The 112302-nt window shown below is 71.0% G+C and carries 93 protein-coding genes, 1 pseudogene and 1 riboswitch; of the genes and pseudogenes, 63 read left to right on the top strand and 31 right to left on the bottom strand.

What is annotated here, in order from left to right; genetic code table 11:
• Positions 1-206 precede the first annotated feature (206 nt).
• Complete coding sequence (gene bldD / locus ACIBEI_RS38795) at positions 207-707, bottom strand: transcriptional regulator BldD (protein ID WP_027751102.1); 501 nt, start codon at positions 705-707, stop codon at positions 207-209.
• A 243-nt stretch (positions 708-950) separates the two neighbouring features.
• Between bldD and pyrR the strand changes: the two genes are divergently transcribed.
• The 14 genes from pyrR to ACIBEI_RS38725 all read left to right on the top strand — a co-directional run bounded on the left by pyrR (position 951) and on the right by ACIBEI_RS38725 (position 18022).
• A complete protein-coding gene (gene pyrR, locus ACIBEI_RS38790) occupies positions 951-1541 on the top strand; it encodes a bifunctional pyr operon transcriptional regulator/uracil phosphoribosyltransferase PyrR (protein ID WP_189839872.1) in 591 nt (196 codons plus the stop codon).
• 137 nt (positions 1542-1678) lie between these two features.
• On the top strand, positions 1679-2656 hold the full coding sequence (locus tag ACIBEI_RS38785) for an aspartate carbamoyltransferase catalytic subunit (protein ID WP_398895246.1): 978 nt from the start codon (positions 1679-1681) through the stop codon (positions 2654-2656).
• Between the two features lie 5 nt (positions 2657-2661).
• The gene (locus ACIBEI_RS38780) at positions 2662-3948 is read left to right on the top strand and encodes a dihydroorotase (protein WP_189839870.1); all 1287 of its coding nucleotides are present in this window, start codon (positions 2662-2664) and stop codon (positions 3946-3948) included.
• Positions 3945-4547, top strand: coding sequence for a hypothetical protein (locus ACIBEI_RS38775; protein ID WP_398895244.1), 603 nt, complete (start codon positions 3945-3947; stop codon positions 4545-4547). The genes ACIBEI_RS38780 and ACIBEI_RS38775 overlap by 4 nt, the downstream gene beginning before the upstream one ends.
• Positions 4544-5728: a glutamine-hydrolyzing carbamoyl-phosphate synthase small subunit gene (carA, locus tag ACIBEI_RS38770; RefSeq protein ID WP_398895243.1), complete on the top strand. Its 1185-nt coding sequence runs from the start codon at positions 4544-4546 to the stop codon at positions 5726-5728. Before ACIBEI_RS38775 ends, carA begins: the two co-directional genes overlap by 4 nt.
• On the top strand, positions 5721-9029 hold the full coding sequence (gene carB, locus ACIBEI_RS38765) for a carbamoyl-phosphate synthase large subunit (RefSeq protein ID WP_398895241.1): 3309 nt from the start codon (positions 5721-5723) through the stop codon (positions 9027-9029). The genes carA and carB overlap by 8 nt, the downstream gene beginning before the upstream one ends.
• A gap of 110 nt (positions 9030-9139) precedes the next feature.
• The gene (locus tag ACIBEI_RS38760; protein ID WP_398895239.1) at positions 9140-10249 is read left to right on the top strand and encodes a quinone-dependent dihydroorotate dehydrogenase; all 1110 of its coding nucleotides are present in this window, start codon (positions 9140-9142) and stop codon (positions 10247-10249) included.
• Entirely contained in the window at positions 10246-11094 is an 849-nt protein-coding gene (pyrF, locus tag ACIBEI_RS38755) for an orotidine-5'-phosphate decarboxylase (protein WP_398895237.1), read from the top strand. The genes ACIBEI_RS38760 and pyrF overlap by 4 nt, the downstream gene beginning before the upstream one ends.
• Before the next feature lie 256 nt (positions 11095-11350).
• Positions 11351-11674 (top strand): integration host factor, encoded by a 324-nt coding sequence (locus tag ACIBEI_RS38750; RefSeq protein WP_005319887.1) that lies wholly within the window; start codon positions 11351-11353, stop codon positions 11672-11674.
• A gap of 38 nt (positions 11675-11712) precedes the next feature.
• Positions 11713-12306, top strand: coding sequence for a guanylate kinase (gmk, locus tag ACIBEI_RS38745; protein ID WP_398895236.1), 594 nt, complete (start codon positions 11713-11715; stop codon positions 12304-12306).
• Positions 12307-12343: 37 nt separating this feature from the next.
• Positions 12344-12616 carry a DNA-directed RNA polymerase subunit omega gene (gene rpoZ / locus ACIBEI_RS38740; RefSeq protein WP_030610454.1) on the top strand — a complete coding sequence of 91 codons (273 nt, stop codon included), beginning with the start codon at positions 12344-12346 and terminating at the stop codon, positions 12614-12616.
• A 103-nt stretch (positions 12617-12719) separates the two neighbouring features.
• Entirely contained in the window at positions 12720-13922 is a 1203-nt protein-coding gene (gene coaBC, locus ACIBEI_RS38735; protein WP_398895233.1) for a bifunctional phosphopantothenoylcysteine decarboxylase/phosphopantothenate--cysteine ligase CoaBC, read from the top strand.
• A 237-nt stretch (positions 13923-14159) separates the two neighbouring features.
• Positions 14160-15368 (top strand): methionine adenosyltransferase, encoded by a 1209-nt coding sequence (metK, locus tag ACIBEI_RS38730; RefSeq protein ID WP_143635364.1) that lies wholly within the window; start codon positions 14160-14162, stop codon positions 15366-15368.
• Positions 15369-15844: 476 nt separating this feature from the next.
• Positions 15845-18022 (top strand): primosomal protein N', encoded by a 2178-nt coding sequence (locus ACIBEI_RS38725; protein WP_398895231.1) that lies wholly within the window; start codon positions 15845-15847, stop codon positions 18020-18022.
• 153 nt (positions 18023-18175) lie between these two features.
• Here ACIBEI_RS38725 and ACIBEI_RS38720 read toward each other — a convergent pair whose 3' ends face one another.
• Positions 18176-18724, bottom strand: a complete 549-nt coding sequence (locus tag ACIBEI_RS38720; protein ID WP_055618799.1) for a hypothetical protein — start codon at positions 18722-18724, stop codon at positions 18176-18178.
• Positions 18725-19025: 301 nt separating this feature from the next.
• On the opposite strand from ACIBEI_RS38720, the gene fmt reads away from it, so the two are divergent.
• Together fmt and ACIBEI_RS38710 are read left to right on the top strand one after the other, a co-directional pair.
• Entirely contained in the window at positions 19026-19958 is a 933-nt protein-coding gene (fmt, locus tag ACIBEI_RS38715; RefSeq protein ID WP_398895229.1) for a methionyl-tRNA formyltransferase, read from the top strand.
• A gap of 414 nt (positions 19959-20372) precedes the next feature.
• Positions 20373-21803, top strand: a complete 1431-nt coding sequence (locus ACIBEI_RS38710) for an RsmB/NOP family class I SAM-dependent RNA methyltransferase (protein ID WP_398895227.1) — start codon at positions 20373-20375, stop codon at positions 21801-21803.
• A 34-nt stretch (positions 21804-21837) separates the two neighbouring features.
• On the opposite strand, the gene ACIBEI_RS38705 is transcribed toward ACIBEI_RS38710, so the two are convergent.
• Positions 21838-24063, bottom strand: coding sequence for an MMPL family transporter (locus ACIBEI_RS38705; protein ID WP_398895225.1), 2226 nt, complete (start codon positions 24061-24063; stop codon positions 21838-21840).
• A gap of 173 nt (positions 24064-24236) precedes the next feature.
• Between ACIBEI_RS38705 and rpe the strand changes: the two genes are divergently transcribed.
• The 8 genes and pseudogenes from rpe to ACIBEI_RS38665 all read left to right on the top strand — a co-directional run bounded on the left by rpe (position 24237) and on the right by ACIBEI_RS38665 (position 31910).
• The gene (rpe, locus tag ACIBEI_RS38700) at positions 24237-24923 is read left to right on the top strand and encodes a ribulose-phosphate 3-epimerase (protein WP_143635342.1); all 687 of its coding nucleotides are present in this window, start codon (positions 24237-24239) and stop codon (positions 24921-24923) included.
• 78 nt (positions 24924-25001) lie between these two features.
• Positions 25002-26045, top strand: coding sequence for a sugar-binding domain-containing protein (locus ACIBEI_RS38695; RefSeq protein ID WP_362084492.1), 1044 nt, complete (start codon positions 25002-25004; stop codon positions 26043-26045).
• Between the two features lie 439 nt (positions 26046-26484).
• Positions 26485-26817, top strand: a complete 333-nt coding sequence (locus ACIBEI_RS38690; RefSeq protein ID WP_398895224.1) for a barstar family protein — start codon at positions 26485-26487, stop codon at positions 26815-26817.
• Between the two features lie 128 nt (positions 26818-26945).
• A complete protein-coding gene (locus ACIBEI_RS38685; RefSeq protein ID WP_398895256.1) occupies positions 26946-28388 on the top strand; it encodes a GuaB1 family IMP dehydrogenase-related protein in 1443 nt (480 codons plus the stop codon).
• Between the two features lie 160 nt (positions 28389-28548).
• Positions 28549-28875: pseudogene (locus ACIBEI_RS38680) on the top strand (GNAT family N-acetyltransferase); the annotation flags it as partial.
• A 15-nt stretch (positions 28876-28890) separates the two neighbouring features.
• Positions 28891-29292: a hypothetical protein gene (locus tag ACIBEI_RS38675; RefSeq protein WP_398895222.1), complete on the top strand. Its 402-nt coding sequence runs from the start codon at positions 28891-28893 to the stop codon at positions 29290-29292.
• 688 nt (positions 29293-29980) lie between these two features.
• Positions 29981-31447: an amino acid permease gene (locus ACIBEI_RS38670; RefSeq protein ID WP_398895220.1), complete on the top strand. Its 1467-nt coding sequence runs from the start codon at positions 29981-29983 to the stop codon at positions 31445-31447.
• Between the two features lie 10 nt (positions 31448-31457).
• Positions 31458-31910: an Lrp/AsnC family transcriptional regulator gene (locus tag ACIBEI_RS38665; protein ID WP_055618648.1), complete on the top strand. Its 453-nt coding sequence runs from the start codon at positions 31458-31460 to the stop codon at positions 31908-31910.
• 172 nt (positions 31911-32082) lie between these two features.
• Here the strand turns inward: ACIBEI_RS38665 and ACIBEI_RS38660 are convergent, their stop codons facing one another.
• Positions 32083-32832 (bottom strand): GntR family transcriptional regulator, encoded by a 750-nt coding sequence (locus ACIBEI_RS38660; protein ID WP_398895219.1) that lies wholly within the window; start codon positions 32830-32832, stop codon positions 32083-32085.
• 222 nt (positions 32833-33054) lie between these two features.
• Here ACIBEI_RS38660 and ACIBEI_RS38655 point away from each other — a divergent pair, with 222 nt between their 5' ends.
• The 6 genes from ACIBEI_RS38655 to ACIBEI_RS38630 all read left to right on the top strand — a co-directional run bounded on the left by ACIBEI_RS38655 (position 33055) and on the right by ACIBEI_RS38630 (position 40118).
• Positions 33055-34200 carry an ABC transporter substrate-binding protein gene (locus ACIBEI_RS38655; RefSeq protein ID WP_398895217.1) on the top strand — a complete coding sequence of 382 codons (1146 nt, stop codon included), beginning with the start codon at positions 33055-33057 and terminating at the stop codon, positions 34198-34200.
• On the top strand, positions 34197-35096 hold the full coding sequence (locus ACIBEI_RS38650; RefSeq protein ID WP_398895216.1) for an ABC transporter permease: 900 nt from the start codon (positions 34197-34199) through the stop codon (positions 35094-35096). Before ACIBEI_RS38655 ends, ACIBEI_RS38650 begins: the two co-directional genes overlap by 4 nt.
• The gene (locus ACIBEI_RS38645) at positions 35081-35908 is read left to right on the top strand and encodes an ABC transporter permease (RefSeq protein WP_398895214.1); all 828 of its coding nucleotides are present in this window, start codon (positions 35081-35083) and stop codon (positions 35906-35908) included. The genes ACIBEI_RS38650 and ACIBEI_RS38645 overlap by 16 nt, the downstream gene beginning before the upstream one ends.
• Before the next feature lie 3 nt (positions 35909-35911).
• Positions 35912-36982: an ABC transporter ATP-binding protein gene (locus ACIBEI_RS38640; RefSeq protein ID WP_398895213.1), complete on the top strand. Its 1071-nt coding sequence runs from the start codon at positions 35912-35914 to the stop codon at positions 36980-36982.
• Between the two features lie 35 nt (positions 36983-37017).
• Positions 37018-38550 (top strand): HAD-IA family hydrolase, encoded by a 1533-nt coding sequence (locus ACIBEI_RS38635; protein ID WP_398895212.1) that lies wholly within the window; start codon positions 37018-37020, stop codon positions 38548-38550.
• 242 nt (positions 38551-38792) lie between these two features.
• Positions 38793-40118 (top strand): MFS transporter, encoded by a 1326-nt coding sequence (locus tag ACIBEI_RS38630; RefSeq protein WP_398895211.1) that lies wholly within the window; start codon positions 38793-38795, stop codon positions 40116-40118.
• Here ACIBEI_RS38630 and ACIBEI_RS38625 read toward each other — a convergent pair.
• Entirely contained in the window at positions 40087-40629 is a 543-nt protein-coding gene (locus ACIBEI_RS38625; RefSeq protein WP_398895209.1) for a Repetin, read from the bottom strand. The genes ACIBEI_RS38630 and ACIBEI_RS38625 overlap by 32 nt on opposite strands.
• 360 nt (positions 40630-40989) lie before the next feature.
• Here ACIBEI_RS38625 and ACIBEI_RS38620 point away from each other — a divergent pair, with 360 nt between their 5' ends.
• Both ACIBEI_RS38620 and ACIBEI_RS38615 read left to right on the top strand, forming a co-directional pair.
• Positions 40990-41778: a carbon-nitrogen hydrolase family protein gene (locus ACIBEI_RS38620; protein WP_361909549.1), complete on the top strand. Its 789-nt coding sequence runs from the start codon at positions 40990-40992 to the stop codon at positions 41776-41778.
• A gap of 70 nt (positions 41779-41848) precedes the next feature.
• Positions 41849-43540: a flavin monoamine oxidase family protein gene (locus ACIBEI_RS38615; RefSeq protein ID WP_398895207.1), complete on the top strand. Its 1692-nt coding sequence runs from the start codon at positions 41849-41851 to the stop codon at positions 43538-43540.
• Positions 43541-43621: 81 nt separating this feature from the next.
• Here the strand turns inward: ACIBEI_RS38615 and ACIBEI_RS38610 are convergent, their stop codons facing one another.
• Positions 43622-44320, bottom strand: coding sequence for a DUF5995 family protein (locus tag ACIBEI_RS38610; protein ID WP_398895205.1), 699 nt, complete (start codon positions 44318-44320; stop codon positions 43622-43624).
• Positions 44321-44493: 173 nt separating this feature from the next.
• Here ACIBEI_RS38610 and ACIBEI_RS38605 point away from each other — a divergent pair, with 173 nt between their 5' ends.
• Entirely contained in the window at positions 44494-45615 is a 1122-nt protein-coding gene (locus ACIBEI_RS38605) for a glycoside hydrolase family 6 protein (protein ID WP_398895254.1), read from the top strand.
• Here ACIBEI_RS38605 and ACIBEI_RS38600 read toward each other — a convergent pair.
• Together ACIBEI_RS38600 and ACIBEI_RS38595 are read right to left on the bottom strand one after the other, a co-directional pair.
• Positions 45597-47015 carry a uracil-xanthine permease family protein gene (locus ACIBEI_RS38600; RefSeq protein WP_398895204.1) on the bottom strand — a complete coding sequence of 473 codons (1419 nt, stop codon included), beginning with the start codon at positions 47013-47015 and terminating at the stop codon, positions 45597-45599. The genes ACIBEI_RS38605 and ACIBEI_RS38600 overlap by 19 nt on opposite strands.
• A gap of 112 nt (positions 47016-47127) precedes the next feature.
• Positions 47128-48342, bottom strand: a complete 1215-nt coding sequence (locus tag ACIBEI_RS38595; protein WP_398895202.1) for an MFS transporter — start codon at positions 48340-48342, stop codon at positions 47128-47130.
• Positions 48343-48464: 122 nt separating this feature from the next.
• On the opposite strand from ACIBEI_RS38595, the gene ACIBEI_RS38590 reads away from it, so the two are divergent.
• The 10 genes from ACIBEI_RS38590 to ACIBEI_RS38545 all read left to right on the top strand — a co-directional run bounded on the left by ACIBEI_RS38590 (position 48465) and on the right by ACIBEI_RS38545 (position 57787).
• Entirely contained in the window at positions 48465-49664 is a 1200-nt protein-coding gene (locus tag ACIBEI_RS38590) for an ROK family transcriptional regulator (RefSeq protein ID WP_398895201.1), read from the top strand.
• Positions 49665-49999: 335 nt separating this feature from the next.
• A riboswitch (FMN riboswitch) is annotated at positions 50000-50130 on the top strand.
• A 151-nt stretch (positions 50131-50281) separates the two neighbouring features.
• Positions 50282-50917 carry a riboflavin synthase gene (locus tag ACIBEI_RS38585; RefSeq protein WP_398895200.1) on the top strand — a complete coding sequence of 212 codons (636 nt, stop codon included), beginning with the start codon at positions 50282-50284 and terminating at the stop codon, positions 50915-50917.
• On the top strand, positions 50914-51558 hold the full coding sequence (locus ACIBEI_RS38580; protein ID WP_189839840.1) for a nicotinamide mononucleotide transporter family protein: 645 nt from the start codon (positions 50914-50916) through the stop codon (positions 51556-51558). Before ACIBEI_RS38585 ends, ACIBEI_RS38580 begins: the two co-directional genes overlap by 4 nt.
• Positions 51555-52847 (top strand): bifunctional 3,4-dihydroxy-2-butanone-4-phosphate synthase/GTP cyclohydrolase II, encoded by a 1293-nt coding sequence (locus ACIBEI_RS38575; RefSeq protein ID WP_398895199.1) that lies wholly within the window; start codon positions 51555-51557, stop codon positions 52845-52847. Before ACIBEI_RS38580 ends, ACIBEI_RS38575 begins: the two co-directional genes overlap by 4 nt.
• A 25-nt stretch (positions 52848-52872) precedes the next feature.
• A complete protein-coding gene (ribH, locus tag ACIBEI_RS38570) occupies positions 52873-53358 on the top strand; it encodes a 6,7-dimethyl-8-ribityllumazine synthase (protein ID WP_055615729.1) in 486 nt (161 codons plus the stop codon).
• Positions 53359-53392: 34 nt separating this feature from the next.
• Positions 53393-53665 carry a phosphoribosyl-ATP diphosphatase gene (locus ACIBEI_RS38565; RefSeq protein WP_015661856.1) on the top strand — a complete coding sequence of 91 codons (273 nt, stop codon included), beginning with the start codon at positions 53393-53395 and terminating at the stop codon, positions 53663-53665.
• Between the two features lie 101 nt (positions 53666-53766).
• On the top strand, positions 53767-54633 hold the full coding sequence (gene hisG, locus ACIBEI_RS38560; RefSeq protein ID WP_398895197.1) for an ATP phosphoribosyltransferase: 867 nt from the start codon (positions 53767-53769) through the stop codon (positions 54631-54633).
• Between the two features lie 12 nt (positions 54634-54645).
• A complete protein-coding gene (locus ACIBEI_RS38555; protein ID WP_398895196.1) occupies positions 54646-55134 on the top strand; it encodes a PH domain-containing protein in 489 nt (162 codons plus the stop codon).
• Between the two features lie 200 nt (positions 55135-55334).
• Positions 55335-56687, top strand: a complete 1353-nt coding sequence (locus ACIBEI_RS38550; protein ID WP_398895194.1) for a hemolysin family protein — start codon at positions 55335-55337, stop codon at positions 56685-56687.
• On the top strand, positions 56684-57787 hold the full coding sequence (locus ACIBEI_RS38545; RefSeq protein ID WP_398895193.1) for a hemolysin family protein: 1104 nt from the start codon (positions 56684-56686) through the stop codon (positions 57785-57787). The genes ACIBEI_RS38550 and ACIBEI_RS38545 overlap by 4 nt, the downstream gene beginning before the upstream one ends.
• 117 nt (positions 57788-57904) lie before the next feature.
• On the opposite strand, the gene ACIBEI_RS38540 is transcribed toward ACIBEI_RS38545, so the two are convergent.
• Positions 57905-59773 carry an AAA family ATPase gene (locus tag ACIBEI_RS38540; protein WP_307526716.1) on the bottom strand — a complete coding sequence of 623 codons (1869 nt, stop codon included), beginning with the start codon at positions 59771-59773 and terminating at the stop codon, positions 57905-57907.
• Positions 59774-60207: 434 nt separating this feature from the next.
• On the bottom strand, positions 60208-60834 hold the full coding sequence (locus tag ACIBEI_RS38535) for a uridine kinase (RefSeq protein ID WP_398895252.1): 627 nt from the start codon (positions 60832-60834) through the stop codon (positions 60208-60210).
• Positions 60835-61087: 253 nt separating this feature from the next.
• Here ACIBEI_RS38535 and ACIBEI_RS38530 point away from each other — a divergent pair, with 253 nt between their 5' ends.
• The 3 genes from ACIBEI_RS38530 to ACIBEI_RS38520 all read left to right on the top strand — a co-directional run bounded on the left by ACIBEI_RS38530 (position 61088) and on the right by ACIBEI_RS38520 (position 63511).
• Positions 61088-62467, top strand: a complete 1380-nt coding sequence (locus ACIBEI_RS38530) for a peptidase C39 family protein (RefSeq protein WP_398895192.1) — start codon at positions 61088-61090, stop codon at positions 62465-62467.
• A gap of 149 nt (positions 62468-62616) precedes the next feature.
• Positions 62617-62763 (top strand): SCO1431 family membrane protein, encoded by a 147-nt coding sequence (locus tag ACIBEI_RS38525; protein WP_189839832.1) that lies wholly within the window; start codon positions 62617-62619, stop codon positions 62761-62763.
• 88 nt (positions 62764-62851) lie between these two features.
• Positions 62852-63511 carry a TetR/AcrR family transcriptional regulator gene (locus ACIBEI_RS38520; protein ID WP_398895190.1) on the top strand — a complete coding sequence of 220 codons (660 nt, stop codon included), beginning with the start codon at positions 62852-62854 and terminating at the stop codon, positions 63509-63511.
• Positions 63512-63577: 66 nt separating this feature from the next.
• Here ACIBEI_RS38520 and ACIBEI_RS38515 read toward each other — a convergent pair whose 3' ends face one another.
• The gene (locus ACIBEI_RS38515) at positions 63578-64825 is read right to left on the bottom strand and encodes a glycoside hydrolase family 18 protein (RefSeq protein WP_398895189.1); all 1248 of its coding nucleotides are present in this window, start codon (positions 64823-64825) and stop codon (positions 63578-63580) included.
• Positions 64826-65160: 335 nt separating this feature from the next.
• On the opposite strand from ACIBEI_RS38515, the gene ACIBEI_RS38510 reads away from it, so the two are divergent.
• From ACIBEI_RS38510 to ACIBEI_RS38500, 3 genes are all read left to right on the top strand, one after another.
• The gene (locus tag ACIBEI_RS38510) at positions 65161-66396 is read left to right on the top strand and encodes an acyl-CoA dehydrogenase family protein (protein ID WP_398895187.1); all 1236 of its coding nucleotides are present in this window, start codon (positions 65161-65163) and stop codon (positions 66394-66396) included.
• A gap of 529 nt (positions 66397-66925) precedes the next feature.
• A complete protein-coding gene (locus ACIBEI_RS38505) occupies positions 66926-68050 on the top strand; it encodes a hypothetical protein (RefSeq protein WP_398895186.1) in 1125 nt (374 codons plus the stop codon).
• A 30-nt stretch (positions 68051-68080) separates the two neighbouring features.
• Positions 68081-69175: a phosphotransferase family protein gene (locus tag ACIBEI_RS38500; RefSeq protein WP_398895184.1), complete on the top strand. Its 1095-nt coding sequence runs from the start codon at positions 68081-68083 to the stop codon at positions 69173-69175.
• 56 nt (positions 69176-69231) lie between these two features.
• Here the strand turns inward: ACIBEI_RS38500 and ACIBEI_RS38495 are convergent, their stop codons facing one another.
• Positions 69232-69660: a hypothetical protein gene (locus tag ACIBEI_RS38495; RefSeq protein WP_398895183.1), complete on the bottom strand. Its 429-nt coding sequence runs from the start codon at positions 69658-69660 to the stop codon at positions 69232-69234.
• A 264-nt stretch (positions 69661-69924) separates the two neighbouring features.
• On the opposite strand from ACIBEI_RS38495, the gene ACIBEI_RS38490 reads away from it, so the two are divergent.
• The 4 genes from ACIBEI_RS38490 (at position 69925) to fxsA (ending at position 74110) form a co-directional block, all read left to right on the top strand.
• Positions 69925-70365, top strand: a complete 441-nt coding sequence (locus ACIBEI_RS38490) for an Lrp/AsnC family transcriptional regulator (protein WP_055615743.1) — start codon at positions 69925-69927, stop codon at positions 70363-70365.
• 76 nt (positions 70366-70441) lie between these two features.
• A complete protein-coding gene (locus ACIBEI_RS38485; protein WP_398895182.1) occupies positions 70442-72067 on the top strand; it encodes an amidohydrolase in 1626 nt (541 codons plus the stop codon).
• 513 nt (positions 72068-72580) lie between these two features.
• Positions 72581-73348, top strand: coding sequence for a polyprenol monophosphomannose synthase (locus ACIBEI_RS38480; RefSeq protein ID WP_398895180.1), 768 nt, complete (start codon positions 72581-72583; stop codon positions 73346-73348).
• Between the two features lie 177 nt (positions 73349-73525).
• Positions 73526-74110 carry an FxsA family membrane protein gene (gene fxsA / locus ACIBEI_RS38475; RefSeq protein ID WP_398895178.1) on the top strand — a complete coding sequence of 195 codons (585 nt, stop codon included), beginning with the start codon at positions 73526-73528 and terminating at the stop codon, positions 74108-74110.
• Between the two features lie 290 nt (positions 74111-74400).
• On the opposite strand, the gene ACIBEI_RS38470 is transcribed toward fxsA, so the two are convergent.
• From ACIBEI_RS38470 to ACIBEI_RS38455, 4 genes are all read right to left on the bottom strand, one after another.
• Positions 74401-74775 (bottom strand): RNA polymerase-binding protein RbpA, encoded by a 375-nt coding sequence (locus ACIBEI_RS38470; protein WP_003977404.1) that lies wholly within the window; start codon positions 74773-74775, stop codon positions 74401-74403.
• A 255-nt stretch (positions 74776-75030) separates the two neighbouring features.
• Positions 75031-76380 (bottom strand): MFS transporter, encoded by a 1350-nt coding sequence (locus ACIBEI_RS38465; protein ID WP_398895176.1) that lies wholly within the window; start codon positions 76378-76380, stop codon positions 75031-75033.
• A gap of 62 nt (positions 76381-76442) precedes the next feature.
• On the bottom strand, positions 76443-77210 hold the full coding sequence (locus tag ACIBEI_RS38460) for a glycerophosphodiester phosphodiesterase (RefSeq protein ID WP_398895175.1): 768 nt from the start codon (positions 77208-77210) through the stop codon (positions 76443-76445).
• The gene (locus ACIBEI_RS38455; RefSeq protein ID WP_398895173.1) at positions 77207-77917 is read right to left on the bottom strand and encodes a YitT family protein; all 711 of its coding nucleotides are present in this window, start codon (positions 77915-77917) and stop codon (positions 77207-77209) included. The genes ACIBEI_RS38460 and ACIBEI_RS38455 overlap by 4 nt, the downstream gene beginning before the upstream one ends.
• Before the next feature lie 100 nt (positions 77918-78017).
• Here ACIBEI_RS38455 and ACIBEI_RS38450 point away from each other — a divergent pair, with 100 nt between their 5' ends.
• A complete protein-coding gene (locus ACIBEI_RS38450; RefSeq protein ID WP_398895171.1) occupies positions 78018-79517 on the top strand; it encodes a PLP-dependent aminotransferase family protein in 1500 nt (499 codons plus the stop codon).
• 169 nt (positions 79518-79686) lie between these two features.
• Here ACIBEI_RS38450 and ACIBEI_RS38445 read toward each other — a convergent pair whose 3' ends face one another.
• Together ACIBEI_RS38445 and ACIBEI_RS38440 are read right to left on the bottom strand one after the other, a co-directional pair.
• Positions 79687-81309 (bottom strand): hypothetical protein, encoded by a 1623-nt coding sequence (locus ACIBEI_RS38445; RefSeq protein WP_398895169.1) that lies wholly within the window; start codon positions 81307-81309, stop codon positions 79687-79689.
• Positions 81310-81346: 37 nt separating this feature from the next.
• Positions 81347-81541 (bottom strand): hypothetical protein, encoded by a 195-nt coding sequence (locus ACIBEI_RS38440; protein ID WP_055611072.1) that lies wholly within the window; start codon positions 81539-81541, stop codon positions 81347-81349.
• Positions 81542-81857: 316 nt separating this feature from the next.
• Between ACIBEI_RS38440 and ACIBEI_RS38435 the strand changes: the two genes are divergently transcribed.
• The 5 genes from ACIBEI_RS38435 (at position 81858) to ACIBEI_RS38415 (ending at position 87424) form a co-directional block, all read left to right on the top strand.
• Positions 81858-82250: an ankyrin repeat domain-containing protein gene (locus ACIBEI_RS38435; protein ID WP_269654984.1), complete on the top strand. Its 393-nt coding sequence runs from the start codon at positions 81858-81860 to the stop codon at positions 82248-82250.
• 301 nt (positions 82251-82551) lie between these two features.
• The gene (locus ACIBEI_RS38430) at positions 82552-83970 is read left to right on the top strand and encodes a HEAT repeat domain-containing protein (RefSeq protein WP_398895168.1); all 1419 of its coding nucleotides are present in this window, start codon (positions 82552-82554) and stop codon (positions 83968-83970) included.
• A gap of 246 nt (positions 83971-84216) precedes the next feature.
• Positions 84217-85380: a glycosyltransferase family 4 protein gene (locus ACIBEI_RS38425; protein ID WP_398895167.1), complete on the top strand. Its 1164-nt coding sequence runs from the start codon at positions 84217-84219 to the stop codon at positions 85378-85380.
• Complete coding sequence (locus tag ACIBEI_RS38420; protein ID WP_398895166.1) at positions 85377-86570, top strand: glycosyltransferase; 1194 nt, start codon at positions 85377-85379, stop codon at positions 86568-86570. Before ACIBEI_RS38425 ends, ACIBEI_RS38420 begins: the two co-directional genes overlap by 4 nt.
• Complete coding sequence (locus ACIBEI_RS38415; RefSeq protein ID WP_398895165.1) at positions 86567-87424, top strand: SGNH/GDSL hydrolase family protein; 858 nt, start codon at positions 86567-86569, stop codon at positions 87422-87424. Before ACIBEI_RS38420 ends, ACIBEI_RS38415 begins: the two co-directional genes overlap by 4 nt.
• A gap of 113 nt (positions 87425-87537) precedes the next feature.
• Here the strand turns inward: ACIBEI_RS38415 and ACIBEI_RS38410 are convergent, their stop codons facing one another.
• From ACIBEI_RS38410 to ACIBEI_RS38390, 5 genes are read right to left on the bottom strand one after another with little or no spacing between them, the layout of a single operon-like run.
• Positions 87538-88407 (bottom strand): biotin-dependent carboxyltransferase family protein, encoded by an 870-nt coding sequence (locus ACIBEI_RS38410; protein WP_398895164.1) that lies wholly within the window; start codon positions 88405-88407, stop codon positions 87538-87540.
• Positions 88407-89021, bottom strand: coding sequence for an allophanate hydrolase subunit 1 (locus tag ACIBEI_RS38405; RefSeq protein WP_398895163.1), 615 nt, complete (start codon positions 89019-89021; stop codon positions 88407-88409). The genes ACIBEI_RS38410 and ACIBEI_RS38405 overlap by 1 nt, the downstream gene beginning before the upstream one ends.
• Positions 89018-89776, bottom strand: coding sequence for a LamB/YcsF family protein (locus ACIBEI_RS38400; protein ID WP_398895161.1), 759 nt, complete (start codon positions 89774-89776; stop codon positions 89018-89020). The genes ACIBEI_RS38405 and ACIBEI_RS38400 overlap by 4 nt, the downstream gene beginning before the upstream one ends.
• Before the next feature lie 19 nt (positions 89777-89795).
• Positions 89796-90617 (bottom strand): putative hydro-lyase, encoded by an 822-nt coding sequence (locus tag ACIBEI_RS38395; protein ID WP_398895160.1) that lies wholly within the window; start codon positions 90615-90617, stop codon positions 89796-89798.
• The gene (locus ACIBEI_RS38390; RefSeq protein ID WP_307526760.1) at positions 90614-91933 is read right to left on the bottom strand and encodes an MFS transporter; all 1320 of its coding nucleotides are present in this window, start codon (positions 91931-91933) and stop codon (positions 90614-90616) included. The genes ACIBEI_RS38395 and ACIBEI_RS38390 overlap by 4 nt, the downstream gene beginning before the upstream one ends.
• 229 nt (positions 91934-92162) lie before the next feature.
• Here ACIBEI_RS38390 and ACIBEI_RS38385 point away from each other — a divergent pair, with 229 nt between their 5' ends.
• The 4 genes from ACIBEI_RS38385 (at position 92163) to ACIBEI_RS38370 (ending at position 100453) form a co-directional block, all read left to right on the top strand.
• The gene (locus tag ACIBEI_RS38385) at positions 92163-92858 is read left to right on the top strand and encodes a GntR family transcriptional regulator (protein ID WP_398895159.1); all 696 of its coding nucleotides are present in this window, start codon (positions 92163-92165) and stop codon (positions 92856-92858) included.
• 131 nt (positions 92859-92989) lie between these two features.
• Positions 92990-94516 (top strand): hypothetical protein, encoded by a 1527-nt coding sequence (locus ACIBEI_RS38380; protein ID WP_398895158.1) that lies wholly within the window; start codon positions 92990-92992, stop codon positions 94514-94516.
• A 154-nt stretch (positions 94517-94670) separates the two neighbouring features.
• Positions 94671-95552: a hypothetical protein gene (locus tag ACIBEI_RS38375; RefSeq protein ID WP_398895157.1), complete on the top strand. Its 882-nt coding sequence runs from the start codon at positions 94671-94673 to the stop codon at positions 95550-95552.
• Between the two features lie 119 nt (positions 95553-95671).
• Positions 95672-100453 (top strand): hypothetical protein, encoded by a 4782-nt coding sequence (locus tag ACIBEI_RS38370; protein WP_398895156.1) that lies wholly within the window; start codon positions 95672-95674, stop codon positions 100451-100453.
• 55 nt (positions 100454-100508) lie between these two features.
• Here ACIBEI_RS38370 and ACIBEI_RS38365 read toward each other — a convergent pair whose 3' ends face one another.
• The 8 genes from ACIBEI_RS38365 to ACIBEI_RS38330 form a co-directional block, all read right to left on the bottom strand.
• Positions 100509-102062 (bottom strand): GMC family oxidoreductase, encoded by a 1554-nt coding sequence (locus ACIBEI_RS38365; RefSeq protein WP_398895154.1) that lies wholly within the window; start codon positions 102060-102062, stop codon positions 100509-100511.
• Between the two features lie 52 nt (positions 102063-102114).
• Positions 102115-103692 carry an APC family permease gene (locus tag ACIBEI_RS38360; protein WP_398895153.1) on the bottom strand — a complete coding sequence of 526 codons (1578 nt, stop codon included), beginning with the start codon at positions 103690-103692 and terminating at the stop codon, positions 102115-102117.
• Positions 103693-103894: 202 nt separating this feature from the next.
• On the bottom strand, positions 103895-105361 hold the full coding sequence (locus tag ACIBEI_RS38355; protein ID WP_398895152.1) for an aldehyde dehydrogenase family protein: 1467 nt from the start codon (positions 105359-105361) through the stop codon (positions 103895-103897).
• Entirely contained in the window at positions 105354-106517 is a 1164-nt protein-coding gene (locus ACIBEI_RS38350) for an aromatic ring-hydroxylating dioxygenase subunit alpha (protein ID WP_398895151.1), read from the bottom strand. The genes ACIBEI_RS38355 and ACIBEI_RS38350 overlap by 8 nt, the downstream gene beginning before the upstream one ends.
• An 11-nt stretch (positions 106518-106528) precedes the next feature.
• Positions 106529-107683: an N-methyl-L-tryptophan oxidase gene (gene solA / locus ACIBEI_RS38345; RefSeq protein WP_398895149.1), complete on the bottom strand. Its 1155-nt coding sequence runs from the start codon at positions 107681-107683 to the stop codon at positions 106529-106531.
• A 123-nt stretch (positions 107684-107806) separates the two neighbouring features.
• Complete coding sequence (locus ACIBEI_RS38340; protein ID WP_398895148.1) at positions 107807-110257, bottom strand: FAD-dependent oxidoreductase; 2451 nt, start codon at positions 110255-110257, stop codon at positions 107807-107809.
• Positions 110258-110354: 97 nt separating this feature from the next.
• Positions 110355-110981, bottom strand: a complete 627-nt coding sequence (locus ACIBEI_RS38335; protein WP_398895146.1) for an MBL fold metallo-hydrolase — start codon at positions 110979-110981, stop codon at positions 110355-110357.
• The gene (locus tag ACIBEI_RS38330; RefSeq protein WP_398895145.1) at positions 110978-112063 is read right to left on the bottom strand and encodes an S-(hydroxymethyl)mycothiol dehydrogenase; all 1086 of its coding nucleotides are present in this window, start codon (positions 112061-112063) and stop codon (positions 110978-110980) included. Before ACIBEI_RS38330 ends, ACIBEI_RS38335 begins: the two co-directional genes overlap by 4 nt.
• Positions 112064-112302 lie beyond the last annotated feature (239 nt).

Below are 112302 nucleotides of genomic sequence, written 5' to 3'. Positions count from 1 at the left end.
CGCGGAGCGGGGGTGAGCGAGCAGTGCCTGGAGCCGCTGCCTCTTCCGAGCACCGAGCACCGGACACCAGGCACCCCTGCACACTGGCACCCCGCCCCCCCCCCCCCCCCCCCCCCCCCCCCCCCCCCCCCCCCCCGGGGGGGGCCCCCCCCCGCCCCCCCCCCCCCCCCCCCGGGCGCCACGTTTCTTCTCAGTCCCGGTACGGGTCAGGCGTCCTCGTGGGAGACCGCGCGGCGCGCGTCGGCGTCCAGGACGCCCCAGCTGATCAGCTGCTCGGTGAGGACCGAGGGGGACTGGTCGTAGATGACGGCGAGCGTGCGCAGGTCGTCCTGGCGGATCGACAGCACCTTGCCGTTGTAGTCGCCGCGCTGGGACTGGATCGTCGCCGCGTAGCGCTGCAGGGGGCCCGCCTTCTCGGCCGGCACGTGGGCCAGCCGCTCAAGGTCCAGGACCAGCTTCGGCGGCGGCTCGGCGGCGCCGCCCGGAGTGGTGCCGGGCAGCAGTTCCTGCACCGGCACGCCGTAGAAGTCCGCCAGTTCGGCGAGACGCTGCACGGTCACGGCGCGGTCGCCGCGCTCATAGGAACCGACCACGACCGCCTTCCAGCGGCCCTGGGACTTCTCCTCGACGCCGTGGAGGGAAAGGCCCTGCTGGGTGCGGATGGCGCGGAGCTTGGCCCCGAGCTGTTTGGCGTATTCGCTGGACATATAGCTCCCCGGCACTGTGTCGACGTGCGGCTCGGCCGCGCGGCTGGTGACTCACTGTGAGGTTACGCAGCGTGACTCTGCCTCGTCAAGCCGAATGGTCCGGACCGACCCTTCCGTGGGAGCCCGGTACGGCTGGTGCCAGGGGGGTGATCAGGGGCGTTGTCGGGCTGGTACCGTGGATGGCGCAATTCCGACGTCCTTTAATGATCCGTCCCGTGAGGCGGAGAAGGAGGTCCGTTTCGTATGGACTCAGAGCAGGACAAGCAGCAGTACGAGGCCGGCGCACGGCCCGTCCTGGAAGCCCCCGACATCGCGCGGGTGCTGACCCGCATCGCCCACGAGATCGTCGAACGCGCCAAGGGCGCCGACGACGTGGTGCTTCTCGGCATTCCGACCAGGGGCGTCTTCCTCGCCCAGCGGCTGGCCGCCAAGCTCGAAGAGATCACCGACCGCAAGATCCCGGTCGGTTCCCTCGACATCACGATGTACCGCGACGACCTGCGCATGCATCCGCCGCGCGCACTGGCCCGTACGGACATCCCCGGTGACGGCATCGACGGCCGCCTGGTCGTCCTTGTCGACGACGTGCTCTTCTCCGGCCGCACCATCCGGGCCGCCCTCGACGCGCTGAACGACATAGGGCGTCCCCGTGCGGTACAGCTCGCGGTCCTCGTCGACAGAGGCCACCGCGAACTCCCGATCCGCGCCGACTACGTCGGCAAGAACCTCCCCACGTCGTTGCGGGAGACGGTCAAGGTCCAGCTCGCCGAGGAGGACGGTCGCGACACCGTGCTGCTCGGTGCGAAGCGGACCGCCCGGCCCGGCGAGCAGTAGCGGCACACAGCCGTACGTCCGCTCGTACGACCCCGAGTGCGCTTTCGCGCGCCCGCGTCGGCCCGGCCGTGCCCTTCCGAGGGGACACCTCCCGGGCCCCCGCTTCCCGACCTGAACTGCCTTACGGAGCCTGACAGATGCAGCGTCATCTCATCTCGGCCGCCGACCTCACCCGCGACGACGCCGTCTTGATCCTCGACACCGCCGAGGAGATGGCCCGGGTCGCCGACCGGCCGATCAAGAAACTGCCGACCCTGCGCGGCCGCACCGTCGTCAACCTCTTCTTCGAGGACTCCACCCGGACGAGGATCTCGTTCGAGGCCGCGGAGAAGCGTCTCTCCGCGGACGTCATCAACTTCACCGCCAAGGGATCCAGCGTCTCCAAGGGCGAGTCCCTCAAGGACACCGCGCAGACCCTCGAAGCCATGGGCGTCGACGCCGTCGTCATCCGGCACGGCGCCTCCGGAGCCCCGTACCGGCTCGCCACCTCCGGCTGGATCGACGCCGCCGTCATCAACGCGGGCGACGGCACCCACCAGCACCCCACGCAGGCACTGCTCGACGCCTTCACCATGCGCCGCCGGCTCGTCGGCCGGGACGCGGGCCTCGGTCAGGACCTGGCCGGCAGGCGCATCACGCTCGTCGGCGACATCCTGCACAGCCGCGTCGCCCGCTCGAACGTCGACCTGCTGCACACCCTCGGCGCCGAGGTCACCCTCGTGGCCCCGCCGACCCTGGTGCCCGTCGGCGTCGAGTCCTGGCCCTGCGAGGTCTCGTACGACCTGGACAGCACGCTCTCCAAGTCCGACGCCGTGATGCTGCTGCGCGTGCAGCGCGAGCGGATGAACGCGGCGTTCTTCCCGACCGAGCGCGAGTACTCGCGGCGCTACGGGCTCGACGGGGACCGCATGGCGAAGATGCCCGAGCACGCCATCGTGATGCACCCCGGGCCGATGGTCCGCGGCATGGAGATCACTGCCGAGGTCGCCGACTCCGAGCGCTGCACCGCCATCGAGCAGGTCGCCAACGGCGTCTCGATCCGGATGGCCGTGCTCTATCTGCTTCTCGGCGGCAACGAACCCGCCGTCACCCACACCCGTACCGAGGAGAAGTAAGTCACATGAGCAAGATCCTTATCCGTGGTGCGAAGGTGCTCGGCGGCGAGCCGCAGGACGTCCTGATCGACGGTTCCGAGATCGCGGCCGTGGGCAGTGGCCTGTCGGCCGAGGGCGCCGAGGTCGTCGAGGCCGACGGCAAGGTGCTCCTGCCGGGGCTCGTGGACCTGCACACCCATCTGCGTGAGCCCGGCCGCGAGGACTCCGAGACGGTCCTGACCGGTACCCGCGCGGCGGCCAGCGGCGGCTACACGGCCGTGTTCGCCATGGCCAACACCTTCCCGGTCGCCGACACCGCCGGAGTCGTCGAGCAGGTCTACCGGCTCGGCCAGGAGCACGGCTACTGCGATGTGCAGCCCATCGGCGCCGTCACCGTCGGCCTGGAGGGCAAGAAGCTCGCCGAGCTGGGCGCGATGCACGAGTCGGCCGCGGGCGTCACCGTCTTCTCGGACGACGGCAAGTGCGTCGACGACGCCGTGATCATGCGGCGGGCGCTCGAGTACGTGAAGGCCTTCGGCGGAGTCGTCGCCCAGCACGCGCAGGAGCCCCGGCTCACCGAGGGCGCCCAGATGAACGAGGGCGTCGTCTCCGCCGAGCTGGGACTCGGCGGCTGGCCCGCGGTGGCCGAGGAGTCGATCATCGCCCGGGACGTCCTGCTCGCCGAGCACGTCGGATCGCGCGTGCACATCTGCCACCTGTCGACCGCGGGATCGGTGGAGATCGTGCGCTGGGCCAAGTCCCGCGGCATCGACGTCACCGCCGAGGTCACCCCGCACCACCTCCTCCTCACCGACGAGCTGGTGCGCTCGTACAACCCCGTCTACAAGGTCAACCCGCCGCTGCGTACTGAGCGCGACGTCATGGCCCTGCGCGAGGCGCTCGCCGACGGCACGATCGACATCGTGGCCACCGACCACGCCCCGCACCCGCACGAGGACAAGGACTGCGAGTGGGCCGCGGCCGCCATGGGCATGGTGGGCCTGGAGACCGCGCTGTCCGTCGTCCAGCAGACGATGGTCGAGACCGGGCTGCTCGACTGGGCCGGGGTCGCCGACCGCATGTCGTTCAAGCCCGCCGGCATCGGCCGGGCGCAGGGCCACGGCCGTCCCGTCTCGGCAGGCGAGCCCGCCAACCTCACCCTCGTCGACACGGCATACCGTGGAGCCGTGGACCCCGCGGGCTTCGCTTCGCGCAGCCGCAACACTCCGTACGAGGGTCGTGAGCTGCCGGGCCGTGTCACGCACACGTGGCTCCGGGGCAGGGCCACGCTCGTCGACGGGAAGCTCGCGTGACATCACTCACCCCCATTGCAGCGCAGATCGCGGCGGACCTCGCCGCGGAACAGAAGTCCGCGGAAGTGACCGACTGGGCCGCCCGGATCGGCTGGCTCGTCGGCCTCGTCCTGTTCATCGCGCTCGTCTACTGGCTGATGCGCGAGGGCTGGAAGTGGCGCGGCGCGCTCCAGGGCGACCTTCCCGAGCTGCACACCGCGCCGGAAGAGCCCGGCGAGGCGAAACTGACGATGAGCGGCCGCTACCACGGCTCCACCACCGCCGGGCAGTGGCTCGACCGCATCGTGGCGCACGGACTGGGCACCCGCAGCCGGGCCGAGGTCACGCTGACGGACGCGGGACTGGATGTCGTACGCCCCGGAGCGGCCGACTTCTTCGTGCCCGTGGCGCAACTGCGTGAAGCCCGGCTCGACAAGGGCATCGCGGGCAAGGTCCTCACCGAGGGCGGGCTCCTCGTCATCACCTGGGAGCACGGCGACCGGCTGATCGACTCGGGCTTCCGGTCCGACCGCGCGGCCGAGCACAACGAGTGGGTCGACACCCTGAACAACATGATCAACACGAGTGACAAGAGCGACAAGACGGAAGGCGCACGATGACGACCTCCATCCAGGGAACCGCCTCGCAGAGGCGAAAGGCGGCTCCCGCCGTACTCGTCCTGGAGGACGGCCGCACCTTCCACGGCCGCGCCTACGGGGCCGTGGGGGTGACCTTCGGCGAGGCGGTGTTCTCCACCGGCATGACCGGCTACCAGGAGACCCTCACCGACCCGTCGTACCACCGTCAGGTCGTCGTGATGACCGCCCCGCACGTGGGCAACACGGGCGTCAACGACGACGACCCCGAGTCGAAGCGCATCTGGGTCGCCGGTTACGTCGTACGGGACCCCGCGCGCGTGCCCTCCAACTGGCGCTCCCGGCGCTCCCTGGACGAGGAGCTTGTCCAGCAGGGCGTCGTGGGCATCAGCGGGATCGACACCCGCGCGCTCACCCGCCATCTGCGCGAGCGCGGCGCCATGCGCGTCGGCATCTTCTCCGGCAACGCGCTGCCCGACGAGGGCACCATGCTCGCCGAGGTGCGCCAGGCCCCCGAGATGAAGGGCGCCAGCCTCTACGAGGAAGTGGCCACCAAGGAGACGTACGTCGTCCCCGCCATCGGCCCCGACGGCGAAGCCGTCCCGATCGGTGCCGCGAAGTTCACCGTCGCCGCCGTGGACCTCGGTATCAAGGGCATGACCCCGCACCGCATGGCCGAGCGCGGCATCGAGGTGCACGTGCTGCCCGCCACCGCGACGGCCGAGGACATCTACGCGGTCGAGCCGGACGGCGTGTTCTTCTCCAACGGTCCCGGTGACCCGGAGAAGGCCGAGCACCCGGTCTCCGTGATGCGTGCCGTGCTGGAACGGAAGACGCCCCTCTTCGGCATCTGCTTCGGCAACCAGATCCTCGGCCGCGCCCTCGGCTTCGGCACGTACAAGCTGAAGTACGGCCACCGGGGCATCAACCAGCCCGTGCAGGACCGTACGACCGGCAAGGTCGAGGTCACCGCGCACAACCACGGCTTCGCCGTCGACGCGCCGCTCGACAAGGTCTCCGAGACCCCCTACGGACGTGCCGAGGTCTCGCACGTCTGCCTGAACGACCAGGTCGTCGAGGGGCTGCAGCTGCTCGACCAGCCGGCGTTCAGCGTCCAGTACCACCCCGAGGCGGCGGCGGGCCCGCACGACGCGGCCTACCTGTTCGACCGCTTCGTACAGCTCATGGAGGGCCAGAGTGCCTAAGCGCACCGATATCCAGTCCGTCCTGGTCATCGGCTCCGGCCCGATCGTCATCGGTCAGGCCGCCGAGTTCGACTACTCCGGCACCCAGGCCTGCCGCGTCCTCAAGGCCGAGGGCCTGCGGGTCATCCTCGTCAACTCCAACCCGGCGACGATCATGACCGACCCGGAGATCGCCGACGCCACGTACGTCGAGCCGATCACCCCGGAGTTCGTCGAGAAGATCATCGCCAAGGAGCGGCCCGACACCCTGCTGCCGACGCTCGGCGGCCAGACCGCCCTCAACACCGCGATCTCCATGCACGAGCAGGGTGTGCTGGAGAAGTACGGTGTCGAGCTGATCGGCGCCAACGTCGAGGCGATCAACAAGGGCGAGGACCGCGACCTCTTCAAGGACGTCGTCGAGGCCGTCCGCGAGAAGATCGGGCACGGCGAGTCCGCCCGCTCGGTCATCTGCCACTCCATGGACGATGTGATCCAGGGCGTCGAGACGCTCGGCGGCTACCCCGTCGTCGTCCGGCCCTCCTTCACCATGGGCGGCGCCGGCTCCGGCTTCGCGCACGACGAGGAGGAGCTGCGCCGGATCGCGGGGCAGGGCCTCACGCTCTCGCCTACCACCGAGGTGCTCCTGGAGGAGTCCATCCTCGGCTGGAAGGAGTACGAGCTGGAGCTGATGCGCGACAAGCACGACAACGTCGTGGTCGTCTGCTCCATCGAGAACTTCGACCCGATGGGCGTGCACACCGGCGACTCGATCACCGTGGCGCCCGCGATGACGCTGACCGACCGCGAGTACCAGCGCCTGCGTGACATCGGCATCGCGATCATCCGTGAGGTCGGCGTCGACACCGGCGGCTGCAACATCCAGTTCGCGGTGAACCCGGACGACGGCCGCATCATCGTCATCGAGATGAACCCGCGGGTGTCGCGCTCCTCGGCTCTCGCGTCGAAGGCGACCGGCTTCCCGATCGCCAAGATCGCCGCCAAGCTCGCCGTCGGCTACACCCTCGACGAGATCCCGAACGACATCACGGAGAAGACCCCGGCGTCCTTCGAGCCGACGCTCGACTACGTCGTCGTCAAGGCGCCGCGGTTCGCCTTCGAGAAGTTCCCGTCCGCCGACTCCACGCTGACCACCACCATGAAGTCGGTCGGCGAGGCCATGGCGATCGGCCGCAACTTCACCGAGGCGCTGCAGAAGGCGCTGCGGTCGCTGGAGAAGAAGGGCTCGCAGTTCACGTTCGTCGGCGAGCCCGGCGACAAGCGTGAACTGCTTGCGGAGGCCATCCGGCCGACCGACGGCCGTATCAACTCCGTCATGCAGGCCATCCGCGCGGGCGCCACGCCCGAGGAGGTCTTCGAGTACACGAAGATCGACCCGTGGTTCGTGGACCAGCTGTTCCTGATCAAGGAGATCGCGGACGAGCTGGCCGCCGCCGACAAGCTGGACCCGGAGCTGCTCGCCGAGGCCAAGCGCCACGGCTTCTCCGACGTCCAGATCGGCGAGATCCGCGGCCTGCGCGAGGACGTCGTGCGCGAGGTGCGGCACGCGCTGGGCGTACGCCCGGTCTACAAGACGGTGGACACCTGCGCCGCCGAGTTCGCGGCCAAGACGCCGTACTTCTACTCCTCGTACGACGAGGAGACCGAGGTCGCGCCCCGCGAGAAGCCCGCCGTGATCATCCTGGGCTCGGGCCCGAACCGCATCGGCCAGGGCATCGAGTTCGACTACTCCTGCGTCCACGCCTCCTTCGCGCTGAGCGACGCGGGCTACGAGACCGTGATGGTCAACTGCAACCCCGAGACCGTCTCCACGGACTACGACACCTCCGACCGCCTGTACTTCGAGCCGCTGACGCTCGAGGACGTGCTGGAGATCGTCCACGCGGAGACGCTCGCCGGACCGATCGCGGGCGTCATCGTCCAGCTCGGCGGACAGACCCCGCTGGGCCTCTCGCAGGCGCTCAAGGACAACGGCGTACCGGTCGTGGGCACTCCGCCCGAGGCGATCCACGCCGCCGAGGACCGCGGCGCCTTCGGCCAGGTCCTCGCGGAGGCCGGGCTGCCCGCGCCGAAGCACGGCACCGCGACGACGTTTGCCGGGGCCAAGGCCATCGCCGACGAGATCGGCTACCCGGTCCTCGTCCGGCCGTCGTACGTCCTCGGCGGGCGCGGCATGGAGATCGTGTACGACGAGGCGCGGCTGGCCTCGTACATCGAGGAGTCGACCGAGATCAGCCCGTCCCGGCCGGTCCTGGTTGACCGCTTCCTGGACGACGCGATCGAGATCGACGTGGACGCGCTGTACGACGGCCACGAGCTGTACCTCGGCGGTGTCATGGAGCACATCGAGGAGGCCGGCATCCACTCCGGCGACTCGGCGTGCGCGCTGCCCCCGATCACGCTCGGCGGCTTCGACATCAAGCGTCTGCGGGCCTCGACGGAGGCCATCGCTCGCGGAGTGGGCGTGCGCGGACTGATCAACATCCAGTTCGCGATGGCGGGCGACATCCTGTACGTCCTGGAAGCCAACCCGCGGGCTTCGCGCACGGTCCCCTTCACGTCGAAGGCGACCGCGGTGCCGCTGGCGAAGGCCGCCGCCCGGATCTCGCTGGGCGCGACCGTCGCCGAACTGCGCGCCGAGGGGCTGCTGCCGGCCGTCGGCGACGGCGGTGAACTGCCGCTGGACGCCCCGATCTCCGTCAAGGAGGCCGTCATGCCGTGGTCGCGGTTCCGCGACATCCACGGCCGTGGCGTCGACACGATCCTCGGCCCGGAGATGCGCTCCACCGGCGAGGTCATGGGCATCGACTCGGTGTTCGGCACGGCGTACGCCAAGTCCCAGGCGGGCGCGTACGGCCCGCTGCCGACCAAGGGCCGCGCCTTCATCTCGGTCGCCAACCGCGACAAGCGCTCGATGATCTTCCCGGCGCGTGAACTGGTCGCCCACGGCTTCGAACTGCTCGCCACGTCCGGCACGGCCGAGGTGCTCAAGCGCAACGGCATAAACGCCACCGTCGTGCGCAAGCAGTCCGAGGGCGAGGGCCCGAACGGCGAGAAGACCATCGTCCAGCTCATCCACGAGGGCGAGGTCGACCTCATCGTCAACACGCCGTACGGCACCGGTGGCCGCCTCGACGGCTACGACATCCGTACGGCCGCCGTGGCCCGTTCCGTGCCCTGCTTGACGACGGTCCAGGCGCTCGCCGCCGCCGTCCAGGGCATCGACGCGCTCAACCACGGTGACGTGGGCGTGCGTTCGCTCCAGGAGCATGCCGAGCATCTGACCGCGGCCCGCGACTGAGCGCTCCGCTTGCCGCGGGTGCTTCGTCTGCGGGTCCGCTGTGGCTGGTCGCGCGGTTCCCCGCGCCCCTTCGGGGCTGCGGGACCAGCCTCTTCATGAGGAAACCGAACATGTACAAGCTCTTCTTCCGGCTCGTGTTCAAGCGCATGGACCCCGAGCAGGCCCACCACCTCGCCTTCCGCTGGATCCGGCTCGCCGTTCGTGTCCCCGTCCTGCGGACCTTCGTCGCCGCCGTGCTCGCGCCCCGTCACAAGGAGCTGCGGACCGAGGCGTTCGGGCTGCGGATGCACGGGCCGTTCGGGCTCGCGGCGGGCTTCGACAAGAACGCGGTCGCCGTCGACGGGATGTCGATGCTCGGCTTCGACCACGTCGAGATCGGCACGGTCACGGGGGAGGCGCAGCCCGGCAACCCCAGGAAGCGCCTGTTCCGCCTTGTGTCGGACCGTGCGCTGATCAACCGCATGGGGTTCAACAACGAGGGCTCCGAGGCCGTAGCAAGGCGTCTGGCGGCCCGTACGGCCGTCTTCAGGACCGTCGTGGGCGTCAACATCGGCAAGACCAAGGTCGTCCCGGAGGCCGAGGCCGCCGCCGACTACGTGAAGTCCACCGAACGGCTGGCCGCGTACGCCGACTACCTCGTCGTCAACGTCAGCTCGCCGAACACGCCCGGGCTGCGCAACCTTCAGGCCACCGAGTCGCTGCGGCCGCTGCTGACCGCCGTCCGTGAGGCAGCCGACCGGACGGTGACCACGCGCCGCGTTCCGCTGCTGGTGAAGATCGCGCCCGACCTCGCCGACGAGGACGTCGACGCCGTCGCCGACCTCGCCGTCGAGCTCGGCCTGGACGGGATCATCGCCACGAACACCACCATCGCGCGCGAGGGGCTCGGTTTGAAGTCCGAACCCACCCTCGTCGGAGAGACCGGCGGACTCTCGGGCGCCCCTCTGAAGGCGCGCTCCCTGGAGGTGCTGCGGCGTCTCTACGCGCGCGTGGGCGACCGCATCACCCTCGTGGGCGTCGGCGGCATCGAGAACGCCGAGGACGCCTGGCAGCGGATCCTCGCGGGCGCCACGCTCGTCCAGGGCTACAGCGCCTTCGTCTACGAAGGCCCCTTCTGGGGCCGCGCCATCCACAAGGGCCTCGCCGCCCGCCTGCGCACCAGCCCGCATGCCACCCTCGCCGACGCGGTCGGCGCCGACGTGAGGAAGACGACGGTATGACTGAGCCCTTCGGATCGCGGCTGCGCCGCGCCATGGACGAGCGCGGGCCGCTGTGCGTCGGGATCGACCCGCACGCCTCGCTGCTCGCCGACTGGGGTCTGAACGACGACATCGCGGGTCTCGAGCGCTTCAGCCGCACTGTTGTCGAGGCGCTGGCCGACCGGGTCGCCGCGCTGAAACCCCAGAGCGCGTTCTTCGAGCGCTTCGGGTCGCGCGGCGTCGCCGTACTGGAGAAGTCGGTCGAGGAGGCGCGAGCGGCCGGGGCACTGGTCGTCATGGACGCCAAGCGCGGCGACATCGGCTCGACCATGGCGGCGTATGCCTCCGCCTTCCTGGAGAAGGGCTCGCCGCTCTTCTCCGACGCGCTCACGGTGTCGCCGTACCTCGGCTACGGGTCGCTGAAGCCGGCGGTCGACCTCGCGCGGGAGAGCGGATCGGGACTGTTCGTGCTCGCGCTGACCTCCAACCCGGAGGGCGGGGAAGTGCAGCACGCGGTACGTCCCGAGGACACGGCCCTGCGGAACGTGGGCGCGACGATGCTGGCCCATCTCGCCGAGGAGAACGCGGGGGAGACCCCGATGGGCTCCTTCGGGGCGGTCGTCGGCGCCACGCTCGGCGATCTGTCCTCCTACGACCTCGACATCAACGGCCCGCTCCTAGCGCCCGGAATCGGAGCCCAGGGGGCCACGCCGGCCGATCTGCCGGGCGTGTTCGGCGCGGCGGTGCGCCAGGTGGTCCCGAACGTCAGCCGGGGTGTTCTGCGTCACGGACCCGACATCGGCTCGCTACGCGCGTCATCGGACCTCTTCGCCGAGCAGATCAGGGCGGCCGTAGCGTCTGCCTAGCGGTTTTCGTGGGCGTCCTTCAGGCGTCCCGAGTCTGAATACATCCTCAAATCCGGGGCATTTTGTCCGGAATGTCGGACTCGATGGAGGCTGACCAGGACTTTTCCGCTGTTCTCGCTGACTCCGGCGGACTTGCCCGCTAGTCTCCGACGCAGAGTGAACGGGCAAGAGCGTTGCTCGTTGCTCCCCAGGTGTGGGGCGACTAGGTTCCTCACCGGTCCGTATCCGACAGTTCGACATCCGAGGTGACGTAGGCGTGGCTCTTCCGCCCCTTACCCCTGAACAGCGCGCAGCCGCGCTCGAAAAGGCCGCCGCGGCTCGCCGGGAGCGGGCCGAGGTCAAGAATCGACTCAAGCACTCCGGCGCCTCCCTTCACGAGGTCATCAAGCAGGGCCAGGAGAACGACGTCATCGGCAAGATGAAGGTCTCCGCCCTCCTGGAGTCCCTGCCGGGCGTGGGCAAGGTCCGCGCCAAGCAGATCATGGAGCGACTTGGCATCTCCGAGAGCCGCCGTGTGCGCGGTCTCGGCTCCAATCAGATCGCGTCTCTCGAGCGCGAGTTCGGCGGCGGTGCTGCCTGACGTTCTCGGGCACCCCTGAGAACCTGGATAATCGCCGCATGGCTGCAACACCCCGGGGGACGACCCCCGTACCCCCGGACGTACGTCCGCGGCTGACCGTGCTCTCCGGCCCCTCCGGGGTCGGCAAGAGCACGGTCGTCGCCCATATGCGCAAGGAACACCCCGAGGTCTGGCTCTCGGTGTCGGCGACGACCCGCAGGCCGCGCCCCGGGGAGAAGCACGGCGTCCACTACTTCTTCGTCAGCGACGAGGAGATGGACAAGCTGATCGCCAACGGCGAACTGCTCGAATGGGCGGAGTTCGCGGGCAACCGCTACGGGACACCGCGCAAGGCCGTGCTCGAACGGCTGGAGTCGGGTGAGCCGGTCCTCCTGGAGATCGATCTCCAGGGAGCCCGGCAGGTCCGCGAGTCCATGTCGGACGCTCTGCTGGTGTTCCTGGCTCCTCCCTCCTGGGAGGAGCTCGTGCGCAGACTCACCGGGCGGGGCACCGAGCCGCCCGAGGTCATCGAGCGCCGGCTGGAGGCCGCCAAGATCGAACTGGCCGCCGAGCCGGAGTTCGACGTCACCCTGGTCAACACCTCCGTCGAGGACGTGGCGCGTGAGCTGCTAGCCTTGATGGAAGTTGTTTGATCTTTCAGGTCAATTTCCACCTTTCGGAAGGCAGAGCGTGTCCTCTTCCATCACCACGCCCGAGGGCATCATCAACCCTCCGATCGACGAGCTCCTCGAGGCAACCGACTCGAAGTACAGCCTCGTGATCTACGCCGCCAAGCGCGCGCGCCAGATCAACGCGTACTACTCGCAGCTCGGTGAAGGCCTCCTTGAGTACGTCGGTCCCCTCGTCGACACGCATGTCCACGAGAAGCCGCTCTCGATCGCCCTGCGCGAGATCAACGCGGGCCTGCTGACGTCGGAGGCCGTAGAGGGCCCGGCGCAGTAGTATTTTCTGCTTGAAGTTGCTTTATCCACAGGCCTGGCAGCGCGACTGCCAGGCCTGTGGTGTGTGATGGGGGCATACGTTTTCCAAGGTGCGGGGAGATCCGGTGGACAAGCCGAAGGTCGTGCTGGGGGTCAGCGGTGGCATCGCCGCGTACAAGGCCTGTGAGCTGCTGCGGAGGCTGACCGAGTCGGGGCACGACGTACGGGTGGTCCCGACCGAGTCCGCGCTGCACTTCGTCGGCGCCGCGACCTGGTCCGCGCTCTCCGGCCACCCCGTGTCCACCGAGGTCTGGTCGGACGTCCACGAGGTCCCGCACGTCCGCATCGGTCAGGGGGCCGACCTGGTCGTCGTCGCCCCCGCCACCGCGGACATGCTCGCGAAGGCCGCCCACGGCCTCGCCGACGACCTGCTGACGAACACCCTGCTCACTGCCCGCTGCCCGGTCGTCTTCGCCCCCGCCATGCACACCGAGATGTGGGAACACCCGGCCACCCAGGAGAACGTGGCGACGCTGCGCCGCCGCGGCGCCGTCGTCATCGACCCCGCGGTGGGGCGCCTGACCGGTGTGGACACGGGCAAGGGGCGGCTGCCCGAGCCGTCGGAGATCTTCGAGGTCTGCCGCAGGGTGCTCGCGCGCGGCGTCACCGAGCCCGACCTCGCCGGCCGGCACGTCGTCGTGAGCGCCGGCGGCACGCGCGAGCCGCTCGACCCGGTCCGCTTCCTCGGCAACCGCTCCTCCGGGAAGCAGGGGTACGCCCTCGCGCGCACCGCAGCCGCCCGGGGCGCCCGGGTCACACTGATCGCCGCGAACACCGGCATGCCGGACCCGGCCGGTGTCGATGTCGTACAGGTCGGGACCGCAGTGCAGTTGCGCGAGGCCGTGCTCAAGGCGGCGCCGGACGCCGACGCCGTGGTGATGGCGGCGGCGGTCGCCGACTTCAGGCCCGCCGCATACGCGGCCGGAAAGATCAAGAAGAAGGACGGCCAGGAACCGGAGCCGATCGTTCTGGTCCGCAATCCGGACATCCTCGCGGAGATCTCCGCGGACCGCGCCCGCCCGGGCCAGGTGATCGTCGGTTTCGCCGCCGAGACGGACGACGTACTGGCCAACGGGCGCGCGAAGCTTCAGCGCAAGGGCTGCGACCTCCTCGTGGTGAACGAGGTCGGCGAGCGCAAGACCTTCGGCTCAGAGGAGAACGAGGCGGTGGTGCTGGGCGCCGACGGAAGCGAGACCGCGGTGCCGTACGGACCCAAGGAAGCCCTGGCCGAGACCGTGTGGGATCTCGTGGCGCGTCGCATCGGGTGAATGTCTCAATCGCTTCAACAGACCCACTGGAACCGCCGGAACGGGGTGTGGGAGCCTGGCGCAGAAGGTTCGTCGTGTCGCAGAATGCCCGTGCCGCAGGTCACAGCGCTTCCGAGAGGCGAGACAGTAGCCCGGCGGCAGAGCGCGACCGATAAACTGTTCTCGGACGACGCCGGGCGCAGCCCCCGGGCGTCCGCCAATGATCAGCCAGCAGCCGCTGCAACCTCAGGGAGCGTTGTGTCCCGTCGCCTGTTCACCTCGGAGTCTGTGACCGAGGGTCACCCCGACAAGATCGCTGACCAGATCAGTGACACCATTCTCGACGCGCTTCTGCGCGAGGACCCGCATTCCCGGGTCGCCGTGGAGACGCTGATCACCACCGGCCTGGTGCATGTGGCCGGAGAGGTCACCACCAAGGCGTACGCGCCGATCGCGCAGCTCGTGCGCGACAAGATCCTCGAGATCGGTTACGACTCCTCGAAGAAGGGCTTCGACGGCGCGTCCTGTGGCGTTTCGGTGTCCATCGGCTCGCAGTCGCCCGACATCGCGCAGGGCGTCGACACGGCGTACGAGAAGCGTGTCGAGGGTGATGAGGACGAGCTCGACAAGCAGGGTGCGGGCGACCAGGGCCTGATGTTCGGCTACGCGACGGACGAGACGCCGGCGCTGATGCCGCTCCCGATCCACCTCGCGCACCGCCTGTCGCGCCGCCTCTCCGAGGTCCGCAAGAACGGGACGATCCCCTACCTGCGCCCGGACGGCAAGACCCAGGTCACCATCGAGTACGACGGCGACAAGGCGGTCCGTCTGGACACGGTCGTCGTCTCCTCACAGCACGCGTCGGACATCGACCTGGACTCCCTCCTGGCCCCCGACATCCGTGAGTTCGTGGTCGAGCCGGAGCTGAAGGCCCTCCTGGACGACGGCATCAAGCTGGAGACCGAGGGCTACCGGCTGCTGGTCAACCCGACCGGCCGCTTCGAGATCGGCGGCCCGATGGGCGACGCCGGCCTCACCGGCCGCAAGATCATCATCGACACCTACGGCGGCATGGCCCGCCACGGTGGCGGCGCCTTCTCGGGCAAGGACCCGTCCAAGGTCGACCGTTCCGCCGCGTACGCCATGCGCTGGGTCGCGAAGAACGTCGTCGCCGCGGGCCTCGCCACCCGCTGCGAGGTCCAGGTCGCCTACGCGATCGGCAAGGCCGAGCCCGTCGGTCTCTTCGTCGAGACCTTCGGCACCGCCAAGATCGACGCCGAGAAGATCGAGACGGCCATCACCGAGGTCTTCGACCTCCGCCCGGCCGCGATCATCCGCGACCTGGACCTGCTCCGCCCGATCTACGCCCAGACCGCCGCGTACGGCCACTTCGGCCGTGAGCTGCCCGAGTTCACCTGGGAGAAGACGGACCGCGTGGACGCGCTGCGGAAGGCTGCGGGGCTCTAAGTCCTGCCTGTTTTCGGCCAGCTGTTTCGGCGAGGCCCGGTGCCCCCTCGGGGGCGCCGGGCCTCGCCGCTGTCCGCGTGCCGCTGTCCGCGTGCCGCTGTCCGCGCGCCGCTGTCCGCGGGCAGACGGCCGGGCCGGCAAATGATTGGCACGGCCGTCGTCGGACTTCGTACGCTGGCGGTCCTCCCGGTGCGCAGGCCGCGGTTACTTCGGTGGAGTGCGCCGAGTGCGTACGGTGAATCTGGTTCATGTACCGCTGCCGTTCTGAACTCGGGAGGATCTGACGTCGTCGCGCCCGGTGCGATGGTCGCGGATACTTCCGGGTTAACCCCTCGCAGGTTCGAATCCTGCTGCCGGTCCTGGACCGGTATGGCCGAGTGGCCCATGGCAGAAGCGCCCCAGGGGCGTTCGCGATCCGCGGCCGGCCTGATCTCGGGCGCGCGGCGGTGTCAGTGGGGTCTGGTAGGAATGTTGCTGTGAGCAGCACGGATGGGCGTGGTGAAGGTGGGGCCGAGGGTGCCCCGCCCGAGCAGCTTGCGTTGATTCGGGACGCCGTGCGGAAGGCGCCGCGGGCCAAGCCGCGGACCTGGCGGGGGGCCGCGGTCGCCAAGGAGCTGCCCGTGGCGCGCGTGCTCGTCGACAAGGGCGTGCTGCATCTCGACCGGTACTTCGACTATGCCGTGCCCGAGGAGCTCGACGCCGACGCGCAGCCCGGGGTGCGCGTGCGGGTGCGGTTCGGGGCGGGGCGGCATCGCGTGCGGGAGGGGCGGCGCGAGGGCGGGGGGCTGATCGACGGGTTCCTGATCGAGCGGCTGGCCGAGTCCGACTACTCCGGGCCGCTGGCCGCGCTCGCTCAAGTCGTGTCGCCCGAGCCCGTGTTGAGCGAGGAGTTGCTGGGGCTCGCCCGGGCCGTCGCCGATCGGTACGCGGGGAGTCTGGCCGATGTGCTGCAACTGGCCGTGCCCCCGCGGAACGCCAGAGCCGAACAGAAGCCGTCGCCCGAGCCGTTGCCGGTTCCCGAGGCGCCGGCGGTGGGGTCCTGGGCCCGGTACTCGCGGGGGGCCGCCTTCGTCGAGTCGCTCGCGGGCGGCGGGACGCCCCGGGCCGTCTGGAACGCGCTGCCGGGACCCGGCTGGGCCGAGGAGTTGGCGCGGGCCGTGGGGGCGACGCTCGCCTCGGGCCGTGGAGCGCTCGTCGTCGTGCCGGACGGGCGGGCCGTCAGCCGGGTCGACGCCGCGCTGACCTCAGTGCTGGGCGAGGGGCGGCACGCCGTGCTCACCGCCGAGGCCGGACCCGAGAAGCGGTACCGGCAGTGGCTCGCGGTGCGGCGCGGGTCCGTACGGGCCGTCGTGGGCACCCGGGCAGCCATGTTCGCGCCCGTGCGGGACCTGGGGCTTGTGGCCATGTGGGACGACGGGGACGGCAGCCACAGCGAGCTGCACGCCCCCCAGCCGCATGCGCGGGAGGTGCTGTTGCTGCGGGCCGCCCACGACAAGTGCGCGTTCCTACTGGGCAGTTGGAGCTGCACCGTCGAGGCCGCGCAGCTCGTGGAGAGCGGCTGGGCGGCGCCGATCGTCGCCGAACGAGAGCAGGTGCGGGGGGCGGCTCCGCTCGTACGGACCGTCGGGGACGGGGATCTCGCGCGCGACGAGGCGGCGCGCGCCGCACGGCTGCCCACCCTCGCCTGGCAGGTCGTACGGGAGGGGCTGAAGCAGGGGCCGGTGCTGGTGCAGGTGCCACGGCGTGGCTATGTGCCGCGGATGGCCTGTGCGCAGTGCCGGGCACCCGCCCGGTGTCGGCACTGCGCCGGGCCGTTGGAGGGGCAGGACGCCGGCGGGCTGCGCTGCGGGTGGTGCGGTCGGGACGAGCCGGAGTGGCGCTGTCCCGAGTGCGGTGGGTTCCGGCTGCGGGCGCAGGTCGTGGGGGCGCGGCGGACCGCCGAGGAGCTCGGGCGGGCCTTTCCGGCGGTCCCTGTACGGACTTCGGGGCGCGAGCAGGTCCTGGACACGGTCCCGGGAGCGCCCGCGCTGGTGGTCAGCACGCCGGGCGCCGAACCCGTGGCCGAGGGCGGGTACGCGGCCGCGCTGCTGCTCGACGGCTGGGCGATGCTGGGGCGGCCCGATCTGCGGGCCGGCGAGGACGCGTTGCGGCGGTGGATCGGTGCGGCTGCCCTGGTGCGGGGGCAGCGGGACGGCGGGACCGTGGTGGTCGTCGCCGAGCCGACGCTGCGGCCGGTGCAGGCGCTGGTGCGGTGGGATCCGGTGGGGCACGCCGTCCGTGAGCTGGCCGAGCGGGCCGAGCTGGGCTTTCCGCCCGTGTCGCGGATGGCCGCCGTGTCCGGGACGGCGGAGGCGCTCGCCGGATTCCTGACCGCAGTCGAACTGCCGCGTGAGGCCGAGGTGTTGGGGCCCGTGCCGGTGGCTCCGGTGGATCCCGGGCGGCCACGGCGGACGGGGGCGCCACCGGTGGGCGAGCCGTGGGAGCGGGCGCTGATCAGGGTGCCGCCGGGGAAGGGGGCCGCGCTGGCCTCCGCGTTGAAGAACGCTCAGGCGGCTCGGATGGCGCGTGGGGGGAGCGGGGGCAGTGGGGGTGGCGGTGGCGGCGGGGGGAGCGATGTGGTGCGGATTCGGATTGATCCGCCGGATATCGGGTGACCGTCGGCGGGTGCGGGTGCGGGTGCGGGTGCGGGTGCGGGTGCGGGTGCGGCCGGCGGGTCGGTGAGGTCGGTGCCGGGTATCGGTGGCTGCTTGTTCGCGTATACGGGTCTGCCCCCGAGGCTCGTCGGGGGCAGACAGGTGGGTGTGGGGTCAGCCGTTGCGCGGGCCCGGGAAGGCGGTCGGCCTGATCTCCTCGCGGAGCGTGGAACTGCCCGCCGTCGGCTGCGTGGGCATCGGCATCGGCATGGAACGGGCCGCGGGGACCGTGGGGAGGCCGGTGTTGACGGCGACCGTGCGGGAGGAGCCCGACGGTTCCGTGGCGCGCTCGGCCTCCGCGGCGGCCTGGGCCGCGGCTCGGCGGGCGCCGTAACGGCGGTGCACCGCCTGTTTGGTGACCCCCAGTGCCGAGCCCACCGCGTCCCACGAGAAGCCCAGTGAGCGGTCGAAGTCCACGGCGGCCGTGACCAGGGTCTCGACGCTGTCCCGCAGCTCCTGGGCGAGGCGGACGGTCGGGGCGGGCGCCCGCCCGTAGACGACGAAGCCCGTGGACGGGCCGGAGCGGCGCGGGCGGTAGACGTTGCCCAGCTGGGCTGTCAGCGTGCGCAGTGCGTCCACCTGCCGGCGGACCCGCTCGATGTCCCGCACCAGCAAGTGCAGGCTGGCCCGAGCCTGGGCGTCGTGGGTTGCGTGGTCGGCCATGAACAAGCCTCTCGAACCGGCGTTGAAAAGGACCGGGCCGCGAGTGCGGCCCGTTTTGGTCAACTCTTTCTTGACCAACGCGTTTGAGGGTGAGTGGTCACGCTTATGGGGCGTGGGGGCATATGCGTACGCCCCCGGCGGCTGGGCGTGCGCTCGCCTCGGCCTTCGTCCTCGGCCCCGCCTTCCGCCTCGCGACGAGTGAGTCCCGCCCGAACTGCCCGCGCCGCTCGCACGGCCCGTGCCGCCCCATAGACTGGTGTGCTGCCCACCATGAATTCGCCCGAGAGGCCGACTGCCACCCATGAAGCTCGTCTTCGCCGGTACCCCCGAGGTCGCCGTTCCCGCTCTGGACGCCCTGATCGCCTCCGGGCGGCATGAGGTGGCCGCCGTCGTCACTCGGCCGGACGCGCCGGCGGGGCGGGGGCGGAGGCTTGTCGCGAGCCCCGTCGCCGAGCGGGCGGAGGAGGCCGGCATCGAGGTGCTCAAGCCGGTGAAGCCGCGGGACGAGGTGTTTCTGGCACGGCTGCGGGAGATCGCGCCGGACTGCTGTCCCGTGGTCGCCTACGGTGCGTTGCTGCCCCGGGTCGCGCTCGACATCCCCGCCCAGGGCTGGGTCAATCTGCACTTCTCGCTGCTGCCCGCCTGGCGTGGGGCGGCGCCCGTCCAGCACGCCGTCATGGCCGGGGACGAGATCACCGGGGCCTCCACGTTCCTCATCGAGGAGGGGCTCGACTCCGGGCCCGTCTACGGGACCGTCACCGAGGAGGTGCGGCCCACCGACACCAGCGGGGATCTGCTGACGCGGCTCGCCTTCGCGGGGGCGGGGCTGCTGGCCGCGACGATGGACGGGATCGAGGACGGCACGCTCAAGGCCGTGCCGCAGCCGGCGGACGGTGTCACGCTGGCGCCGAAGATCAGCGTCGAGGACGCGCACGTGGACTGGGCCGCGCCCGCGCTCCGTGTCGACCGGGTCGTACGCGGGTGTACGCCCGCGCCGGGGGCGTGGACCGTGTTCCGGGGGGAGCGGCTGAAGTTGATCCAGGTTGCGCTTGCTCCTGAGTGGACGGATCTTGCTCCTGGGGTGTTGGGGGTCGGCAAGAACAATGTGTACGTGGGGACCGGGTCGTGTGCTGTTGAGTTGTTGTGGGTGCAGGCTCAGGGGAAGAAGCCGATGCGGGCGGCGGATTGGGCGCGGGGGGTTCGGATCGGGGGTGGTGAGGTGGTTGGGGGCTGAGGGGGTTTCTTTCGGCGGGCGGTTTGTTGTGGGTGGGGTGTGAGGGGTGGGTTGTCGGGTGCGGGCCGGTGGGGGCTGGTCGCGCAGTTCCCCGCGCCCCTAAAAGATTGCGCAGTTCCCCGCGCCCCCAAAGTGTGCGCTGATCCCCGCGCTCTCCACGGGTGCGCTGATCGCCGTGCCGCAAAAGACTGCGCAGTTCCCCGCGCCCCCAAGGAGCGAGCCGTCCCCCGTGCCTGAAAGGGCGCCGCTTCTCGCGGGCCGGGGAGGACGGGACCCGTGCCGCGCCTCGAAAGGGCACGCCGTTCCCCGTACCCCCCGAGAGCGTGTTGTTCCCCGTGCCCTGAGAAGGGGCACGGGCGTCACCGCGACGTAGGCTGGACCCGTACCTCTTCCACGATCCGGAGCACCTTTTACGTGAACGAGCAGTCCCGTCGGCCCCGGCAGCAGGGCAAGCCGTACCGTCGTCCCAAGAAGGACCCCGTGCGGATGCTTGCCTTCGATGCGTTGCGGGCGGTGGACGAGAGGGACGCGTACGCGAATCTCGTGTTGCCGCCGTTGCTGCGGAAGGCGCGGGAGAAGGGGGACTTCGACGGGCGGGACGCGGCGCTGGCCACGGAGCTGGTGTACGGGACATTGAGGCGGCAAGGGACGTACGACGCCGTCATCTCGGCGTGTGTCGACCGGCCGCTGCGCGAGGTCGATCCGCCGGTGCTGGATGTTCTGAGCCTGGGTGCGCATCAGCTGCTCGGGACGCGGATCCCGTCGCATGCCGCCGTGTCCGCGTCGGTCGAGCTGGCGAGGGTCGTGCTCGGGGACGGGCGGGCGAAGTTCGTCAACGCCGTGCTGCGGAAGATCGCGCAGCATGATCTGGACGGCTGGCTGGAGCTGGTCGCTCCGCCCTACGACGACGATCCCGAGGATCATCTCGCCGTCGTGCATTCGCATCCGCGATGGGTCGTCTCGGCGTTGTGGGACTCGCTGGGAGGCGGGCGGGCCGGGATCGAGGATCTCCTCGAAGCCGACAACGAACGGCCCGAGGTGACCCTTGTGGCCCGCCCGGGGCGGTCGACTGCCGGTGAACTCCTCGGCGTTCTCGGGGACGAGAACGCGCTGCCGGGACGCTGGTCGCCGTACGCCGTGCGGCTGTCCGAGGGGGGTGAGCCGGGCGCCATCGACGCCGTACGCGAAGGGCGGGCCGGCGTGCAGGACGAGGGCAGCCAACTCGTGGCCCTCGCCCTCGCCAACGCGCCCCTCGACGGGCCGGACAAGGCATGGCTCGACGGCTGTGCCGGACCCGGCGGCAAGGCGGCCATGCTCGCCGGACTGGCCGCCGAGCGCGGGGCCGTGCTCCTCGCCTCCGAGAAGCAGCCGCACCGGGCCGGGCTGGTCGCGAAGGCCCTCGCCGGGAACCCCGGGCCTTATCAGGTCGTCGCCGCCGACGGGACACGGCCGCCGTGGCGTTCGGGGACCTTCGACCGCGTACTGATGGACGTGCCCTGCACGGGTCTTGGCGCGCTGCGGCGTCGTCCCGAGGCCCGTTGGCGGCGGCGCCCCGACGACCTGGACGGGTTCGCGCCGTTGCAGCGCGGACTGCTGCGTACGGCGCTCGACTCGGTGCGGGTCGGCGGTGTCGTCGGGTATGCCACCTGCTCGCCGCACCTCGCGGAGACCCGGGCCGTGGTCGACGACATGCTCAAGCAGTACGGCGGCTCGGCCGAACTCCTCGACGCCCGCCCGCTCTTCCCGGGCGTACCGGCCCTGGGCGACGGCCCCGACGTGCAGCTGTGGCCGCATCTGCACGGGACGGACGCCATGTATCTGGCGCTCATCCGCCGGACCGCCTGAGGTCGGTCGACCGGCACCTACCGGCCGGGTCCGCCTACTCCGACGGGGCCGGCGGGCCTCCCGGAGTCGGTGTCGGTGCCGGTGCCGGTGTCGGTGTTGGCGAGGGAGAGCCGGAGCCGGTCCCGGTGGTCGTCGGCGGACCCGCCGTGCCCCCGTCCTCGTGGGCCAGCCGGTGCGGCCACCACACCTTCGCGCCCACGTCCAGGAACAGGGACGGCACGAGGACCGAGCGCACGATGAACGTGTCGAGCAGCACGCCCAGGGCGACCGCGAAGCCGATCTCGGCGAAGGCGACCATGGGGAGCGTGCCGAGGGCGGCGAAGGTTCCGGCGAGGACCAGGCCCGCCGAGGTGATGACGGCGCCGGTGGTGGCCAGGCCCGTCACCACGCCCTTGCGGGTGCCCTGGCGGCCGGCCTCCTCGCGGATGCGGGTGGTCAGGAAGATGTTGTAGTCGATGCCCAGGGCGACCAGGAACACGAAGACGAACAGCGGGAAGTCCGTCGACTCGCCCGCGTAGTCGAAGACGTACCGGAACGCGAGCGCACTGATCCCCAGCGCGGCGGCGAAGGACAGCACCACCGTGCCGATCAGCAGCAGCGGGGCGATCAGAGCTCGGAGCACGCCGCACAGGATCAGCAGGACCACGATGAGCACCAACGGGATGATCAGGATGTTGTCGTGGGTCGTCGCCTTGTCCATGTCGAGCAGCGAGGCCGTGCCGCCGCCCACCTGGGCGTCGGCGTCGGGAACGTCGTGCACGGCGTCCCGCACCCGCTCCACCGTCTGTTTCGCGGCCTCGCTGTCCGCGGGTGCGGTCATGGTGGCCTCGAAGAGGACCTTGCCCTCGAACTCGGGTTTCGTGCCCGGTGGCAGGCCGAGGGATTCCGGTACGACACCGCGGGTGGCCGCGACCGCCTGGCCGACGTCCTCGGCCTGGGCGCGGTTGCTGACGATGACGAGCGGATCGCCGCTGCCCGCGGGGAAGTAGCGCGCGGACACCTCCTGGCCGACGATCGAGTCGGGTTTGCCGGTGAAGGCGTCGGCGTTGCTGATGCCCTCCGCGCGGAGCTGGATGAGGCCCAGTGAGAGCAGCGCGAGCGCCGCCGCCGTGACGCCCCAGATCAGCCGCGGGCGATGCGTGATGCGGTTGCCCATCCGCGCCCAGACCCCGCGCTCGGTCGGGTCGGCGGAGCCGAAGTGCGGGATCACCGGCCAGAAGATCCAGCGGCCGAAGATCACCAGCAGGGCCGGGAAGAGGGTCATCATCGCGGCCAGGGCGACCGCGACGCCGATGGCGGCGACCGGGCCGAGGCCGCGCGTCGAGTTCATCTCGGCGGCGAGCAGCACCAGCATGCTCAGGACGACGGTCGCGCCGGACGCGAGCACCGCGGGGCCCGCCCGGTGCAGGGCGAGCGCCATCGCCTCGTGGCGGTCCTCGTGGCGGCGCAGTTCCTCCCGGTAGCGGGCCACCAGGAGCAGGGCGTAGTCGGTCCCCGCGCCGAAGACGAGGACGGTGAGAATGCCCGCGCTCTGGCCGTTGACGGTCAGGCCCGCGTGCTCGGCGAGGAAGTAGATCACCGCCTGTGCGGTGAACAGTGCGGCGACCACGCCGAGCAGCGGCACCAGCAGCAGGGTGGGACTGCGGTAGGTCAGCAGCAGCATCACGATGACGACGGCCATCGCCGAGAACAGCAGCGTGGAGTCGATGCCCTCGAAGGCCTCGGAGAAGTCCGCGGACGTACCGCCGGGGCCCGTCACATGCACGGCCAGCCCGTCGCCGCCCTTGCCGACCACGTCACGGATCGAGTCGACGGCGGGCGAGATCTCCTCCCAGCCCTTCTCGTCCATCCTGATGGGGACGAGGATCTGGGCGGCACGCGGATCGGTCTGCCGGTCGAAGACCGGGCCCCGGGTCTCCGCGCCGAGGATGCCGTGCGCACGCAGTTCCTTGATCTGGCGTGCGTCCTCGTCGATCTGCGCCCGCTCCTCGGCCGTCAGGCCGCTCTCACGGGCGTACACGACCACCGCGGGGATCTGTTCCGGCCTGAAGTCCTCGGAGATCTCCAGGACTTGGGTGGACTCGGCGGATCCGGGCAGCCAGGACGCGGCGTCGTTGTCCTGCGCGTCGGTGAGTTTCGAGGCGAAGGGCGCCGTGAGGAACAGCAGCACCAGCCACAGTCCCACCACGATCCATTTGCTGCGCCGGCCGCAGACCAGCCAGCCGATCCCGCGTCCCTGCTTCGCCTGTGCGTCCGTCATGGCGACCCCCGTAGCCGCGTGTGGAGCTGGTGGGCCGACAAGGATGGCACGGGCCGCGAGGCCGGTGCAGTCCCTCGGCAGGATTGGTATATACCGACCGGTTCGGGTCGCGGACCTCCGGGACCTCGACGACCGGGGAGAACAACCGGCGCCGGACGTGGCAGGCTTAACGCATGGCCGCGCAGATCAACCCCAGCATCCTGTCCGCCGACTTCGCCCGCCTTGCCGAGGAGGCAAAGGCGGTGGAAGGGGCTGACTGGCTCCATGTCGACGTGATGGACAACCATTTCGTCCCGAACCTCACGCTAGGTGTGCCGGTCGTAGAGTCTCTGGCGCGTGCTACGGACACGCCGCTGGACTGCCATCTGATGATCGAGGACGCCGATCGGTGGGCGCCGCAGTACGTAGAAGCGGGTGCCGGTTCCGTCACCTTCCATGTCGAGGCGGCCGCCGCACCCGTGCGGCTCGCCCGTGAGATCCGGGCCAAGGGCGCCCGGGCCTCCATGGCCCTGCGGCCCGCGACTCCCATCGAGCCGTACGAGGATCTACTCCCCGAGCTCGACATGTTGCTGATCATGACCGTCGAGCCGGGCTTCGGAGGCCAGGCCTTTCTCGACATCATGCTGCCCAAGATCCGCCGCACCCGCGAGTTGATCAACAAGCACGGCCTGGAGCTGTGGCTGCAGGTCGACGGCGGGGTCTCGGCCTCCACCATCGAGCGCTGCGCCGAGGCGGGGGCCGACGTCTTCGTCGCCGGTTCCGCGGTGTACGGGGCGGCCGACCCCGCCCAGGCGGTACGTGCATTGCGCACGCAGGCGGAGGAGGCGACGGCCCAGGCAGCATGGGCATGCGACCACTGAGCCAAGGGAACGTGAACGCCGCCCCTCAGGGCTGATCAAGTACGCCGGATCTGCAAGGATGAACGGCGAATCCAGAGTGTGAACAGCAGTGAGGAGATCGCCGTGTCGGGTATGTCGGCGGGCCGGTCGGCCATGCGGATGGGACCCGCTGAGCTGGTGCAGGCGGCGGCCATGGCCCGCCGTTTCTACCTTGAGGGCAAGTCCAAGATCCAGATCGCCGAGGAGTTCGGCGTCAGCCGCTTCAAGGTGGCCCGGGTCCTGGAGACAGCTCTCGAACGGGATCTCGTGAGGATCGAGATCCGCGTCCCCGCCGAGCTGGACGCGGAGCGCTCGGACGCGCTGCGCGCCCGCTACGGCCTGCGGCATGCCGTCGTCGTCGAGTCCCCGGCCGAGGCCGAGGAGTCGCCCGACCCGGAGAACCTCGGTGAGGTCGCCGCCGACCTGCTCGGTGAACTCGTCGCCGAGGGCGATGTGCTCGGCCTCGCCTGGGGCCGCTCCACCATCCACATGGCGGCCGCGCTGGACCGGCTGCCGCCGTGCACGGTGGTGCAGTTGACGGGTGTCTACGACGCCGGGACGGCAGAGCGCGGCTCGGTCGAGGCGGTCCGCCGGGCCGCCCAGGTCTCCGGAGGGGACGCCCATCCCATCTACGCTCCGATGCTCCTGCCGGACGTGGCCACCGCGGCGGCGCTGCGCAGCCAGACGGGGATCGCCCGCGCCTTCGAGTACTTCGACAAGGTCACCGTCGCGTGTGTGTCGATCGGCTCCTGGGAGGCGGGCATCTCGACGGTGCACGACATGCTCACCGAGGAGGAGCGCGCCCACTACGCCACGCTCGGTGTGGCCGCCGAGATGTCCGCGCACCTCTTCGACTCCGAGGGCCGTCGCGTCGGCCGGGACCTGGGCGAGCGGTGCATCACCGTCGAGGCCGACCGGCTGCGGCGGATCCCCGAGGTCGTCGCGATCGCCGGCGGCCAGCGCAAGGCGGCCGCCATCGACGCGGTACTGCGCTCCGGCCTCGTCACCAGCCTGGTGACGGACACGGCGGCCGCGGACTACCTGATGACGGCGGGCCCGACCCCCCGCCCCGCCCTGAACCGGGCGGACCCGGACGGGCCCTGAGCCCGCAACGCTCCGACGGCGGCTCGGCGACGCGCCGCGTGGGGACGGCTGTGGCAGCATCGGCGACATGCTGCTCCGGTCCGTCCCCCATCTGTTTTCCTGAGACCTCTGTGGACGCCCCGGCCTTCAGGCCGGGAAGGAATCGGACTACTGCGGAGCAGGGCAGGGAACGGGGTTCACCCCGGGGCGAAAGGCCGCCCAGGGGCGCGTAAACTCACCGCTGCGCGTTGCGAGAACCAAGCGCGTACACCGTGCTGATCGAGAACCAAGACAGCACATGCACGTCCAAGCTTTGCGGTACAAACCGGGCTGGTTTCAACCCGACTGGTGTTGATCGTGGAAGACCTGTCGGTCGCTGACCTGCGGGCGGCGTGAGCCAGGAATCCCCCTGCTTCAGCTGGGGGAGGATTCAATACAACTCTTTCAGGGCGGTGCTGAGATGACGCACGACGTGGCGGGCCGCCACGTGGTCGCGCTGGACCTCGACGGTGTCGCGGACAAGGCGGGCCTCATGGAGCGCTGCGTACGCGCCCTGGAGCTGCCGGACTGGTTCGGGCGCAACTGGGACGCGCTGGCCGACAGCCTCGGCGACTCCTCCGTCTGGCCCTCGCCCGCCGTGGAGAAGGGGCTGCTCGTCGTCGTCACCGGCTGGCAGCCGTACGCGAAGGCGCGGCCCGAGGAGTGGGAGACCGCGCGGGACGTGTTCGCCCAGGCGGCGGACGGCACCCCGGCGCTCACCGTGGCGCTGGTCCTTGGAGGATCCCACCAGTAGCCCCCTGACCAGCCTGGACGATCGGCCCGGGGCGCGTTCACCCATCGACATGGGACAATGAGGTACGTGCTCTTCCCTCGTGCTGTCCTGTTCGGGGGCCACCTCTGAACGACTGGGATGTGCAGCACGTGCGTTTCCTCAACGACATCCAGCCCGCGTACGACCTGACGTACGACGACGTCTTCATGGTGCCGAGCCGCTCCGCGGTCGGTTCGCGGCAGGGCGTCGACCTGGCTTCGCCGGACGGCAGCGGGACCACGATTCCGCTGGTGGTCGCCAACATGACGGCCATCGCGGGCCGCCGGATGGCCGAGACGCTGGCCCGCCGGGGCGGGCTCGTCGTCATTCCGCAGGACATCCCGATCGAGGTCGTCACCGAGGTCGTCTCCTGGGTCAAGAGCCGTCATCTCGTCCTGGACACCCCGATCGTGCTGGCCCCGCACCAGACGGTCGCCGACGCGCTGTCCCTGCTGCCGAAGCGCGCGCACAACGCCGGTGTCGTGGTGGACGGCGAGGGCAGGCCGGTCGGCGTGGTCACCGACGCCGACCTGAGCGGCGTCGACCGCTTCACGCAGCTGTCCGAGGTCATGTCCCGGGACCTGCTACTGCTCGACGCGGACATCGAGCCGGGCGAGGCGTTCAACAAGCTGGACCACGCGAACCGCCGGTACGCGCCCGCCGTGGACAAGGACGGCCGCCTCGCCGGCATCCTCACCCGCAAGGGCGCCCTGCGTGCCACGCTCTACACGCCGGCCACCGACGCGGACGGCAGGCTGCGCATCGCGGCCGCCGTCGGTATCAACGGCGATGTCGCGGGCAAGGCCAAGCAGCTCCTCGCGGCCGGTGTCGACACGCTCGTCGTGGACACCGCGCACGGCCACCAGGAGTCGATGATCTCCGCGGTCAAGGCGGTCCGCGGGCTCGACCCCCAGGTGCCGATCGTCGCGGGCAACATCGTCGCCGCCGAGGGCGTACGCGACCTCATCGAGGCCGGCGCGGACATCATCAAGGTCGGTGTCGGACCCGGCGCCATGTGCACCACGCGCATGATGACCGGTGTGGGCCGCCCGCAGTTCTCGGCCGTGCTCGAATGCGCCGCCGAGGCGAAGAAGTTCGGCAAGCACGTATGGGCCGACGGCGGTGTGCGCCACCCGCGCGACGTCGCCATGGCGCTGGCCGCGGGCGCTTCGAACGTCATGATCGGCTCCTGGTTCGCCGGTACGTACGAGTCGCCGGGCGACCTCCAGCACGATGCCAACGGACGCCCCTACAAGGAGTCGTTCGGCATGGCGTCCGCGCGCGCGGTGCGCAACCGCACGTCGGAGGAGTCCGCGTACGACCGTGCCCGCAAGGCCCTGTTCGAGGAGGGCATCTCGACCTCGCGGATGTTCCTCGACCCGACCCGGCCGGGCGTCGAGGACCTGATCGACTCGATCATCGCGGGCGTCCGCTCCTCCTGCACCTACGCCGGTGCCAACTCCCTGGAGGAGTTCGCCGAGAGGGCCGTCGTCGGCATCCAGAGCGCGGCGGGTTACGCGGAGGGCAAGCCGCTGCACGCCAGCTGGAGCTGACGCAACTCCCTTCCGCAACTCGCTTCCGTAACTCACTTCTGCAACTCCCGTCCGTACGGCCCCTGTTGTCCCGCGTTCCGGGAGAACGGGGGCCGTGCCGTTCCCTGTTGTCGCTAGGGTCGGGCGGATGAGGATCGAGATCTGCAGGGCCGAGGACCTCGCGGCCCGGCCGGGGTGCCCCGAGCTGAACGGGCTGCTCGTCCGGCCCGAGTCACTCCGCTCGCGGGGCATCGGAACGGCGCTGGTGCGTGCCGCCGAGGAACGGGCGGTCGCCCGCGGCACCGGGCTCATGGGGCTCGGCGTGGGCGACGACAACCCGGCGGCCGCGCGGCTCTACGCACGGCTCGGCTACCGGCCCACCGTGTCGTACCTCGACCGCTGGGCGTATCTCGACTTGGACGGTGTGCGCCAGGAGTGCGCCGACCCCTGCGTCTTCCTGGTCAAGGACTTGTCGTCGTCAGGCCCTCTTGACGTCAAGCCTGCCTGACGGGACGGTGGGTCCATGACGACACCGCAGAGCATCGAACCCCAGTACACGCTGCTGACCGCCGTGGCCCGACTCGACGTGCTGCGCGTGCGGGAGTCGCTGGCCGGGGCGGGGAGCGACGAGGAGGCCCTCGACCGGGGCGAGCTGCTCGAACTGCTCGCGCTGAGCGAGGTGGTGGCCCGAAAGGCCGCGTACGGGCGGCAGTTGAGCGTGCGCGCGGCGCGGCGGGCCGGGGCCTCCTGGACGCAGATCGGGGCGGCCCTGGGCACCAGCAAGCAGGCCGCCTGGGAGGCCCACAACCGGTGGATCGACGAGCAGGCGGCGGTGCATACCCATGGGCGGCCCGGGCAGCTGGGCTTCGACGAGGACGACGTGGCCGAGGCACGGGCCATCGCGGGGGAGCCGGACGGGGGCTGAGGGGGCGTGGGCCGGGGGCCTGACTTGCGATATGGGGTGGGCCTGTCATGCGATGTGGGGTGGGCGGCGGGGCGTCCTGTGTGGCTGGCTTCCGGGGCTGTCCTTTGGTCCGGCGGAGGCCGGCGCGAGGGGCATGCCGGGTCTGCGTGGCGGCAGAGCGGAGGGTTCCGGCGGCGGGTGGTGGGGTGTCCGGCGCGGGTGGCCTGGGCCTGTCCTGTGGTCCGGCAGCGGGCCGGTGCGAGCGGCCTACCGGGCCTGTGTGGCGGTCGAGCGGAGGGTTCCGGCGGCGGGCTGAGGGGCGTCCGGCGCGGGTGGCCTGGGCCTGCCTTGGGGCCCGGCGGTGGGCTGGCGCGAAGGGCATGCCGGGTCTCTGCGAGGGGCCTCCCGGGCCTGTGCGGCGGTCGGGCGAAGGGCCTCGGTGGTGGCCGGGTGGCGGGGGCGCGACCGGCCGGGTGGCGCGGCAGCGCAATGGTCGAAAGGCCCCGCGCAACGAACACGCGCGTGCCCGCGATCAACGCAACGATCTTGCGGAGGCGCGCAAGGTTGCTGCATTACGGCTGGAAAGGCTGTCCTCGTAGAGTCATCCGCTGAACGTAGTGTGGCGGGGACCCCGTGCACGGTGGTCCCCTTCCTCCGGACTGCCGTGGGGCCGCGCCGCCTGACCGGCAGCGATGAAGGAGCCAGCCGCGTGCTCGACCACGGCGCACCCCCGCAGTCCCGCAGTCACCCCACCCCCGAGCCCCCGGGAGCCGGCGCGCGGCTGATGCGCCGCAAGCCCGTGGAGAGCCTGGTCGCGGAGGGTGGCCAGGGTGAGGGCGGCAGCCTGCGGCGCTCCCTCGGCCTCTGGCAGCTGACGATGATCAGCATCGGCGCCACGCTCGGCACCGGCATCTTCGTGGTGCTCGGCGAGGCCGTTCCCAAGGCCGGCCCGGCCGTCACCGTCTCCTTCGTGATCGCCGGTCTCACGGCCCTCTTCTCCGCCCTCTCGTACGCCGAGCTGGCGGGCACCATCCCGGTCGCCGGGTCCTCGTACTCGTATGCGTACGCAACCATGGGCGAGCTCATCGCCTGGATCTGCGGCTGGTGTCTGGTCCTGGAGTACGGCGTCTCCGTCGCGGCCGTCGCCGTCGGCTGGGGCGAGTACCTGAACGAGCTGCTCGACGGCACGATCGGCGTCACCATCCCGGACGTGCTCTCGGCGCCACCCGGTGACGGCGGCGTCTTCAACCTGCCCGCGCTCATCGTCGTACTGCTCGCCATGGCGTTCCTGCTCGGCGGCGCCCGCGAGTCCGCGCGCGCCAACACCGTCATGGTCGTCGTGAAGATCGCCGCGCTGCTGCTGTTCTGCGCGATCGGCGTCCAGGGCTTCCGGTCCGGCAACTACGAGAACTTCATGCCGCTCGGCATGGCGGGTGTCAGTGCCGCCGGAGCGACCCTCTTCTTCTCATACATCGGGTTCGACGCAGCCTCCACCGCGGGCGAGGAAGCCAAGAACGCCCAGCGCGACCTGCCGCGCGCCATCATGCTCTCCCTGATCATCGTGACCGCGCTGTACGTGCTCGTCGCGGCTGTCGCCGTCGGGGCCAAGCCCTGGCAGGGCTTCACCGGCTCGGAGGCCGCGCTCGCCGGGATCATGAAGGACGTCACCGGAGACGCCTTCTGGGGCACGCTGCTCGCGGCCGGTGCGGTCATCGCCATCGCCAGTGTCGTACTGACCGTGCTCTACGGGCAGACCCGCATCCTCTTCGCCATGTCCCGCGACGGGCTCGTGCCCAAGGTCTTCTCGCGCGTCCACCCGAAGACCGGTACGCCCCGCGTCAACACGGTCATCGTGTCCCTGTTCTGCGGTGTCCTCGCCGCCGCGATTCCGCTGGGGCAGCTCGCCGACGCGACCAGCATCGGCACGCTCTTCGCCTTCGCGCTGGTCAATGTGGCCGTCGTGGTGCTGCGGCGTACGCGGCCCGAGATGCCCCGTACGTTCCGGGTGCCGCTGTCGCCGGTGATGCCCGCGCTGGGCTTCGCCTTCTGCGTGTGGATGATGGGCAGCCTCGACACCGTGACCTGGGTCGTCTTCGGGGTCTGGATGGCCGTCGGGCTCGTGTTCTACTTCAGTTACGGCTATCGCCGCTCCCGTCTCGCCACTCCAGAGAAGTGATCCACCCGCAGTGCTGAACGATCTCGACGAACGCATCGTGCACGCCCTCGCCGAGGACGCCCGCCGCTCCTATGCCGACATCGGGCAGGAAGTGGGGCTGTCCGCGCCCGCGGTGAAACGGCGGGTGGACCGGTTGCGGGCGACTGGGGCGATCACCGGGTTCACCGTTCGGGTCGACCCCGCCGCGCTCGGGTGGGAGACCGAGGGGTTCGTCGAGATCTACTGCCGGCGGAACACCTCGCCGGAGACGATTCAGCGGGGGCTGGAGCGGTATCAGGAGGTTGTGGCCGCGTCCACCGTCACGGGGGAGGCGGATGCGATGGTGCAGGTTTTCGCTTCTGACATGCGGCATTTCGAGCGGGTGCTTGAGCGGATTGCCGGCGAGCCGTTTGTGGAGCGGACCAAGTCCGTGTTGGTGCTTTCGCCTTTGTTGCGGAGGTTTTCTTCGGGGTCGCCCACGTAGGTGGTTGTGCGGGGTGGGGTTGCGGCTGCGGGTTTGTTGGGGCTGGTCGCGCAGTTCCCCGCGCCCCTTAAAGACTGCGCAGTTCCCCGCGCCCCTTGAGGGGCGCCCCCGGTCCGTCGTCGTGTGCGGGTCGGTGGGGGCTTGTCGCGCAGTTCCCCGCGCCCCCAAGAAATCAGAAGTCCGACTGGCCCGACTGGCGGGCCAGGGCGTTGTTGGCTATGGAGTTGTGGACGCTGAAGGTGATGGCGTCCGGGCGGTAGCGGTCGTCGGACCATTCGACCGGGCGGCCTTCTCGGGTTGTCGTGACGCGGCGGACGCGTAGGAGGGGGCTGGTGCGGCGGACGTCGAGGAGTTCGGCGTCCTGGGCGCCGGCGGCCACCGCGTCGATGACGTGCTCGCCGTAGGCGAAGACGAGGCCCGTGTCCTCGTACAGGCGCTGGGTGACCGAGGGGCAGTCCGGTTCGACGGCCTCGACGGCGGGGGAGATCCAGGCCGCGTAGACCGTGCGCTCCAGGAGGACCGGGTCGCCGTCCAGGCCGCGTACGCGCAGGACGTGCAACACCGGGGTGCCCGTGGGTAGTTGGAGGCGGACGGAGTCCTCGGGCGTGGCCGGGCGGTACTGCGAGGACACCACGTGGCCCGTGGCCTCGCGGCCCATCGCGCGGGCCCACTGGGCGAAGGAGCGCAGCTCCTCGAAGGACTGGCTGCGGCGGCTCGCGAGGACCACGCGGCGCGCGCCCTGCCGGGAGCCGATGAGGCCCTCGGCGGTCAGGGCGGCGACGGCCTGGCGGACGGTACCGCGGGAGACGCCGTAGCGGGACGCGAGGTCGGTCTCGGCGGGCAGTCGACTGCCCACGGTGTACTCCTCGCGGTCGATCGCCCGCCTGAGTTCCTCGGCGATCTCCTCGTGTCGCGTCGCCATGCTCCCCCTCTGTGCGCAGTTGTGTACCCCTTGATCAGCCTAGACGAGGATCGCTGGTGACACGTGCGCCCGGCGAGTGGCAGGCAAATCAAGGGTCACGGTTTCGACAATGTTTACGAACAGGTCATCAACGCCGGGCCTACTTGGGCCAACTTGTTCAGACAAGTTCTGCTGACCAGCTCTGCGTCTCGAGTGATCCCTGCGCGCCCCCTGGAGAAGAACGTGACCGTGTCCCTGCCCAGAACAGCCGTCTTCGTCGGCGCCGCCGCACTCGCCCTGAGTGCCTGCGGCGCGGCCCCCGACGACGAGTCCACCACCACCGGCGGCAAGAGCGCCGCCACCGCGACCTCCGCCGAGGCATTCGGCGGCATGGACGCGCTCGTGAAGGCGGCCAAGAAGGAGGGCACGCTGCAGGCGATCGCGCTGCCCCGCGACTGGGCCAACTACGGCGCCCTCATCGACGGCTTCCAGAAGAAGTACGGCATCAAGATCGAGGTCGAGAACCCCGACGGCAGCAGCCAGGACGAGATCAACGCCGTGACGTCGCGGAAGGGACAGGACCGGGCGCCCGACGTCCTGGACCTGGGCAGTTCGTTCGCGCTCAGCGCCGCCCAGCAGGGACTCCTCGCGCCCTACAAGGTCGCGGGCTTCGCCGACATCCCCGAGGGGCAGAAGGACGCGCAGGGCCGCTGGTTCAACGACTACGGCGGCTACATCTCCATCGGCTGCGACGCCAAGCGCGTGAAGACCTGCCCGACCACCTTCGCGGACCTGCTGAAGCCGCAGTACAAGGGTCAGGTCGCGCTCAACGGCAACCCCACCAAGTCCGGTTCGGCCTTCGGCGGCGTCTGGGCGGCCTCCCTCGCGAGCGGCGGCTCCTTCGACGACATCCAGCCCGGCCTCGACTTCTTCGCCAAGCTGAAGAAGAACGGCAACTACACGCCCGTCGAGTCGACTCCGGCCACGGTCGAGAAGGGCGAGACGCCGATCAGTATCGACTGGGACTACCTCAACGCCGGCTACGCCGAGGAGTTCAAGAAGAAGGGCCTCGACTGGAAGGTCTCGGTCCCGTCCGACGGCAAGTTCTCCCAGTACTACTCGCAGGCCATCAACAAGGACGCCCCGCATCCGGCGGCCGCCCGCCTGTGGCAGGAGTACCTCTACAGCGCCGAGGGCCAGAACCTCTGGCTCAAGGGATACGCGCGCCCGGCCCTGATGACCGCCATGGAGAAGGCCGGCACGCTCGACAAGACCGCCGCCGCCAAGCTCCCCGAGGTCTCCGGGACGCCCGCCTTCCCGACCGAGGCCCAGCAGAGCAAGGCCAAGACCGTGCTCGGCCAGGGCTGGGGCAAGGCCGTCGCCGGATGACCGCGACCCTCACCCGTGTGGACGTGACGCCCGTCGCTTCCCCGAAGCGGCGGCGCCACGCGCCCGGCTGGCTCGCCGTCGTCCCGTTGCTCGCCTTCGTGGCGCTCGCCTTCGGGATCCCCGCGCTGGCCATGCTGAACGGCGCGTTCACCGTCAAGGACCCTGCCACCGGGGCGACTTCGTACACCACGGCGAACCTGACCGCCTCGCTGAAGGGCGCGTACCTCACCGCCCTGCTCGGCAGCGTCAAGCTGTCCGCCGTCTCGGCGGTCATCTCGACGGTGTTCGGGCTGCTGGTCGCCCAGGCCGTGGTGACCTCCCGTTTCCGCGCGCTGCGCGAGGCCGTGCTCACCGCGTCCGGCGTGCTCGCCAACTTCGGCGGCGTCCCGCTGGCCTTCGCCTTCGTCGCCACGCTCGGCAACTCCGGTGTCCTGACCCGGTATTTCGGACTCGCCGACAAGGGCTGGAACCTCTACAGCTTCTCGGGTCTGGTGATCGTCTATCTCTACTTCCTGATCCCGCTGATGGTCCTCACCATCACCCCCGCCCTCGACGGACTGCGCGTCCAGTGGCGCGAGGCCGCGCGGAACAACGGCGCCACCGCGGTGCAGTACTGGCGGCACATCGCCCTGCCCGTCCTCGCGCCCTCACTCCTCGGCGGATTCGTGCTGCTCTTCGGCAGCGCCTTCGCCGCGTACGCCACCGCCGCGGCCATGGTGGGCAGTTCGGTCCCGCTGGTCACCCTCCAGATCGCCGACGCCATCTCAGGCAACGTCCTGGTCGGCCAGGAGAACGTGGCGCTCGCCCTCAGCCTCGACATGGTCCTCGTCGCGGGCCTGGTGATGGCCGTGTACCTGCCCCTGCAACGACGGAGCGCGCGATGGCTCGACAACTGAACCAGTCCGTACGTCCCTGGCGCGGGGTCGTCCTCGCCGGCGCCGCGCTCTACTTCCTGGTACCGCTGGCCGCGTCCGTCGTCTTCACGGTCGACGTGCCGGGGCAGGGCGTCAACTTCGACGCGTACACACAGATTTTCAGTACCGAAGGGTTCGTCTCCAGCCTGCTGCTCTCGCTGGGGCTGGCCGCCGCCACCATCGCGATCGTGCTGCTGCTGATGGTGCCTGCGATGGTCGCCCTGCGGCTCGGCGCGCCGAAACTGCGGCCCGTCGTCGAGATCGTCTGCTCGCTGCCGCTCGTCGTCCCGCCCATCGCGTTCGTCGCCGGGATAGGCACGGTCCTGAAGTGGGGGCCCGAACACCTTTCCCGCACCCCGCTGTTCCAGACGTTCGTGTCGATCCAGAACCCCGACTTCCCGTTCGTCCTCGTCCTCGCGTACGTCGTGATGGCGCTGCCGTTCGTGTACCGGGCCCTGGACGCCGGGCTGCGCGCGATGGACGTACGCACCCTCGTCGAGGCGGCCCGCAGCTGTGGCGCGGGCTGGCCGCAGGCGCTCGTACGGGCCGTGCTGCCGAACCTGCGCGGGGCACTGCTCAACGCGTCGTTCCTCACCCTGGCCCTGGTGCTCGGCGAGTTCACCGTCGCCCAGCTGCTCGGCTTCCAGCCGTTCGCCGTGTGGATCGTCAACGTCAGCGGATCGCAGGCCCAGTTGTCCGTCGCCGTCTCCGTGCTCAGCCTGCTCGTCACGTGGGCACTCCTTCTCGCGCTCGCCGGGTTCGGCGGGCGCTCCCGTACCGCTCCCCGGGGATGAACCATGACCGCAACCACGCTTGAGAAGGCGGCCACGACGGCCGCGACCGTCGAATTCCGGGGCCTGCGCCGGGAGTTCGGCAAGACCGTCGCCCTCGACGGGCTCGACCTGACGGCACGGCCCGGCGAACTCCTCGCCCTGCTCGGCCCGTCCGGCTGCGGCAAGACCACCGCCCTGCGGATGCTCGCCGGGTTCGAACACCCCGACTCCGGTGAGGTGTTGGTCGACGGCGAGGACGTCACGCGCGTTCCGGCCCACCGTCGCGACGCCGGGATGGTCTTCCAGTCGTACAGCCTCTTCCCGCACCTCAGCGCGCTGGACAACGTCGCCTTCGGGCTGCGGATGCGCAAGGTGCGTACGACCGAACGGCAGGCGCGCGCCGCCGAGTTGCTCGAACTCGTCGGCCTCGGTGACAAGGGCGGGAGCTTCCCGCACCAGCTCTCCGGGGGTCAGCAGCAGCGCGTCGCGCTCGCCCGCGCGCTCGCGCTTCGGCCTCGCGTCCTGCTCCTCGACGAACCGCTCTCGGCGCTCGACGCCAAGGTGCGGCTGACGCTGCGCGAGGAGATCCGCCGGCTCCAGCAGGAACTCGGCATCACCACACTGTTCGTGACACACGATCAGGAGGAAGCTCTGTCGATGGCGGACCGGGTCGCCGTGATGCGGGCCGGGCGGCTCGAACAGTGCGCGGCTCCGGCCGAGTTGTACGGGCGGCCCGCGACCGCGTTCGTCGCCGAGTTCGTCGGCACGATGAGCCGCATACCGGGGCAGGTGGCCGACGGGACGGTCGAGGTGCTCGGGCAGCGGCTGCCGGTCGACGGTGAGGCGCCCGCCTCACCGGAGGTGGACGTGCTCGTACGGCCCGAGGCGCTGCGGGTGACGGCCGAGGACACCTCGGACGCCCGGGTCGTCGCCTCCGCCTTCCTCGGCGCGGCCACCCGCGTCACCGTCCGGCTCGCCGACGGCACCGAGGTGAAGGCCGACCTGCCGACCCACGAGGCCGCCGCGCTGGGCGCGGGCACCACCGTGACCGTGAGCCTGCCGGAGCGTCCCGTCCTGGTCGCCGACCGCCTGTGAGAGAGAGCCGCGTGACCCCCCACACCAATCCTGCTTTGCCCACCCCCCACCTTCCCCAACAGCCGCTCCAGGCCGTCCTGTTCGACATGGACGGGACCCTCGTGGACACCGAGCGGCTGTGGTGGGAGTCGGTCGAGCACGTCGCGGCGGGGCTCGGCCGGTCGCTCACGGAGGCCGACGAGGAGGACGTGCTCGGGCGGCCCGTCGAGCACACCGCCGAGATGCTGAGCCGGGCCACGGGCGCCCCGTTCGCCGAGGTCGCAACCGATCTGCACCGGGAGTTCGCCGACCGGGTGCGCTCCGGAGTCGTGGCCAGGCCCGGCGCGCTCCGGCTCCTCGACGCGCTGGCCGCGGACGGCGTGCCCACCGCTCTGGTGACCGCGTCGCCGCGCGCCATCGCGGATCTCGTCGTCGAGGGCCTGGGCGCGGGCCGCTTCGCGGTCACCGTCACCGCCGACGACACCCCGCGCACCAAGCCCGCCCCCGACCCGTATCTCGCCGCCTGCCGCGCCCTCGGCGTCGAACCCGCCTCCTGCGTGGCCGTCGAGGACACCCGGACCGGCGTCTCCTCGGCGGAGGCGGCGGGCTGCGCGGTGCTCGCGGTTCCGTCGCTCGCGCCGATCGCCGCCGCGCCAGGCCGCACGGTCCGGGAGAGCCTGGAGGACGTGACCCCGGCCGGACTGCGCGACATGATCACCACCCGGGACCTGGCAGACCCGCCTGACCTGCGTGAACTTCGTGTGATGAGCTGGAACCTCTGGTACGGCGGCACCAAGGTCCGCCATCACCGCGAGAAGCAGCTCAAGATCATCCTGGAGTCCGGAGTCGACGTGGTCGGCCTCCAGGAGACGTACGGCACCGCCGCCCGGGAACTCGCCGACGCGCTGGGCTGGGAGTACCACCAGGCGGGCGAGAACCTCGGCGTCATCAGCCGGTATCCGATCACGGGCAGGCTGGGCGCCGCGGACCCCGGCTTCTACGGGGGGACCGGCGTACGCGTCACGCTCGGCGCGGACCAGGACGTCGTGCTGTGGAGCGCCCACCTCGACTACACGCCGTACGGCCCCTACGAGGCCTCCTTCGACGGGGTTGCCGGGCCCGAACTCGCGGCCCACGAGTCCGTACGGCTGGGGCAGATGCGGGAGATCCTGACCGCGATGGCCCCGGACCTGGCGGCCCGCGACACCACTCCGGTCCTCCTGGTCGGCGACTTCAACGCGCCCTCCCACCTGGACCGCGACGACTCCGAGTGGCCCGTGACCAGGGCCGCGGAGGAGGCCGGCCTGCGCGACTCCTACCGGGAGGCGCACCCCGACCCCGTCCGGAGCCCCGGCCACACCTGGTCGCCGGTCCACACGGAGCACGAGGACGGCAGCGGGCGCTCGGAGCCGCAGGACCGGATCGACTACGTGCTGTACTCGGGCGCCGGTCTCCGGGTCCTCGACTCCCGGACCCTCGTCACCGGCACGCCCCGCACCTGGCCCGACGTCGAGGACAACGACTGGCCGTCGGACCACGCGGCGGTGATCACCACGTTCGCGCTGGGCCGTGAAAGGGGCCCCGTCTGAGCGACCCGCGCCCCTTCAAGGGGCGCGGGGCTGTATCGATATGCGGCTCCGCCGCGGGGCGCGCCCAGCCCCCACCGGGCCCGCGGAATTAATCACCGCGCCCCCAGCGGAGCGCCTAGCATTGCTGTCATGACCTGGCGACATTGATCCACCAGCCGTGCCTTCCGAGGGGCCCGAGGACCGCCTCGGCCGCCGTATCTCCGGCGTCCGAACTGTCCCTGCGGTCCCTGCGGGAAGGCCTCATGACTCTCTCACCTGCACGTGCGCCCGGCACCGGCCCTGGCTCCGGCCCCGCCGTCCGGCGGCTGACGGCCACGCTGTACGGCTACGCGTTCCTCGACGACTTCGTCCTGCTCTACCCGGTGTACGCCCTGCTGTTCAGCGACACGGGGCTCACCGTCTGGCAGATCTCCTCGCTGTTCTGCCTGTGGGCGCTGACCGGCGTCCTGCTGGAGATCCCCTCCGGCGCCTGGGCCGACGCCGTATCGCGGCGCCTGCTGCTGTGGTTCGGACCGCTGCTCACGGCCGCCGGATTCACCCTGTGGGTATTCGCCCCGTCGTACTGGGCCTTCGCCCTCGGCTTCGTTCTCTGGGGTGCCAAGGGAGCGCTTGGCTCCGGTGCGCTGGAGGCGCTGGTCTACGAGGAGCTGGACCGCCTCGGCGCGGCCGGCCGGTACGGGGCCGTCATGGGCCGGGCCCGCGCGGCCGGGCTCGTGGCCGTGATGGCGGCGATGCCGCTGACCGGGCCGGTGTACGCGTTCGGCGGCTACCGGGCCGTCGGGCTCGCCAGTGGGCTGGCCTGCCTCCTGACGGCAGCCACCGCGACACGGTTCCCGGAGCACCGGGAACCGGCCGACGGACCTGATGAGGGACTGGGCGAGGGACCTGGAGACGCCTCCGGTGACGGCTGGACGCGGACGCTGCGGGCCGGGCTCGCCGAGGCCCGTGGTGACCGGTCTGTCCGTGGTGCCCTGCTGCTCGTCCCGGCGGTCACCGCCGTGTGGGGCGCCCTCGACGAGTACACCCCGCTGCTCGTCCGCGACACGGGCGTCGCGGAGAGCGCCGTCCCGAACTGGCTGTTGCTGATCTGGGCGGGGGCGACGGTCGGCGGCCTGCTCGCCGGTGCCGGCCGACGACTGGGCACGGGCGGGTTCGCCGTGCTGCTCGCGGTCTCCGCGGTGGCCCTGGCCGCGGGGGCGTGGGTGCGGACCCCGGCCGGCATCGGGCTTGTGGCGCTCTCCTTCTGCGGGTTCCAGCTGGCGAGCGTGCTGGCCGACGCCCGGCTCCAGAACCGGATCGGCGGAACCGGCCGGGCCACCTTGACCTCTGTGGCCGGGGTGGGCACCGACCTGACCACCATCGCCGTGTACGGCGCCTACGGGGTGATCGGGTCGGCGACCACGCACGGCGCCGCCTTCGCCCTGTTCGCGGTGCCCTACCTGGTGACGGCCGCGCTGCTGGCTGCTGTCGGAAAGGGGCCCGCCGGGAAGAGGGCAGCCGGGAAGAGGGCAGCCGGGAAGGGGGCCGCCCGCGCTGCTAGAACTTCGGGTTCCAAGGCACGACCGTGAAGTCGCCCGTGCCCTTCTTGACCTTCTCGAAGGGCGCGGAGCCGACGCACTTGGGCAGGTCCTTCGTCTCGACGGGGTTTCCGGTGGAGGCCCAGCTGTACCCGAGCCGGTCCTGCCGTCCGGTGTCGTGGACGGTGATACCGACCCGCTTGCCCTTGGCGCCCGGCAGGTCCGAATCGGTGACGACCCCGGAGACGACGGCCACCTTGCCGCCGGTGACGAGGCAGTCCACCTCGGCCTTCGCCCAGGCGCCGTCGCCGCCGGCGTAGTGGCTCCACTCGAAGGTGCCGGTGGCCCTCAGCGGATCGTCCGTGTCCTTCGCCGCCAGATGCGCGTCGAAGGAGAACGTGATGTCGTCCCCGGCCGACCGGTACAGCTTCGCCCTGCCGGTGAGCGCGGCGGCCTCGCGCTGCCGCTCACCGGCCGCGGAGGCGACGGCCCCGGTTGCCCCGGCGGTCACGAGCAGAGCGGCACCGAGCCCGAGCACGGCGGTCTTCGTACGGCGGTTCATGTCGGCCCTTTCGTGGTTCGTTCGGTGGTTCGACGGTGGGTGCTGGACAGCACTCACTGTCCCGGCGCCGACACCGCGCCACATCGCGCCGCAGGCTGCACCACGCCTCCGCCGCCCGGCGGGGGAGTACACCCCTGACCCGCGCCCCTGGGAGGACCGGCCCTCATGCCAGGGGCGCAGGCCAGGAGAGGGCATGGCAGGAGAGCGCACGCCGGCGCGCAACGAATCGCCGCCGTACCGCAGACGGACGCAACGATTCGTTCACCGGCGCGCAACGGCTCCTCCTTGTCCGCCCGAGCCCGCCGCCCGTACCGTCTACGTGGCCCCCACAACCACCCTTCCGTCCGGTGAGGAACACGCATGCGCACCGCCCTGCTCCAGAGCTCCGGCCGTCCCGGCTCGGTCGTCGAGAACCTCAAGGTCCTCGACGAGGCCGCGGGCCGGGCCGCCGCCGCGGGCGCCGGGCTCCTCGCCGCCCCGGAGATGTTCCTGACCGGCTACGCGATCGGCGCCGACGTGCACCGGCTCGCCGAGCCCGCCGACGGAGACTCCGCGGACGAGATCGCCGAGATCGCCTCCCGGCACGGCGTGGCCATCGCCTACGGCTACCCGGAGCGCGCGGCGGAGCTGGTCTTCAACTCGGCCCAGCTGATCTCCGCCGACGGCACGCGCCTCGCCAACTACCGCAAGACGCACCTCTTCGGCTGTTTCGAGCAGGAGTGGTTCACCCCGGGCGACGAGCCGGTCGTCCAGGCCGAGTTGGACGGCCTCCGCGTCGGCCTGATGATCTGCTACGACGTGGAGTTCCCGGAGAACGTCCGCGCGCACGCCCTCGCCGGCACCGACTTCCTCGTGGTGCCCACGGCCCAGATGCACCCGTTCCAGTTCGTCGCCGAGTCCGTCGTACCGGTGCGCGCCTTCGAGAACCAGATGTACGTCGCGTACGTCAACAGGGTCGGTGCGGAAGGGGAGTTCGAGTTCGTCGGGCTCTCCACACTGGCCGGCCCCGACGGAGGCGCGCGGGCCCGAGCCGGCCGCGGCGAGGAACTCGTCCTCGGTGACGTGGACCCCGCCCTCCTCGCCGCCTCGCGCGAGGCCAACCCGTATCTCAAGGACCGCCGCCCCGGCCTCTACGGGTCCCTCGTCTGACACCCCCGGACGGCTGAACCCCCAGCCACACCCGCCTCACCCCAGCTTTCCCGCAAGGAGTCCGTACCCCATGACGTCCACGGTGCCCCCCGCCGTCCCGCACACCGACGCGCAGCCGCCGATCACGATGTTCGGCCCGGACTTCCCGTACGCGTACGACGACTTCCTCGCACACCCCGCCGGCCTGGGCCAGATACCGGCGACCGAGCTCGGCACCGAGGTCGCCGTCATCGGCGGCGGCCTCTCCGGCATCGTGGCCGCGTACGAGCTGATGAAGATGGGCCTCAAGCCCGTCGTGTACGAGGCCGACAGGATCGGCGGCCGGCTGCGGACGGTGGGCTTCGACGGGTGCGACCCCTCTCTCACCGCCGAGATGGGCGCGATGCGTTTCCCGCCGTCGTCCACGGCGCTCCAGCACTACATCGACCTGGTGGGGCTGCGGACCGAGCCGTTCCCCAACCCCCTTGCCGAGGCGACCCCTTCGACCGTGGTCGACCTCAAGGGCGAGTCGCACTACGCCACGAGCGTCGACGACCTGCCGCAGGTCTACCGCGACGTGATGAACGCGTGGAACGCCTGCCTCGAAGACGGCGCCGACTTCTCCGACATGAACCAGGCCATGCGCGAGCGTGACGTGCCGCGCATCCGCGAGATCTGGGCGAAGCTCGTCGAGAAGCTCGACAACCAGACCTTCTACGGCTTCCTCTGCGAGTCGGAGGCCTTCAAGTCCTTCCGGCACCGCGAGATCTTCGGCCAGGTCGGCTTCGGCACCGGCGGCTGGGACACCGACTTCCCGAACTCCATCCTGGAGATCCTGCGCGTCGTCTACACCGAGGCCGACGACCACCACCGCGGCATCGTCGGCGGCAGCCAGCAACTCCCGCTGCGCCTGTGGGAGCGCGAGCCGCAGAAGATCGTGCACTGGGCGTACGGGACCTCGCTCGCCACCCTGCACGACGGGACGCCGCGCCCCGCCGTGACCCGCCTGAACCGCACGGCCGGCAACGGGATCACGGTCACCGACGCCTCCGGCGACATCCGTACGTACCGGGCGGCGATCTTCACCGCCCAGTCCTGGATGCTGCTGTCCAAGGTCGCCTGCGACGACGCGCTCTTCCCGATCGACCACTGGACGGCGATCGAGCGCACGCACTACATGGAGTCGAGCAAGCTCTTCGTGCCTGTCGACCGGCCGTTCTGGCTGGACAAGGACGAGGAGACCGGGCGGGACGTCATGTCGATGACGCTTACCGACCGGATGACGCGCGGCACCTACCTCCTCGACGACGGCCCCGACAAGCCCGCAGTCATCTGCCTCTCCTACACCTGGTGCGACGACAGCCTGAAGTGGCTGCCGCTGTCCGCGAACGAGCGGATGGAGGTCATGCTGAAGTCGCTCGGCGAGATCTACCCGAAGGTCGACATCAGGAAGCACATCATCGGCAACCCGGTGACCGTGTCCTGGGAGAACGAGCCCTACTTCATGGGCGCCTTCAAGGCCAACCTGCCCGGCCACTACCGCTACCAGCGGCGCCTGTTCACCCACTTCATGCAGGACCGGCTGCCCGAGGACAAGCGGGGCATCTTCCTCGCGGGCGACGACATCTCCTGGACTGCCGGCTGGGCCGAGGGCGCCGTACAGACCGCGCTCAACGCCGTGTGGGGAGTCATGCACCACTTCGGCGGCGGCACGGACCCGGCCAACCCGGGCCCGGGCGACGTATACGACGAGATCGCTCCGGTGGAACTGCCGGAGGACTGAGGACAGGACGAGTCGGACCCACCCCGCCCCGTCAGGGGCGCGGGGAACTGCGCGATCAGCCCCCACCGGCCAGCAGGTTGATCACCGTGCTTCCAACGGCGTGAGCAAACACCGGCCGACCAGGCCAACCCCCGTGTCGAGCCGCTCCACAAACTCCTCGGCCAAGTCGGGGAGTTCCCGCAGCGCCCACACCGCCCGAGCGGCGGACCACGCCGCGTCCCGCGCCCGGTCCAGGCTCCACGCACCGAGCAGATGGGTCAGCGGATCGGCGATCTGGAGGAGATCGGGGCCTGGCATCAGATCTTCGCGGATGCGCTCCTCCAACGAGACGAGGACATCACCCACGCGATCGAACTCGTCCTCCAGTTCGGCCGGTTCGCAGCCGAGCGTACGACAGGTGTCCACGACCGCGAGCGCCAGGTCGTGCCCGATGTGCGCATTGATGCCCGCAAGGGCGAACTGCAGCGGACGTACTCCGGGATGGCGCCTGAGCTGGAAGAGCGGCCGCCAGCAGGCGGGCGGACGGCGCTCGTCCGCGACCGCCTCGACGGCGTCCAGGTAGCGCTCGGCGAACCGGACGTCCAGCGTGATCGCGGCTCGGGCATCGGCGAAGTGCCCTGTCTCCAGGCGCCGGTCGACCTCTTCGGTGACGGCGAGGTAGACACGGTTGAAGACCGCGACACCGTCCCGCTCGGGCCAGGCCGCACCGAGCGCACGCATCCGGCACACCACCGCGTCGACGCTGTGTACGCGGGCTGTGAACCTTTCCAACGGCACCATGGGGGCAGGGTCCCAGGCCTAGGCTGTGCCGAGGGCCGCCGGGCCGAGCGCTTCCCCAGAACGGGGGAACACGCGGGACCCGACGGAGGGGGGAGCACCACGTGTCAGGGCAACGTGCCCATCGCCTGGCCGCACGCAGGGCCGAGCGCAGGCGCGCCGCCCGGCGGGGCGCCATGGTCGCGGTGGCGTCCGCGGTCGTCGCGGTCGGCACTGTGACGGGGATGATGTCCGCGTTCGACGACGGTCGCGGCAGCGACGAGGCGCGCCCCGACGTCACCAGCTCACCGCTCCTGCAGCCGCTGCCCGGCGTGCCCACGCCATCGCCCTCGAAGACGTCCGCCTCACCGTCTCCGTCGCCCTCCCAGTCCAAGGCGAAACCGAGCCCGAAGCCCTCGAAGAGCGCGTCGACCAAGCCGAGGACCGAGCCCGTGTCCGTGCAGCTGTACCGGCATCCCGAGTCCCAGGTACTCGACTGGGTCCGCGACCACCGCGACGACCCGCGCCGCCCGCTCATCGAGTCCCGGATAGCCGACAGGCCGGCCGCCGTCTGGTTCGCGGACTACACGCCGTCGAACATCACCGCCCGCGTCAGGGCGGTCACCTCGGCCGGCTCGGCGAAGGACAGGGTCCCGGTCGTCGTCCCGTACGCGATATCGAACCGCGACTGCGGCGGGGCCTCGCAGGGCGGTGCGCCGGACCTCGGGGCGTACGACGGGTGGATCGACAAGTTCGCGGCGGGCCTCGGTTCCGAGGAGGTCATCGTGGTCCTGGAGCCGGACGCGATCGCCCAGTCGGACTGCCTGTCCGAAGGTGACCGGGCCGCCCGTTTCGCCTCGCTGGCCCGTGCGGGACGCGTCCTCAAGGCGGCGAACCCGAAGGCGCGGGTCTACTTCGACGCGGGCCACTCCGACTGGAACACCCCGGAGAAGCAGGCCGGGCTGCTGCGCCGGGCCGGTGCCGCGTCCGCCGCCTCCTCGGACGGCATCTTCAGCAACGTCTCCAACTTCAACCGCACGGGCGACGAGATCTCGTACGTCCGCCGGACCCTCGACGCACTCGGCGGCCCCGCGAGCCTGGGCGCCGTCATCGACACCAGCCGCAACGGCAACGGCGCCCCGGCCGACGGCGAGTGGTGCGACCCCGCGGGCCGCAAGCTCGGCCAGGCGCCGACCATGAGCACAGGAGAGGCACGGATCGACGCCTACCTGTGGGTGAAGCTGCCCGGCGAGTCCGACGGCTGCAAGGGCGCGCCTGGGACGTTCACCCCGGACTACGCCTACGACTTGGCGCGCTGATCCGACCTCGGGTCCGCCCCCGTGGCCGATGAGTCGTCGTACGACGACGTGCCCTCGTCGAGCAGCGGCTCCTGCGACTTGAGGTGCGCCGGGGCCATCGCGCGCAGCGCGTGGTAGCCGATGATGACGACGAGCGTGCCGAGCGCGATGCCGCTCAGCGAGAACGTGTCGGTGAACTCAAGGGTGACGTTGCCGACGCCGATGATGATGCCCGCCGCGGCCGGCACCAGGTTCAGCGGATTGCGCAGGTCCACCCCGGCGTTGAGCCAGATCTGCGCGCCGAGCAGGCCGATCATGCCGTACAGGATGACGGTGATCCCGCCGAGCACACCGCCGGGGATGGCGGCCACGACCGCGCCGAACTTCGGGCAGAGGCCGAAGAGCAGCGCGAAGCCGGCGGCGGCCCAGTAGGCGGCCGTGGAGTAGACACGGGTCGCGGCCATCACGCCGATGTTCTCGGAGTACGTCGTGTTGGGTGGGCCGCCCACGGCGGTGGAGAGCATCGAGCCGACGCCGTCCGCGGAGATCGCTGTGCCCAGCTTGTCGTCGAGCGGGTCGCCGGTCATCTCGCCGACCGCTTTCACATGGCCCGCGTTCTCGGCGACCAGCGCGATGACGACGGGCAGCGCCACGAGGATCGCGGACCACTCGAAGGACGGGCCGTGGAAGTCCGGCAGCCCGATCCAGTCGGCCCGGCCCACGGCGGAGAGGTCGAGCCGCCAGTGATCGGTGAGTTTGCCGCTCGCGTCGACCGAGTGGATCCGCCCGAAGACGCGGTCGAAGACCCACGAGATCCCGTACCCGAAGACCAGCCCGAGGAAGATCGCGATCCGTGACCAGAAGCCCCGCAGGCACACCACGGCCAGGGCGGTGAACACCATCACGAGCAGCGCCGTCCACTGGTCCTGCGGCCAGTACGTGGAGGCGGTGACCGGCGCCAGGTTGAAGCCGATCAGCATGACGACCGCGCCCGTGACGATCGGTGGCATCGCGGCGTGGATGATCCGCGCCCCGAACCGCTGCACCGCGAGACCCACGAGGAACAGCGCGACCCCGACCACGAAGACGGCACCGGTCACGGTGGCGCTGCTGCCGCCCTGCGCGCGGATCACCGCGGCGACGCCGACGAAGGACAGCGAGCAGCCCAGATAGCTGGGCACCCGGCCACGGGTCGCGAGCAGGAAGACGACCGTCGCGACGCCCGACATCATGATCGCGAGGTTCGGGTCCAGGCCCATCAGGACGGGCGCGACGAAGGACGCCCCGAACATCGCCACCACGTGCTGGGCGCCGAGCCCGGCCGTACGCGGCCACGAGAGCCGTTCGTCGGGGCGGACGACCGCCCCCGGCGCGGGCGTGCGCCCGTCACCGTGCAGCTTCCAGCGCACGCCGAGATCCATGGTGGGGCTTCGCTTTCTCTGTACGTCGAGATCTTGACGTCGATGGGCCGACGTCAATATCCGTAAGTGAAGATCAGCGCCATGGTAGGGCGGAGCGGGAGGAGCGGCCGGTTCAGGGGCGGCGATCCGGAACCGGTGCGTCCGCGCTGCTGAGCTTCCCGCCGGCCTCGCGGCCGCTGGCACGCAGCACGTTCGCGAACGAGGCGAGGCCGAGAGTCAGTACCGTCACGAGGACGAAGGACGTCACCAGGCTCGTCGCGTCCGCCACGGCCCCGATCGCGGACGGCGCGATCAGGCCCGAGGTGTACGTGATGGTGGCGACACCCGCGATGGCCTGGGACGGGTTGGGGCCGCTGCGACCGGCCGCCGCGAAGCAGAGTGGGACGACCACGGCGATGCCGAGGCCCAGCAGGGCGAAGCCGGCCATGGCCATCGGGGCGTTCTGGGCCACCACCACGAGCAGCGCGCCGAGGGTCGCGAGGGCGCCGCTGACCCGTACCGTGCGGACCGGACCGAAGCGGTCCACCACCGAGTCGCCGGCGAACCGGGCGATCGCCATGGTGAGTGTGAAGCCCGTCGTGGACGCGGCCGCGACCCCGGCCGAGCTGTCGAGGACGTCCCGCAGATACACCGCCGACCAGTCCAGGCTCGCCCCCTCCGCGAACACCGCGCAGAAGCCGATCGCGCCGATGAGCAGCGCCGACTTCGGAGGCAGCGCGAAGCGCGGGGGCGGTTCCTCGTCCTCGGTGGGACGCAGGTCGAGCACCCACTGACAGGCGGCAATGCCGATCAGCGTGAGCGCCACGGCGGCGAGCGCGTGGTGCAGGCGCGCGTCCGAGCCCAGATGGGCCGCGACGGTGCCGGCCGCCGAGCCGACCAGGGCGCCCGCGCTCCACATCCCGTGCAGCCCGGACATGATCGACTTGTCGAGCCGGTTCTCGATCTCCACACCCAGGGCGTTCATCGCCACATCGGCCATGCCCGCCGTCGCGCCGTAGACGAAGAGGGCCATGCACAGGGTGAGCAGATTCGGCGCCAGTGCCGGGAGGGTGAGCGCGAGTGTCCACAGGGCGATCAGGCCGCGCAGGGCCGTGCGGGCGCCGAAGCGGTGGCTGACGCTGCCCGCGAGCGGCATCGCGACGGACGCGCCGATCGCCGGGAACGCGAGCGCCAGGCCGAGCTGGCCCGCGCTCACGGAGGCGTGGTCCTGGATCCAGGGGACGCGGGTCGCGAACGAACCGGTGACGGCACCGTGCACGGCGAACACCACCGCCACGGCGTACCGGGAGTGCTTCACCTCGCGCTGGTCGTAGACCACTTCACCCATTTTCCCGGCCCCTCCCTGTCCTCTCCCCACTGTGCCGCCGTAAACTATCAGGAACCCTGCCTGATAGATAGGCGGTATCGGGCCCTGCCTCCCCGGCGCCCCCGATCTGGAAGGATCCCGGCATGCCCGCATCACCGAGCACCGCCCGGGCCATCAACGACCGGCTCGCCCTGCGTCTCCTCCAGCAGGAAGGCCCTTTGACGGCAGGGCAGTTGAAGCAGCTCACCGGCCTGTCCCGTCCCTCGGTCGCCGACCTCGTGGAACGTCTCGCCGCGGCCGGACTCATAGGCGTCGTGGGGGAGTCGGGCGAACAGCGACGCGGCCCGAACGCCCGCCTGTACGGGATCGTCGCCGACCGCGCCCACCTGGCCGCACTGGACGTACGCACCGAGGGCGTCGCCGTCCTCGTGTCGGACCTGCTGGGCTCGGTGCTGGCCGAGGCGTCCGTGCCGATCGGTGACGGGACGGACACCGGGCCCGCCGTCGAGCAGGCGGTCACGCTGGTCGAACGTACGGCCAAGGAGGCGGGCGTCGAGCGGCTGCACACCATCGGTGTCGGAGCCCCCGGGCTGATCGACCCCTCCACCGGCGAACTCCGCGACTCCTCGGGCCTGCCCGAATGGCACCGCCGCCTCGCCGCGGCGTTGCAGGAGCGACTGCCGGCCCGCGTCCTCGTCGAGAACGAGACCAACCTCGCGGCGCTGGCCGAGCAGCGTGACGGGGCCGCCCAGGACCGCGACACCTTCGTCCTGCTCTGGCTCGGCCACGGCATCGGTGCGGCCGTCGTCCTGGACGGTGTCCTGCGCCGGGGTGCCTCCGGAGGTACGGGCGAGATCGGCTTCCTGCCGGTGCCGGGCACGAGCGGCCTGCCGTCCGCGACGGGCTGCGACGGCGGCTTCCACTCCCTCGCGGGCGCCGCCGCGATCACCGAACTGGCGGGGCGCTACGGGATCGTGGCGCCCGCCGCACCGCACGAGCCGTATGCGGCGGCGCTGGTGCGGGAGGCCGTGGCGCGGGTCGTGGCCGACCCCGGGGACCCCTCGGCCTCGGACTTCCTCGACGTGCTCGCCGAACGCGTCGCCCTCGGGGCCGCGTCCGTCGTCGCCGTCCTCGACCCGGGCTGCCTGGTGCTCGCGGGCGAGATCGGCGGGGCGGGCGGCGAGGTGCTGGCCGCCCGTGTCCAGGACCGGGTCGGCCGAATGTCGCCGCTGCCCACCGAGGTGCGGGCCGGCACCCTGGGCGGCGGCGCCGTGCTCCGCGGGGCGCTGCTGATGGCGCGGGACGGGGCCCAGGACGAACTGTTCGCGCCTCCGGAGAGGTGACGTCCGACACCGCGGAGGTGGCGGGCGGGAGTGGTCGATGTCCGGGAATCGGAGACCCGGCGGCGGGGCAAGGGCCTCCGTCACCGCCGCCGGGTCGTTCTGGGGGGCGGGCCGGCGAACGCGGAGCCCGTAGAGGCGTCGGTGAACGCAGACCCTAAAGAGGACTAGACCAAAGCGTCAATAGGTATGGACCAATCATAAGCCGCTGTGTCTGAAAGGTAGTTGGTCCGCCACGAGTGTCCAGTGAAGTCCATCGGCACACCCTGTGAGGCAGCCCACAGCATTCGCCCGCATGGGCGTCGATCAGGCGTGGCACACTGAGTCTGTACCAGAAGCAGCGCACTCCGGGGTCGGTGAAAGTCCGAACCGGCGGTTACAGTCCGCGACCCGGTCGCTTCCAGCGGCCGGTTGACCAGGTGAAATTCCTGGACCGACGGTTAAAGTCCGGATGGGAGGCAGTGCGCGGCGGGCGGGCATTCGTGCGCGCCGCCGTCTGTTTCGACATGTCCCACGGGCATGTCCTACGCGGCGTCGCCCCCGGTGTCCTCGCTCGCTCATATCTGTCGTCATCGACAGGCCCCGGAGTCCGTGCCCGAAATGGCAGGAGGACCCGGGAAGTGTTCACCGGAATCGTCGAAGAGCTGGGTGAGATCACCGCCGTCGAGAACCTCGGCGACGCCTCCCGTTTCCGGCTCCGTGGCCCCGTAGTCACCGAAGGTGCGCGCCACGGAGACTCCATCGCCGTCAACGGCGTCTGTCTGACGGTCGTCGAGCACGAGGGCGACGAGTTCACCGCCGACGTGATGGCGGAGACCCTGGACCGCTCCAGCCTCGGTGTCCTCGCCGTCGGCTCCCGCGTCAACCTCGAACGCCCCATGGCCGTGGGTGAGCGCCTCGGCGGGCACATCGTGCAGGGCCATGTGGACGGCACCGGCGAGGTCATCGAGCGCAAGCCGTCCGAGAACTGGGAGATCGTGAAGATCTCCCTCCCCGAGGACCTCACGCGCTATGTCGTCGAGAAGGGCTCCATCACCGTCGACGGCATCAGCCTGACCGTCGTCGAGGCGGGCCCCGACTTCTTCACCGTCAGCCTCATCCCGACCACCCTCGACCTGACCACGCTCGGCCTCAAGCAGCCCGGCGACCCGGTCAACCTCGAGGTCGACGTGATCGCCAAGTACGTCGAGCGACTGCTCGGCGCACGGGGAGAGCAGCCGGCCGGGCTGCCCGGCACGCAGGGAGCGACACGGTGAACTGGCTCAACTCCGAGGCATTCACGCTCTTCGGCCAGCACATCAAGTGGGCCGACATGATCGGCAACGTGATCGGGCTGATCGGCCTCGCCCTCGGCTGGCGGCGGTCCATCTGGACCTGGCCCGTCCAGTTCCTGTCCGGCGCCATCCTCCTGGCGGCCTTCGCCACCGCCCACCTCTCCGGCAGCGCCGGCAAGCAAATGGTGGTCATGGCCGTCGCCCTGTGGGGCTGGTGGCAGTGGAACCGCGGCAAGGGCGGCGCCCAGGACGGCTCCATCGCCGTCCGCTTCGCCACCTGGCGCGAGCGCGGATACCTCCTCGGTGCCGCGGCCGTCGGCACCCTCGCCGTCGGCAGCCTGTTCACCGCGTACCCGACGCTCTCCTGGGACCCCTGGCCGGACGCGTACATCTTCGTCGGCACGGTCGTCGCGATGTACGCCCAGGCGCGCGGCATGGTCGAGTTCTGGTTCGCCTGGCTGCTCGTCGACCTGGTGGGCGTGCCGCTGAACTTCGCCAACGGCTTCGCCTTCTCCGGCTTCGTCTACATCATCTACGGCGCGCTCGTCCTGTGGGGCATGCGCGACTGGTGGCTGCGCTCCCGCAAGGCCGGGCAGCCTTTCCTGGAAGGAGCCCCGGCATGACAACCGCGCCGGTTTGGTACAGCACGGGCCACGATCAGGACGCCTCGGACTTCGCGCTCGACCCGGTCGAGCAGGCCATCGCCGACATCGCGGCGGGCCGCCCGGTCGTGGTCGTCGACGACGAGGACCGGGAGAACGAGGGCGACCTCATCTTCGCGGCCTCCGCCGCGACCCCTGAACTGATGGCCTTCATGGTCCGCTACACCTCGGGCGTGGTCTGTGTTCCGATGACCGGTCCCGAGCTGGACCGGTTGAACCTGCCCCCGATGACCGCCATCAACGAGGACCGCAAGGGCACCGCCTACGCGGTGTCGGTCGACGCCAAGGAAGGGGTCGACACCGGCATCTCGGCCGCCGACCGCGCCCACACCGTACGGGTGCTGGCCGACCCGGTCACCCAGGCGACCGATCTGACCCGTCCCGGGCATGTCTTCCCGCTGCGTGCCGTCGAGGGCGGCGTTCTCGCCCGGAACGGCCACACCGAGGCCGCCGTCGACCTGGCGCGGCTCGCCGGACTCGCGCCCGCCGGTGCGATCGCGGAGATCGTGAACGACGACGGCACCATGGCCCGGCTGCCCCAGCTCGTGGTCTTCGCCCGTACACACGGTCTCTCGATCATCTCCATCGAGGACCTGATCGCCTACCGCCGCACCGCCGAGCCCACCGTCCGCCGCGAGGCCGAGACCCAACTGCCCACAGCCTTCGGCGAGTTCACGGCCTTCGGCTACCGCTCCATCGTGGACGGCGTCGAGCACGTCGCCCTCGTCCACGGAGAGATCGGCGACGGCGAGGACGTCCTCGTACGCGTCCACTCCGAATGCCTCACCGGCGACATCTTCCACTCGCTGCGCTGCGACTGCGGCCCCCAGCTCGAAGCCTCCCTGGAGCGCATCCAGGCCGAGGGCCGCGGCATCGTCGTCTACCTCCGCGGCCACGAAGGGCGCGGCATCGGGCTCCTGTCCAAGCTGCGCGCGTACGAACTGCAGGAGCAGGGGCACGACACCCTCGACGCCAACCTGGAGCTCGGCCTGCCCGCCGACGCCCGGGACTACGCGGCCGGGGCGCAGATCCTGGAGGACCTAGGCGTGCGCAGCCTGCGCCTGATGACCAACAACCCCGAGAAGACCGACGCGCTCGTCCGCCACGGCCTCAAGGTCACCCACCGCGAGCCGATGCCCGTACAGGCGGGCGAGCACAACCTCCGGTATCTGCGCACCAAGCGGGACCGGATGGGGCACGACCTGCCCTGGCTGGACACGACCACCGTGTCCGCCTGCGGCAACCAGTAACGGCAAAGCACGAGGAGACACACACGTGAGCGGCAAGGGCGCACCCGAACTGTCCGTACGCAACTGCAGCGACCTCAGGGTCGCCGTCATCGCGGCACAGTGGCACGAGAAGGTGATGGACGGTCTCGTCGACGGCGCGCTGCGCGCCCTGCACGAGCTGGGAATCGACGAGCCGACCCTCCTGAGGGTCCCCGGCAGCTTCGAGCTGCCGGTCGTCGCGAAGGTCCTCGCGGGCCGCGGGTACGACGCGATCGTCGCGCTCGGCGTCGTCATCCGCGGCGGCACCCCCCACTTCGAGTACGTGTGCCAGGGCGTCACCCAGGGCCTCACCCAGGTCTCCATCGACACCGGCGTGCCCATCGGCTTCGGCGTCCTGACATGCGACACCGAGGAACAGGCCCTGGACCGCGCGGGCATCGAGGGCTCGAACGAGGACAAGGGCCACGAGGCGGTGACCGCCGCCGTGGCGACGGCGGCCACCCTCCGCTCAGTATCCGAACCCTGGCGCTGAGCGAACGGCGGTTGCGCGTAGGGTGGGCAGCACCATGTCCAAGAAGACTTTCGAGGAGCTCTTCACCGAGCTCCAGCACAAGGCCGCCACCGGCGACCCCGCCACTTCCCGCACCGCAGAGCTGGTCGGCAAGGGGGTCCATGCCATCGGCAAGAAGGTCGTCGAAGAGGCCGCCGAGGTCTGGATGGCCGCCGAGTACGAGGGCAAGGACGCGGCCGCCGAGGAGATCTCGCAGCTGCTCTACCACGTCCAGGTGATGATGGTCGCCCGCGGCATCTCCCTCGACGACGTGTACGCCCATCTCTGAGCCGCGACTCGGAGAACTCCGAGCCGTACCTCCGAGAAGCACGCCCACTCCCGCACCGTACGAGCCGACAGCCGTACGGACGAACAAAGGAAGCCGACCTCATGCTGCGCATCGCCGTCCCCAACAAGGGTTCCCTGTCAGGCCCCGCGGGGGAGATGCTGCATGAGGCCGGCTACCAGCAGCGCAGGGAGGCCAAGGAGCTGCGGATCGTCGACCCGGAGAACGAGGTCGAGTTCTTCTACCTCCGCCCCCGCGACATCGCGATCTACGTCTCCTCCGGCAAGCTCGACATCGGCATCACCGGCCGCGACCTGCTCATCGACTCCGGCGCCGACGCGGAGGCCATCCTCCCGCTCGGCTTCGCCCGCTCCACCTTCCGCTTCGCCGGCAAGCCCGGCACGGCGACAGGCCTCGCGGACCTCGCCGGCAAGACCGTGGCCACCTCGTACGAGGGCATCGTCGCGCAGTACCTCGCCGACCACGGCATCGACGCCTCCGTCGTCCACCTCGACGGCGCCGTCGAGACGGCCATCGAACTGGGCGTCGCCGAGGTCATCGCGGACGTCGTCGAGACCGGCACCTCGCTGCGCAACGCGGGGCTTGAGGTCTTCGGCGATCCGATCATGAAGTCCGAAGCCGTCGTCATCCGCCGCACCGGCGCGGAGGCCACCGGGGCCACCGAGGAGACAGAGCCCAAGGTGCAGCAGTTCCTGCGCCGCCTCCAGGGCGTCCTCGTCGCGCGGACCTACGTGATGATGGACTACGACTGCCGCGTCGAGCAGCTGGAGAAGGCAGTCGCCCTCACCCCCGGCCTGGAGTCGCCGACCGTCTCGCCGCTGCACAACGAGGGCTGGGTCGCCGTGCGCGCCATGGTCCCGTCCAAGGAAGCCCAGCGGATCATGGACGACCTGTACGACATCGGCGCGCGAGCCATCCTGACCACGGCCATCCACGCCTGCCGCCTCTGAGGACCGCCCGCCATGTCCGACGCACCAGAGCTGCCCGCTCTTCCCATCACCTTCCGGCCGGGCCGCACCCGAGCCGTCCTGCTGACCGCCGGCGCCACGATCTTCGTGGTCATCAGCACAGTCGCGATGCTGCTGGAGAAGCTCAGCCCGGGGGAGCGCACCAGCTTCGTCTTCACCGGGGCCCTGCTCTTCGGGGTGCTCGTGCTGCTCTCGCGGCCGAAAGTCGTCGCCGACGAGTCCGGTGTGACCGTCGTGAACATCGCCGGCCGCCGGAAGCTGGCCTGGGCGGAGATCCTCCAGGTCAACCTGCGCCCGGGCGACCCGTGGGTGTTCCTGAACCTCAGTGACGGCACCAGCCTGCCCGCGCTCGGCATCCAGCCGGGCATCGCCAAGCAGCACGCGATCCGCGACGCCCGTGCGCTGCGCGCCCTCGTCGAAACCCACTCCGTTCACGAGCCCGACGGACATCAGGAAGACGAGCACGACGAACATCACGCCTGACTCTCGGCCTTCCACCCTGCCGTACGGGCCCATGTCTTGATTAATCTGTTGGCGGAGGCGTTTTCGTTGCGCCTCCGCCTCTGCCTTCCCACCCGGGATCCAGAGGCCCCCTGCTATTTCGAGGAGTGACTCCCTCCAGCGATGGACGGATCGTCCTGTAGTACCTGCGCCGCCCCCTCCCGACATATCGAGGCGGCGGCATGACCATCCCCCTGCTGCTCCTCGGAGCGGCGTTCCTGTTGATCCTCGCCAACGGCTTCTTCGTGGCGGCCGAGTTCGGCCTCGTCACGGTGGAGCGCCCCGACGCCGAGAAGGCCGCCGCCGAGGGCGACCGACGGGCCCGTACGGTCGTCAACTCGCTCAAGGAGCTGTCCTTCCAGCTCTCCGGCACCCAGCTCGGCATCACCATCACCTCGCTGGTCGTCGGCATGCTCGCCGAGCCGGCGCTCGCCGAGCTGCTCAACGGCCCCATCACCGCGGTCGGCATCCCCGAGGGAGCCGTGTCCGGTGTCGCCGTGGTCGTCGGCATGCTGCTGGCCTCGGCCGTGCAGATGGTGATCGGCGAGCTCGTGCCCAAGAACTGGGCGGTCTCCAGGCCCATGCAGGTCGCGCGGTTCGTCGCGGGCCCGCAGCACGCCTTCTCGACCGTGTTCCGGCCGGTGATCTCGGGGCTGAACTCCGTGGCCAACCGGCTCGTCCGCACCCTGGGCGTCGAGCCCACCGCGGAGCTGGCCTCCGCGCGCACCCCCGGCGAGCTGGTCTCCCTGGCCCGGCACTCGGCCCAGGCCGGCGCACTGGAACAGGACACCGCCGACCTGTTCGTCCGTACGCTCTCGCTGGCCGACCTCACCGCGCAGCACGTCATGACCCCGCGCGTGAAGGTCAGCGCCCTCCAGTCCTCCGCGACCGCCGAGGACGTCGTGAACCTCACCCGCGCCACCGGCCTGTCCCGCTTCCCCGTCTACCGGGAGCGGATCGACGAGATCGTCGGCATGGTGCACCTCAAGGACGCCCTCGCGGTGCCCTCGCAGGACCGGCTGCGCACGCCCGTGACCAGGATCGCCCAGGCCCCGCTGCTCGTCCCGGAGACGCTGCCCGTGCAGCCCCTCCTGGAGCGGCTGCGCAACGAACAGCCCATCGCCGTCGTCGTCGACGAGTACGGCGGCACGGCCGGCGTGGTCACCCTGGAGGACATCGTCGAGGAACTCGTGGGCGAGGTCCGCGACGAGCACGACGGCCATGACGTCCCCGAACTCGCCGCCGCACCGGCCGAGGACGGCAGGCCCGCCTGGGACGCCGACGGCAGCTGCCGTGTCGACATCCTCCAGCGCATAGGCCTGGACGTCCCCGAGGGCCCGTACGAGACGGTCGCCGGCCTGGTCGCCGATCTGCTCGGCCGGATCCCCGCACCCGGTGACAAAGCCGAACTGCCGGGCTGGCGCCTCTCCGTGCGCCAGGTCGGGCACTACCGGGCCGAGCGGGTCCGGCTGGTCAGGACCGCCGGCACCGCCTCGGCCGCCGCCTCCGCCCCCGTGGTGGAGGCCGTCCGATGAGCGTGCTCCAACTCCTGTTTGCGGCGCTGCTCGTGCTCGCCAACGGCTTCTTCGTCGGCGCCGAGTTCGCGCTCGTCTCCGTCCGCCGCAGCCAGATCGAACCGCTCGGCACCGCACGGGCCCGCCAGGTCATGTACGGCCTGGAGAACCTGCCGCAGATGATGGCCGCCGCGCAGTTCGGCATCACGGTCTGCTCGCTGACGCTCGGCGCGGTCGCCGAGCCCACCGTCGCGCACCTCCTGGAGCCGGTGTTCCACGCCGTGCACCTGCCCGAGGGCATGATCCACCCGCTCGGGTACGTCATAGCCCTCGCTGCGGTCGTCTTCCTGCACCTCGTCGTCGGCGAGATGCTGCCGAAGAACCTGGCGATGGCCGCCCCCGAGAAGACCGCGCTGTGGCTCAGCCCGGGCCTGGTCGCCTTCGCCCGGCTCTGCAAGCCGGTGACGCTGGGCCTCGGTGCCTGCGCCCGCGTCATCCTGCGGCTCTTCCACGTCGAGCCCAAGGACGAGGTCGAGGCGGTCTTCACCAGCGAGCAGCTCAACCGGCTCGTCGAGGACGCGGGCCAGGCGGGTCTGCTCGACCCCGAGGAGCAAGAGCGTCTTGAGGACGCCCTGGAGCTGGGCTCCCGCCCGGTCACGGACGTGCTCCTGGACAGCGAGTCCCTGGTGACCGTCGGCCCCTCGGTCACCCCGGGCCAGGTCGTCGCGCTCACCGCCCGCACCGGGTACTCCCGCTTCCCGGTGGCCGCCGAGAACGGCGCCTTCATGGGCTATCTGCACGTGAAGGACGTACTCGATCTGGAGGAGTCCGAGCGGGCCGTGCCCCAGCAGGTCTGGCGCCCCATGACGACCCTCGGGGCCGAACTCCCGCTGGACGACGCCCTGACCGTGATGCGCCGCGCCGCGACGCACCTCGCCCAGGTCGCCGACGCGTCGGGCCGCGTACTCGGCTTGGTCGCCTTGGAGGACGTACTGGAGCTACTGGTGGGCGAGGTCAGGGACCCGGCGCACCGGGAGACGCCGGCGGTGCGGGTGAGTGAGCCGCGCAAGGAAGCGCCGGATCCGGCTTCGGAGACAGCGCAACAGGCACTGGCCAGCTGACGCAGAAGACCCGCGCCCCTTGTCTTTGTCTTTTAGGGGCGCGGGGAACTGCGCGACAAGCCACGACGGTGCCGCACCCGCGAGCTCACGGCAAGGCACCGAGCTCGTGGGCGAATCTCACATAGGCGAGGGATCCTGCGGCCCCCGCCCCGACAACACCTCTCCGTACGCCTGCATGAGATCGGCCAGCCGAAGCGTGGACAGATCATCGCGCGTGAGGTGACCCGGGTACACCGAGAGCCGCAAATCACGGTACGCGCAGCTCTTCTCGTACAGCGTGCGCAGAAACCGCCCATTGCCCAGCTCGTCGATCCAGCCCTGATCGACAACGTGCCCGCTGATGGACCGCAGCTCGTCGAGCGCCTCCTCGTCCCACACGTCACCGTTCTCCGCGGCCAGCACCTCGCCGATCGAGGTGAGTTCGAGGGGACGGTACGACGGGAAGTCGACGCGGGTCGTGAAGCGGGACGACAGCCCGGGGTTGGCGGCCAGCAGCCGGTCCATGCCCTCGGGATAGCCGGCGAGGATCACGACGAGATGGTCGCGGTTGTCCTCGGCCCGTTTCAACAGGACCTGCAACGCCTCGTCGCCGTACGCGTCGCCCTTGCCGTAACCGGAGTTGGAGAGCGAATAGGCCTCGTCGACGAAGAGGACGCCACCGATCGCGGAGTCGATCAGTTCGTTGGCCTTCACGGCGGTCTGGCCGAGGTACTCGCCCACCAGGTCGGCGCGTTGGGCCTCGACGAGATGGTCGCCGCCGAGCAGCCCGAGCGCGTAGAAGACCCGGCCCAGGATCCGGGCGACGGTCGTCTTGCCGGTGCCGGAGGGGCCCGAGAACACGAAGTGCCGCTTCGGCGGCTGGACCGGCAGACCCTGACCGGCCCGCAGCCGCGCCATGTTCAACTGCGCGGACAGCGCCTTCACCTGGCGCTTGACCGGTTCGAGGCCGACCATGCGCTCCAGCTCCAGGAGCGCCTCTTCGAGCAGTGCCGGATCGGTGGGCCCGGTCGGCAGATGCGGCGGACGCACCGGCACGATGGCCTTCTCGCGGACCCGGTCCGCCTCGGAGGGCAGCGCGCCCGGCGGCGGCAGTTCGGGCTCCGAGAGCTTGAGGTCACGGCCCTCGCCGCCGAACAGCGGGTCGACGCCGTCCGGGCCGTCCAGGATGTCCTGGCCGACACCGGTGAGGGTGATCGCCGCGAGGTCGGCCGTGTCGTCGTACCCGTCGCCCTCGGAGATCGCCGCGAGCCGTGCGGAGGTGTCCATGAAGGCCGGGTCGACCCGGTGCACCGCCCGGTACAGGGGCAGCGCGGCGGCGGAGCGGCCCGTGCCCTCGTGCGCCCGCGCCAGCCAGTACCGCAGCTCCTTGCGCTGCGGCTGCTCGCTGCGACAGCGCATCAGGGCCGACGACAGCAGCGGCTCGGCCTGCCCGAACATCTCCAGACGCACCCGTGCCATGCCGCCGAAGAGACCCGCCTCGATACCCAGCATCGGATCGTCGATCAGCGGATCCGTGTGCCGGACCAACTGCTCCCAGTCCTTGACGAGATACGCCCGGCAGGCGTGCAGGAACCGCACCTGCGGATCCGCGTCCACGGGCGGCAGGCTCGCGAGCGCCCGGTCCAGCTCCGGGACATGACGCCCGTCGAGCCAGTGCGAGGCGTGCGCGAGCAGCAGATCGCGCGGCGACTCCAGGACCGGCTGCACCCACCAGCCCAGCCAGTACCAGGAGTTGAGCGTCCGCCGGTGGCGGGAGCGCTGTTCCCCGAAGCGCTCCCGGTGCCGGAACATGCGCAGCAGCGCCGTCGTCGTGTCGATGCGCAGCGCGTGCAGCCCGAGCCAGCCGTCGGCCATTCCCGGATCCATCCGGACCGCGGCGCGGAATTCCTCCTCCGCCTGCGGATAGGCCCCCATCGTGTAGGCGTCCACACCTCGCAGCCAGGCGAGGTCGGCCGGGGCCTCGGGGCCCTGCGTGCCGAAGTCCATCACGTCCCCCACAAACCGTGCCCCCGTTGATCGCCGGGCGGGCCGGTGCCCGTCGGCAGTCTTCGTCGAACCGCTGTGCCGCGGACGGGAGTTGCGTTCGGTGCGGAGAGCAGCCGTCCGAATGTCGCACCGAGAGGCATCGTACCTGCGGGGCAGTACCGGGCCGAAGGGTGCCGCACGACAGGTTCTCCGAGGTGGGAGCAGATGGGGCGCACTCGGTTTGGTGACTCAGGGTGAACGAATCGCGCCTCGGAGCGTCCGAAAAACGGCTGTGGGCAGAACGAAGCCCCCGATCACGGGGGAACAACCGGGGGCTTCGCGTCTGCGGGGCGGCCCCAAAAGGCCGCACATTCAGAAAGTAAGTCCTGTACGGCCCCCGGGTCAAGCCGAGTTGGGGCACTCAGGCAACTTCTCAGATGTGGGTCTTCACAAGTTCAGCACACAGACGCTGGGCCGTCACGGTCCGTGACCGAGAGGCTCTTCGCTGACGTCGCAGCAGGTCCCTGGAGCACCTCGTACCCCTCTGAACACTGCAGCACCAGAAGATCGGCGAACGGTTTTGACGGGTCCTTGGTGAAGTGCCGACGCTCGGCGCGGACCCACCCCTCCCAGAACTCGTTCTGCGCCGAACCGTCCCTCTGCCGCCCGCGCGCCCACGCGTCCTCGTCGGCCAGCTCCATCCACAGCAGCCGCGCCAGCCACGGCCTGAGCGCACGCCGGCCGGCGCCCACCCCCTCGACGAGGACCACGGGCGTCGGCGGCAGGGCGCGGACCGGCCCGAAGCCGCGGGTGTCCCAGTCGTACGGCCGATAGTGCGCCGTCGTGCCGTGCGACAGCGGCTCGACGACCTCCCGGAGCAGCCGCCCCGTCCAGTCGAAGAGCTCCTCGTGCGTGGCGATGTCGTCCAGGTGGAGCACGGGAGCCCCGCCCAGCGCCTCGGCCAGCCGGTCCGCGAACGTGGTCTTCCCCGAGCCTGCGTGCCCGTCGACGCCGATGAGCCGGACGGGGCCGCAGGAGGGCGGCAGCCGGTGCAGCCGGGAGGCGAGGGCGTCGAGGTGAATGAGGTGTCCCTGGGGGCGGTGGGTGCGGCCCGGTGTGGTGCGGAGCCGTGTCGTTCACTCTAGCGAGGTCACCCTCGGGCGACCGGGGGAGAAGATGCCGTCGTCCTGTCGCGGTCATGCCAGTGGTATCGACCAATATTTGTCGGCGCCGCGACCCTCGAAGTGCTGGCAGAAGCCGTGATCGCGAACCATAGTTGCCCCCACACCCACGCATTGGACCTGCCCGTTCCGGACACCTGGGGGTCACCCGCCCATGACCAGAGCTGAACAGCCGTCCCGCAGAAGCCTCCTGGCCGTGGCGGTCGCCGCGGCCACCGCGGGCGCCGCGAGTCCGGCGGCCGCCGCCGGCTCGACGGACCGCCCTGCGGGAACCCGCGCCGCCGCCCCGTCGAAAGCCCCTTCGCGCCTCGTGGACAACCATGCCTGGACCTCGTACACCGACTGGCGCGGTGGTACCGCGGCAGGGACCCGTGCCGTGCCGGGGGTGCGGCCGGGCCTGGCGATCGGGACGCCGGAGGGCCGGACCGACTACAAGGACCCGCACACCGGCACGACCGCCACCTGGGAGTACGCGCGCTGGACCTCGCCCGTCCACCGCCTCGCCGTCCCCGCGACCGAGGTCATCCCGTCCTGGAACGCGAGGACCCCGGCGGGTACCTGGCTGCAGGTCGAGCTGTCGGGCACGTACTCCGACGGCACGGGCACACCCTGGTACGTGATGGGCCGCTGGGCGGCCGGGGACCAGGACATCCGGCGGACCTCGGTGGACGACCAGAGTGACGGTAAAAGCAGTATCTGGACGGACACCTTCTCCATCGACGACGCGGCCTCCGGGCTGCGCCTGGTGTCGTACCGGCTGCGGCTGACCCTGTACCGCAAGCCCGGGACCACGGCCACACCGACCGTGTGGCGGCTCGGCGCGATGGGCTCCGACATCCCGGACCGCTTCACCGTCCCGGCCTCGACGCCCGCTCTCGCGCGGGAGCTGACGGTGCCGCGCTACTCACAGGAGATCCACGTCGGCCAGTACCCCGAGTACGACAACGGCGGCGAGGCATGGTGCAGCCCCACCTCCTCCCAGATGATCATCGAGTACTGGGGACGGAAGCCCACGGCGGCGCAGCTGGCCTGGGTCAAGCCCGAGTACGCGGACCCGCAGGTGTGCCACGCCGCCCGGTTCACGTTCGACCACCAGTACAACGGCTGCGGGAACTGGCCCTTCAACGCCGCGTACGCGGCCACGTACAAGGACCTCCAGGGCGTGGTGACCCGGCTCGGCTCGCTCGCCGACCTGGAGACGCTGATCGCCGCCGGAATTCCGGCCATAACGTCCCAGTCGTTCCTCAAGACCGAACTGACGGGAGCGGGGTACGGCACCGCGGGCCATCTCATGACGGTCATAGGGTTCACCGCCGACGGCGACGTGATCGCCAACGACCCGGCCTCGCCGGACAACAACGCGGTTCGGCGCGTCTACAAGCGGCGCGAGTGGGAGAACATCTGGCTCCGTACCAAGAGGTACAACGCCTCCGGGGCGGTCGTCTCCGGTACCGGCGGGGTCTGTTACGTCTACTTCCCGGCCCGTCCCACGGCCGCCCAGCGGACGGCACTGGCGAGGGTGGGCATTCACTGAGCGATGGCCGTGTGAAGGGGCTGGTGTGGCTCCCGCCACACCAGCCCCTCGCGCGTGACCAACCTCTCTCCCGCAAAAGCCCGATCCGGTGGCAAGGTGGACAGAACGGTGGGGGGAGTCCACTGCAAGACCGACGTGAGCGAGCTGCCATGACCACGACCTCAGCCACCGCCGGACGTGTCCGTGCCCGTACCGGAGGCCCCAAGGACGACGGCCCGAAGATCCTCGAGCACGTCGTGGGCTGGACGTTCGTGGTGGTGCTCGCGATGTTGGTGACGCAGCTCGGGCTCGTCTGAATCGCTGTCGAAGAGAGTCGAACAGGCTGGTGGTGCCGCTCTGCCATACTGCGGGGATCCCGCTCGCAGTTGGAGACCAGGTCCGGAATTGAGTAACCGTCAGCAGAGTGATGCCGACCGCCCCGGAGCGCGCGGCACCGACCGTTCCTTAGCGCGCCGCGCCGAACTCATCGCCATCGGGCGGAAGTTGTTCGCCGACACGTCCTACGACGCACTGTCGATGGACGACATCGCGAAACAGGCGCAGGTGGCCAAGGGGTTGATCTACTACTACTTCAAGTCCAAGCGCGGCTACTACCTGGCGATCGTCCAGGACTCGGTGGCCGAGCTGATCTCCCGGGCGGGAAGCGGCCTCGAACTGCCCCCGGCGCAGCGGGTCCACCGCACCATCGACGGCTATCTGCGCTACGCCGAGAACAACCATGCCGCGTACCGCACCATCATCAGCGGGGGTGTCGGTTTCGACGCCGAGGTGCACGCCATCCGGGAGGGCGTGCGGGAGGCCATCGTCGAGACGATCGCCGAAGGGGCGTACGGGCGGCGGGAGATCGGCCCGCTGCCACGGATGGCGCTGCTCGGCTGGCTGTGCAGCGTCGAGGGGGCCACCCTCGACTGGATCCACCACTACAGCCTCCCGCGCGACCTCATGCGCGAGCTGCTGGTGAAGATGCTCGGCGGCACGATGCGCGCCATCGAGGAACTGGACGCCTCCTACCCGGCCCCGCGGGCCGCCCGCCGGGACACCTGACACGAGTGGAGGGCGGGGGCCCGCCGACCGGCCCCCGCCCTCCACTGAAGTGCCCTTCCGCCGAGGCTAGTTGATCGCCTTGATCAGCTCGCCGTTCGACGTGTCACCGCTCAGCTCCCAGAAGAACGTGCCGCCCAGGCCCTGCGCGTTCTTGTAGTTCATCTTCCCGGCGATGGTCGACGGGGTGTCGTAACTCCACCAGTTGTTCCCGCACTTGGCGTACGCCGTGCCGCCGACCGTGCCGGTCGCCGGGCACTTCGTCTTGAGCACCTTGTAGTCGTCGATGCCCTGCTCGTACGTGCCCGCCGCCGGGCCGGTGGCGGTGCCGCCGGGTGTCGCCTGGGTGACACCTGTCCAGCCGCGGCCGTAGAAGCCGATGCCGAGCAGCAGCTTCGAGGCCGGGACGCCCATGCCCTTGAGCTTGGCGATGGTCGCCGAGGTGTGGAACTCCGCCTTCGGGATCCCCGAGTAGGAGTTCAGCGCCGAGTGCGGAGCCGTGGGACCGGTCGCGTCCCAGGCACCGAAGAAGTCGTACGTCATCGGGTTGTACCAGTCGACGTACTGGGCGGCGCCCGCGTAGTCCGCCGCGTCGAGCTTGCCGCCGGCCGTGGCGTCGGCCGGGATCGCCGAGGTGACCAGCGCGGAGCCGCCGAACTTGGCGCGCACCGCGGACATCAGGTTCTTGTACGCGGCCCGCCCGCTGGTGTCACAGGTGGCGCCGCACGCGTTGGGGTACTCCCAGTCGATGTCGATCCCGTCGAAGACGTCCGCCCACTTCGAGTTCTCGACCAGGTCGTAGCAGGACTGGGCGAAGGCCGCCGGGTTCCTGGCAGCCTCGGTGAAGCCCGCCGACCAGGTCCAGCCGCCGAAGGACCACAGGACCTTGAGGTTCGGGTGCTTCTTCTTCAGCTCGCGCAGCTGGTTGAAGTTGCCGCGCAGCGGCTGGTCCCAGGTGTCCGCGACGCCGTCGACCGACTCGGCCGCGGTGTGCGTCCGCTCGGTCGCCGCGTAGTTGTCGCCCATCGCGCACTTGCCGCCGGTGACGTTGCCGAAGGCGTAGTTGATGTGTGTCAGTTTGGCCGCCGAGCCTGACGTCTCGACATTCTTGACCAGGTACTTCCGGTCGTAGGTGCCCCATTCGGTGAAGTAGCCGACGACCTTGGATCCGGCCGCCTTCGGTGCGGCTGCCTGCTCGGCGGGGCCGGCGGCGGTGGCCGTACCCGCGCCGGCGAGCAGACCCGCGCCCAGAACGGCACAACACGCGGCGGATACGAGCGCCCGGAAACGGACGCGGGGGCGGAGCGAGCTGAACATCGTGTCTCCTCGTGGGGGAGAGGGGAACGCGCGCCATTTGGCATGAACGCGGTGAAGCGTTGGAGCGAAACAGTAGGAGGACTAGACCAGTACGGTCAATGGTTCGGACCAATTCGGCACAGGATTCGGTACGGGAGTCCTTTACTCTTGAGTAAGCGGTCGTTAACTGGTGACGGGATGCCTCCGATCGGGCATACTCACAGCGCACAGCCGCTGATCAGCCGCTTCCGTGACCCGGAGGCGCCGAGCATCGACAGTGCCCAGTAAGACCAGGCGGGGCAGCCCCACCCAGGTGTGCGTTCGCCGAAGTGCCCGACAGGGAGGAGAGCGTCGCCATGCCCGACCGCGCCCCGCAGCCGGTGGACCGTCAACTGCCCACGGACGAGGCCCGGGATCTGATCTCGCTCGTCCGCGACATCGCGCAGCGCGAGATCGCCCCGAAGGCGGCCGAGGAGGAGGACGCCGGGCACTTCCCGCGCGAAGTCCTCACGCTGCTCTCGGAGTCAGGGCTCCTCGGCCTCCCGTACGACTCCGAGTACGGCGGCGGAGACCAGCCGTACGAGGTCTACCTCCAGGTCCTCGAAGAGCTGGCCGCCGCCCGTCTCACCGTCGGCCTCGGCGTCAGCGTGCACACGCTCGCCTGCCACGCCCTCGCCAACTACGGCACCAAGGAACAGCAGGTCGAGCATCTCCCGGACATGCTCGGTGGCGGCCTGCTGGGCGCCTACTGCCTCTCGGAGCCGTCCTCGGGCTCGGACGCCGCGTCGCTGCGCACGAAAGCCGTGCGGGACGACGGGGGTACCTCCCGCTCCGGGGGCACCTCCCGGCCGGAGGCCGGGGGAGAAGCCGAGAGCGGGGGAGACTGGGTGATCACGGGTACCAAGGCCTGGATCACGCACGGCGGAGTCGCCGACTTCTACACCGTGCTCGCGCGGACCGGCGGCGAGGGCGCGCGGGGCATCACGGCGTTCCTGGTGCCCGGCGACGCCGAGGGGCTGAGCGCCGCGGTGCCCGAGAAGAAGATGGGCATGAAGGGCTCACCCACCGCCCAGGTCCACTTCGACGGGGTGCGGATCCCGGACGGCCGGCGCCTCGGCGACGAGGGCCAGGGCTTCGCGATCGCCCTGTCCGCGCTCGACTCGGGGCGGCTCGGCATCGCGGCCTGCGCGATCGGGGTGGCCCAGGCCGCGCTCGACGAGGCCGTGGTGTACGCAACCGGGCGGCAGCAGTTCGGCCGCCCGATCGCGGACTTCCAGGGCCTGCGCTTCATGCTCGCGGACATGGCGACCCAGATCGAGGCCGGCCGGGCGCTCTACCTCGCCGCGGCCCGGCTGCGCGACGCGGGACGGCCGTTCGCCAAGCAGGCGGCCATGGCGAAGCTGCACTGCACCGACACCGCGATGAAGGTCACCACGGACGCGGTCCAGGTGCTCGGCGGGTACGGCTACACCGCGGACTTCCCCGCGGAGCGCTTCATGCGCGAGGCCAAGGTGCTGCAGATCGTCGAGGGCACCAATCAGATCCAGCGGATGGTCATCGCCCGTCACCTCGCGGGTCCCGAGTCGCGCTGAACCTCCCGTACCCGTACATCACCGAGGGCGCCGCGAGCCGGGCCCACTCCGGGTCGTGGCGGCCCGGCAGGGTCCGGCCCCGGTCGGCCCACGTGCGGATCAGGGCACGGTAGATGGGGGGATCCAGGGGCTGAGGTTGCGTGTGGGACCCCTGTGGTGCCTGAGATCCTTGCGTCCACTGAATTCCCTGGGTTCCCTGGGTTCCCTGCGTCCACTGGGTCTCCTGTGGCCTCAGCGATCCCTGGGGAACCGATTCTGCCGACGCGGGGAAGAGGATCCGGCGGCGGCGCTCCGCCTCTGCGTATGTGGAGGTCATACCGAGACCAACGGGTCCACATGCGGACAGGACACCGGCGCGGGGATTCGCCAGTGAGTTCGCGGTGCCCCCTTGTTCCGGGCGCCGCCGGTCCGTACGAGGGGCGCACCGGACTCTGGCCCCCTGCGGCCTTCTGACGTACCGTCAACTCCGCCGCCGGGGGCCGCACCCCTCCGGGCGACGTCACGCGCCGTACGCCCCGGGAGGCAGCCGATGCCCGACGACCGCCCCGTAGCCCTCGACGAGTACCCCGTGCACCAGGTCCCCCTCTCGATGAAACACGTGGCGACAGGGGACCGGAACGCCTACGACCGGTGCATCTTCCAGGTCTTCGACCACCAGGGGCGGGCACTGCTCATCCTGGGGCTGGGGGTGTACCCGAACGTCGGCGTGATCGACGCGTACGCGACCCTGCGCACCGGCGACACCCTGCACGCCGTACGCGCCTCCGACGCGCTGGCCGACGACACCCGGATGACGATGGCGGTCGGTCCGCTGCGGATCCTGGTCGAGCGCCCCCTGAAGGACTTCGTCCTGAGCTGTGCGGCCGACCCCGACGACCCGGACGGACTGTCGTACGAGATCAACTGGTCGGCGGACTTCCCCGCGCTCTGGGAGCCGCATCACGTCCAACGCCGGGGCGCCCGGCTCACGTTGGAGGGCCGGCGCTTCGTACAGGCGGGCCGGTGCGAAGGCTGGATCAGGGTCGCGGGGGAGGAGATACGGCTGTCGGGCGACGGCTGGACCGGTACCCGCGACCGCAGTTGGGGCACGCGCCCCCTGCCCGGCGAGGAGGGCGGCAGGCTCGCCGAGGAGCACCGGACCGAGGGCTTCCACTGGCTCTGGTGTCCCGTCCGCTTCGAGGACCGCTTCCTGATGGTCGTCACCCAGGAGGACGCCGACGGCTACCGGACCCTGAACGACGCGACGCTCGTACGGAACGGGGAACGCGACCGTCAACTCGGCTGGCCCCAGGCCGAGATCACCTACCGGAGCGGAACCCGGCATCCGGAGCGCGCGACCGTCCACCTCGGCGACTTCCGCAAACCGTCGGAACTCGGCGTCGAGATCCTCACCTCCTCCCCGCTCGCCGTCGGAGCCGGCTATCCGCCCGCCGAGGACTGGCAGCACGGCAGCTGGCAGGGGCGCGGCTGGACCGACCGGCGTACGTACGACCTTTCGGACCCGGCCGCGCTGGGGCTCGCCGCGTACGGCGTGACCGACCACGTCGCCCGCTTCACGCTCGACGGACAGGTGGGGCACGGCATCTTCGAGCACGGCTCGTTCGGCCGGCACGACCCGAGCGGGTTCACCGGCTTCGACTCGGTCGCGCCATAGGGAAGTTGAGGCGAGGGAGGGAGCGGAACGATGGCGACGGCACCCCGTCCGCGTACGACCACACGTGACCCGGAGGAACTCGCGCGGCGGCTGACCGCCTGGCTCGCCGGACGGCTGCCCGGCGCCAAGGTGGTCGACGTCCGTGTCCCCGCCTCCAACGGGCTGTCCAGCGAGACCCTGCTCTTCGACATCGAGCACCCCGAACCCCCGCTGCGCGCCTGCGCGTTGAGGCTTGCGGCGGACCCGGCGGCGTACACCGTCTTCCCGGTCTACGACCTGCCGCGCCAGTACCGCACCATGCGGCTGGTGGCGGACCGCACGGACGTGCCCGTACCGCGGGTGCAATGGCTGGAGGAGGACGCGGGGCCCCTCGGGGCGCCCTTCTTCGTCATGGAGCGCGTGGAGGGCCGCGTACCGCCGGACGTCATGCCCTACACGTACGAGGGCAACTGGCTGCACGCGGCAAGTGACGCCGAACGGACGCGACTTGAGCACGCCTCGGTCGGACTCCTCGCCCGGCTGCACGACCAAGTCCCGGTGCGCGAGGCGGACTTCCTCGCCTCGCCGGGGGACGGCAGCCCGTTGCGACGTCACGTCGAGGCCCAACGCGACTACTACGAATGGGTGATTGACGGTCTGCCGCGGTCACCGCTGATCGAGGACACCTTCGACCGGCTCGACGCGCTCTGGCCCCGCGACGAGGGCGAGACGGTCCTCAGCTGGGGTGACGCACGCATCGGGAACGTCATCTACGACGGCTTCGAACCCGCCGCGGTCCTCGACTGGGAGATGGCGGCACTGGCCCCGCGCGAGGTCGACCTCGGCTGGATGATCTACCTGCACCGCTTCTTCCAGGACCTCACCCTGAGCTTCGGCCAGCCCGGACTGCCCGGCTTCCTGCGCCGGGACCGCGTGGAGCCGCGCTACGCCCAACTCACCGGCCACACACCGCGGGACATGGACTTCCACATCCTGTACGCAGCCCTGCGGCACGCGATCGTCATGCTGCGCGTCGCCTACCGGCAGGTGCACTTCGGTGAGACCGCCGTCCCCGCGGATCCGGACACACTGATCCTGCACCACGACAGCCTGCGAGCCATGGTGCAGGGCAGTTACTGGAACTGAGGACTGCTCAGAGCTGGAACTGAGGACCGCTCAGGCGGAAACCGGCCGCGTGATGCTCAGGCGGCCTGGTCGCGCATCACCGGCACCCGCATGGGGCGCGAGCCGGGGCCGCCGACGTGCGAGAAGGGCTGCGTACGCCAGTCGAGACCCTGAGGGAGCGTCAACAGCAGGGCGGTGTCCTGCTCCTGAGCCTCCATCGTCTCGTCGGCGGGCCGGGCCCCGGCCGCCGTACGGCCCGTACCGGCGCAGACCGTGAGCCCGAACGGGTTCCACGGCGACGCGCACAGCGCGTGCTCCGGCAGGATCTCCTCGTCCGCGAGGAGCGCGATGGGCTGCGCGCAGTCCGGGCAGATCACCCGGTACATCTCGAAGGTGTCGTACGCGTCGAACTCCTCGGCGTCAGGTTCGACGCCCTCCGGCTCGGGCTCGACGACGGGCTGCTGCCGCTTGGGCGCGGTGCGACCAGGGCGCTTCAGACTCTGCATGGGCTACTCCCCCTCGGGTGGGCCGACAAGGCACTGCGACCTCGACCACAGCAAGCACTTCCCGCCCCGTCTCTGCGGTAATCACGAGAACATCACGGAACCGACCGCCGCGATGTGGCGTTCGTCACATGCCGCGTGCAGGTGCCCGACCCGGTGGTTTTGTCCCCCGGGTGTCTCGCCCGCTTCTTCAGGCCACATCACAAACAGGGTATGACCTGCGCCGCAGAGTACCCGAGGGGATCAAGGGCATGTAGGTTCTCCGCCATGGAGGAGCTGGACCGCCACATCGTGCAGTTGCTCGTCGAAGACGGGCGGATGAGCTACACCGACCTGGGCAAGGCCACGGGCCTGTCCACGTCGGCCGTGCACCAGCGGGTGCGCCGGCTTGAGCAACGGGGCGTCATCCGCGGCTATGCCGCGGTCGTCGACCCGGAGGCCGTCGGGCTGCCGATCACCGCCTTCATCTCGGTGAAACCCTTCGACCCCAGCGCCCCCGACGACATCGCCGAACGGCTGGCCGACGTCCCGGAACTCGAGGCCTGCCACAGCGTCGCCGGCGACGAGAACTACATCCTCAAGGTCCGCGTCTCGACACCGCACGAGCTGGAGGAACTCCTCGCGCGTGTGCGCACGCTGGCGGGCGTGTCGACACGTACGACGGTGGTTCTCTCCACGCCGTACGAGGCCCGGCCGCCGAAGATCTGACGCCCGCGCGCGTGAGACCTCAACTGTGGGACCCCCGTGCGCGGGGCGCGTGCGCGGAGGGGCGAGACTGTTCCCCATGAGTGAGAGCACCGCCACCCCCCGAACGATGTTGCTGCGCGGCGGGGAGGTGCACAGCCCCGCCGACCCGTTCGCCACCGCGATGGTCGTGGAACGCGGGCAGGTCGCCTGGGTCGGCTCCGAGGGTGCGGCCGACGCGTTCGCGGACGGCGTCGACGACGTGGTGGACCTCGAAGGGGCGCTCGTCACCCCGGCGTTCACCGACGCGCACGTGCACATCACGGCCACCGGCCTCGCCCTCACCGGCCTCGACCTCTCGGCCGCCCGCACCCTCACCGAGGCGATGGCCCTCGTAAGGGAGTTCGCGGCCGCCCGCCCCGCCGACCGGGTACTCCTCGGTCATGGCTGGGACGCGTCACGCTGGCCCGAGCGGCGGCATCCGTGGCGCGACGAGCTGGACGAGGTCACCGGCGGCCGCCCGCTCTACCTCAGCCGGATCGACGTCCACTCGGCCGTCGTCACCACGGCACTGCTTGACATGGCGCCAGGCGTACGCCGGGCGGCCGGTTTCGAGGACGGCGAACCGCTGACCCGCGACGCCCATCACGCCGTACGCGCCGCCGCGTTCGCAGCCGTGACGCCGGAGCAGCGCACCGAGGCCCAGCGCGCCGCGCTGAAGCACGCGGCCTCGCTCGGTATCGGCTCCATCCACGAGTGCGCGGGCCCGGAGATCTCCTCCGAGGACGACTTCGCCGGGCTGCTGAGGCTCGCCGCGGGGGAGGCCGGGCCCCGGGTCGTCGGCTACTGGGCCGAACACGGTGAGGAGGGCGTGGCGAAGGCCCGGGCGCTGGGCGCGGTCGGCGCCGCGGGCGACCTCTTCGTGGACGGCGCCCTCGGCTCGCACACGGCCTGCCTCCACCAGCCGTACACCGACGCCGACCACACCGGCACCGCCTACCTGGACACCGCGGCCGTCGCCGCCCATGTGGTGGCATGCACCGAGGCGGGCCTCCAGGCGGGCTTCCACGCCATCGGGGACGCCGCCGTGACCTCCGTGGTCGACGGAGTCCGCGCCGCCGCCGAGAAGGTCGGCCTGGCCCGCGTACGCGCCGCCCGGCACCGCGTCGAGCACGCCGAGATGCTCACCCCGGAGGCGATCGCCGCCTTCGCCGAACTCGGCCTCACCGCCTCCGTCCAGCCGGCCTTCGACGCGCTGTGGGGCGGCCAGGACGGCATGTACGTCGAGCGCCTCGGCGCCGAGCGGGCCCGGACACTCAACCCGTTCGCGGCCCTGCTGCGGGCCGGGGTGCCGCTCGCCTTCGGCTCCGACAGCCCTGTCACACCGCTCGACCCGTGGGGCACCGTCCGCGCCGCCGCCTTCCATCGCACTCCGGAGCACCGGGTGTCCGTGCGCGCCGCGTTCACGGCGCATACGCGGGGCGGCTGGCGGGCGGTCGGACGTGACGACGCGGGGCTCCTGGTACCCGGCGCGCCCGCGGACTACGCCGTGTGGCGCACCGACGAACTCGTCGTCCAGGCCCCGGACGACCGGGTCGCCCGCTGGTCGACCGACCCGCGCTCCGGCACCCCCGGACTGCCCGACCTCGCGCCCGGCGCGCGACTGCCCGTCTGTCTGCGTACGGTCGTGGGCGGACGGACGGTATTCGTACGGCCGGACGAGTGATGTCCCGGGGTGGCGCGGCGTCGATCATGGCCCGGCGCCGCGTCGCGCGACCTGCGTATCCTCCGCGCTGACCAGGGGTTTGATGGAAAACCCCCAGGTCAAACGACTGTTGACAGCGAGCGGCAGGTGGCCGGTAGGTTCGGCCGGGTCCACCACCGGACGTCCGACCGGTGAACTTCCGCGCAGTCGCCGCAGCGCAGTTGGGTCAGGGGTGGTGTGCCGCACCGGTACACCACCACTGGGAGCCAGGCCCAGCGCCCGCGCCACGGGGCGAGGGAACGTTCCGGCTCGGATGGTGTGACCCGGGTGGGGCCCGGACGCTCAGTAGACAACGGCTTTCGGTCGACCCGCAGCCAGCGGGTCCCAGGTCGGCCCGAAGGGCGCCGGGCCCCGATCCGCAGACCTACCCCCTTCTGGCCCCCTTCTGGGAACTTTCACGTCGGTGCCTCACCGGCCTGAAGAGCGACGCTCGCTATGGTGGAGCCCCTCGCACGGAAGTCTTAAGGGGAAGCTGTGAACGACGGCGGTGGGCGACAGTTCGGTCCGCTCGGCACGACCTTGGTGATCATCCCGACCTTCAACGAGGCGGAGAACATCAAGGCGATCGTCGGCCGGGTGCGGGCCTCCGTGCCCGCGGCGCACGTTCTGATCGCCGACGACAACAGCCCCGACGGCACCGGCAAACTCGCCGACGAACTGACCGTCGACGACGACCAGGTCCACGTGCTGCACCGCAAGGGCAAGGAAGGCCTCGGCGCCGCCTACCTCGCGGGCTTCCGCTGGGGCCTGGAGCACGGGTACGGCGTCCTGGTCGAGATGGACGCCGACGGCTCGCACCAGCCCGAGGAACTGCCCCGGCTGCTCACCGCGCTCAAGGGGGCCGACCTCGTGCTCGGGTCCCGCTGGGTGCCGGGCGGGCGCGTGGTCAACTGGCCCAAGTCCCGTGAGTTCATCTCGCGCGGCGGCAGCCTGTACTCACGCGTGATGCTCGACGTGCCGATCCGCGACGTCACCGGCGGCTACCGCGCCTTCCGCAGCGAGACCCTGGAAGGCCTGGGCCTCGGCGAGGTCTCGTCGCAGGGCTACTGCTTCCAGGTCGACCTGGCCCGGCGGGCCGTCAAGGCCGGCTATCACATCGTTGAGGTGCCCATCACCTTCGTCGAGCGCGAACTGGGCGACTCCAAGATGAGCCGTGACATCCTGGTGGAGGCCCTGTGGAGGGTGACCACGTGGGGGGTCGGGGAGCGGGCGGACCGGATTCGGGGGCGTCGGAAGGGCTGAGGTCCTGTAGCCCTGAGACCCGGTTCGTTGTTGCGGTCCGGTTCGTTGTGTGGTCTGGCTGTCCCGTCGGCTTGTCCGGGCCCGTGGTCCGGCTGTCCGGACGGGCGGCTCGGCTTCACAGCCCGTGCTGACCTCGCGTTTATCCCGTACTGAGCCGTGCCCAGGCACACTGGACGCATGACGACTGGCGCTTCGACTCCGCCCCACCCCGCACGGCCCCGGCGCTCCGGCCCGCTCCGCTACCTGCCGCTCGGCATCGCCGCATGGCTGGTGCTGGAGATCTGGCTGCTGATCGTGGTGGCGGGTGCCACGAGCGGCTTCATCGTCTTCGTGCTGCTGGTCGCCGGATTCGTCCTCGGCTCCGTGGTCATCAAGCGGGCCGGACGCCGGGCCTTCCGCGCCCTGAGCGAGACGCTGCAGCAACAGCAGAGCGGGGCGTTGCCGCAGGGCGGTACGAATTCCGAGGGCAACGGTCTGATGATGCTGGGCGGGCTGCTGCTGATGCTGCCGGGGCTGATCTCCGACGGACTCGGGCTGCTTCTGCTGGTTCCGCCGGTTCAGAAGGGGTTGAGCCGGTACGCGGAGCGGACGTTTGAGCGGAAGATGCGGGAGGCCGGCGTGGGGACGCTCGGGGGTGCCTTCCAGCAGGCGCGTATCCATCGGCCTGACGGCAAGGTCGTTCCGGGCGAGGTCATTCGGGACGACGAGTCGCGGGACCGGAGTCAGGAAGACTCGGGCCCGAGGCCCCCGCTGAACGGCTGACGCCGAGGGGGTATTTTCGCCCCCTCCGCCCCTACCCATTCCCGTCCCTTTCAGGGGCTCCGCCCCCGAACCCCCGCTCCTCAAACGCCGGAGGGGCTGAGATACCTCAGGGGCGCGGGGAACTGCGCGACCAGCCACGACGAACCCGCACGTATGTCTCAGCCTGTCCGGCACTTCAGGACAAGGCGCCCAAAAGTCACCCAAACGCACAAAACCGCAGGCGCCATACCCGGAGGTACGGCACCCGCGGTTGGGTGCGTGCGTTGTATGCCGCCCAACCCCCGGAGGGGTTACGCGGACTTGCGGCTGTCCCGAGGGTGGACCGCGATGTTCATGGCTCCGGAGCGAAGTACAGCCAAGCGCTCTTCGAGGACCTCTTCGAGTTCCTCTCGCGTGCGCCGCTCCATCAGCATGTCCCAATGCGTGCGCGCGGGCTTGGCCTTCTTTTCCTCAGGGCCGTCGCCGTCCACCAGGAGTGCCTGGGCCCCGCAGACCTTGCACTCCCACTCCGGCGGGATCTCCGCCTCCACCGAGAAGGGCATCTCGAATCGATGGCCCTTCTCGCATGCGTACTCCACGGCCTGGCGCGGGGCCAGGTCGATGCCGCGGTCCGTCTCGTAGCTGGTCACCACGAGGCGCGTGCCGCGAAGAGCTCGCTCACTCATGAATCGTGCCTCCCGGGCTTGTCGCCCACAGGACAGGTGTCGCTGTCGTCGTCATCCGGTCAACGTCCGGTCGGCGGTAAAGATTCCCGTTCCGGGTCATGCGTCGCCGTCGTAGCCGCCCCTTGTTGTACCCACCTGCGCCCGGTTTGTCACATCTGAGGGCAGATGTCACCCAGCGTTTCGGCATCTTTGACGCGCAGTAACGGTACGCCTGGCAGGCCAAACGCGTACACTACCGGCCTTTGGCCTCCGGCGCTAAATCCTGTCCGGAACGGGGTTGCCCGCGTCGCGTACCGCCTGGCGTACCGGAACCCTCGCGAGCAGCACGAATCCCAGCACGAAGAAGGCCACGAGCGAGATGATCGCGTCCCGATAACTTCCGGTTAGCTGGTAGGTGAGACCGAACAGAAGCGGGCCGAGCCAGCTCATACCGCGGTCGCTCATCTCGTACGCCGAGAAGTACTCGGCCTCCTTGCCGGGCGGCACCAGGTGCGAGAACAGGGACCGGGACAGCGCCTGGCTGCCGCCGAGGACGAGCCCGATGCCGGCGGCGAGGACGAAGAACCAGACGGGCGCGCCGGCGGGCAGGAAGTAACCCGCGCCCAGCGTCACGGTCCAGGCGACCAGTGAACCGAGGATGGTCCGTTTGGCGCCGTACGTCCGGGCGAGCCGGCCCATCCCTAGCGCCCCGGCCACCGCGAGCAGCTGGACCAGCAGCACGGCGACGATCAGCGTCGACTGGTCGAGGCCCAGCTCCTCGGATCCGTACACGGATGCCTGCGAGATGACCGTCTGGATGCCGTCGTTGTAGACCAGATAGGCGAGCAGGAAGGCGAGCGTCAGTGGCTGGCGGCGCAGGTCCCGCACGGTGGCCGCCAGCTGCCGCCATCCGGGTGTGGACGTACCCGAGGAGGACGTCGTGCGGCGGTCGCGCAGCCGTTTGAGCGGTACGAGCGTGAAGGCGCCCCACCAGATACCGGCCGAGGCCAGACAGATGCGGACCGCTGTCGTCTCGGAGACGCCGAAGGTGTCGTGGGCCGTGTAGAGGATCAGGTTCGCGACCAGGACCAGTGAGCCCGCCGCGTAACCGAAGGCCCAGCCTCTCGACGAGACGGCGTCGCGCTCCTCGGGTGGGGCGATCTGGGGGAGGTAGGAGTTGTAGAGCACCATCGAGACGGCCAGTGAGGCGTTGGCCACGATCAGCAGGAGGCCGCCCAGCAGATAGCGGTCACCGTCCAGGAAGAACATGCCCGCGGTGGCCGCGGCGCCCAGGTAGGCGGCGACCGCGAGGAGCGGCTTCTTGCGGCCCGTGCGGTCGGCGGCCGCGCCCGCCAGCGGCATCACGAAGATCGACAGGATGACGGACGCCGACACGCAGTACGCGAAGAAGGAGCCGGCGCGCAGGGGGATCCCCAGCGGGTGCACGAATCCGTCGGCGTCCGCGGCCGCCTTGGCGACCGATGTCAGATAGGGGCCGAGGAAGACGGTGAGCACGCTCGTCGAGTAGACGGAGCAGGCCCAGTCGTAGACGTACCAGCCGCGTTGTTCGCGCCGACGTTCCGCGGCCTCGTCGGCCGCTTGTTCCCGCACGGTGTCGGTGCCCACCCGTGCCCTCGCTTCCCCGTCGCAGTCCCCGTACGCGGACGCCGCGCGGGGCGCCGGGGCCGTCAGACCCAGGTGCCGCGGTCCTCCAGGACCCCGCGCAGCGTCTCGATGTGATCGGTCATGATGCCATCGACTCCCAGGTCCAGGAGCCGGTGCATCCGTGCGGCCTCGTTGACCGTCCAGACGTGGACCTGCAGCCCGCGCGCGTGGGCCTCGCGCACGAACCGGTGATCGACCACGGGGACGCCCGACTGGGACTCGGGCACCTGGGCGCAGACCGCCGAGCGGCGCAGCGGGGCCGGGAACCCCCACGACCGCAGGCGCAGTCCGAGGACGCCCCGGGTGCCGTACGAGGTGGCCAGGCGCGGACCGGCCAGGCGCTGCGCGCGGGCGGCGCGTGCCTCGGAGAAGGAGCCGACGCAGACGCGGTGCCAGGAGCGGGTGCGGCGGATCAGGTCGAGCAGCGGGTGCAGGGCGGGCTCCGCCTTGATGTCGACGTTCCAGCGGACGTCGGGGAACGTCTCCAGCAGCTCCTCGAAGAGGGGGACCGGTTCCGATCCGGCCACGCGCGCGTGGCTCACGTCGTCCCAGGGGAGGTCCGCTATCCGGCCCGCCCCGTCGGTCACCCGGTCCAGCGTCGCGTCGTGGAAGGCGACGAGTTTTCCGTCCGCCGTGGCGTGTACATCGGTCTCGATGTATCGGTAGCCGGCCTCGACCGCGCGCCGGAACTGGGCCGTGGTGTTCTCCAGGCCGTCCGCGGCCCCGCCCCGGTGGGCGAAGGCGATCGGGGCGGGATGGTCGAGGTAGGGGTGGCGTATACGGGTGCTCACCCGCGCAGTATCGCCTGCTCCGGTTGCCCGGCGGCAACGACCGTGCTGCCGCCCGATGATGCGGAGGGGACGGCGAACACGCGCAGGAAGAGCTGGGCCAGCGGGCCGATGGCCACCGCGTACAGGACCGTGCCCACGCCGACCGTGCCGCCGAGGACGAAGCCCGTCGCCACCACCGCGACCTCGATGGCCGTACGCACCAGACGGATCGAGCGGCCGGTGCGGCGGTGGAGCCCCGTCATCAGGCCGTCGCGCGGGCCCGGGCCGAAACGGGCCGCTATGTAGAGGCCGGTCGCCACGCCGTTGACGAGGATGCCCGCCACCAGCAAGGGGATGCGGATTCCGAGAGCGTGCGCGTCCGGGACCAGGGCGAGCGTGCCGTCCATGGCGATGCCGACCACGAAGACGTTGGAGACCGTGCCGAGGCCCGGGCGCTGGCGCATCGGGATCCACAGGAGCAGCACCACGGCGCCCACGATGATCGACACGACGCCGATCGTCAGCCCGGTCATCTCGGCGAGGCCCTCGTCCAGGACGCTCCAGGGCGCCAGGCCCAGACCCGCCTCCACGAGGAGGGCCACGCTCGCGCCGTACAGCGCCAGGCCCACGTACAGCTGGAGCAGTCGGCGGGTGAGGTGCCTCGACGGCGGACCCGATGACGGATCCGATGGCGGACCCGACGGGCGATCCGACGGCGGAGTGGACAAGATGTGCCCCCTGGTGGTGATAGTGGCCTGACCCGTGACACTCTGTGGCTTGAGAAGAAACCTCTTCCATGGCCAATTCGGGGAAGGTGGACTGGAAATCATGGCGCAGTGGACCTCGGCGGTGGGTGCCGCTCAGCTCGCGCGGCTGCTCAACTCCCAGCAGGAGCGCCCGGCGGGCCCCGGCACACGCCGCCCGCCCGCCTATCGCGCCCTCGCCGACGGCGTGCGTCTGCTCGTCCTCGAAGGGCGCGTCCCCGTCGCCGCGCGGCTGCCCGCCGAGCGTGAACTGGCCCTCTCCCTCTCCGTGAGCCGTACCACCGTGGCGGCCGCCTACGAAGCCCTTCGCGCCGAGGGATTCCTGGAGTCCCGCAGGGGAGCGGGCAGCTGGACGGCCGTACCGGCCGGGAACCCACTGCCCGCGCGCGGCCTTGAACCGCTGCCGCCCGAGGCCCTCGGCTCCATGATCGACCTGGGTTGTGCGGCCCTGCCCGCCCCCGAGCCGTGGCTCACCCGTGCCGTCCAGGGTGCCCTGGAGGAGCTTCCGCCGTACGCCCACACGCACGGCGACTATCCGGCGGGGCTGCCCGCGCTGCGCGAGATGCTGGCCGAGCGGTACACCGCGCGCGGCATCCCGACCATGCCCGAACAGATCATGGTGACCACCGGGGCCATGGGCGCCATCGACGCCATCTGCCACCTCTTCGCCGGGCGCGGCGAGCGCATCGCTGTCGAGTCGCCCTCGTACGCCAACATCCTTCAGCTGATGCGCGAGGCCGGGGCCCGGCTGGTGCCCGTCGCCATGGCCGAGGGGCTCGCGGGCTGGGACATGGACCGCTGGCGGCAGGTACTGCGTGACGCGGCGCCCCGGCTCGCGTACGTCGTCGCGGACTTCCACAACCCGACCGGCGCGCTCGCCGACGAGGACCAGCGGCGGCGGCTCGTCGACGCGGCCCGCTCCGCCGGCACGGTGCTGATCGTGGACGAGACCATGGGCGAGCTCCATCTGGACGAGGGCCTCGAAATGCCGCGTCCCGTCTGCGGTTTCGACCCGGCCGGGTCCACCGTCATCACCGTCGGCTCGGCCAGCAAGGCGTTCTGGGCGGGCATGCGGATCGGCTGGGTCCGCGCCGCCCCCGACGTGATCCGCAGCCTGGTCGCGGCCCGCGCGTACGCCGACCTCGGCACCCCCGTCCTGGAGCAGCTCGCCGTGAACTGGCTGCTCAGCACCGGTGGCTGGGAGCAGGCCGTGGACATCCGACGCACCCAGGCACGCGAGAACCGCGACGCGCTCGTGACGGCCCTGCGCCGTGAACTGCCCGGCTGGGAGTACGACGTGCCGCACGGCGGGCTCACCCTGTGGGTGCGTACGGGCGGTCTGTCCGGATCACGGCTGGCCGAGGTCGGCGAGCGGGTGGGCGTGCGCGTCCCCTCCGGGCCCCGCTTCGGGGTCGACGGGGCCTTCGAGGGCTATGTGCGGCTGCCGTTCACCGTCGGCGGCGCGGTGGCCGATGAAGCCGCGACGCGCCTGGCCGCGGCCGCCCGGCTGGTGGAGTCGGGGGCGAACGGCGGAACGGACGCGCCACGCACGTTCGTGGCTTGACGCTCCGGATGCGCCTCGTCGGATGCGCCTTGTGCGGTGACGTCTCCCGAGCCCTGCGCTCCGGCAGAGGCGCGGCACTCCGGGCCACTGCCACCCGGCCGGCGGCGAGGGGACCGGACGGAGGGAGGGCGCCGCGCATCCTCGTGCGTGGCGCCCTCCCTCCGCCCGTTCAGCCTTCCGCGGGGACACCCACCGCACCCGGTGCGGTGAAGCGCACGGGGCTTTCCGGTGTTGCGTCCGCGTGGTCCGCCGGTGCCATGCCTGTCGGCTCGGCGTCCGCCGGAGTCGTGCGCGCCGGCAGCAGACCGACCACCGCCTGACGGTGGGCCTCGCTCGTCGCCTCGTCGTACGGGTCCGGGGTTGCCGGGACCTGGAGGCGGTGGACCGGGCCCGAGCCCAGCCGGGCGTAGCCGCGGCCCGGCGGCACGTCGGGCGTCGGAGTCGTGGGCGGGGGAGACCCGAGCACCGCTTCGAGCTGGCCCGCGGACGCGGGGCCGAGCACGACACGCGCGCGCGTGTGTCCGCGTACCGCCTCGCTGAGTGACTCCAGGGCGTCGAACTGCTCGGCCACCACCACCGTCACACCGGCCGCGCGGCCGTGGCGCAGCGGCACCTGGAGGAGGGACTGGGGATCCTTGCGGCCGTCGGCCGCCGCGAGATGGCCGAGGACCGTCGGACGGTCGAGGAGCAGCCAGAGGGGGCGCTTGGTGTCCTCCGGCGGGGTGTGGCCCGCCTGTCGGGCGCGGTTCGCGGCGATGAGCCGGCGCTCCGTCTCGTGCGCCGCCCACTCCAGGCTCGCCAGCGCGCCCGCCAGGCCGCACTCGATGCCCAGGACGCCGTCGCGGCCGGTCAGACACGCGAACTCGCCGCTGCCGCCGCCCTCGACGATCAGCACGTCGCCGTGCTGCAGGGCCTGCAGCGCCATCGAGCGCAGAAGAGTGGTCGTGCCGCTGCCCGGCCCGCCGACCGCGAGGAGATGCGGCTCGGTCGAGCGCGCACCGGTGCGCCAGACGACCGGCGGGGCGTCCCGCCGCTCCTCGCCGAAGGTGAGCGGAAGTGTGCGCTGGACTCCGGCCGGGTCGGTGAAGCCGAGGACGGTCTCGCCCGGAGCCGTGACGAAACGCTGGGCGGCGACATCGGTGGGAAGCGGCGGCAGCACGGTGACCGAGAGTTGGTTGCCCTCCTCGTCCCACGCGAAGCGGTACTCGCGCCCGCGACCCGACTTGGTGTGCAGCAACTGCTCGATACGGGCACGCGCGTCCGCCTCCCCGTCGGTGAAGTACGCGGGGTAGTGGAGCGAGAGATGCGAGACACGGCCGGTGTCGTCGAACTCGTACGAGGTGAAGGCCTTGTCCCACTCGCCGCCGTGGGCGTAGAGCGGGGCCGGGTCCTCGGGAACCGAGAAGTAGGGGACGAGTGCTTCGTAGAGCGACTCGAGGCGCTTGGCCTGCGCCTCGTCGGGGCCGATCGGCCCGGGCGGGGTACGGTCCCGGCCGTGCCACGCCGACGCACCCATCAGGGTGACGATGGCGAGCAGCGGCCCGTACGGGACGAGGGCCACGACCAGGACGACCGAAGCCACCAGGAACAGCAGTGGACCGCGCCGGTCCTTTGGGGTGTCCGCCCACTTGCGCCGTCCGGCGGCTGCCAGCCGGCGCAGGCCACGGGTGACCGTGATCAGTGGGTGAAGGACGTCGGTGGCGCTGTCGGCGGCCGTCCGGGCCAGGTCCCGGCTGCGGGCGATCTGCGCGCTGCCGGTACTCAGAATGCGGGGAAGAGGGCGCCGGGCCACTGCTGTCTCCTGGAGGTGCGTGCGAACGGGATGGGCGTCAGAACTTGATCCCGCCGAGCAGCCCGGCCAGGCTCGCGCCGCCTGCCGTGATGCTCGGAGCGATGGCCGTACCCGCGAGGTAGAACCCGAAGAGGGCGCAGACCAGCGCGTGCGAGGCCTTGAGTCCGTCCTTGCGGAAGAAGAGGAAGACGATGATGCCGAGCAGCACCACACCTGAGATGGACAGGATCATGAGCGTTCTCCTGGTCGATGGGGACAGTCACCATGAGTACTTCCAGGCTCACAGGATGTATCCATACGATAAAAGGTGCAACAGGGTGAAATTCCGCTTATTTCATCCCGATGGCCCTGCCTGGCAGGGCCTCCAGGGCGGCCGCTCGACGGTTTGCCGGATTCGTGGTGATCTTTGCCTCGGTCGGGCCCGGTCATGTGCCCGCGGAGCCAGTACGCTGGCGATTCACTCGTACGGCCGCACCGCTGACGGCCGCACGTTCCCGCAGTCCCGTTCGTTGTCGCATGTGTTGTCGCAGTGAGAGGCGGTCCCGCCGATGAGTGAAGCCCCCGACCCCGAGGTCGTGGAGCTGGCGACCAAGATCTTCGATCTGGCCCGGCAGGGGCAGACCGAGGCGCTGGTGGCGTATGTGGACGCGGGTGTTCCGGCCAACCTCACCAACGACCGCGGTGATTCGCTCGTGATGCTGGCCGCCTACCACGGCCACGCCGACGCCGTTCGCGCCCTCCTGGAGCGCGGCGCCGAGGCCGACCGCATCAACGACCGAGGCCAGACCCCGCTCGCCGGAGCCGTGTTCAAGGGCGAGGACGCCGTGATCCGGGTCCTCCTCGACGCGGGTGCCGACCCCTCCGCGGGCACGCCCTCCGCCGTCGACACGGCTCGTATGTTCGGCAAGGCCGAATTGCTCGAACTGTTCGGCGTGCACTGAACAAGACGCCTTGACCAGGCGAAACAACAATTTTGGGGGAGGCGGTACGGGGCCGCCGGAAATGCGGTCGCGGCAGCGAGAACCGCTGGGTCATCATGACGTCGTGATTCACGTACGCGATGGCTGGGCAGGTGTTGCCGCACCGCGCGGACCGTGATGCGGCCCGCACGGGCCACCGACGAGAGGCAGAGGAAGATGGTCTACAGCAAGCAGGAAACGGCGGGCGCCCCGACGTGTTGTCACGCGGCCAGGTAAAGCAGGATCCCCGGTTGCGTCGACGCTTGATGTGAGGCTGTTTCCCATGTTCGATCCGGTCATAGCGCCCAGCGGTACGCTGCTCGGCCTGCTCCAGAGGGGCCGCGGCGACGGCACGCTGCACGCGCTCACCGCTCCGCGCGCCGAAGCGCTCGCGGCACTGAACCACTGTGTGCTGCGCGACCCCCGCCACGACTGGCAGGTGGAGAACCGCTCCCTCTACTACGCCCGTCTCTTCCTCGACCTGAGCGGCGAGCTCGACGAGATCGAGGCACACCTCTTCGACGCGGACGACGTCCTCGACACCGAGGAGTCACGCACGGGCCTCGCGCTGGCCGTCCTCGGCCACCTCGCCTCGTACGGCAGGCGGGACGCGCTCGAACTGCTCAGGCGGTACGCCGCCTGCGGCGCCAACTGGGCCTGGGCCCTCGACGAACTGGCGCTGCGCGACGACGACGCCGGACTGCGCGCCCTCGCGGCCCCCGTCCTCGCCCGGTTCCCCGCGGATCCCGAGGGCGAGGCCGAGCTGGCGGTCGTCGTACGGGACTCCTTCGAACCGCGGCCCTGGCGCCTGTGGGCCGACGATCCCCGCGAATCCATCGGCGCACGCGTGCGCGGCGCCCAGGAAGCCGGTTCCTTCGACCGATGGCAACGCCAGATGCGACCGTCCGGGCCCCGCCCGGGGTGGAGCGTGCGGGCCGTCTTCGAGTGGGCCCAGCAAGGCATCGAACGCGGAGCGGCCCTCCATGTGCCGGCCGCGCGATGTCTCACGGCCGTCGCCGGGCCCGAGGACCGCCCCGAGATCATCGAGGCCGCCCGCACCGGGGACGACGGCGCGCGCTGCACGGCCCTGCGCTATCTCGCCGACAGCCAGGATCCCGGCGTACTCGATCTCATCGAGGCCGCCCAGGCCTCCGCCTCACGGCTCGTCGTGGACGCCGCCGTGGACGCCTTCGAACGGATGCGGTCCATCGCCGCCGTGGAGCGGGCGCGCGGCTGGGTCCACCGGCCCGACGCCCTCGGAGAGGCCGCCGGGCGCGTCCTCGCCTGCCGGGGCGGCGCACCGGACCGGGAGCTCGTCCTCGGCGCCCTGCGCGAGGCCGTCCGGGGCGACGGGCCCGACGCCCCGACCCTCTGGACCCTCGTCGACGGCGCCGGACGGCTGGGCATCGCCAACGCGGCCCCCGTGCTGCGACATGTCTACCGGGAGACCGCCTCGTCCCATCTGCGCGGGCGCGCGGCCCGTGCGCTGGCCGCCACCGATCCCTCGTTCCCCGCCGGATTCGCCGTCGAGTGTCTCTGGGACTGCGAGGAGTCCACCCGTGAGGTGGCCGCGCGGCACGCCGAGACCGGTGACGCCCGAGTGGTCGACCAGCTCCGGCGGCTTGCCGCCGATCCGGCCGAGGAGGCCGAGGTACAGACCGCGGTACGCAGCCGCATCGGCCCGGACGCGTCCGCCGTGTGAGGCACCCGAGTGGGACAGCGGTGTGAGACGTGAGACCGGCGTGTGAGGCGACCGAGTAGGACAGCGGTGTGCGACCGCCGTGTGAGCGTTCCGTCGTCGGCCCGTATCCCGTTGGTACGGGCCCGGACGCCGGAGCGTGACCGGTCCGTGATGCTGGGGCATGCGGAGCGCAACGCTCACGGGACGTTCCTCATCCGGAAAGATCCACGTTGACGCGTCCACGTCCGGCCCGACGACAACACGGGTATGCGTGTCGTCATCGTGACCGAATCCTTTCCCCCCGATGTGAACGGCGTGGCCCACTGCGCGCTCCAGACCGCCCGACACCTCGTCGAGCGCGGTCACGCCCCCATCGTCGTCGCCCCGGCCACCTCCCCCAAGTTCTCGACTTCGCTCGAACAGGGAGGGACCCCCATCGGGAACGGGCCCGACGCCCACGCGCCGTGCCCCGTCGTCCGAGTCCCCTCCCTACCGCTCCCCGGCTACCCCCAGGTCCGCGTCGCCCTCCCCAGCCGACGTGTCGCCGCCGCGATCACCGAACACCGCGCCGACATCGTCCACCTGGCCAGCCCCTTCGTCCTCGGCGTCCGTGGCATGACGGCCGCCGCCCGGCTCGGCATCCCCGCCGTGGCCGTCTACCAGACCGACCTCGCCGGCTACGCCCGTACCTACGTGCACGCGGGTGAGGCGGCCGCCTGGCGCCGTATCCGCTCGGTCCACGCCGCCGCCGACATCACCCTCGCCCCCTCCACACCGGCCCTGCACGACCTGGAGGCACACGGTGTGCCCCGGGTACGGCTGTGGCAGCGCGGCGTGGACACCGTCCGGTTCCGGCCGGAACACCGGGACGACACACTCCGCCGTGAACTCGCCCCGAACGGCGAGCTGATCGTCGGATACGTGGGCCGTCTCGCCCCCGAGAAGCAGGTCGAACTCCTCGCCGGAGCCTGCGGCCTGAAGGGCGTACGCGTGGTCGTCGTCGGCGACGGACCGAGTCAGCCGAGCCTGACGCAGGCCCTGCCGGGCGCCGTCTTCCTGGGCCGTCGCACCGGCGACGAACTCGCCCGGATCTTCGCCTCGTTGGACGTCTTCGTGCACACCGGACCGTTCGAGACCTTCTGCCAGACCGTCCAGGAGGCCATGGCCAGCGGCGTCCCGGTCGTCGCCCCCGCCGCGGGCGGACCGCTCGACCTGGTGGCGCACGGGCGGACGGGACTGCTCGTCCCGCCGCGCGACGAGGCCGCCGTGCGCGACGCGGTGTGGTCGCTCGCCGCCGATCCCGAGCTGCGGGCCGCGTACGGCGCCGAGGCGCGGCGGACCGTCGAGGGCCGCACCTGGGCGGCCGTCGGCGACCAGCTCATCGGGCACTACACCGATGTGCTCGCCGGACGGGCGGTGGTCGCGGCATGAGCGGGCCCCTGCGGATCGTCCGGCTCGCCAACTTCGTCGCCCCCGCCTCGGGCGGCCTGCGGACCGCACTGCGCGAGCTGGGCGCCGGCTACCTGGCGGCCGGGCACGAGCCCGTACTGATCGTGCCCGGCGAGCGCGCCTCGGACCGCCAGACCGAACAGGGGCGGGTGATCACGCTGCCGGGCCCGCTGCTGCCCGGCACCGGCGGCTACCGCGTCCTCACCGACAAGCGGCGTGTCGCAGGCCTCCTGGAGGCGCTCGCGCCCGACCGCCTCGAAGTGTCCGACCGTACGACGCTGCGCTGGACCGGTGTCTGGGCGCGGCGCGCCCGGGTGCCCGCCGTGATGGTCTCCCACGAGACCGCCGACGGCGTACTGCGCACCTGGGGCCTCTCCGAGGGCATGGCCCGACGGACCTCCGACGCCCTCAACATCCGTACCGCCCACCACTATTCACGGATCGTGTGCACCACGGAGTTCGCGGAGCGCGAGTTCGTCCGCATCGGCGCCCGCAACGTCGTACGCGCCCCGCTGGGCGTCGACCTGGAGGGCAGGCACCCCGCTCTGCGTGACCCGGGGCTGCGGGCCCGGCACGCGCGCGAGGACGAGGTCCTGCTCGTGATGTGCTCCCGGCTGTCCGTCGAGAAGCGGCCCGGCACGGCGCTCGAAGCCCTGGAGGCGATGCTGCGCCGCGGGCGGCGCGCGGTGCTCGTGGTGGCCGGTGACGGGCCGCTGCGGGCCCGCCTCGAACAGCGGGCGCGTGAACGGCGGCTGCCGGTCACCTTCCTGGGACACGTCGGCGACCGCGCGCTCCTGAGCGCTCTCCAGGCGTCCGCGGACGTGTGCCTCGCCCCCGGGCCCGCCGAGACCTTCGGGCTCGCCGCCCTGGAGGCGATGGCCTGCGGCACGCCCGTCGTCGCCAGTGCCTCCTCCGCGCTCTCGGAGGTCGTCGGCGCCGCCGGAGCCACCGCCGCGGACAACGGAGAGGCGTTCGCGGACGAGATACGGATGATCCTGGACCGCCCCGAGTGCGAGCGGCGGGAGGCCGCACGCGCGCGTGCGGCCTGTTTCGGGTGGCCGGCCGCCGTCGAGGCGTTCCTCACCGCCCACGACGCCGAGGTCCGCGTGGGGCGGCCCGAGGCGCCCGCGACGGCCCCCACCGTGGAACGGGCTCGGGAGGGCGTCGTATGAGACCCCTGCGGTTCGTGGCGCTCGGTGACTCCCTCACCGAGGGGGTGGGCGATCCCGTGGGCGAGGAGTGGCGCGGCTGGGCCGCGCTGCTCGCCGCCGGGCTCGCACCGGCCGACGCGCCCGTGGAGTTCGTCAACCTCGCGGTCAGCGGCGCCCAGACGCGTGACGTCCTGGAACGGCAGACCCCGGCCGCGCTGGCCGAGGGGCCGGACATCGCCTCGGTCGTCATCGGCGTCAACGACACCCTGCGGTGCACCTTCGACATCCACGCCGTGGCCGAACGGCTCGACGAGGTGTACGCCGCGTTCACCGGGCAGGGCGCGATCCTGCTCACCGCCTGTCTGCCCGACCCCGGCGCGATGCTGGGGCTGCCCGGGGCGCTGGCCCGCCCGCTCGCACGGCGTCAGCGCGCCGTGAACGCGGTCGTGCACGCGCTGTCCGAGCGGTACGGGGCGGTGCACCTGCATGCCGCGGAGGGCGACTGGGTCACCGACCGGGCCATGTGGAGTTCGGACCGGCTGCACCCGGGGGAGCGGGGGCATCGGCAGCTCGCGCTGCACTTCCACGCGCTGCTCGCCGGGGCGGGCACCGCGACGGGGGTCGCGCCTGCCGCCGAGCCCGAGTTTCCCGAGCCCACGCGGTCGGCCAGCCTCTGGTGGCTGGCCACCGCCGGGACCGGGTGGGTGGCTCGCCGCTGTACCGATCTGTTGCCCCAACTCCTCAGTCTGGCCGCGTCCGAGGTGCGTCATCGGGCGCGGGGGACCAGCGCGCGGCTCGATCTCAGTGCGTCCCATGCGGTGGCGGCGGCGTTGGCCGCGTTGTCTGTGAGCGGGGAGCAGCCGGACGCGGCGTAGCGCTCCGCGGGTCGGGCCGTTGTCGGGTGCCGGTTCGTTGTGGCTTGTCGCGCAGTTCCCCGCGCCCCTGAAGGGCGCGGCAGCGCGGCGACCTCACTGAAGCTGCACGGACGTCAGCGGCGGCGTACTGGCACGAATCGCACCGGCGTGCCCGGGACCGCCTGGGCCGTGGCGGGGAGGTCGTCGGGGCGGACGACCGCGATCACCGGGTAGCCGCCGGTGGTCGGGTGGTCGGCGAGGAAGACCACGGGCCTGCCGTCCGGAGGAACCTGGACGGCGCCCAACACCATTCCCTCGCTGGGCAGTTCGCCCGGTCGGGCCCGCTCCAGGGCGGGACCCTCCGTGCGCAGGCCGATGCGGTTGCTCGCCGAGGAGACCTGGTAGGTGTGCGTGGTGAGGGTGTGGATCGCCGCCGTCGTGAACCAGTCGTCTCGTGGGCCGAGCGACACCCGCAGGACGAGTTCGGCGGGGGGCCGCGGCTGCGGGACGACGTCCACGCGCGCGTGGGGGGCCATCGGCGTTCCCAGGGGGAGCACCATTCCGTCCGTGAGGGGCGGCGGGCCCAGGCCCGACAGCAGGTCCGTCGACCGGCTGCCGAGCACCGGTTCGACGGCCACTCCGCCGGACACGCCCACGTAACTGCGTACTCCGGAGACCGCCGTTCCCACGGACAGCAGTGCCCCCGCGGGCACGCGCACCGGTGCTCCCCAGTCGGCCGGGCGGCCGTCCACGGTGACCGGGCACGGGGCGCCTCCGACGGCGACGGTGACGGTCGAACGCGGCCGTACGTCGCAGCCGTTGAGCGTGGTCTCCAGGAGGGCCGCCTCGGGCGGATTGCCGACGAGCCGGTTCACCAGGGCGGCGGCGGGCGCGTCGAGGGCGCCGGAGCGCGGCACGCCCAGGTGCGCGTGGCCCGGGCGGCCCTGGTCCTGCACGGTGGTCAGCGCTCCGGCCCGTACGACGGCGAGTGCGCGGTCCGTCATCAGGACTCCACCGGGACGAAGCGGACCGGCGTGCCTGGCGACAATAGGGCGGCGGGCACGCGCGCGTGGTCCCACAGGACCGCGTCCGTCGTCCCGATCAGCTGCCAGCCGCCCGGCGACGAGCGCGGATACACGCCCGTGTACGGGCCCGCGAGGCCCACGGAACCCGCCGGGACCGTCGTACGGGGTGTCGCGTGCCGGGGCACGCCGTAGCGGGCCGGGAGCCCGGTCAGATAGCCGAAGCCCGGGGCGAACCCGCAGAAGGCGACCCGGAATTCGGCCGCCGCGTGGATCCGCGCGACCTCCTGCGGGGAAACGTCCCAGTGGTCGGCGACGGCCGCGAGATCCGGGCCGTCGTAGCGGACGGCTATCTCGACCACCTCCTGCGCGCGCGGGGGTGCGGGCGGCAGTTTCGACGTGGTGAGCCGGGCGGCCAGCCCGGCCGGATCGTCGAGGCCGTCCAGAAGGACCGTACGGGCCGCCGGGACGATCTCGCGCACGGAGAGCGAGCCCTCCGCGCGGCGGCGGAGCAGATCGGCGTGCAGGGCCTGTGCCTCCTCGTCGGTGGACACCTCGACGAGCAGCGCACGGTCGCCGACCGGCAGTGCCCTCATACGAACGCCTCCACGCGGATGCCGGACTCCTCCAGCCGTGCCCGGACCTGGCGGGCCAGGTCCACGGCACCGGGTGTGTCGCCGTGCACGCACAAGGAGCGGGCCCGGACCGGGATGTCACGCCCGGAGTGGGACGTCACGACACCAGAACGGGCGAGGGCGACCGAGCGTTCCACGACGGCGGTCGGATCGGTGATCACCGCACCGTCCCGGCCGCGCGGCACGAGCGTGCCCTCGTCGGTGTAGGCGCGGTCCGCGAACGCCTCGGTGACGACCGGGAGTCCGGCCTTCCCGGCCACGTCGAGGAGACGCGAGCCGGGCAGTCCGAGCACCGGGAGCGTGGCGTCCGCGAGCATCACGCCCGCCACGACCGCGCCGGCCTGCTCCTCGTCGTGCACGACACGGTTGTAGAGCGCGCCGTGCGGTTTGACGTACGCCACGCGCGCGCCCGCCGCGCGCGTGAAGACCTCCAGGGCACCGATCTGGTAGGCCACTTCGGCCGCCAGCTCATAGGGCGGCACGTCCATCGCACGCCGCCCGAAGCCCGCCAGGTCCCGGTAGGAGACCTGGGCGCCGATCCGTACACCGCGCTCGGCCGCCAGGTCGCACACCTTGCGCATGGTGGCCGCGTCCCCGGCGTGGAAGCCGCAGGCCACGTTGGCGCTGGTGACGACGGACAACAGCTGTTCGTCGTCGGTCAGCTGCCAGCGGCCGAAGCCCTCGCCGAGGTCGGCGTTCAGATCGATGGTGCTCATGGAGTGCCGTTCCTCCCGGTCAGGCGACGCGGTACTGCTCGTCGCGGGCGTCGGTGATGAACATCTGGCCCGGCGCGTGAGTGATCGCGAACGGCGGCCGTGAGGCCATCACCGCGGCCTGCGGCGTCACACCGCAGGCCCAGAACACCGGGATGTCGTCCGGCTCGGCGTCCACGGGATCACCGAAGTCGGGGCGGGCGAGGTCCTCGATGCCGAGGGCGCCCGGATCGCCGCAGTACACCGGGCTGCCGTGCACCGCGGGCAGCAGGCTGGTCTCCTGGATCGCCGTGGCCAGGTGCTCGGGCGGCACCGGCCGCATCGACACCACCATGGGGCCGTGCAGCCGCCCCGCAGGACGGCACTGGCGGCTGGTCACGTACATGGAGACATTGCGCCCCTGCTCGATGTGGCGCATCGGCACCCCCGCGTCGGACAGCGCCGACTCGAACGTGAAGCTGCACCCGATGAGGAACGACACGAGGTCGTCGCGCCAGTGGGCCAGCACGTCCGTCGGCTCCTCGGCCAACTCGCCGTGCTCCCACACCCGGTAGCCCGGCAGATCGGTCCGCAGGTCGGCGTCGCCGGCCAGCACGGTCGTCCAGGAACCGGCGTCGGTGACGTCCAGCACCGGGCAGGGCTTCGGGTTGCGCTGGCAGAACAACAGCATGTCGTACGCCCAGTCGGCCGGCACCGAGATCAGGTTCGCCTGGGTGTGGCCCGCCGAGCAGCCCGCGGTGGAACCCGACACTCCCGAACGGAACCGGGAACGTGCCTCCGCCGGGCTCCACGCGTGCGCGTGGTCGTCGAGAAGGTTCAGGGGGCGGTGTTGCGTACGGTTCACAGGAGCTCCTTCCCACGGGTCTCGGGCAGACCGATCAGGGCCAGCGCCGCGAGGCCGTATCCGATCGCGCCGAAGACCAGCGCGCCTCCGACACCCCAGCTGTCGGCCAGGAAGCCGACGACCGTCGGGAAGACCGCGCCCACGGCACGGCCGGTGTTGTACGTGAAGCCCTGTCCCGTGCCGCGCACCGCGGTCGGGTACAGCTCGCTGAGGAACGAGCCGAAGCCGCTGAAGATCGCCGACATACAGAAGCCGAGCGGGAAACCGAGCACCAGGACAAGGGTGTTGGCGCCGCTCGGGATGTTCGCGTAGGCCAGGATGCAGACCGCCGAGAGGATCGCGAAGAGCAGGATGTTGCGTTTGCGGCCCAGCTTGTCGGTGAGATAACCGCCGGTCAGATAGCCGATGAAGGCCCCGGAGATCAGGAACGTGAGATAGCCGCCGGTGCCGACGACGGACAGCCCGCGGTCCGTCTTGAGGTAGGTCGGGACCCAGGTGGCCAGCGTGTAGTAGCCGCCCTGTACGCCCGTGGAGAGCAGGACCGCGAAGATCGTCGTCTTCAGCAGTCCGGGCGCGGCGGCCGTGCCCGGCTTGAAGATCGTGGCGAACGAGCCCTTCTCGGGGCTCTCCTCGCGGCGCTGGGCCGCCTCCGGAGCGTCCTTCACATTGCGGCGCACCCAGACGACGAGCAGCGCCGGCAGCGCCCCGGTCCAGAACATCACGCGCCAGGCGAGGTCGTCGTCCAGGTACTGGAAGACCAGCGTGTAGACCAGCACGGCGAGTCCCCAGCCCACGGCCCAGGAACTCTGGATCGCGCCGAGCGTGCGCCCCCGGTGCTTGGGGCTCGCGTACTCGGCGACCAGGATCGCGCCGACCGCCCACTCACCGCCGAAACCGAGCCCCTGGAGAGCGCGGAAGACCAGCAGGGTCTCGTAGTTGGGCGCGAAGCCGCAGGCCACGGTGAAGACCGCGTACGTGATGACGGTGATCATCAGCGCCTTGACGCGCCCGATCCGGTCCGCGATCACACCCGCGGCCGCGCCGCCGATCGCCGACACGACCAGCGTGACGGTCGTGAACAGTCCGGTCTGGCCGCTGTTGAGACCGAAGTACGCGGACAGGGCCACCATGCTCAGCGGCAGCGTGAAGTAGTCGTACGAGTCCAGCGCATAGCCGCCGAACGCGCCGCCGAAGGCGCGGCGGCCGCGCGGACCCAGGGCCCGCAGCCAGGCGAACGCGCCCTCGTCGGCGGTGGGTTCACCCGCTTCGGGGCGCGTCTCGGTGTTCAGGGCCTGAGGTGGAGGGGTCGTGCTCATGGGCACCTCACAGATGAGGGACGGGAGGGTGCTTGAGGACTGAGCCGTACGGGAGCGGTGGTCGTGCGGGTCGTCGCGTGCGGGAGCGATTGCGGTGCCGAACTGTGGCGTGCGGAAGCCGTCGGCTCCGGGACGAGCGGCCGGTGCCTGACTAGCAAGGTAGAGGATCGTTGAACGATCCCTCAATACCCACGTTGTTTCGTTCTTGTATCTGCGATTGAATTCGGGCGTGGCCGAACTGAACGGACTGGCGGACGACCGCGCGCTGCTGGGTCGCACCAGCACCGCCGAGCGGGTCTCGGACATCCTCAGAAGCCGGATCGCCGAGGGCTTCTTCCCGCCCGGCGCACGGCTGTCCGAGGACAGCATCGGCGCCGCGCTCGGCGTCTCGCGCAACACACTGCGCGAGGCGTTCCGGCTGCTCACGCACGAACGGCTGCTGGTCCACCAGCTAAACCGGGGTGTCTTCGTGCGGGTCCTGACCGTCGAGGACGTCGAGGACATCTACCGCACCCGCAGCCTCGTCGAATGCGCCGTCGTACGCGGACTCGGCGAACCGCCCTACGCGGTGGACGGTCTCGCCGGGGCCGTCGCGGCCGGGCGGCGGGCGGCCCGCGAAGGTGACTGGAAAGAGTTGGGTACGGCCAACATCCACTTCCACCGGGAACTGGTGGCACTCGCCGGGAGCGCCCGCACCGACGAGCTGATGCGCAGCGTCTTCGCCGAACTGCGCCTTGCCTTCCACCTCGTGGACGACCCCCGCCGGCTCCACGAGCCGTACCTCGCCCGTAACGGCCAGATACTGCAGGCCCTCCAGGACGGCGACCGCGAGGAGGCCGAGAGCCTGCTCGGCGTATACCTGGACGATTCGCTCAGAAGGGTCGTAGAGGTCTACGGCCGCCGCGTGGCGGAGGACGCCCCCTAGGGGCGCGGGGAACTGCGCGATCAGCTACAACGGGCCCGCAGCCCACAACCAACCGTGCTCACCCGGCGCCTCCGGCCCAGCGCTTCGCGTCGTTTGGGTCGTTGTCAGACCGAGGACCTAGTCTGTGCACCGTGACTTCGCCTGCATCGACGGACAGCGTTCCGCCCCAGCTCAGCGCGGGGCCGCGCCCCGCACCGGGCCCGGCCGCCGACGAGGGACTGGCACGGCGGCTGCGCGCGCTCGCCTGCACCGCGCCGCTGCACGACCTCGACGTCCGCAAGGCGAACCTCGCGGGTGAGTACACGGTGTACGGGATGGCGGAGGTGGCCCTCGCCGCCATCGACCTCGTCACACTGAACATGGACTTCGACACGGGCGCCGACCACGACCAGATAGTGGCCAGGCTCATCCCGCGCATCGCCGCCCAGGCCCCGCGCCGGCCCGTCGCCGAGCACGAGCGCGTCGCCCGCTGGGTCCTGGAGAACCTGATCAACGTCGGCAGCGTCGACCGCGGCTTCCGGGCCGTATACGGCACGTTCGCGCCCGACGGTTCGTATGTGCGCCGGGACTACGACTTCAAGCTCATCGAGGAGGTGCCCGGCTACGGAGGGAGCGTGTACCTCCGTACGACGGACGAGGCGGTCAACGTGCTCGTGGGCGCCCTCGACACCGACGTCACCAGTGCGCAGATCGCCGCCGAGGTCAAGCTTGAGGTGCTGATCAGCCGCGGCCGGCTCGCGGACGCGCAGCTCGCCGCCGAGCAGGCCCGCTACCGGACCGTGCAGTACTCCGAGACGCTCCGCCGGGCGTTGGACGCGACCCGGCGCAACGTACGGGCGGTGGACTGGCTGCAGACCGTGCCCGACATGATCGCCGAGGCGCTCGACCATGTCGCCGACCGCTATCGGCACGAGAACGCCATCCTCACGAACATCCGCAAGGCACGGGACGAGTCGGAGGACGCCGAGCAGAAGCGGCGGGCCGCCGAACTCGTCGATATCGTCAAGGACTGCATCCGGCGGCACACGCAGCTCCAGTCCCGTCTCCTGGAGGCCGGGCCGCTGTTCCGTGCCGAGCAGGACCGGCAGGCCTTCGCGACGCCCATGACCACGTCCGGGATAGATCTGTACGGGCATCTCGTCGCGCCCGTACTGCCGTTGCCAGTGGAGCAGGCGCTGCGGGTGACCGACGCGTTCTTCGCCCGCGGGACGGGGCTTCGGACGCCCGCGTCCGTCCGGGTCGGGGATCTTGTCGACCTTCTGCTGACGCCGCCGATAGAGCGGGAGCACCTCGGTGCCGAGATGCCCGAGCCGGATCTGATCGCCACGCCGGACGACAGCCGGTTCAGCGAGGAGCAGCTCGCCGCCGCCATGGAGCTGCTCGACCTGCCGGCCGACGCGCCGCGCCGGCTGTCCGGGCTGCTGGCCGACGCGCGGCGTCAGGACCCGGAACTGCCTTATCTGCTCGCCCTGCTGGCCGTGCACGCGGCCAGTCCGCCGGTCGGTACGGCGTATCGGCAGGGTGAGGAGAAGCTGTTGTTCGCCGTGGACGACGGGACCGAGCTGGACGATCCGGAGTTCGGTGGGGCCGATCTGATCGTGGGGATGGCTTTGCTGGATGCGGTGGGGATGGCTGCGGATCGGAAGGATGCGGCGTGAGCGGGTCGCTGGGTCTGCCTTGTGACTTCGGGTTGTTTGTGACCTGCGGGCCCGTTGTGGCTTGTCGCGCAGTTCCCCGCGCCCCTGGAGGGGCGCCTGATCGCGGCCCCGTTTTTCGGAGCAGCCCAGTTTTTGAGAGCAAGGAGTCCCAGCCGTGACCGAGCACGTTGAGTGGGGGGAGCCGGACGTACCGGCCGCGCCGGTGTCGACCGCCGCCGTCACTCCCGCCGACGCCGCCGATGCCGCGCGGCTCGTGGCCTTTGGGCTGCAGCCGAAGCTGCAGCCCGCGCGGGATCAGGAGTACGCCGAGTTGTTGCGGAGGTATCGGGAGGATCCGGCCTTCGCGCGGCTGGCCGATGCCGTGGCAACGGGTCTCGGGCTCGTGGTGCTGGAGGTGTCCCCGCGCGCGGGGATGGCGGTGACCGCGGCCGAGGACTCGGTGTTCGCCGTGCGGATGGGGGACTACGCGCGACGGACGTCGGCCGACTCGGGGGACCGGTTCCTGCACGGGCTCGCGCATCTCGCCGTCGCCGCCATGGCGTTCCCGCGCCCGGAGGACCTCGCCGACGACGGGTACATCGGACGGGTGTCGGTCAACGGCGTCGACGCCTTCGTACGCCAGGCCTGTCGGCGGTTGGAGGAGCAGGCCGAGGTGCACGGGGAGAACACCGACCCGGCGACCGACGCACCGGGCCTGGAGGCCGCCTGGCGGATCTGGGCGCGGCGCAGCTCCACCGGGGCCACCAAGGACGCCCGAAGACTCGCCGGTTCGACCACCGGCATCATCGGCAAGGCCGTCGCGTTCCTCACCGACTCGGGGTTCCTGCAGCGCACCGGGGACGACGGCGGGGGGACGTATCGGACGACCGCCCGCTACCAGCTCCAGGTACGGGACATGGCCGGCAGTGCCGCGATGGCCGAGCTGCTGGAGCTCGGCATCGTGCCGGTCACCGACGGCACGGCCAGTCTGCTGCCCGCCGAGGACACCGAGGATCTGGAGCTGGCCGCCGATGCCGGACTGCCGTTCCACTCGTGAACCGGCGGTGGGTCCATTGACCGGGACCCGCCGGTCCCGGTCCACCGCCCCGACCCTCTGACCGACCGCCCTCAACTCCCTTTACGACTACTCCCTTACGACTACGAGAGTCCGCCGCCATGTACGAGCTGTCCCGGGTCCGCCTCTACTCCATCGGCCCCGCCGGTGCGCGCTACGCCGACACCGTGCTGGACCTGCGGGGTGTCGGCGAGCCCGTGCCCGACCCCGCGCCCACGCAGGCGGAGTTCTTCGAGGAGGAGCCCGTCGGGCCGCCGCGCCGCCCCGCGCCCGCCGGTGTGCTCTTCCTGGAGAACGGCGGCGGCAAGTCCGTACTGCTCAAGCTGATCTTCTCCGTCATGCTGCCCGGCCACCGGAACACGCTGGGCGGCGCCAGTTCCGGCGTGCTGCGGAAGTTCCTGCTCGCGGACGACTGCGGGCATGTGGCGCTGGAGTGGCAGCACACGCTGACCGGTGAGTGTGTCGTGGTCGGCAAGGTCAGTGAGTGGCGGGGGCGCCAGGTCTCCAACGATCCGCGGAAGTTCGCGGAGGCCTGGTACTCGTTCCGGCCCGGGCCCGGGCTGAGCCTGGACAATCTGCCGGTCGCCGAGGCCACTTCCGTGCGGCCGTCCGTCGAGGGCGCCTCGGGCGCGCAAGGGCGCCGGCGCACCATGAAGGGCTTCAGGGACGCGCTCACCGAGGCGGGCAAGGCGTACCCGCACCTCGAAGTGCACTGGGAGGAGATCCACGACCGCTGGATCGAACACCTCGGCGACCTGGGCCTCGACCCCGAACTCTTCCGCTACCAGCGCGAGATGAACGCCGACGAGGGCGAGGCCGCCGGTCTCTTCGCCGTCAAGAAGGACTCCGACTTCACCGATCTGCTGCTGCGCGCGGTCACCGACACCCGGGACACCGACGGGCTCGCGGACCTGGTCGGCGGGTTCGGCAACAAGCTGGGGCGGCGGGCCGAGCTGATCGCCGAGCGCGAGTTCACCGCCGGGTCCGTGGACCTGCTCGGGCGGATCGTCGAGGCGACCGGGACGCGTGCGCGCGCCCGGGACATCCACACGGGCGCCGAGCGGCGTACGAGGACATTGGCGCGGCGACTCTCCGCGCGCGCCGGGCAGGAGCGGGGCCGCACCGGCGACCTCGCCCAGCAGGTCACCGCCGCCGCCCACCGGGTCACCGAGGCCGACAGCTCCCGGGAGCGCAGCGCGCTGATCTCGGCCCAACTCGCCTACCGGCACGCTTCGTTGGCGCTCGCCGGGGCCGAGAAGGGGGCGGCAGCGCAGAAGCGGGAACTCGCCGACGCGCGCACGCTGCACTCCGCCTGGCAGGCGGCCGAACTCGTGCTGCGGCACCGCGCCTCCGCCGACCGCTCCGCGCGCGTGGCCGTCGCCATCCGCGAGGCCGAGCGGGACGCCGCACCCGCGCTCGCCGCGCGCGCCAAGGCCGCCGCCGATCTCGTACGGGCCCTGCACGCCGCGGCCGAGGGGGCCGAGACGGTCGCCAACGAGGAGGAGGAGCGGTCCGCCGCGCTCCAGGAGGTCGGCGAGGCCGCCTACCGGGACTCGACGTCCGCCGCCACCGAGGCGCAGCGCGCCCGCAGCGAGATCGGCCATCTGCGTCAGCGCCTCAGCGAGGTCGAGCAGGAGACCGCCGAGGCGGTGCGCGCCGGATGGCTCGACGACACCGCCCCCGACGCCGACCCGGCCCGTGCCGCGCTCGCCGCCAGTGACGCCGAGAAGACCGCCGTCGCCGCGTGGGACACCGCGCGCGAGGCGTCCCGCCGCACTACGGAGCACTCCCGCGAAGCGGCGTCCGCCGAGTCCCGTGCCGAGCTGACGGCGGCCCGCGCGGCCGACGCCGCGACGGCCGCCGAGCGCGCCTACGACGCCGAGCGCGGTACCGCTCGGGCGCTGGCGGGGGAGGAGCGACTGGCCGAACTGCTCAGCCTGCCGGGTGCCTCCGGCGGCTCGGGGGGCTCCGGTCGCGGCGGGCTGCCGCAGCCGCGACAGGGCGCGGGCACGGCTTCCACCGAGGGTGCCGCGCGAGCAGGCGGGGCCGATCGCGGGAACACGTCGGGCCGTGGCTCCGGGACGGGCCACGGCGCCGACGCGGCGGGCACCCGTCGAGGACGGAGCGGTCCGGACACCGAAGCCGACTCCGACGAAGCACCCCTCTCCGCCGAGGAGTTGGACCACTACGCCGACGAGCTGCGGGAGCTCCTCGACGACGGGGTCGCCTCCGCCGAGAGGCAGCTCTTCGAGCTGCGGACCGCCGCGGCCGACGACTCACGGATCCTCGGCGCGCTCGGTGACGGCGGGCTGCTGCCGCCCGGCCCCGACGTGCTGGCCACCGTGGAGTACCTGGGCGAGCACGGCATCCCCGCGCTCCCCGGCTGGCGTTACCTCGCGCAGGCCGTTGACCCCGTCGACCACGCGCGCGTGCTGGCCGCGCGGCCCGAGCTGGTCGACGGCGTGATCATCACGGACCCGGACACCCACGCACGGGCCCGCGAAGCCCTCGTCGACGCCGCGCTGCTCCCGCGCTCCGCCGTCGCCGTCGGCACCGCTGCCGCGCTGCTCGCGCCGACCCCGGCCCCCGACGCGGGCGACGGGGGCCGCGTCGATGTGTTCCTCGTACCGCCGAACCCCGCCATGCACGACGAGCACGCCGCCGACGAGGAGCGGCAGACACTGCGTACGCGCGCGGCCGAACGGGACGAGGAGATCCGGGAGTTGGCGGCCCGGCTCGCCAAGGACCGGGAGCTGGCCGCACGGCTGGCCTCATGGCGGACGGGGTGTCCGGCGGGGCGGCTCGCCGAACTGGCCACGGCTGCCCACGACGCGCGCGCGTTCGCCGAGGAGTCCGAGGCCGAGCTGTCCGAGGCACGTACGGTCCGGGCCGAGGCCGACGAATCGGCCGCCGAGGCGGCCCTCGTACGGGACGAGCGGCAGGAGGCCGCGCAGCGGGCCCGGCGCGCCGCCGACGCGCTCGCCGGACTCGCCTTCCGGCTGCGCGAGCGCGCCGGCTGGCAGGTCAAGCTGCGCGAACTCGCCGACGACGCCGCCGAGTCGGAGGCCCGCGCCCAGTCCTGCCTGGAGCGCGCCCGCGCCGCCGACGAGGACCGGCGCGGCGCCCAGCGCGCCGCCGACGACGCCCGCCGCACGGCCCGTGCCCTGCGCGGCGAGCGCGCGGAGATCGCGGGCGCCCCCGACGACGTACCGGAGGCCGACCCGGCCGCCGCGAAGTCGTCGCTGCCCGCACTCCGCGAGGCCTACCGCGCCGCCTCCCAGCTCTACGAGAAGGTCGGCGTCGGCGCCGACCTGCGGGCCGAGCAGTCCCGCGCGGAGAGCGACGAGAGCGCGGCGCTCGCGGAGCTGGAGCGGCTGAGCAACAAGGTGCGGACGCGCGCGGCCCAGCTCCTGGAGTCGACCGACGGCTCCGACGGGCCCTCCCGGCAGGCCGCCTCGGCCCGCGCCGAGGAACTGGTCCAGCTGCTGGAAACGCGCATGTCGACCGCGAGCGAGCAGCTCGGACGGCTGCGGGGCGAGGCCGAGCGCCACGCGCCCGAGGACGGCGAGGCGCACACCGAGCTGCCCGAGGACCTGGTCCCGCGCGACGCCGAGCACGCACAGAGCCTGCTGCGCACCGCCACCGGCGAACTCGCCTCCCGCACCGAGGCGTTGAGCCAGGCGCGCGCGGCCCACGCCGAACTGCTCGACGCCCACCGCGCCGCCGAGGACGCGGCCGGCGGTTTCGACGAGACGGCCGCCCTGCTCCGGGACCTCCTCAGGGAGCACTCGGACGATGAGCAGGAGGAGCCCGAGCCCTACCCCGGCACCCTCGAAGAGGCCCGGCACTCCGCTGCCGAGTCCCGCCGCTCCCTGCGTGGCTGCGCGGCCGACCTCTCCGCCGCCGAGACCTCGGTGCGCGAGGCGAGCGACGTACTTGTCCGGCACGCCAACTCCACGCGCTACGAGCAGGTGCGCACGCCCGCCCGCCAGCAGATCCGCGAGCTGCCTGCGTCCTCCCTGCCCGAGCACGCACAGAAGTGGGCGGACGCCTTCGCGCCCCGACTCCGGGTCCTCACCGACGAGTTGGAGCAGCTGGAGCGCAACCGCGACTCGATCGTCGACCGCTTGCGCGGGCTGGTGGAATCCGCGCTCGCCACGCTCCGGTCGGCCCAGCGGCTGTCCCGGCTTCCCGAAGGGCTCGGGGAGTGGTCGGGGCAGGAGTTCCTGCGCATCCGCTTCGAGGAGCCCGACCAGGCCACGCTCGCCGAGCGGCTCGGCGAGGTCGTCGACGAGGCGACCCGCGCGGCCGTCAAGAAGAACTCCGACATGCGCCGCGACGGAATGTCCCTGCTGCTCAGAGGGGTCAGCGCGGCCCTCCAACCCAAGGGCGTCGCCGTCGAGATCCTCAAGCCCGACGCCGTACTGCGCGCCGAGCGCGTACCCGTCGGACAGATGGGCGACGTCTTCTCCGGCGGCCAGCTGCTCACCGCCGCGATCGCGCTGTACTGCACGATGGCGGCCCTCCGCTCGAACGACCGGGGCCGCAGCGACAAGCACCGGCATGCCGGCACGCTCTTCCTGGACAACCCGATCGGTCGCGCCAACGCGACGTATCTGCTGGAACTCCAGCGAGCCGTGTCGGACGCGCTGGGCGTCCAACTCCTCTACACCACAGGTCTGTTCGACACGACCGCGCTCGCCGAGTTCCCCCTGGTCATCCGCCTCCGCAACGACGCGGACCTCCGCGCCGGGCTGAAGTACATCAGCGTGGAGGAACACCTCCGGCCGGGCCTCCCACGGGAGGCTCCCGCCGGGGAGGCGGTGCACACGGAGATCACGGCGACGCGCATGTACAAGAGGCCGGCAACCAGCGCCCCTTAAGGGGCGCGGGGAACTGCGCGACCAGCCACAACGGCCCCGCAGCTCCCCACGACCTCTAAGACGCGTCCTCCTTCAAAAGATCAGCACACTTCTCGCCGATCATCATCGTCGTGATGCACGGATTGACGGCCACCAGATCCGGCATCACGGACCCGTCCGCGACCCGCAACCCTTCAACCCCCTTCACCCGAAGCCGCGCATCCAGAGGCGCCGAGGCGTCGGAATCCGCACCCATCTTCACCGTGCAGGACGGGTGATAGACGGTGTTGTGCGTCTTGTGGATGTAGTCGAGCAGCTCGTCGTCCGTCCGGACATCCGGCCCGGGGGCCAGCTCGGCCCCGGCCCACCCGCTGAGCGCGGGCTGTTCCGCGATACGCCGGGCCAGCTTCAGCCCGAACGTCATCACGCGCGCGTCGTGCTCGTGCGTGAAGTACCGCGGATCGACCTTGGGCTTGTCCCGGAAGTCGCGCGTCCGCAGCCGCACCGTGCCGCGCGACTTCGCGCTCGTCACGTTCGGCGTGAGACAGAACGCGTTCTCGGAGGTCGGATAGCCCCAGCGCGCGGTGTTCATGTCGAACGGGACCGATCCGTAGTGGAACATCAAGTCCGGGCGGTCCAGGCCCGGTTCGGTGTCGTAGAAGATGCCCGCCTCCCACCACTGGCTTGAGGTGGTCGTCATGGGCTGCTTGGCGTCCCACATGATGACGCCCTCGGGGTGGTCCTGAAGGTTCTCGCCCACGCCGGCCGAGTCCACCACCACGTCGACACCCACCTCACGCAGATGCTCGGCGGGCCCGATGCCCGACAGCATCAGCAGTTTCGCGCTGTCGATCGAGCCGCAGGACACGATCACCTCGCGCCTGGCCCGTACCGTCCGGGTGTGGATCAGGTCCGGGTCCAGGTACTCGGCGCCCACGCAGCGCCGCCCGTCGAGCACGAGCTTCTTGGCCCGCACCCCGGTCCGTACGTCCAGGTTCGGACGCTTGCCGAGGATCGGGTGCAGATACGCGACCGACGAGGACTGGCGGATGTTGTTCTCGTCGGAGTTGATCTGGAACCAGTTGGCCCCGCGCACGACCGTCTTGCCGGTGTTGAACGCGGTCGTCGGGATGCCCGCCTGGGCGCAGGCCTCCAACAGGGCGGTGCCGCACGGGTCGTCGCTCTTGAGTGTCCTCAGCTTCACGGGCCCCGTACGACCGTGGTGTTCGCCGGGAGCGTCGTTGTTCTCCAGCCGCTGGTAGAGCGGGAAGAGCTCGGCCGCGCTCCAGCCCGTACAGCCCGCTGCCGCCCAGCCGTCCAGGTCCTCGGCCGGTGCCCAGAAGGCGATACAGGAGTTGTGCGAGGAGCAGCCGCCGAGCACCCTGGCGCGGGCGTGCCGCATGAAGCTGTTGCCGCTGGCCTGCGGCTCGACCGGGTAGTCCCAGTCGTAGCCGGACTCAAGGAGTCCCATCCAGCGTTCCAGCTTCATGACGTCGTCGTCACCGACGTCGCTGGGCCCCGCCTCCAGGACGCACACCGTGACGGACGGGTCCTCGGAGAGCCTGGCCGCGACCACATTGCCCGCGGTTCCTCCGCCGACCACGACGTAGTCGAACTGGTCTTCGTACATGGGGAGTTGACCTCCTTGAGTCCTTGCGACGTTCTGCTTTCGGATCGGGCGCTCAGTCGGCCGTCGGGGTGGCCGCGGGCGAGGCGGACGGAAGAGGTGTGTCGGGGGACTTGTACTGGTGCTCGGCGAGCACTCCGGTGCGGTGCCGCTGTACGAACCAGTAGTAGGCGAAACCGCCGCCCATCACGATGCCGACGAACAGGACGGCACCCCAGCGCAGATACCAGTGGTACGGGGCGGCCGCGTTGTAGACCGCGGCGCGCGGCCAGATCAGGTTGATCATCATGGCCGTGCCCCACACCACGGCGACGATGTTGACGGGCAGTCCCCAGCGGCCCAGCGAGAACTTGCCGTCGCCCGCGGGCTGCCACTTGCCGCGCAGCCTGGCCACCAGCATGGGCCCGGTGACCAGCAGATAGGCGAGGTAGATCAGGATGATGCCGATACTGGTGACCACGGTGAAGATCTGCGGCTGGCGGATGTTGACCACCAGGATCGCCAGCGCCAGGATGCCGATGATCACCGCGGGCAGGATCGGGGTCTGGAAGCGCGGATGGACCTTGGCCAGCTTGGCGGAGGCGGGCAGGTTGTTGTCGCGGGACATCGCGAAGGCCAGCCGGATCGCCGCCGTGTGCACGGCCAGCGCGCACACGGTGACCGCGATGAACACGCACCACAGCATGGCCTTGCCCGCGTCCTCGCCGAGCACGTTGAGGACGACGTACTGCAGGCCGTCCGTGGACAGCTTGTCGCCCTTCAGGCTGGACACGCTCATCAGCGCGAGCAGCAGGATGAGCCCGCCGAGGATGAACGAGGCGACGATGGCGCGGATGATGGCGCGCGGCGCGTTGCGCGACGGGTCGAGGGACTCCTCGCCGAGCGAGGCGGCCGTGTCGAAGCCGTACATCACGTACGCGGACGCCAGCGAGGCGACCAGGAACGCGCCGAGGTAGCCGCCGGGCTGGCCCGCTCCCGTGCCGTTCGTCTCCAGCACGACGCCCGGGCCACGGGTGATGTGCACGGCGAAGAGCACGATCAGTACGACGGTGGCGATCAGCTCGATGAAGACGCCCGCCGTGTTGATCCGGGCCATCAGCTTCACGCCGAGGGCGTTCACCAGGGTGGTGAAGATGATGAGTACGGAGGCCAGCAGCACCGCGTTGGTGGCCACGTCGTACTTGCCGGTGCCGTCGCCCACGAACTGGAACGCGGAAGAGATCTGAGGAAGCGTCAACTGATACGCAAGGGCCACGGCCGCGATCGAGACGATCGAGGCGATCAGCATCGTCCAGCCCGCCAGCCAGCCTATGTGCGGGTTGCCCACCTTCTTGGACCAGTTGTAGACGGAGCCGGCCACCGGATAGCGGGCGGCGAGTTCGGCGAAGCAGAGCGCGACCATGAACTGGCCGACGAAGACCATGGGCCAGGACCACCAGTAGGCGGGCCCGCCGCTGCCGTAACCGAAGTAGAAGAGCTGGAAGGTGCCGGTGAGGATGGAGATGTAGCTGATACCGGCGGCGAAGGTGTGGAAATTGCCGAGCGTGCGCTTCAGTTCGGGCTTGTAGCCGAACTCGTTCAGCTCGGAGTCGTCGTTACTTTGTTTCTCAGGTGGTTGAGCGGTGGTGGTCATGAGGCGCCTCCTGGGAAGGGGGAGTTCTCCCGGGCGGGAGGGGAGTGCGGCTCGTGCGGGGTCGTTGGTGCGCGGGTGCTGGATCTCAGGGTGAAGAAGGCTGGATCTTACGGTGCTTGCCAGTGGTTCTGACCATGAGGAGTGCCGGTTTCTTGCGAAAGATCCGCAGAACCGGCCCTCGGGACATGGACGGGGACACGGATCAGGAGAACCAGCCCTGTGGACTGGGATTGGTCGTGCGCCAGATGTGTTTCGTCTCGCGGTACTCGGCGAGACCGGCAGGACCGAGCTCCCGCCCGAACCCGGACTGCTTGTAACCGCCCCACTCGGCCTGTGGGACGTACGGGTGGTAGTCGTTGATCCAGATGGTGCCGATCCGCAGCGCGGACGCGACCCGCTGGGCCTTCGCCTCGTCCGAGGTGAAGATCCCGCCGGCCAGACCGTAGATCGTGTCGTTGGCCAGCCGCACCGCCTCCGCCTCGTCCGTGAACCGCTCCACGGTCAGCACGGGCCCGAAGGACTCCTCCTGGACGACCGACATCGGGCCGGAGCACTCGTCGAGCACGGTCGGCGGGTAGTAGAAGCCGTCCGGGTGCGGAGGATCGGCGGGCCGTTCCCCGCCGCAGCGCAGGACCGCCCCCTCCTCCAGGCCCTTGGCGACGTACGCCTCGACCTTCTCCCGGTGGGCCGCCGAGATCAGCGGGCCGGTCTGCGCCTGTTCGTCGAACGGTCCGCCCAGCCTGATCTGCCGGGCCCTGCGGACGACCTCGTCGACGAACCGGTCGTGCAGCGAGTCCTCGACCAGGAGCCGCGCCCCGGCCGAGCAGACCTGCCCGGAATGCAGGAAGACGGCCGTCAACGCCATGTCGACGGCCGTCTCGAAGTCGGCGTCGGCGAAGACGATGTTCGGGTTCTTGCCGCCCAGTTCGAGGGCGACCTTCTTCACCGTCCCGGCCGCCGCGGCCATGAGTCTGCGGCCTGTCTGCAGTCCGCCGGTGAAGGACACCAGGTCCACGTCCGGATGGTCGCCCAGCGGAGCGCCGGCCTCGGGACCTGCACCGAGAATCAGGTTCGCCACGCCGGCGGGCACCCCGGCCTCCTCAAGGAGGCGCATCAGGTGGATCGCGGTGTGCGGGGTCAGCTCGCTCGGCTTGAGGATGAAGGTGTTGCCCGCGGCGAGCGCCGGGGCGACCTTCCACGCCGTCTGGAGCAGCGGATAGTTCCAGGGGGTGATCAGCGCGCAGACACCGACCGGTTCGTATACGACCCGACTGTCGACGCCCTCCGTACCCGTCTCCACGACCCGGCCGGACTCGCTCGCGACGAGCCGGCCGAAGTAGCGGAAGCAGTTCTCGATGTCGTCGATGTCGTACTCGCTCTCCACCAGGCGTTTGCCGGTGTCGAGCGATTCCGCGCGGGCGAGTACGTCCTTGTCGCGGGCGAGCAGGTCGGCGACCCGGAGCAGCAGGTCACCGCGCTCGTTCGGGGGCGTCCGGGGCCAGGGGCCGTCGTCGAAGGCGCGGCGCGCGGCCGCGATCGCGTCGGCCGTGTCCTGCGGGCCCGCCTCGTCCACGACGGCGACGAGTGAACCGTCGGCCGGACAGCGGATCTCGCGGGTGCCCTTCTCCCGCGCGCTCGTCCATGTGCCGCCGATATAGAGATCAGCCATCCATGCCTCCCAGCATGCCAATGAGCCACTCGTGGAAAATCCCGATGTGGTGCTCGGTGGGCACCAGCACCCCGCCCCTCCGGTAGGCGCGGGACGCCATCGCGGGCTGCGTACGCTCGCAGGCCTCGAAGTCCTGGGCGTTCACCCGGTGGAAGAGTTCCACGGACTTCGACACATCGGCGCCCGACTCGACGACCTCGGGTGCGTAGAGCCAGTCGCACTCCACGATCGTCCGGTCCTCGGCGAGGGGGAACATGCGGTGCAGGATGACATGGTCGGGGACGAGATTGATGAACACGGTGGGTTTGACCGTTATCGCATAGTAACGACGGTCCTGATCCTCCGCGACTGAGGGAAGTTTCCCGAAACCCTCGCTGCCGTCGACGGTGAAGCCCTTGACCTCCTCGCCGAACTCGGCGCCGTGCCCCACGTAGTACTGGGCGGCATAGCCCTCGGCGAACTCCGGGAGGACGTCGGTGAGCTCGGGGTGGATCGTCGCGCAGTGGTAGCACTCCATGAAGTTCTCGACGATCAGTTTCCAGTTCGCCTTCACGTCATAGGTGATGCGTTTTCCGAGGGCGAGGTTCTCCGTGCCGTAGTGCTCGATGGCCGCCACGTCCCCGAGCCGCTCCACGGCCGCGCCCATCACCGTCTCCTCGAAGGAGGGCGGCTCGTCGGCCAGGCACACCCAGGCGTAGCCGAGCCACTCCCGCAGCGCGACCTTGACCAGGCCGTACTCCGTCCGGTCGACGTCCGGCATCTTCACCAGGTTCGGCGCCGCGATCAGCTTGCCGTCGAGGTCGTACGTCCACGCGTGGTACGGGCACTGGAGGTTGCGCCGGACCTCGCCGGCCTCCTCCAGACAGAGGCGGGCCCCGCGGTGGCGGCAGACGTTGAGGAAGGCGCGCAGCTCACCGGTGCGGGACCTGGTGATCAGGACGCTCTCGCGGCCGACCTGGACCGTACGGAACGCGCCCGGTTTGGCCAGGTCCGCGCCGCGGATCGCGCAGAACCACATCGACTCGAAGAGCCGTTCCTGCTCCTGTCGGAAGATCTCGGGGTCGGTGTAGTAGTGCCCCGGAAGGGTGGCGATCAGGCTGGGCGGCAGCTGACCGGGGGCGGAGGCGGGGGCGGGGGAGACGGGGGTCGTCGTCACGTGCGTGCTCCTCAGGCGGGCGCGGCGGCGAGGCGGTGGGGGTCGAACAGGCCGATCGGGTGAGCGGTGGTGCCCGTGAGTGCCAGATCGGCGAGGATCTCGCCGACGACCGGCACGAACTTGAACCCGTGCCCGGAGAACCCGCAGGCCACGGTCACGGACTCCGGATGGGCGGGATGCCGGGCTATGACGAAGTGCTCGTCCGGGGTGCTGGAGTACATGCAGGTGGCGGCCTTCAGAAAGGTGCCGGGCAGGTCCGGGACACAGCGGGACATGTGGTCCGCCATCGCCCGGATCTCGTCTTCGTGGACCGTTCGGTCGATGGTCTCCGGGGTGCACTCGACGCCCTTGCGGAAGAAGGCGACCTTGGCGCCCAGCTCCGGCCCGTCGATGGACGGGAAGCCGTAGACCTGGACCTTGTCCGCGTCCTCCCAGATGTAGATCGGATGGTTCTCGGGCAGGAACGGCCGGACCCCGCCCTTCGGCTGGAACCAGTACATGACCTGCCGCTCGATGCTGAACGGCACTCCGAGGTCGGTGAGCAGCTGGGGCGCCCAGGCGCCCGGGCAGATCACCAACTGGCTCGCGGTGTACGTGTTCTCGGCTGTGTGGACGCGGACCCCGTCCCGGTAGGGCTCCCAGCGGGTCATCGGCTCGTCGAAGTGCAGATCGGCGCCCTGCCGGGTGGCGAGCTGGAGATGGGCCGCGACCATGTTCTCGGGGCGGACGAGGCCGGCCTTCTTCTCGTAGAGCGCGACCTCGTCGTCCTTCGGGTCGAGCGTCGGGAAGCGGCGGCGGATCTCGGCCGCGTCCAGCATCTCGTGGGGCAGGTCCCACTGCCTGGCCGAGCGCAGCGAACCCGAGACGGTCAGCGAGTCGGGAGGCCCGACCATCACACCGCCGCACAGCGTCGCGATGTCCCGGCCGGTGGCCCGCTCCACGTCCTCGTACAGCTCGTACGCGCGCAGCAGCAGCGGTACGTACGCCGGGTCCTCGAAGTAGGACTGCCGGGTGATCCGCGAACCCCCGTGACTGGAACCGCGGTTGTGCACCGGCCCGAACTTCTCCAGCCCGAGCACCCGAACACCGCGCGCGGACAGATGGTGAGCGGCAGCACTGCCCATCCCGCCGAGACCGATGACGATCACGTCGTAGGTAGGGGACACGGGGACCTCCAGAGCTCGTGATGGTGATGTGCCTGCTCATCGGCGCCCCTTCAGGGGCGCGGGGAACTGCGCGACCAGCCCCCACCGGCTCGCAGGATTGATCACAACCGTTCCGCGAAGCGGTCAACACCGAATGCGGGTCATCTTCGGATCGAAGAGCGGTTCATCGGCAACCGTGGCCGGAACCTTCTCGCCGAAGTACTCGATATGGACGCCCGCCCCGGCGGGCAGCACCGGCAGCCAGGCGTACGCGACACACCGGCCCAGCGTGTACCCGTACGACGCGCTGGTGACGTAACCCGCGGGGGAGCCGTCGACGTACACCGGCTCCTTCCCGAGGACCACGGACGCCGGGTCGTCGAGGAGCAGCGGCGTGAGCCGGCGCCGCGGCTCGCCCCGGGCCGCCAGCGCGGCCATCCCCGTGAAGTCCCCCTTGTCCAGGCGGACGGCGAAGCCGACCCCCGCCTCGTACGGGTCGTGTTCGTCGGTCATGTCGACACCCCAGGCGCGGTAGCCCTTCTCTAGCCGCAGGCTGTTGAAGGCGGAGCGCCCGGCGGCGATCACGCCGTGTTCCCGGCCGGCCTCCCAGAGGGTGTCCCAGAGGCGGAGCCCCAGGTCGGCGGAGGTGTAGAGCTCCCAGCCCAGCTCGCCGACATAGCTCAGGCGCATGGCGGTGACCGGGACATGCCCGAGGTACGTCTCCTTCGCGCGGAAGTAGCCGAAGCCCTCGTGCGAGAAGTCGTCGCGGGTCAGCGGCTGGACGAGGTCGCGGGCCAGCGGACCCCAGACGCCGATGCAGCAGGTGCCGGAGGTGATGTCCCGGATCTGTACGCCCTCGGGGGCGTGCCGGGCCAGCCAGTCCAGGTCGGCGGGGGAGTTGGCGCCCACCTGGAAGCGGTCGGGGCCGAGCCGCGCGACGGTGAGGTCGGAGCGGATGCCGCCCGTCTCGTCCAGGAGCAGGGTGTACGTCACCGCGCCGGGCTTCTTGCGGAGGTTGTTGCTGGTCATGCCGTGCAGGAAGTCGAGGGCTCCGGGGCCGGTGACCTCAAGGCGGCGCAGGGGGGTCATGTCGTAGAGGGCGACCTTCTCGCGGGTCGCCCTCGCCTCGGCCGCCGCGATCGGCGACCAGTAGCGCGCCGACCAGGCGTCTCGCTCGGGGAGCGGGCCGAGGGCGTCGACGAGCGGCGCGTTGGCTTGGTACCAGTGCGGGCGCTCCCAGCCGCCGCCCTCCAGGAAATGGGCGCCCAGCTCCTGCTGGCGGGCGTAGAAGGGGCTGACCCGCAGCGGACGCGGCTGCTCCATCGGCTGGAGTGGGTGCAGCACGTCGTACACCTCGACGAACTGCTGCGAGCCCCGGTCCTTGATGTACGCGGGGGAGCGCTGGGCGTCCTCGAAACGGGTGAGGTCGCACTCGTGGACGTCGGTCTCCGGGCGGCCGTCGACCATCCACTCGGCCACCGCCTTGGCGACTCCGGCCGAGTGGGTGACCCAGACGGCCTCCGCCAGCCAGAAGCCGCGCAGCGCACGGGACTCGCCGAGGACGGGCATGCCGTCGGGGGTGAAGGAGAAGACGCCGTTGAAGCCCTCCTCGATCTCCGCCTCCCGCAGGGCCGGCATCAGCTGGCGGCAGTCGTCCCAGCTCGGCGCCCAGTCCTCCTCGGTGAAGGGGAACGAGGACGGCATCTCCATGTCGTTCGCGCGCGCCTCGTCGTAGTCGAGGACCGCGCACGGGTCGACGGGGAGCGGCTTGTGCGCGTAGCTGCCGATGCCGATGCGGTCGGTGTGCTCGCGGAAGTAGAGGTCGCGGTCCTGGAAGCGGAGGATGGGCTTCGAGGCCTCTTCGGTGGCCCCGGCCAGTTCGGGGAGGGGCCTGGTCCTCGCGTACTGGTGGGCGAGCGGTTGCAGGGGTACGTCGACGCCGGCCATGCGGCCGATGACCGGGCCCCAGAAACCGGCCGCCGAGACCACGTGGTCGGCGGGGAAGGTGCCCCGGTCGGTGACGACCGCGGTGACCCTGCCGGCCTCCTGCTCGATGCCGGTGACGGTGTGCCGGTCCAGGAAACGGGCGCCGCGACTTTCGGCGCGGGTCAGCTGGGCGCGGGATGCGAGCAGCGCGCGGGCCAGTCCGTCGTCGGGCGTGTGGAAGCCGCCGAGGACGGCCGACTCGTCGATGAGGGGCCAGAGTTCCTTGCACCGGGACGCGCTCACGATCTCGCCGCGGATGCCCCAGGAAGCGGCGTATCCGGCCCTGCGGTGCAGCTCCGCGAGGCGCTCGGGAGTCGTCGCCAGCTCCAGGCCGCCGACCGGGTTGAAGCAGGAGACGCCGTCCACTTCGAGGGAGTTGAACTTCTCGACCGTGTACCGGGCCAACTCGGTGAGGGTCTTCGACGGGTTGGTCTGGAAGACCAGGCCCGGCGCGTGCGAGGTGGAGCCGCCGGGAGCGGGCAGCGGTCCCTGTTCGAGGACGGTGACGTCGGTCCAGCCGCGGGCGGTCAGCTCGTCGGCGAGGGAACAGCCGACGATGCCGGCGCCCACGATGACCACGCGGGGGTTCGTTTCGGGCGTGCTGGACATGCCCCTCCTTGTCGTGGTGGGGGTTGTCGTGGCGGGGGTGAACGCACCTGTGGAGCGGGGAGGTGAACGCGCTCATGGAGCGGGGAGGTGAACGTGCTTATGGAGAGGGGACGTTGGGGCGTTCGGCGGCGATCGTGGTGTCCTCGCCGTGTCCGGTGTGGACGTCCGTGTCGCCGGGCAGCGTGAGCAGCCGGTCGCGGATGGAGGCCTCGATGGTCGGCCGGTCGGAGTAGGAGCGGCCAGTGGCACCGGGACCGCCGTGGAAGAGGGTGTCCCCGGTGAAGACCGCGTCGAGGAACGTGGCGTACAGGGAGCAGCTGCCCCAGGTGTGCCCGGGGTTGTGGATCACCTGGAGCTCGATTCCGGCGACGCCGATCCGCTGTCCGTCGGAGAGTTCGCCGTCCGGCTTGCGGTCGGGGTGCGTGGCGGCCCACAGCTCGTGGTCGTCGGGGTGCAGGAGCACCGGCGCGCCGGTGAGTTCGGCCAGTTCGGCCGCCGCGTCGACGTGGTCGTCGTGCGCGTGGGTGCACACGATCGCCGTCACCCGGCGGCCCGTGGTGGCCCGGTGGATCGTACGGGCGTCATGTGCGGCGTCGACGATCAGCACCTCCTCGTCGTCGCCGACCAGCCAGACGTTGTTGTCGACGTCGAAGGTCTCGCCGTCGAGGCTGAACGTGCCGGAGGTGACCACGCGCTCGATCCGTACGGTTCCCCGGGCGCTCACAGGACCACCACCGAGCGCAGCACCTCGCCGCGGTGCATCTTGGCGAAGGCCTCCTCGACCTGGTCGAGCGCGATGGTCTCCGTGACGAAGGCGTTGAGGTCCAGCAGTCCGTACAGGTACTGGTCGATGAGGAAGGGGAAGTCGCGGCTGGGCAGGCAGTCGCCGTACCACGAGGACTTGATCGCGCCGCCGCGGGAGAAGACATCGATCAGCGGGAGTTCGATCTTCATGTCGGGCGAGGGGACGCCGACCTGGACCAGCAGACCGGCGTGGTCGCGCATGTAGAAGGCCTGTTTGAAGGTCTCCGGGCGGCCCACCGCGTCGATGGCGATGTCCACGCCGAAGCCGTCGGTGAGGGCGCGTACGGCCTCGACCGGATCGGTGCCGCGGGAGTTGACCGTGTGGGTGGCGCCGAACCTCTCCGCCTGGTCGAGCTTCTTGTCGTCGATGTCGACGGCGATGACCTTCATAGCCCCGTTGAGGCAGGCGCCCGCGATGGCCGCGTTGCCGACTCCGCCGCAGCCGATGACGGCGACCGTGTCACCGCGGCCCACGTTGCCCGTGTTCACGGCCGCTCCGTAGCCGGCCATCACCCCGCAGCCGATCAGGCCCGCGGCCTCGGGCCGGGCCGCCGGGTCGATCTTCACCGCCTGCCCGGCCGCGACCAGGGTCTTCTCGGCGAAGGCGCCGATGCCGAGGGCGTTGCTGAGCGGAGTGCCGTCCAGGAGGGTCATCGGCCGGGTGGCGTTGCGCGAGTCGAAGCAGTACCAGGGACGGCCCCGGCGACAGGAGCGACAGGAACCGCAGGGGGCGCGCCAGGCGAGGACCACGTAGTCGCCGGTCTTGAGGTCGGTCACGCCCTCGCCGATCGCCTCGATCGTGCCGGCCGCCTCATGGCCCAGCAGGAACGGGAAGTCGTCGTTGATCGCGCCCTCCCGATAGTGCAGATCCGTGTGGCAGACCCCGCAGGCCTGCACGGAGACGAGCACCTCGCCCGGACCCGGGTCGGGAACGACGATCGTCTGCACCTCGACGGGTGCGCCCTTCTTCACAGCGACTACGGCACGGACCTCGTGTGGCACGACCAAGCTCCTCTGCTGTTGCGCAATGCACTATGGGTTGCGCGATGAGGAACATAGTGAGAACGCCGCCAAGGGGCCGTCAAGAGGTGCGGGTTAATCCTTGGCAAAAGGAACGGGCGGCACGAAATCTGTCCGACACACGGAAGCGGGGGGGGGGGGGGGGGGGGGGGCCCCCCGCCGGGCCGCGGGGGCGGGGGGGCGGGGGGCGGGCGCGCGGGGGGGGCGGGGGCCCCGCCGGC

It is taken from the genome of Streptomyces sp. NPDC050988 (genome assembly GCF_044456225.1).
In the GTDB taxonomy this organism is placed as follows: Bacteria; Actinomycetota; Actinomycetes; order Streptomycetales; family Streptomycetaceae; genus Streptomyces.
This window is presented reverse-complemented; position numbering and strand designations above follow the sequence as displayed.

Coding starts and splice junctions, on each gene's coding strand:
- bldD (WP_027751102.1), bottom strand. CDS start 707: ATGTCCAGCGAATACGCCAAACAGCTCGGGGCCAAGCTCCGCGCCATC.
- pyrR (WP_189839872.1), top strand. CDS start 951: ATGGACTCAGAGCAGGACAAGCAGCAGTACGAGGCCGGCGCACGGCCC.
- ACIBEI_RS38785 (WP_398895246.1), top strand. CDS start 1,679: ATGCAGCGTCATCTCATCTCGGCCGCCGACCTCACCCGCGACGACGCC.
- ACIBEI_RS38780 (WP_189839870.1), top strand. CDS start 2,662: ATGAGCAAGATCCTTATCCGTGGTGCGAAGGTGCTCGGCGGCGAGCCG.
- carA (WP_398895243.1), top strand. CDS start 4,544: ATGACGACCTCCATCCAGGGAACCGCCTCGCAGAGGCGAAAGGCGGCT.
- ACIBEI_RS38760 (WP_398895239.1), top strand. CDS start 9,140: ATGTACAAGCTCTTCTTCCGGCTCGTGTTCAAGCGCATGGACCCCGAG.
- pyrF (WP_398895237.1), top strand. CDS start 10,246: ATGACTGAGCCCTTCGGATCGCGGCTGCGCCGCGCCATGGACGAGCGC.
- gmk (WP_398895236.1), top strand. CDS start 11,713: ATGGCTGCAACACCCCGGGGGACGACCCCCGTACCCCCGGACGTACGT.
- ACIBEI_RS38720 (WP_055618799.1), bottom strand. CDS start 18,724: ATGGCCGACCACGCAACCCACGACGCCCAGGCTCGGGCCAGCCTGCAC.
- fmt (WP_398895229.1), top strand. CDS start 19,026: ATGAAGCTCGTCTTCGCCGGTACCCCCGAGGTCGCCGTTCCCGCTCTG.
- ACIBEI_RS38705 (WP_398895225.1), bottom strand. CDS start 24,063: ATGACGGACGCACAGGCGAAGCAGGGACGCGGGATCGGCTGGCTGGTC.
- rpe (WP_143635342.1), top strand. CDS start 24,237: ATGGCCGCGCAGATCAACCCCAGCATCCTGTCCGCCGACTTCGCCCGC.
- ACIBEI_RS38690 (WP_398895224.1), top strand. CDS start 26,485: ATGACGCACGACGTGGCGGGCCGCCACGTGGTCGCGCTGGACCTCGAC.
- ACIBEI_RS38675 (WP_398895222.1), top strand. CDS start 28,891: ATGACGACACCGCAGAGCATCGAACCCCAGTACACGCTGCTGACCGCC.
- ACIBEI_RS38660 (WP_398895219.1), bottom strand. CDS start 32,832: ATGGCGACGCGACACGAGGAGATCGCCGAGGAACTCAGGCGGGCGATC.
- ACIBEI_RS38650 (WP_398895216.1), top strand. CDS start 34,197: ATGACCGCGACCCTCACCCGTGTGGACGTGACGCCCGTCGCTTCCCCG.
- ACIBEI_RS38645 (WP_398895214.1), top strand. CDS start 35,081: ATGGCTCGACAACTGAACCAGTCCGTACGTCCCTGGCGCGGGGTCGTC.
- ACIBEI_RS38640 (WP_398895213.1), top strand. CDS start 35,912: ATGACCGCAACCACGCTTGAGAAGGCGGCCACGACGGCCGCGACCGTC.
- ACIBEI_RS38630 (WP_398895211.1), top strand. CDS start 38,793: ATGACTCTCTCACCTGCACGTGCGCCCGGCACCGGCCCTGGCTCCGGC.
- ACIBEI_RS38625 (WP_398895209.1), bottom strand. CDS start 40,629: ATGAACCGCCGTACGAAGACCGCCGTGCTCGGGCTCGGTGCCGCTCTG.
- ACIBEI_RS38620 (WP_361909549.1), top strand. CDS start 40,990: ATGCGCACCGCCCTGCTCCAGAGCTCCGGCCGTCCCGGCTCGGTCGTC.
- ACIBEI_RS38615 (WP_398895207.1), top strand. CDS start 41,849: ATGACGTCCACGGTGCCCCCCGCCGTCCCGCACACCGACGCGCAGCCG.
- ACIBEI_RS38610 (WP_398895205.1), bottom strand. CDS start 44,320: ATGGTGCCGTTGGAAAGGTTCACAGCCCGCGTACACAGCGTCGACGCG.
- ACIBEI_RS38605 (WP_398895254.1), top strand. CDS start 44,494: ATGGTCGCGGTGGCGTCCGCGGTCGTCGCGGTCGGCACTGTGACGGGG.
- ACIBEI_RS38600 (WP_398895204.1), bottom strand. CDS start 47,015: ATGGATCTCGGCGTGCGCTGGAAGCTGCACGGTGACGGGCGCACGCCC.
- ACIBEI_RS38595 (WP_398895202.1), bottom strand. CDS start 48,342: ATGGGTGAAGTGGTCTACGACCAGCGCGAGGTGAAGCACTCCCGGTAC.
- ACIBEI_RS38590 (WP_398895201.1), top strand. CDS start 48,465: ATGCCCGCATCACCGAGCACCGCCCGGGCCATCAACGACCGGCTCGCC.
- ACIBEI_RS38575 (WP_398895199.1), top strand. CDS start 51,555: ATGACAACCGCGCCGGTTTGGTACAGCACGGGCCACGATCAGGACGCC.
- ACIBEI_RS38565 (WP_015661856.1), top strand. CDS start 53,393: ATGTCCAAGAAGACTTTCGAGGAGCTCTTCACCGAGCTCCAGCACAAG.
- hisG (WP_398895197.1), top strand. CDS start 53,767: ATGCTGCGCATCGCCGTCCCCAACAAGGGTTCCCTGTCAGGCCCCGCG.
- ACIBEI_RS38555 (WP_398895196.1), top strand. CDS start 54,646: ATGTCCGACGCACCAGAGCTGCCCGCTCTTCCCATCACCTTCCGGCCG.
- ACIBEI_RS38550 (WP_398895194.1), top strand. CDS start 55,335: ATGACCATCCCCCTGCTGCTCCTCGGAGCGGCGTTCCTGTTGATCCTC.
- ACIBEI_RS38545 (WP_398895193.1), top strand. CDS start 56,684: ATGAGCGTGCTCCAACTCCTGTTTGCGGCGCTGCTCGTGCTCGCCAAC.
- ACIBEI_RS38540 (WP_307526716.1), bottom strand. CDS start 59,773: ATGGACTTCGGCACGCAGGGCCCCGAGGCCCCGGCCGACCTCGCCTGG.
- ACIBEI_RS38530 (WP_398895192.1), top strand. CDS start 61,088: ATGACCAGAGCTGAACAGCCGTCCCGCAGAAGCCTCCTGGCCGTGGCG.
- ACIBEI_RS38525 (WP_189839832.1), top strand. CDS start 62,617: ATGACCACGACCTCAGCCACCGCCGGACGTGTCCGTGCCCGTACCGGA.
- ACIBEI_RS38515 (WP_398895189.1), bottom strand. CDS start 64,825: ATGTTCAGCTCGCTCCGCCCCCGCGTCCGTTTCCGGGCGCTCGTATCC.
- ACIBEI_RS38510 (WP_398895187.1), top strand. CDS start 65,161: ATGCCCGACCGCGCCCCGCAGCCGGTGGACCGTCAACTGCCCACGGAC.
- ACIBEI_RS38505 (WP_398895186.1), top strand. CDS start 66,926: ATGCCCGACGACCGCCCCGTAGCCCTCGACGAGTACCCCGTGCACCAG.
- ACIBEI_RS38500 (WP_398895184.1), top strand. CDS start 68,081: ATGGCGACGGCACCCCGTCCGCGTACGACCACACGTGACCCGGAGGAA.
- ACIBEI_RS38495 (WP_398895183.1), bottom strand. CDS start 69,660: ATGCAGAGTCTGAAGCGCCCTGGTCGCACCGCGCCCAAGCGGCAGCAG.
- ACIBEI_RS38490 (WP_055615743.1), top strand. CDS start 69,925: ATGGAGGAGCTGGACCGCCACATCGTGCAGTTGCTCGTCGAAGACGGG.
- ACIBEI_RS38485 (WP_398895182.1), top strand. CDS start 70,442: ATGAGTGAGAGCACCGCCACCCCCCGAACGATGTTGCTGCGCGGCGGG.
- fxsA (WP_398895178.1), top strand. CDS start 73,526: ATGACGACTGGCGCTTCGACTCCGCCCCACCCCGCACGGCCCCGGCGC.
- ACIBEI_RS38470 (WP_003977404.1), bottom strand. CDS start 74,775: ATGAGTGAGCGAGCTCTTCGCGGCACGCGCCTCGTGGTGACCAGCTAC.
- ACIBEI_RS38450 (WP_398895171.1), top strand. CDS start 78,018: ATGGCGCAGTGGACCTCGGCGGTGGGTGCCGCTCAGCTCGCGCGGCTG.
- ACIBEI_RS38440 (WP_055611072.1), bottom strand. CDS start 81,541: ATGATCCTGTCCATCTCAGGTGTGGTGCTGCTCGGCATCATCGTCTTC.
- ACIBEI_RS38435 (WP_269654984.1), top strand. CDS start 81,858: ATGAGTGAAGCCCCCGACCCCGAGGTCGTGGAGCTGGCGACCAAGATC.
- ACIBEI_RS38430 (WP_398895168.1), top strand. CDS start 82,552: ATGTTCGATCCGGTCATAGCGCCCAGCGGTACGCTGCTCGGCCTGCTC.
- ACIBEI_RS38425 (WP_398895167.1), top strand. CDS start 84,217: ATGCGTGTCGTCATCGTGACCGAATCCTTTCCCCCCGATGTGAACGGC.
- ACIBEI_RS38420 (WP_398895166.1), top strand. CDS start 85,377: ATGAGCGGGCCCCTGCGGATCGTCCGGCTCGCCAACTTCGTCGCCCCC.
- ACIBEI_RS38415 (WP_398895165.1), top strand. CDS start 86,567: ATGAGACCCCTGCGGTTCGTGGCGCTCGGTGACTCCCTCACCGAGGGG.
- ACIBEI_RS38410 (WP_398895164.1), bottom strand. CDS start 88,407: ATGACGGACCGCGCACTCGCCGTCGTACGGGCCGGAGCGCTGACCACC.
- ACIBEI_RS38405 (WP_398895163.1), bottom strand. CDS start 89,021: ATGAGGGCACTGCCGGTCGGCGACCGTGCGCTGCTCGTCGAGGTGTCC.
- ACIBEI_RS38400 (WP_398895161.1), bottom strand. CDS start 89,776: ATGAGCACCATCGATCTGAACGCCGACCTCGGCGAGGGCTTCGGCCGC.
- ACIBEI_RS38390 (WP_307526760.1), bottom strand. CDS start 91,933: ATGAGCACGACCCCTCCACCTCAGGCCCTGAACACCGAGACGCGCCCC.
- ACIBEI_RS38370 (WP_398895156.1), top strand. CDS start 95,672: ATGTACGAGCTGTCCCGGGTCCGCCTCTACTCCATCGGCCCCGCCGGT.
- ACIBEI_RS38365 (WP_398895154.1), bottom strand. CDS start 102,062: ATGTACGAAGACCAGTTCGACTACGTCGTGGTCGGCGGAGGAACCGCG.
- ACIBEI_RS38360 (WP_398895153.1), bottom strand. CDS start 103,692: ATGACCACCACCGCTCAACCACCTGAGAAACAAAGTAACGACGACTCC.
- ACIBEI_RS38355 (WP_398895152.1), bottom strand. CDS start 105,361: ATGGCTGATCTCTATATCGGCGGCACATGGACGAGCGCGCGGGAGAAG.
- ACIBEI_RS38340 (WP_398895148.1), bottom strand. CDS start 110,257: ATGTCCAGCACGCCCGAAACGAACCCCCGCGTGGTCATCGTGGGCGCC.